The 105,314-nt window shown below is 32.6% G+C and carries 102 protein-coding genes; 66 read left to right on the top strand and 36 right to left on the bottom strand.

Going from position 1 to position 105,314, the window contains the following annotated elements; genetic code table 11:
• Positions 1–868 precede the first annotated feature (868 nt).
• The 9 genes from ilvA to ilvD form a co-directional block, all read right to left on the bottom strand.
• Positions 869–2,137: a threonine ammonia-lyase IlvA gene (gene ilvA / locus KA900_RS08430; RefSeq protein ID WP_115342040.1), complete on the bottom strand. Its 1,269-nt coding sequence runs from the start codon at positions 2,135–2,137 to the stop codon at positions 869–871.
• A 27-nt stretch (positions 2,138–2,164) separates the two neighbouring features.
• A complete protein-coding gene (gene leuD, locus KA900_RS08425) occupies positions 2,165–2,740 on the bottom strand; it encodes a 3-isopropylmalate dehydratase small subunit (protein WP_096808831.1) in 576 nt (191 codons plus the stop codon).
• 1 nt (position 2,741) lies between these two features.
• Complete coding sequence (gene leuC, locus KA900_RS08420) at positions 2,742–4,112, bottom strand: 3-isopropylmalate dehydratase large subunit (protein WP_103373572.1); 1,371 nt, start codon at positions 4,110–4,112, stop codon at positions 2,742–2,744.
• Positions 4,113–4,129: 17 nt separating this feature from the next.
• Positions 4,130–5,170 carry a 3-isopropylmalate dehydrogenase gene (gene leuB, locus KA900_RS08415; protein WP_115342041.1) on the bottom strand — a complete coding sequence of 347 codons (1,041 nt, stop codon included), beginning with the start codon at positions 5,168–5,170 and terminating at the stop codon, positions 4,130–4,132.
• Complete coding sequence (locus tag KA900_RS08410; protein ID WP_096808834.1) at positions 5,167–6,702, bottom strand: 2-isopropylmalate synthase; 1,536 nt, start codon at positions 6,700–6,702, stop codon at positions 5,167–5,169. The genes leuB and KA900_RS08410 overlap by 4 nt, the downstream gene beginning before the upstream one ends.
• A 125-nt stretch (positions 6,703–6,827) precedes the next feature.
• Positions 6,828–7,832 (bottom strand): ketol-acid reductoisomerase, encoded by a 1,005-nt coding sequence (gene ilvC / locus KA900_RS08405; protein ID WP_096808835.1) that lies wholly within the window; start codon positions 7,830–7,832, stop codon positions 6,828–6,830.
• A 44-nt stretch (positions 7,833–7,876) separates the two neighbouring features.
• On the bottom strand, positions 7,877–8,350 hold the full coding sequence (gene ilvN / locus KA900_RS08400) for an acetolactate synthase small subunit (RefSeq protein ID WP_210139431.1): 474 nt from the start codon (positions 8,348–8,350) through the stop codon (positions 7,877–7,879).
• On the bottom strand, positions 8,347–10,137 hold the full coding sequence (ilvB, locus tag KA900_RS08395; RefSeq protein WP_107644318.1) for a biosynthetic-type acetolactate synthase large subunit: 1,791 nt from the start codon (positions 10,135–10,137) through the stop codon (positions 8,347–8,349). The genes ilvN and ilvB overlap by 4 nt, the downstream gene beginning before the upstream one ends.
• Positions 10,138–10,149: 12 nt before the next feature.
• On the bottom strand, positions 10,150–11,838 hold the full coding sequence (ilvD, locus tag KA900_RS08390) for a dihydroxy-acid dehydratase (protein ID WP_096808838.1): 1,689 nt from the start codon (positions 11,836–11,838) through the stop codon (positions 10,150–10,152).
• Positions 11,839–12,493: 655 nt separating this feature from the next.
• Here ilvD and tsaE point away from each other — a divergent pair.
• From tsaE to KA900_RS08365, 5 genes are all read left to right on the top strand, one after another.
• Entirely contained in the window at positions 12,494–12,955 is a 462-nt protein-coding gene (gene tsaE / locus KA900_RS08385; RefSeq protein WP_096808839.1) for a tRNA (adenosine(37)-N6)-threonylcarbamoyltransferase complex ATPase subunit type 1 TsaE, read from the top strand.
• Positions 12,936–13,598, top strand: a complete 663-nt coding sequence (gene tsaB / locus KA900_RS08380) for a tRNA (adenosine(37)-N6)-threonylcarbamoyltransferase complex dimerization subunit type 1 TsaB (protein WP_115342042.1) — start codon at positions 12,936–12,938, stop codon at positions 13,596–13,598. Before tsaE ends, tsaB begins: the two co-directional genes overlap by 20 nt.
• Positions 13,571–14,035: a ribosomal protein S18-alanine N-acetyltransferase gene (gene rimI, locus KA900_RS08375; protein WP_096808841.1), complete on the top strand. Its 465-nt coding sequence runs from the start codon at positions 13,571–13,573 to the stop codon at positions 14,033–14,035. The genes tsaB and rimI overlap by 28 nt, the downstream gene beginning before the upstream one ends.
• Positions 14,028–15,056, top strand: a complete 1,029-nt coding sequence (tsaD, locus tag KA900_RS08370; RefSeq protein ID WP_115342044.1) for a tRNA (adenosine(37)-N6)-threonylcarbamoyltransferase complex transferase subunit TsaD — start codon at positions 14,028–14,030, stop codon at positions 15,054–15,056. The genes rimI and tsaD overlap by 8 nt, the downstream gene beginning before the upstream one ends.
• Positions 15,057–15,348: 292 nt before the next feature.
• Complete coding sequence (locus tag KA900_RS08365) at positions 15,349–15,771, top strand: VOC family protein (RefSeq protein WP_115342045.1); 423 nt, start codon at positions 15,349–15,351, stop codon at positions 15,769–15,771.
• 272 nt (positions 15,772–16,043) lie between these two features.
• On the opposite strand, the gene KA900_RS08360 is transcribed toward KA900_RS08365, so the two are convergent.
• A complete protein-coding gene (locus tag KA900_RS08360; protein ID WP_115342046.1) occupies positions 16,044–17,636 on the bottom strand; it encodes a MutS-related protein in 1,593 nt (530 codons plus the stop codon).
• 343 nt (positions 17,637–17,979) lie between these two features.
• Positions 17,980–19,908, bottom strand: coding sequence for an ABC-F family ATP-binding cassette domain-containing protein (locus tag KA900_RS08355; protein WP_096808845.1), 1,929 nt, complete (start codon positions 19,906–19,908; stop codon positions 17,980–17,982).
• Positions 19,909–20,059: 151 nt separating this feature from the next.
• On the opposite strand from KA900_RS08355, the gene KA900_RS08350 reads away from it, so the two are divergent.
• The 6 genes from KA900_RS08350 (at position 20,060) to KA900_RS08325 (ending at position 26,113) form a co-directional block, all read left to right on the top strand.
• Positions 20,060–20,701, top strand: a complete 642-nt coding sequence (locus tag KA900_RS08350) for a redox-sensing transcriptional repressor Rex (RefSeq protein WP_096808846.1) — start codon at positions 20,060–20,062, stop codon at positions 20,699–20,701.
• Between the two features lie 205 nt (positions 20,702–20,906).
• Positions 20,907–22,001, top strand: a complete 1,095-nt coding sequence (locus KA900_RS08345; RefSeq protein WP_096808847.1) for a YeeE/YedE family protein — start codon at positions 20,907–20,909, stop codon at positions 21,999–22,001.
• Between the two features lie 27 nt (positions 22,002–22,028).
• A complete protein-coding gene (locus KA900_RS08340; RefSeq protein WP_096808848.1) occupies positions 22,029–22,253 on the top strand; it encodes a sulfurtransferase TusA family protein in 225 nt (74 codons plus the stop codon).
• A 371-nt stretch (positions 22,254–22,624) separates the two neighbouring features.
• Positions 22,625–23,587 (top strand): LacI family DNA-binding transcriptional regulator, encoded by a 963-nt coding sequence (locus KA900_RS08335; protein ID WP_096808849.1) that lies wholly within the window; start codon positions 22,625–22,627, stop codon positions 23,585–23,587.
• A gap of 78 nt (positions 23,588–23,665) precedes the next feature.
• The gene (locus tag KA900_RS08330; RefSeq protein ID WP_115342048.1) at positions 23,666–25,147 is read left to right on the top strand and encodes a sucrose-6-phosphate hydrolase; all 1,482 of its coding nucleotides are present in this window, start codon (positions 23,666–23,668) and stop codon (positions 25,145–25,147) included.
• On the top strand, positions 25,148–26,113 hold the full coding sequence (locus KA900_RS08325) for a carbohydrate kinase family protein (RefSeq protein WP_115342049.1): 966 nt from the start codon (positions 25,148–25,150) through the stop codon (positions 26,111–26,113). It abuts the gene before it with no gap.
• A gap of 204 nt (positions 26,114–26,317) precedes the next feature.
• On the opposite strand, the gene agrA is transcribed toward KA900_RS08325, so the two are convergent.
• The 6 genes from agrA to KA900_RS08295 all read right to left on the bottom strand — a co-directional run bounded on the left by agrA (position 26,318) and on the right by KA900_RS08295 (position 31,397).
• The gene (gene agrA, locus KA900_RS08320; RefSeq protein ID WP_096808852.1) at positions 26,318–27,034 is read right to left on the bottom strand and encodes a quorum-sensing response regulator AgrA; all 717 of its coding nucleotides are present in this window, start codon (positions 27,032–27,034) and stop codon (positions 26,318–26,320) included.
• A gap of 12 nt (positions 27,035–27,046) precedes the next feature.
• Positions 27,047–28,342 carry a quorum-sensing sensor histidine kinase AgrC gene (gene agrC / locus KA900_RS08315; RefSeq protein ID WP_103373156.1) on the bottom strand — a complete coding sequence of 432 codons (1,296 nt, stop codon included), beginning with the start codon at positions 28,340–28,342 and terminating at the stop codon, positions 27,047–27,049.
• Between the two features lie 25 nt (positions 28,343–28,367).
• Positions 28,368–28,505 (bottom strand): cyclic lactone autoinducer peptide AgrD, encoded by a 138-nt coding sequence (agrD, locus tag KA900_RS08310; RefSeq protein ID WP_103373157.1) that lies wholly within the window; start codon positions 28,503–28,505, stop codon positions 28,368–28,370.
• Positions 28,506–28,507: 2 nt separating this feature from the next.
• On the bottom strand, positions 28,508–29,077 hold the full coding sequence (locus KA900_RS08305) for an accessory gene regulator AgrB (protein WP_103373158.1): 570 nt from the start codon (positions 29,075–29,077) through the stop codon (positions 28,508–28,510).
• A gap of 745 nt (positions 29,078–29,822) precedes the next feature.
• The gene (locus KA900_RS08300; RefSeq protein WP_103373159.1) at positions 29,823–30,608 is read right to left on the bottom strand and encodes a carbon-nitrogen family hydrolase; all 786 of its coding nucleotides are present in this window, start codon (positions 30,606–30,608) and stop codon (positions 29,823–29,825) included.
• Between the two features lie 159 nt (positions 30,609–30,767).
• Positions 30,768–31,397, bottom strand: coding sequence for a nitroreductase family protein (locus tag KA900_RS08295; RefSeq protein WP_096808857.1), 630 nt, complete (start codon positions 31,395–31,397; stop codon positions 30,768–30,770).
• 191 nt (positions 31,398–31,588) lie between these two features.
• On the opposite strand from KA900_RS08295, the gene KA900_RS08290 reads away from it, so the two are divergent.
• On the top strand, positions 31,589–33,601 hold the full coding sequence (locus tag KA900_RS08290) for an SdrH family protein (RefSeq protein WP_210139430.1): 2,013 nt from the start codon (positions 31,589–31,591) through the stop codon (positions 33,599–33,601).
• Between the two features lie 206 nt (positions 33,602–33,807).
• On the opposite strand, the gene mroQ is transcribed toward KA900_RS08290, so the two are convergent.
• Positions 33,808–34,551 (bottom strand): intramembrane glutamic endopeptidase MroQ, encoded by a 744-nt coding sequence (gene mroQ / locus KA900_RS08285; protein ID WP_096808859.1) that lies wholly within the window; start codon positions 34,549–34,551, stop codon positions 33,808–33,810.
• Between the two features lie 175 nt (positions 34,552–34,726).
• Here mroQ and groES point away from each other — a divergent pair, with 175 nt between their 5' ends.
• The 3 genes from groES (at position 34,727) to KA900_RS08270 (ending at position 37,560) form a co-directional block, all read left to right on the top strand.
• Entirely contained in the window at positions 34,727–35,011 is a 285-nt protein-coding gene (gene groES / locus KA900_RS08280) for a co-chaperone GroES (protein ID WP_096808860.1), read from the top strand.
• A gap of 52 nt (positions 35,012–35,063) precedes the next feature.
• Positions 35,064–36,686 carry a chaperonin GroEL gene (groL, locus tag KA900_RS08275; protein ID WP_096808861.1) on the top strand — a complete coding sequence of 541 codons (1,623 nt, stop codon included), beginning with the start codon at positions 35,064–35,066 and terminating at the stop codon, positions 36,684–36,686.
• A 406-nt stretch (positions 36,687–37,092) separates the two neighbouring features.
• A complete protein-coding gene (locus KA900_RS08270; RefSeq protein ID WP_210139429.1) occupies positions 37,093–37,560 on the top strand; it encodes a DinB family protein in 468 nt (155 codons plus the stop codon).
• Positions 37,561–37,606: 46 nt separating this feature from the next.
• On the opposite strand, the gene KA900_RS08265 is transcribed toward KA900_RS08270, so the two are convergent.
• Positions 37,607–38,899 carry an aminotransferase class I/II-fold pyridoxal phosphate-dependent enzyme gene (locus KA900_RS08265; RefSeq protein WP_115342068.1) on the bottom strand — a complete coding sequence of 431 codons (1,293 nt, stop codon included), beginning with the start codon at positions 38,897–38,899 and terminating at the stop codon, positions 37,607–37,609.
• 199 nt (positions 38,900–39,098) lie between these two features.
• Here KA900_RS08265 and KA900_RS14770 point away from each other — a divergent pair, with 199 nt between their 5' ends.
• The 7 genes from KA900_RS14770 to pmtD all read left to right on the top strand — a co-directional run bounded on the left by KA900_RS14770 (position 39,099) and on the right by pmtD (position 43,334).
• Entirely contained in the window at positions 39,099–39,197 is a 99-nt protein-coding gene (locus KA900_RS14770; RefSeq protein WP_096808864.1) for a Trp-rich small protein, read from the top strand.
• Positions 39,198–39,430: 233 nt separating this feature from the next.
• Positions 39,431–39,625 (top strand): SE1626 family protein, encoded by a 195-nt coding sequence (locus KA900_RS08260; protein ID WP_096808865.1) that lies wholly within the window; start codon positions 39,431–39,433, stop codon positions 39,623–39,625.
• Positions 39,626–39,772: 147 nt separating this feature from the next.
• Positions 39,773–40,153 (top strand): PSM export ABC transporter transcriptional regulator PmtR, encoded by a 381-nt coding sequence (pmtR, locus tag KA900_RS08255; RefSeq protein ID WP_096808866.1) that lies wholly within the window; start codon positions 39,773–39,775, stop codon positions 40,151–40,153.
• On the top strand, positions 40,150–41,037 hold the full coding sequence (gene pmtA / locus KA900_RS08250; RefSeq protein ID WP_115342069.1) for a phenol-soluble modulin export ABC transporter ATP-binding protein PmtA: 888 nt from the start codon (positions 40,150–40,152) through the stop codon (positions 41,035–41,037). The genes pmtR and pmtA overlap by 4 nt, the downstream gene beginning before the upstream one ends.
• Positions 41,038–41,052: 15 nt before the next feature.
• Positions 41,053–41,715, top strand: coding sequence for a phenol-soluble modulin export ABC transporter permease subunit PmtB (pmtB, locus tag KA900_RS08245; protein WP_096808868.1), 663 nt, complete (start codon positions 41,053–41,055; stop codon positions 41,713–41,715).
• An 18-nt stretch (positions 41,716–41,733) separates the two neighbouring features.
• Positions 41,734–42,606 (top strand): phenol-soluble modulin export ABC transporter ATP-binding protein PmtC, encoded by an 873-nt coding sequence (pmtC, locus tag KA900_RS08240; RefSeq protein ID WP_103373597.1) that lies wholly within the window; start codon positions 41,734–41,736, stop codon positions 42,604–42,606.
• On the top strand, positions 42,606–43,334 hold the full coding sequence (gene pmtD, locus KA900_RS08235) for a phenol-soluble modulin export ABC transporter permease subunit PmtD (protein ID WP_096808870.1): 729 nt from the start codon (positions 42,606–42,608) through the stop codon (positions 43,332–43,334). The genes pmtC and pmtD overlap by 1 nt, the downstream gene beginning before the upstream one ends.
• Positions 43,335–43,411: 77 nt before the next feature.
• Here pmtD and KA900_RS08230 read toward each other — a convergent pair whose 3' ends face one another.
• The gene (locus KA900_RS08230) at positions 43,412–43,972 is read right to left on the bottom strand and encodes a thioredoxin family protein (RefSeq protein ID WP_103373598.1); all 561 of its coding nucleotides are present in this window, start codon (positions 43,970–43,972) and stop codon (positions 43,412–43,414) included.
• A gap of 163 nt (positions 43,973–44,135) precedes the next feature.
• Here KA900_RS08230 and KA900_RS08225 point away from each other — a divergent pair, with 163 nt between their 5' ends.
• From KA900_RS08225 to KA900_RS08215, 3 genes are read left to right on the top strand one after another with little or no spacing between them, the layout of a single operon-like run.
• Positions 44,136–44,657, top strand: coding sequence for a hypothetical protein (locus KA900_RS08225; RefSeq protein WP_115342070.1), 522 nt, complete (start codon positions 44,136–44,138; stop codon positions 44,655–44,657).
• Positions 44,658–44,707: 50 nt separating this feature from the next.
• On the top strand, positions 44,708–45,268 hold the full coding sequence (locus tag KA900_RS08220) for an HAAS signaling domain-containing protein (protein ID WP_096808873.1): 561 nt from the start codon (positions 44,708–44,710) through the stop codon (positions 45,266–45,268).
• A complete protein-coding gene (locus KA900_RS08215; RefSeq protein ID WP_103373734.1) occupies positions 45,265–46,116 on the top strand; it encodes a DUF4097 family beta strand repeat-containing protein in 852 nt (283 codons plus the stop codon). The genes KA900_RS08220 and KA900_RS08215 overlap by 4 nt, the downstream gene beginning before the upstream one ends.
• Before the next feature lie 93 nt (positions 46,117–46,209).
• On the opposite strand, the gene KA900_RS08210 is transcribed toward KA900_RS08215, so the two are convergent.
• The gene (locus KA900_RS08210; protein WP_103373735.1) at positions 46,210–47,250 is read right to left on the bottom strand and encodes a C45 family autoproteolytic acyltransferase/hydrolase; all 1,041 of its coding nucleotides are present in this window, start codon (positions 47,248–47,250) and stop codon (positions 46,210–46,212) included.
• A 439-nt stretch (positions 47,251–47,689) separates the two neighbouring features.
• Between KA900_RS08210 and KA900_RS08205 the strand changes: the two genes are divergently transcribed.
• On the top strand, positions 47,690–47,860 hold the full coding sequence (locus KA900_RS08205) for a hypothetical protein (protein WP_017723456.1): 171 nt from the start codon (positions 47,690–47,692) through the stop codon (positions 47,858–47,860).
• Between the two features lie 337 nt (positions 47,861–48,197).
• Here KA900_RS08205 and KA900_RS08200 read toward each other — a convergent pair whose 3' ends face one another.
• Entirely contained in the window at positions 48,198–48,641 is a 444-nt protein-coding gene (locus KA900_RS08200) for a YolD-like family protein (RefSeq protein ID WP_210139428.1), read from the bottom strand.
• A 349-nt stretch (positions 48,642–48,990) separates the two neighbouring features.
• Between KA900_RS08200 and pglS the strand changes: the two genes are divergently transcribed.
• Positions 48,991–50,028 carry a 6-phosphogluconolactonase gene (gene pglS, locus KA900_RS08195; protein WP_107644471.1) on the top strand — a complete coding sequence of 346 codons (1,038 nt, stop codon included), beginning with the start codon at positions 48,991–48,993 and terminating at the stop codon, positions 50,026–50,028.
• 57 nt (positions 50,029–50,085) lie between these two features.
• Here pglS and KA900_RS08190 read toward each other — a convergent pair whose 3' ends face one another.
• The 3 genes from KA900_RS08190 to KA900_RS08180 all read right to left on the bottom strand — a co-directional run bounded on the left by KA900_RS08190 (position 50,086) and on the right by KA900_RS08180 (position 53,146).
• Positions 50,086–51,465, bottom strand: a complete 1,380-nt coding sequence (locus KA900_RS08190) for an aldehyde dehydrogenase (RefSeq protein ID WP_115342071.1) — start codon at positions 51,463–51,465, stop codon at positions 50,086–50,088.
• Between the two features lie 148 nt (positions 51,466–51,613).
• Positions 51,614–52,540: a manganese-dependent inorganic pyrophosphatase gene (locus tag KA900_RS08185; protein WP_096808879.1), complete on the bottom strand. Its 927-nt coding sequence runs from the start codon at positions 52,538–52,540 to the stop codon at positions 51,614–51,616.
• A gap of 54 nt (positions 52,541–52,594) precedes the next feature.
• Complete coding sequence (locus KA900_RS08180) at positions 52,595–53,146, bottom strand: cysteine hydrolase family protein (protein ID WP_096808880.1); 552 nt, start codon at positions 53,144–53,146, stop codon at positions 52,595–52,597.
• Between the two features lie 138 nt (positions 53,147–53,284).
• Between KA900_RS08180 and KA900_RS08175 the strand changes: the two genes are divergently transcribed.
• A complete protein-coding gene (locus tag KA900_RS08175) occupies positions 53,285–54,373 on the top strand; it encodes a glycosyl hydrolase family 28-related protein (protein ID WP_210139427.1) in 1,089 nt (362 codons plus the stop codon).
• Between the two features lie 130 nt (positions 54,374–54,503).
• Positions 54,504–56,063, top strand: coding sequence for an SLC13 family permease (locus KA900_RS08170; protein ID WP_096808882.1), 1,560 nt, complete (start codon positions 54,504–54,506; stop codon positions 56,061–56,063).
• Between the two features lie 206 nt (positions 56,064–56,269).
• Here the strand turns inward: KA900_RS08170 and KA900_RS08165 are convergent, their stop codons facing one another.
• The gene (locus KA900_RS08165; protein WP_115342072.1) at positions 56,270–57,079 is read right to left on the bottom strand and encodes a prephenate dehydratase; all 810 of its coding nucleotides are present in this window, start codon (positions 57,077–57,079) and stop codon (positions 56,270–56,272) included.
• A gap of 41 nt (positions 57,080–57,120) precedes the next feature.
• Positions 57,121–58,188 carry a nitric oxide synthase oxygenase gene (locus KA900_RS08160; RefSeq protein ID WP_103372602.1) on the bottom strand — a complete coding sequence of 356 codons (1,068 nt, stop codon included), beginning with the start codon at positions 58,186–58,188 and terminating at the stop codon, positions 57,121–57,123.
• 245 nt (positions 58,189–58,433) lie between these two features.
• Here KA900_RS08160 and KA900_RS08155 point away from each other — a divergent pair, with 245 nt between their 5' ends.
• The 10 genes from KA900_RS08155 to KA900_RS08110 all read left to right on the top strand — a co-directional run bounded on the left by KA900_RS08155 (position 58,434) and on the right by KA900_RS08110 (position 70,018).
• Positions 58,434–59,903: a nicotinate phosphoribosyltransferase gene (locus KA900_RS08155; RefSeq protein ID WP_115342073.1), complete on the top strand. Its 1,470-nt coding sequence runs from the start codon at positions 58,434–58,436 to the stop codon at positions 59,901–59,903.
• Positions 59,896–60,732: an ammonia-dependent NAD(+) synthetase gene (gene nadE / locus KA900_RS08150; RefSeq protein WP_096808886.1), complete on the top strand. Its 837-nt coding sequence runs from the start codon at positions 59,896–59,898 to the stop codon at positions 60,730–60,732. Before KA900_RS08155 ends, nadE begins: the two co-directional genes overlap by 8 nt.
• Positions 60,733–60,801: 69 nt before the next feature.
• A complete protein-coding gene (locus tag KA900_RS08145; RefSeq protein ID WP_096808887.1) occupies positions 60,802–61,380 on the top strand; it encodes a DUF2179 domain-containing protein in 579 nt (192 codons plus the stop codon).
• Complete coding sequence (locus tag KA900_RS08140) at positions 61,377–61,562, top strand: NETI motif-containing protein (RefSeq protein ID WP_210139426.1); 186 nt, start codon at positions 61,377–61,379, stop codon at positions 61,560–61,562. Before KA900_RS08145 ends, KA900_RS08140 begins: the two co-directional genes overlap by 4 nt.
• A 346-nt stretch (positions 61,563–61,908) precedes the next feature.
• Positions 61,909–63,204, top strand: a complete 1,296-nt coding sequence (purB, locus tag KA900_RS08135; protein ID WP_096808889.1) for an adenylosuccinate lyase — start codon at positions 61,909–61,911, stop codon at positions 63,202–63,204.
• Positions 63,205–63,289: 85 nt separating this feature from the next.
• Positions 63,290–63,592, top strand: a complete 303-nt coding sequence (locus tag KA900_RS08130) for a YerC/YecD family TrpR-related protein (protein ID WP_019469593.1) — start codon at positions 63,290–63,292, stop codon at positions 63,590–63,592.
• Between the two features lie 301 nt (positions 63,593–63,893).
• Entirely contained in the window at positions 63,894–64,586 is a 693-nt protein-coding gene (pcrB, locus tag KA900_RS08125; protein ID WP_103372600.1) for a heptaprenylglyceryl phosphate synthase, read from the top strand.
• Positions 64,583–66,787 carry a DNA helicase PcrA gene (gene pcrA, locus KA900_RS08120; protein WP_115342075.1) on the top strand — a complete coding sequence of 735 codons (2,205 nt, stop codon included), beginning with the start codon at positions 64,583–64,585 and terminating at the stop codon, positions 66,785–66,787. Before pcrB ends, pcrA begins: the two co-directional genes overlap by 4 nt.
• 3 nt (positions 66,788–66,790) lie before the next feature.
• The gene (ligA, locus tag KA900_RS08115; RefSeq protein WP_115342076.1) at positions 66,791–68,794 is read left to right on the top strand and encodes an NAD-dependent DNA ligase LigA; all 2,004 of its coding nucleotides are present in this window, start codon (positions 66,791–66,793) and stop codon (positions 68,792–68,794) included.
• A gap of 12 nt (positions 68,795–68,806) precedes the next feature.
• Positions 68,807–70,018 carry a CamS family sex pheromone protein gene (locus tag KA900_RS08110; RefSeq protein ID WP_096808896.1) on the top strand — a complete coding sequence of 404 codons (1,212 nt, stop codon included), beginning with the start codon at positions 68,807–68,809 and terminating at the stop codon, positions 70,016–70,018.
• Between the two features lie 91 nt (positions 70,019–70,109).
• On the opposite strand, the gene putP is transcribed toward KA900_RS08110, so the two are convergent.
• Positions 70,110–71,645, bottom strand: coding sequence for a sodium/proline symporter PutP (putP, locus tag KA900_RS08105; protein WP_210139425.1), 1,536 nt, complete (start codon positions 71,643–71,645; stop codon positions 70,110–70,112).
• A gap of 384 nt (positions 71,646–72,029) precedes the next feature.
• Between putP and gatC the strand changes: the two genes are divergently transcribed.
• The 7 genes from gatC to dinB all read left to right on the top strand — a co-directional run bounded on the left by gatC (position 72,030) and on the right by dinB (position 79,875).
• Complete coding sequence (gatC, locus tag KA900_RS08100) at positions 72,030–72,332, top strand: Asp-tRNA(Asn)/Glu-tRNA(Gln) amidotransferase subunit GatC (protein WP_096808899.1); 303 nt, start codon at positions 72,030–72,032, stop codon at positions 72,330–72,332.
• A 1-nt stretch (position 72,333) separates the two neighbouring features.
• Positions 72,334–73,791 (top strand): Asp-tRNA(Asn)/Glu-tRNA(Gln) amidotransferase subunit GatA, encoded by a 1,458-nt coding sequence (gene gatA / locus KA900_RS08095; protein WP_210139424.1) that lies wholly within the window; start codon positions 72,334–72,336, stop codon positions 73,789–73,791.
• 12 nt (positions 73,792–73,803) lie between these two features.
• The gene (gene gatB, locus KA900_RS08090) at positions 73,804–75,231 is read left to right on the top strand and encodes an Asp-tRNA(Asn)/Glu-tRNA(Gln) amidotransferase subunit GatB (RefSeq protein WP_096808904.1); all 1,428 of its coding nucleotides are present in this window, start codon (positions 73,804–73,806) and stop codon (positions 75,229–75,231) included.
• Between the two features lie 199 nt (positions 75,232–75,430).
• A complete protein-coding gene (locus KA900_RS08085) occupies positions 75,431–76,348 on the top strand; it encodes a diacylglycerol kinase (protein WP_115342077.1) in 918 nt (305 codons plus the stop codon).
• A 138-nt stretch (positions 76,349–76,486) separates the two neighbouring features.
• A complete protein-coding gene (gene rlmD, locus KA900_RS08080) occupies positions 76,487–77,848 on the top strand; it encodes a 23S rRNA (uracil(1939)-C(5))-methyltransferase RlmD (RefSeq protein WP_107644091.1) in 1,362 nt (453 codons plus the stop codon).
• Between the two features lie 202 nt (positions 77,849–78,050).
• Positions 78,051–78,605 carry a DUF3267 domain-containing protein gene (locus KA900_RS08075; protein WP_096808910.1) on the top strand — a complete coding sequence of 185 codons (555 nt, stop codon included), beginning with the start codon at positions 78,051–78,053 and terminating at the stop codon, positions 78,603–78,605.
• 199 nt (positions 78,606–78,804) lie between these two features.
• Complete coding sequence (gene dinB, locus KA900_RS08070; RefSeq protein ID WP_115342078.1) at positions 78,805–79,875, top strand: DNA polymerase IV; 1,071 nt, start codon at positions 78,805–78,807, stop codon at positions 79,873–79,875.
• Positions 79,876–79,907: 32 nt separating this feature from the next.
• On the opposite strand, the gene KA900_RS08065 is transcribed toward dinB, so the two are convergent.
• Positions 79,908–80,462, bottom strand: coding sequence for a 3'-5' exonuclease (locus tag KA900_RS08065; RefSeq protein WP_096808913.1), 555 nt, complete (start codon positions 80,460–80,462; stop codon positions 79,908–79,910).
• 487 nt (positions 80,463–80,949) lie between these two features.
• The gene (gene ftnA / locus KA900_RS08060; RefSeq protein WP_207573034.1) at positions 80,950–81,456 is read right to left on the bottom strand and encodes a ferritin; all 507 of its coding nucleotides are present in this window, start codon (positions 81,454–81,456) and stop codon (positions 80,950–80,952) included.
• A gap of 170 nt (positions 81,457–81,626) precedes the next feature.
• Here ftnA and murT point away from each other — a divergent pair, with 170 nt between their 5' ends.
• Together murT and gatD are read left to right on the top strand one after the other, a co-directional pair.
• Positions 81,627–82,946 (top strand): lipid II isoglutaminyl synthase subunit MurT, encoded by a 1,320-nt coding sequence (murT, locus tag KA900_RS08055; protein WP_103372594.1) that lies wholly within the window; start codon positions 81,627–81,629, stop codon positions 82,944–82,946.
• A complete protein-coding gene (gatD, locus tag KA900_RS08050; RefSeq protein ID WP_096808920.1) occupies positions 82,943–83,668 on the top strand; it encodes a lipid II isoglutaminyl synthase subunit GatD in 726 nt (241 codons plus the stop codon). Before murT ends, gatD begins: the two co-directional genes overlap by 4 nt.
• Positions 83,669–83,768: 100 nt before the next feature.
• Here gatD and KA900_RS08045 read toward each other — a convergent pair whose 3' ends face one another.
• Positions 83,769–84,755 (bottom strand): FUSC family protein, encoded by a 987-nt coding sequence (locus tag KA900_RS08045; protein ID WP_096808922.1) that lies wholly within the window; start codon positions 84,753–84,755, stop codon positions 83,769–83,771.
• Between the two features lie 177 nt (positions 84,756–84,932).
• Between KA900_RS08045 and map the strand changes: the two genes are divergently transcribed.
• The 5 genes from map to vraR all read left to right on the top strand — a co-directional run bounded on the left by map (position 84,933) and on the right by vraR (position 88,553).
• Entirely contained in the window at positions 84,933–85,685 is a 753-nt protein-coding gene (map, locus tag KA900_RS08040) for a type I methionyl aminopeptidase (RefSeq protein ID WP_103372572.1), read from the top strand.
• Positions 85,686–85,789: 104 nt separating this feature from the next.
• Positions 85,790–86,176, top strand: coding sequence for a hypothetical protein (locus tag KA900_RS08035; protein WP_103372573.1), 387 nt, complete (start codon positions 85,790–85,792; stop codon positions 86,174–86,176).
• A 16-nt stretch (positions 86,177–86,192) separates the two neighbouring features.
• Positions 86,193–86,894, top strand: coding sequence for a cell wall-active antibiotics response protein VraT (gene vraT / locus KA900_RS08030; RefSeq protein ID WP_096808927.1), 702 nt, complete (start codon positions 86,193–86,195; stop codon positions 86,892–86,894).
• Positions 86,891–87,934: a sensor histidine kinase VraS gene (vraS, locus tag KA900_RS08025; RefSeq protein ID WP_096808929.1), complete on the top strand. Its 1,044-nt coding sequence runs from the start codon at positions 86,891–86,893 to the stop codon at positions 87,932–87,934. Before vraT ends, vraS begins: the two co-directional genes overlap by 4 nt.
• Positions 87,924–88,553 carry a response regulator transcription factor VraR gene (gene vraR, locus KA900_RS08020; protein WP_096808931.1) on the top strand — a complete coding sequence of 210 codons (630 nt, stop codon included), beginning with the start codon at positions 87,924–87,926 and terminating at the stop codon, positions 88,551–88,553. Before vraS ends, vraR begins: the two co-directional genes overlap by 11 nt.
• Before the next feature lie 72 nt (positions 88,554–88,625).
• On the opposite strand, the gene KA900_RS08015 is transcribed toward vraR, so the two are convergent.
• The 3 genes from KA900_RS08015 to KA900_RS08005 all read right to left on the bottom strand — a co-directional run bounded on the left by KA900_RS08015 (position 88,626) and on the right by KA900_RS08005 (position 90,778).
• Positions 88,626–89,717 (bottom strand): YihY/virulence factor BrkB family protein, encoded by a 1,092-nt coding sequence (locus tag KA900_RS08015; protein WP_103372574.1) that lies wholly within the window; start codon positions 89,715–89,717, stop codon positions 88,626–88,628.
• A 305-nt stretch (positions 89,718–90,022) separates the two neighbouring features.
• Positions 90,023–90,307 carry a YtxH domain-containing protein gene (locus tag KA900_RS08010; RefSeq protein WP_096808936.1) on the bottom strand — a complete coding sequence of 95 codons (285 nt, stop codon included), beginning with the start codon at positions 90,305–90,307 and terminating at the stop codon, positions 90,023–90,025.
• A gap of 6 nt (positions 90,308–90,313) precedes the next feature.
• A complete protein-coding gene (locus tag KA900_RS08005) occupies positions 90,314–90,778 on the bottom strand; it encodes a low molecular weight protein-tyrosine-phosphatase (RefSeq protein ID WP_096808938.1) in 465 nt (154 codons plus the stop codon).
• 132 nt (positions 90,779–90,910) lie between these two features.
• On the opposite strand from KA900_RS08005, the gene KA900_RS08000 reads away from it, so the two are divergent.
• The 3 genes from KA900_RS08000 to KA900_RS07990 all read left to right on the top strand — a co-directional run bounded on the left by KA900_RS08000 (position 90,911) and on the right by KA900_RS07990 (position 93,067).
• Positions 90,911–91,114 carry a DUF1128 family protein gene (locus KA900_RS08000; RefSeq protein WP_096808941.1) on the top strand — a complete coding sequence of 68 codons (204 nt, stop codon included), beginning with the start codon at positions 90,911–90,913 and terminating at the stop codon, positions 91,112–91,114.
• A gap of 14 nt (positions 91,115–91,128) precedes the next feature.
• Positions 91,129–92,370, top strand: coding sequence for an aminopeptidase (locus tag KA900_RS07995; protein WP_096808943.1), 1,242 nt, complete (start codon positions 91,129–91,131; stop codon positions 92,368–92,370).
• Between the two features lie 175 nt (positions 92,371–92,545).
• Complete coding sequence (locus KA900_RS07990; protein WP_096808945.1) at positions 92,546–93,067, top strand: acyl-CoA thioesterase; 522 nt, start codon at positions 92,546–92,548, stop codon at positions 93,065–93,067.
• Positions 93,068–93,217: 150 nt separating this feature from the next.
• On the opposite strand, the gene yfkAB is transcribed toward KA900_RS07990, so the two are convergent.
• Positions 93,218–94,378, bottom strand: a complete 1,161-nt coding sequence (gene yfkAB / locus KA900_RS07985) for a radical SAM/CxCxxxxC motif protein YfkAB (protein WP_232165069.1) — start codon at positions 94,376–94,378, stop codon at positions 93,218–93,220.
• 177 nt (positions 94,379–94,555) lie between these two features.
• Here yfkAB and KA900_RS07980 point away from each other — a divergent pair, with 177 nt between their 5' ends.
• The 7 genes from KA900_RS07980 to KA900_RS07950 all read left to right on the top strand — a co-directional run bounded on the left by KA900_RS07980 (position 94,556) and on the right by KA900_RS07950 (position 100,410).
• Complete coding sequence (locus tag KA900_RS07980) at positions 94,556–94,726, top strand: SE1561 family protein (protein WP_096808949.1); 171 nt, start codon at positions 94,556–94,558, stop codon at positions 94,724–94,726.
• Between the two features lie 88 nt (positions 94,727–94,814).
• On the top strand, positions 94,815–95,333 hold the full coding sequence (locus tag KA900_RS07975) for a type 1 glutamine amidotransferase domain-containing protein (RefSeq protein WP_096808952.1): 519 nt from the start codon (positions 94,815–94,817) through the stop codon (positions 95,331–95,333).
• A gap of 297 nt (positions 95,334–95,630) precedes the next feature.
• Entirely contained in the window at positions 95,631–96,443 is an 813-nt protein-coding gene (gene sgtB / locus KA900_RS07970; RefSeq protein WP_096808954.1) for a monofunctional peptidoglycan glycosyltransferase SgtB, read from the top strand.
• A 444-nt stretch (positions 96,444–96,887) separates the two neighbouring features.
• Positions 96,888–97,706: a recombination regulator RecX gene (gene recX / locus KA900_RS07965; protein WP_096808956.1), complete on the top strand. Its 819-nt coding sequence runs from the start codon at positions 96,888–96,890 to the stop codon at positions 97,704–97,706.
• Positions 97,684–97,998 (top strand): YfhH family protein, encoded by a 315-nt coding sequence (locus KA900_RS07960; protein ID WP_096808958.1) that lies wholly within the window; start codon positions 97,684–97,686, stop codon positions 97,996–97,998. Before recX ends, KA900_RS07960 begins: the two co-directional genes overlap by 23 nt.
• Positions 97,999–98,013: 15 nt before the next feature.
• A complete protein-coding gene (locus KA900_RS07955; protein WP_103373323.1) occupies positions 98,014–99,546 on the top strand; it encodes an ATP-binding cassette domain-containing protein in 1,533 nt (510 codons plus the stop codon).
• A 9-nt stretch (positions 99,547–99,555) separates the two neighbouring features.
• On the top strand, positions 99,556–100,410 hold the full coding sequence (locus tag KA900_RS07950) for a sugar ABC transporter permease (protein WP_182478045.1): 855 nt from the start codon (positions 99,556–99,558) through the stop codon (positions 100,408–100,410).
• A 106-nt stretch (positions 100,411–100,516) separates the two neighbouring features.
• On the opposite strand, the gene KA900_RS07945 is transcribed toward KA900_RS07950, so the two are convergent.
• Complete coding sequence (locus tag KA900_RS07945; protein ID WP_103373322.1) at positions 100,517–101,494, bottom strand: metal-dependent hydrolase; 978 nt, start codon at positions 101,492–101,494, stop codon at positions 100,517–100,519.
• Between the two features lie 123 nt (positions 101,495–101,617).
• On the opposite strand from KA900_RS07945, the gene mutY reads away from it, so the two are divergent.
• The 3 genes from mutY to KA900_RS07930 all read left to right on the top strand — a co-directional run bounded on the left by mutY (position 101,618) and on the right by KA900_RS07930 (position 105,208).
• A complete protein-coding gene (gene mutY, locus KA900_RS07940; RefSeq protein WP_096808963.1) occupies positions 101,618–102,664 on the top strand; it encodes an A/G-specific adenine glycosylase in 1,047 nt (348 codons plus the stop codon).
• Positions 102,665–102,730: 66 nt separating this feature from the next.
• Positions 102,731–103,273: a nucleoside tri-diphosphate phosphatase gene (ntdP, locus tag KA900_RS07935; RefSeq protein ID WP_096808965.1), complete on the top strand. Its 543-nt coding sequence runs from the start codon at positions 102,731–102,733 to the stop codon at positions 103,271–103,273.
• Between the two features lie 198 nt (positions 103,274–103,471).
• Positions 103,472–105,208, top strand: coding sequence for an ABC transporter ATP-binding protein (locus KA900_RS07930; protein ID WP_096808967.1), 1,737 nt, complete (start codon positions 103,472–103,474; stop codon positions 105,206–105,208).
• The last annotated feature ends 106 nt before the right edge of the window (positions 105,209–105,314 follow it).

The raw sequence follows: 105,314 nt of genomic DNA, 5'->3' as shown, positions 1-105,314 counted from the left end.
CGACACAGAGAAGAGGGACTTTAAAGATGCGAGCGCGTGCCTCATGGCAAGAAAGCTTCTTATCGACGATGGTAGCCTCATTACGTTCCGCAATAGAAGGACGTTGCCAGGCAAGCATATAGGATGCGATGAGCCGAGACCGAAAGGTCTCTTTTTTTTGCCAAAAAAACTTAACTACCAGTGTGAAGCACTGAAAAACAATTGTCATGAGAAAGCGTTTGAAGCTGACGAACTAAGCGAAAGACGAAACGAGCTTACAAGTGGTAAGTGAGTAAGGAAAGCGTGCAGCAAGTGAGGAAAGATGCGAGCGCTTGCCTCATGGCAAGAAAGCTTCTTAGCGCTGATGGTAGCCGACTTACGTTCCGCAAGAGTAGGACGTTGCCAGGCAAGCATATAGGATGCGATGAGCCGAGACCGAAAGGTCTCTTTTTTTTGCCAAAAGGACTTAACTATCAGTGTGAAGCACTGAAAAACGATTGCCGTGAGAAAGCGTTTGAAGCTGACGAACTAAAGGAATACATGAGCTCTCAGCTCATGTATAAGTCCCACTAACTCCGTAAACAGAGAAGAGGGACTTTAAAGATGCGAGCGCTTGCCTCATGGCAAGAAAGCTTCTTAGCGCTGATGGTAGCCGACTTACGTTCCGCAAGAGTAGGACGTTGCCAGGCAAGCATATAGGATGCGATGAGCCGAGACTGAAAGGTCTATTTTTTTGCCCAAAAGGAGCTTAACTACCAGTGTGAAGCACTGAAAAACGATTGTTATGAGAAAGCGTTTGAAGCTGACGAACTAAAGGAATACATGAGCCCTCAGCTCATGTATAAGTCCCACTAACTCCGTAAACGGAGAAGAGGGACGTTGTCGAATATTAAATAAGTAGTGAATAAAGCATTTTATTTTCATTGATATAGATATTTGAAGGATCAAATTGATCTACATTTGATTTGAGGTTATCTAAATCTCGATGATTATTTAATTGGATACCGATGATAACTGTTCCTGTATTTTGTGAGCTCTTTTTAAGGTATTCAAATTTGGTAATATCATCTTTCGGTCCAAGGACTTCATTGACAAATTCTCTTAAAGCGCCAGGGCGTTGTGGAAAGTTAAGAATGAAATAGTGTTTCATTTCTTCAAATAACAACGAGCGTTCTTCAATTTCTTTCATACGATTAATATCATTATTGCCACCGCTCACAACGCAAACAACTGTCTTACCTTTAATTTCTGAACGGTATTGTTCTAGTGCTGTCACACTCAATGCGCCTGCAGGTTCAGCAATAATCGCTTGTTTAGAATACATGTCCAATATAGTTGAACATACAGCACCTTCATGCACTTGAACGTAATCATCTACTACATTTTTAGCGATATCATAAGTGATTTCGCCTACTTTTGCTACTGACGCACCGTCTACAAATTTATCAATATCAGGTAAAGTTACAATTTGATTTTGTAGTACTACTGAAGCATACATACTGCTAGCCCCAGCAGGCTCTACACCGATGATAGAAGTTTGTGGTGAATGTGCTTTAAAATAAGTACCTACACCTGAAATTAAACCACCACCGCCAATTGCTGAGAATAAATAATCAAATTGTATATCATCTTCAGCAGATTGTTCAATGATTTCTTTTGCTAATGTGCCTTGCCCAGCAATTGTATAAATGTTGTTAAAGGGGTCAATGAAATTCATTTTATGGTTCTCAGTATACGTAAGTGCTTCTTTCAAGCAATCATCAAAAGTATCTCCTGTTAGGACAACTTCTGCATTACGGCCTCCAAAAAATTTCACTTGGTTAATTTTTTGAAGTGGGGTCGTTACAGGCATAAAAATAACTGCTTTTAAATTTAATTTGTTAGCTGTATATGCAACACCTTGTGCGTGATTACCTGCACTGGCACATGTAATACCATTTTGTCTATCATTTTCATTTAACGCTATAATTGCGTTATAAGCACCTCTCAGTTTAAAGGACCTAACCCATTGTAAGTCTTCTCTTTTTAAATAGACGTTACAATCATATTTAAGTGATAAGTAATGATCCTTTTGTAAGGGTGTTTCTTTAACAACATCTTTTAATTGTAAGAAAGCTTCATCGATATCTTTGGAAGAAACAGTTGTTTTTACAGTCATAAATTTCACACCTTTATTTAAGTTTCGTTAAAATGTTTTTGCTGTTTCGTATGCTTGAATTTGATCTTCATATTGAAGTGTTACTGCAATATCATCAAGTCCGTTAATAAGCTTGTTTTTCCAGGTTTCATCAATGTCAAAATGAAATTGTTTGTTTCCTGCAGTCACTGTTTGATTAGGCAAATCAACAGTGACTTCTCCTGTTTCTACTATATATTCTCTTTCGTTTTCATCTAAAACGATAGGCAGCATAGCGTTTTTAGTACAGTTCATATAAAAAATATCGCTATAACTACCGGCAATAATAATATCAAAACCGTAATCTTTAATGGCCCAAGCTGCATGTTCACGACTTGATCCACATCCAAAATTATCACCTGTCACCAAAATAGAAGCGTCTTTGTATTCAGGTTTATTTGGGTTGAACTCTGGATTGTCTGATCCGTCTGCTAAATAACGCCATTCATCAAAAGCAAAGGGCCCAAATCCTGATTTTGAAATACGTTTCAAGTGTACTTTGGGGATAATTTGGTCAGTGTCAATATTATCGTGAAATAATGGCACAACTTTTCCTGTATAAGTTGTAATAGGTTGGATATCCATATTATACAACCACCTTTCTAACGTCTACAAATCTACCGTTAATTGCTGCCGCAGCAGCCATGGCAGGGGAGACTAAGTGTGTTCGTGCACCTTTACCTTGGCGTCCCTCAAAATTACGGTTACTTGTTGAAGCGCAGTGAACCCCATCTGGTACTTGGTCTGGATTCATTCCTAGGCACATGGAGCAACCTGGTTCTCTCCATTCAAAACCAGCATTTTTAAATACTTTATCAAGACCTAATTTTTCAGCTTCTATTTTTACGGTTCTAGATCCTGGCACAACAATTGCAGTGATATTAGGATGCACTTGATTTCCTTCTACAATATGGCTTGCTTCAATAAGGTCAGATAGTCGAGCATTCGTACATGAACCTAAGAATACATAACCTAATTCAATATCTTCTGCTTTTTGGCCTGGTTCTAATCCCATATAGTTATAAGCACGTTCATCATTCACATCTTCAATTTCTGGGAAGGGTGTATTAAAACTCACACCCATTTCAGGGCTTGTCCCCCAAGTTACTTGCGGCTCTAAATCTGACACATCAAGTTGAATAACTTTATCAAATTCTGCGTCTTTATCTGTATACAGCTCACGCCATTCATCAACTGCGTATTTATAATTTGTTGCGTAAGGGCGCCCTTGAACATATTCAAATGTTGTTTCATCAGGGGCCATCATGCCGTATTTGGCTCCAGCTTCAATTGCCATATTACAAATGGTCATTCTAGCTTCCATTGACAAACTACTGATTGTTTCGCCAGAGAATTCAAGGGCATACCCCGTACCGAAATCTACACCATATTGATTAATCAGATATAAGATAATGTCTTTAGCATATACACCTGTAGGTAATTGACCTGTAACATCGATTTTAAGATTTTTTGGTTTGGTTTGCCATAACGTTTGTGTGGCAAAGACGTGTTCAACTTCACTTGTACCAATACCAAAAGCGATTGCACCGAAAGCACCGTGTGTAGCTGTATGAGAATCACCACATACAATCGTTTTGCCAGGTTGTGTAAGTCCAGTTTCAGGACCAACCATATGCACGATGCCTTGTTCGTCAGATCCCATATCAAATATATGAACGTCAAATTCTGTAGCGTTTTTTTGAAGTGTTGTGATTTGTTTATTCGCTATTTCATCTTTAATGTTAAAAATATCTACTGTCGGTACGTTATGATCTAATGTCGCATATGTTAAATCTGGTCTACGAAGTTTTCTATTTTGTAGTCTTAGTCCTTCAAATGCTTGAGGAGATGTGACTTCATGTATAAGATGCAAATCTATATATAATAATTGTGGGTCACCTTCTTTACCAGTTAAGACATGCTTGTTCCAAACTTTATCAAATAGTGTTTTACCCATATGACATCTCCTCCTTTTTAAAGATTTTGTTTAACGAATTTAAAAATATCTGATGTATTATAATTACCATTGAGGTCGCGCGTTGTTTTTTCTTCTTCAATAAGTTGGTAAACGACCGATTCTAATTTATTAGCGGCTTCTGTTTCTTTAAGACTTTCTCTTAGACACATGACGAGTGATAAAAGCATGCCGAATGGATTGGCTTTATCTTGGTTAGCGATATCAGGCGCAGAACCGTGAATAGGTTCATATAGCCTTGGCCCATTTTCACTAAAACTGGCTGACGGAGAAAGACCTAAAGAACCTGGGATAACCGATGCTTCATCACTTAAAATATCTCCGAATAAATTTTCAGTGACGATGACGTCAAATTGAGACGGGTTAGTAATTAAATGCATTGCACAAGCATCGACAAGTAAATGATTTACTTCTACATCTGGGTATTCATTAGCAACGTCATTGATAACCTTACGCCATAATTTACTAGATGAAAGCACATTTTCTTTATCCACAGAAGTCAATTTCTTGTGACGTTTTTGAGCTAAATCAAAGGCAACTCTTGCGATTCGTTCAATTTCTTCACGTGTATAAGTTAAAGAATCTAAAGCTTGTTTTTCATTCCAATGTTTTGGTTCACCGAAGTATATACCGCTCGTTAATTCTCTGACTAAGATAAAATCGGTACCTGCAACGCGTTCTTTTTTAATAGGTGACAAGTGACTTGTACCACTAGTGACTGTAGTAGGGCGGATGTTAGCAAATAAACCTAATGATTTACGAATACCTAATAGGCCTTGTTCGGGTCTATTATTAGGATCTGTCCATTTAGGTCCTCCTACAGCACCTAGCAGAATGGCATCTGCTTGCTTACAAGCATTTAGTGTCGTATCGGGTAGCGGCGTACCGTGATTGTCTATTGCGATGCCGCCAAAATCATGGGTTTCTATTTCATAATTAAAATTAAAGTCAGAACTTAATTGAGAAAGAATTTCTAATGAACCATTTAAAATTTCAGGTCCAATACCATCGCCGGGTAGAGCAACAATTTTATAACTCATGAGTGAATACCTTCTTCCACTTTCGAATTTGAGACATATTTAGCATGAGCTTCTACATATGATTTGCATGAAGCTAATAAAATGTCATGATCGATACCTACGCCAGTAACTTCTTGATCTCCAATTTTAATTTGTACGTGTACTTCTGCTTGTGCATCCGTTCCTTCAGTTACAGACTCTATGCGATAATCAATAAGTTCCGTTTCGCGATTGAAAATACGATCTACTGCATTATATACAGAAACAATAGAGCCGGTACCGATACTTGAATCTTGATACGTATGACCATCTTTATCTTTAATGACGACCACAGCACTTTGTAATCCATTTGAAACGAATTGTAGTTGCAATGTTTCAACTTTGTAAATCGCATTTTGTTCATGCTCAGTACCTTGAATTAATGCGTGAATATCTCTATCAGTAACTGCTTTTTTCTTATCGGCAATTGTTTTAAATTGCTTAAATAGTGCTTTTTGTTCTTCTGGTTCAACTTCATAGCCTAATGCAATTAGTTTTTCTGAAAATGCGTGTTTACCCGATAGTTTTCCTAATGGTAATTCAGTTGTTTTAACGCCTACGAGTTGAGGTGTCATAATTTCATATGTTTCAGGGTTCTTAAGGACGCCATCTTGATGAATTCCTGATTCATGGCTGAATGCATTTTGACCAACAATTGCTTTGTTTCTAGGGACTCGAATACCTGCGTATCGAGCAATCAAATCAGAAGTGTCTTTCGTTTCTTCAAGATTTATTCTAGTTTGGTTACCGTAATGATCTTGTCGAACGTAAAGGCCAAGTGCTACTTCCTCAAGGGCCGTATTACCTGCACGTTCCCCAATACCATTTAAAGTTCCCTCAATACGTTTTGCGCCGTTCTCTATTGCAGCCATACTATTTGCAACTGCTAAACCTAAATCGTCATGACAGTGTGCACTGTAGATGACTTCATGATCAGTTTTAATTTTTTCTTGGAGTGTTTTAAAAATTTTGCCATATTCTGAAGGGTAACTAAAGCCAACAGTATCAGGTATATTGATTACACTTGCTCCAGCATCAACAGCAGTTTGGACACATTCGATTAAGAAAGGTAATTCAGTTCTTGTAGCATCTTCTGGTGAAAATTGAACGAGCTCAAAGTAATTTGTAGCATAGGCTACATGCTCTTTGATTGATGCTAAAACGTCTTCTTTAGACATCATTAGTTTTGAATCACGGTGGATAGGGCTAGTTGCTAAGAATACGTGTATTCTAGGCTTTACAGCTTCCTTAGTTGATTCATAAACGGCGTCAATATCTTTCTTCACACAACGTGCTAATCCACAAACAGCAGTTGTTGTTAAGGTTTTAGAAATCTCTTCCACAGATTTAAAACTACCTGTACTTGAAGCGGGGAAACCAGCTTCTATAATATCTACACCCCATTTTTCAAGTTGCTTAGCGATTTTTAGACGCTCATCGAATGAAAAATTGACGCCCGGTGTTTGTTCGCCGTCTCTTAGTGTGGTATCAAATATTTGAATATGGCTATTCATTTTAAACATCTCCTAATAAATAAATTTTAGCAACATATGATGTAATGGCTGAAGAATCGCACATTACAGTAAATATCAAAGATATTTTACACAGTTTGATTCTCCAGATATCATCATATAACTAATTATTTTTCAATACTTTTTGATTTAATAAACGGCATCATTTCACGTAGATCTTTGCCGACTGCTTCAATTTGATGTCCGTGTTGTTCGTCACGCAATTTATGGAATTCTTCAAAGTTATTTTCATTATCTTTGATGAAACGATCACTGAAGTTTCCTTGTTGAATGTCGTTAAGCACTGCTTTCATATTATCTTTAACATCTGGAGTAATTACGCGTGGACCTGATACATAATCACCAAATTCAGCTGTATTTGAAATTGAATAACGCATATTTTCCATACCGCCCTCGTACATTAAGTCAACAATAAGTTTCATTTCATGTAACACTTCAAAATAAGCGATTTCTGGTTGATAACCAGCTTCGACAAGTGTTTCGAAACCAGATTGAATTAATTTTGTTGTACCACCACAGAGCACTGCTTGTTCACCAAATAAATCTGTTTCAGTTTCTTCTTTAAATGATGTTTCTAAAACGCCTGCACGTGTTGCACCAATTCCTTTAGCATAACTTAACGCTAAATCAGTAGCTTCACCACTTGCATCTTGTTCGACTGCAAATAGGGCAGGTACTGCGCTTCCTTCAGTAAATGTACGTCTAACTAAATGTCCGGGACCTTTTGGTGCTACTAAAAATACATCTACTGTTTCTGGTGGTTGGATCACATTAAAGTGAATATTAAAGCCGTGTGCAAAAACAAGTGCGTTATTTGGTTCTAAATTAGGTTCAATTTCTTCTTTATATACTTGTCCTTGAATTTCATCGGGTAAAAGCACCATGATGACATCAGCTTGTTTTGCTGCTTCATTTACAGGGTAAACTTCGAAGCCGTCATCTTTTGCTTTATCAAAAGAGCGTCCAGGTCTAATACCGATGATGACATCGTAGCCGTTGTCTTTTAAATTTTGAGCATGGGCATGGCCTTGTGAACCATATCCAATGATTGCAATTTTTTTACCTTGTAATGCATCTTTCGTAACTGATTGGTCATAATAAACTGTTGTCATAATAAAATCCTCCATGTTTTAAAATATCGTTTTAGTACTTAGCTTTAAACTAAACTTGCTGAACCAGTTCTAGAAACTTGTTCAATGTTATATGATGATAGATCGTCTAATAAGTTGTCCATTGTATACTGTGGGCCAGAAGCTTGAAGATACGTATAAGGCGCCTCACTTTTTAGAACTGAAACTAGCGCATCATATGGTTTAATAATATTTTGTAAATCTTGATGACTACTTGGTGTTTCTAATTTCACAAGTACTAATTCTCTGTTGTATGTGTTTGTATCCGTGATGTCTTCTACTTCTATGATGTTTATTTGTTTTTCGAGTTGTCTTAATAGATTTCGTAACACATCTGAATCTGGGATTTCTGCTACAAAAGTAATATTAGAAATTCCTTCTTCTCGAGTGGGCGTTACTGATAGTGTGACAATATTAAATTGCCTACGTACAAAAATACCTGTTAACCTGTTTAAAGTACCAGCCTTGTCCATAACTTTGGTTCTAAATGTGCGTCTCATAATAATCCCTCCATCTCGTAGTTAGCTTTACCACTAGGAACCATTGGATTAACGGGTTCAATTGGTGAAATACGAACGTCAATTAACGCGGGACCATCATGTTGGAAAGCTTCATCTAGTTTTTGTTCTAAATGCGCCGGATCATCTATAAGAAATCCTTTAACGTTATAAGCTTCTCCTAATTTTAAGAAATCAGGTTGTCCGTTAAATACAGAATGAGAGAAACGTTTATTAAAGAATTTATCTTGCCATTGCTTAACCATCCCTAAAGTACCATTGTTTATGATTACTATTTTAATATCCAAGTTGTATTCTTCTAAGATTGCCATTTCTTGGTTTGTCATTTGGAAACCGCCATCACCTACAAAAGCTACGACCGTTTTATCAGGTTCTGCTAACTTTGCACCGATTGCAGCGGGGATACCAAAGCCCATTGTTCCTAAGCCACCGCTTGTTACTAATTGACCATGGTTTTTAAATGGGTAGTATTGTGCAACCCACATTTGATGTTGGCCTACGTCAGTAGTAACCACGGCGTCACCTTGAGTAATTTCTCCTATATATTCAATTGTGCGTTGTGGTTTTGAGAAAGTACCATCAGCGTCTTCTTTAAAAGCGAAAGGCTGTGCTGATTTATTGTTAAAACATGTTTCTAGCCATTCTTCGTGTCTGATTGAATAGCTTTCAAAATCTAATAAAGCTTCTAAAGTTGCTTTACAGTCCGCTACAATACCTAAATCCACTTTGATAATTTTATTTATTTCTGAAGGGTCGATATCTATATGAACAATTTTGGCATTAGGAGCAAATTCATCTGGTTTACTAGCAAGCCTATCATCGAAGCGGCTTCCAAAATTAATGAGTAAATCACACTCTGTTAATGCCATGTTACTTGCATAGGAACCATGCATACCTCCCATTCCTAAAAACAGGGGATTGTCATATGGAATTGCTCCTAGTCCTAATAAAGTGCTTACTACAGGTAATTGATGTCGTGTAACAAACTCGGTCAATACTTCATTTGCTTTAGCATGGTTAATACCAGCTCCTGAAAGTACAATAGGCTTTTTAGAAGTTTTCAAATAATCACGTAATTTTTGAATTTCAGTTTTATCCGGTTTGTTAGGTACCGAGTAACCAGGTAAATCTAGTTCATTTGAAACATCTACATTAGTTGATAAAATACCCATGTCTTTAGGGAAGTCAATGACAACTGGTCCTTTTCTTCCAGAATTAGCAATGTGAAATGCTTCATGAAGTACTTTTGGTATTTCATTTACATTTTTGATTTGATAGTTATGCTTAGTAATTGGCGTCGTCATTGAAAGTAAATCCGCTTCTTGAAAGGCGTCTTTGCCAATACCTGCTGTCGCTACTTGGCCAGTAATAACTACCAATGGTAAAGAGTCACTATATGCATCTGCAATACCAGTGATCGCATTTGTGGCTCCTGGTCCGCTTGTCACTACAACAACACCTGTTTTACCAGAAACACGGGCATACCCTTCAGCAGCGTGAGTTGCGCCTTGTTCATGTCTAGCTAAAATGTGCTCGATTTTCCCTTCATAAAATGTGTCATATAATGGGAGTACTGCACCGCCAGGGTAACCAAATATGAAATCTACACCTTCATTTGCGAGCGAATCTACTAATAATTCTGAACCAGATTTCATTTCATCAATTGTTTCTTTTTCTAATTCCATTTCAGGTTCAATTGTTTCTGTTGTTTCAAAATAATCTAAATTTTCTGACTTTTCGTATTCAAGTATTTCAGTTTGTTTAGACATAATGCTCACTCCTTAAATGAGATCTTCAGGTACTTGCATAATACCACCTGTGTTAGCGCTTGTTACTAATGCAGTATAACGTGCAAGATAACCAGTTTTTACTTTTGCTTTAAATTGTTTTAAGTTTTGTTTTCTGGATTCCAATACTTCATCTAAAACTTCTACGTTTAATGTCCTGTTCGTTAAATCAATCGTAATTTCGTCGTTATTTTCAATTAAAGCGATAGGGCCACCTGATGCAGCTTCTGGTGAAATATGTCCGACTGCTATGCCTCTCGTCGCTCCTGAAAATCTACCATCTGTAATTAATGCAACATCTTTACCTAAACCTCTACCTACAATAGAAGATGTAGGAGCTAACATCTCTGGCATACCAGGGCCACCTTTAGGTCCTTCATATCTGATAACAACTACGTGTCCTTCACGCACAACGTGATTATCAATCGCTTCCACAGCTTCATCATGTGAATCGAAACAGATTGCTTTTCCTTTAAATACTTTAATTGAAGGGTCGACTCCACCAACCTTAATAACTGCACCATTTGGAGCTAAGTTACCGTATAAGATGGAAAGGCCACCTTGTTTGTCATATGGATTATCGAGATGTCTAATAACGTCACTATTTAGTATTGCTTTGTTCTCATTGTTCTCACGAAGCGTTTTTCCTGTAGCTGTAATTCTATCTGGATGCAATGTACCTTCTTTCTTAAATAATTCATTGATAATAGCTGGAACGCCACCTGCCTCGTGTACATCATGCATTGAATATGAAGAACTTGGTGCGATTTTTGAGAGGTAAGGTGTTTTCTTTGCAATCTCGTTAATTCTTGAGAGGTCGTAGTCGATACCAGCTTCATTTGCAATAGCTAAAGTGTGTAAAACAGTGTTTGTTGAACCACCCATTGCCATGTCTAAAGCGAATGCATCATCAATTGCTTCTTTTGTTACAATGTCTCTTGGTTTAATATCATTTTTGATATTATCAACAAGTTTAAACGCTGCTTCACGAATCATTTCTCTACGTTGTTCGCTTACTGCTAATGCTGTGCCATTATATGGGAGAGCCAATCCTAAAACTTCCATTAAGCAATTCATTGAATTCGCTGTAAACATACCAGAACATGAACCACAAGTAGGGCAAGCATTTTGTTCCATATCTAGAAATTCGTCTTTTGAAATTGAACCATCTTTAAATGCACCAACGGCCTCAAACATGGAAGACAAAGTTAATGCTTTACCTTGTGATGATAAGCCTGCTTTCATAGGCCCACCTGAGCAGAAAATAGCTGGAACGTTAGTTCTTACAGATGCTAATAACATGCCAGGTGTAATCTTGTCACAGTTCGGTATGTAAAAAACACCATCAAACCAATGTGCATTGATAACAGTTTCTGCAGCGTCTGCAATGATTTCTCTGGACGGAAGTGAATATCTCATTCCAATATGTCCCATTGCAATACCGTCATCAACACCGATAGTGTCAAATTCAAAGGGAATAGCGCCTGCTTCACGAATTGCTTCTTTAGCAATATCCGCAAGTTCTCTTAAATGAACATGTCCTGGGACAATGTCAATGTATGAATTACAAATAGCTACGAAAGGCTTGTTCATATCTGTTGGTTTTTCTAAAGCGCCTGTTGCGTGCAAAAGGCTTCTTGCTGGAGCTTGATGATCTCCTTTTTTGATCATATCGCTTCTCATATTAATTCCCCCATAAATTTGAAAATAAAAAAGCGTCCCAATAAATAATTGGGACGCTTTTGAGTCCCATTCAACTAGAAATAGGACTTAAACATTTAGTAGATTCTTTACTAAAGTTCCAGTCCTAATAGCATAATAAAATGACTAAAATATTTGAAGTTGTTGGTTGGTATTGCGTTGTATGTTTGGTCATTTTATTATGCTCCTTTCCGATAGAATGGTTTGTTTTTATTTGTTAAATTGAATTGTCTAAAAATTCGATAAATTAAATTTACTATACTGAAGCTATACTGTCAATGATTTTTTTAAATTTTCTCTCAATTCACACAATTTTAAATACTTAGAACTTATTTTAGTTTGAAGTAAAATACTAAAAAATTTGTTAAACTGTAATAGTTAATTTAATAAAATCAAATGTTTGAGCGTACCATCATTTTTATAGAATATATTCATTTATATAAAGTATAAGTCGATTTAAACTTAAATAATATTTAAATGGAGCGGGTTGGACAACAAACATATTTAAAAAAATAAATTTGTCGTTCCATTGTAGTAAGTATGACTAAAAAATTGCTTAGTTAAGCAGGTTACATGAAGCAAGCTCGACACTAATCCAAATTAATTTGGAAGTGTCGCTAAAAAAAAGGAGAGGAATATGATTAAAATTAAAGGATTGGAAAATATGGAGCAATTTGGTGAAATATTAACGAAACATCTATCTGCCGGAGATATCATATTATTGAACGGTGATCTAGGTGCGGGAAAAACAACATTAAGTCAATTTATTGGTAAAGCACTGGGGGTCAAACGTAATATTAATTCTCCAACTTTTAATATCATTAAATCTTATCAAGGTGAAACTTTAAAATTACATCATATGGATTGTTATAGATTAGAAGATAGCGAAGAAGATTTAGGTTTCGATGAATATTTTGAAGATAAAGCAATCACATTGATAGAGTGGAGTCAATTTATAACAGAATTTTTACCACCTGAGCATCTTATTATTAATATTAAAACAGTAAGCCCAACTGAAAGAGACATAGAAATAAAAGCCGTTGGTCAACATTATCTAAAAATAAAGGAGGCTGTTGAACATGAAATGCTTGTTGATTGATACATCGAATCAACCTTTATCTGTTGCAGTGATGCAAGATGATAACGTACTTAGCGAAATAAATTCAAATATAAAGCAGAATCATTCTACTCAATTGATGCCAGCTATCCAACAGGTGATTGGTGAAAGCCAAATAGCGAAAGAAGATATTGACGCGATTATTGTAGCTCAAGGACCAGGTTCTTACACAGGATTAAGAATTGGTGTAACAGTTGCTAAAACTTTAGCATACGCATTGAATGCTGAATTATACGGTGTTTCATCACTCAAAGCGTTAGCTGCCACTGTGCAAGATGATAAACGTTTAATTGTACCTATTTTTGATGCCCGGAGAGAAGCAGTATATACAGGTATTTATGAATATAAAGCAAATAATTTAGTGAAAGTTAAAGAAGACCAATATTTACCAATACAAACGCTCCTTGATTTATTACATCGTATGGACAAACCATATGTATTTGTGGGTATAGACACTGAAAAATTAAAAGACTTATTAGATAGTGAGGGTATACCTAACTTACCTAAAGCAAAATATATGAAAAAACTTATTGAAACTACTGCCGATATTCATCAATTTAAACCCAATTATATTAAATTATCTGAGGCCGAGAGAAATTGGTTAAACCAACAGAACAAGAATTAAATATACGTTTGATGACTATAAAAGATGTACCACAAGTATTTGATATAGAAAGAAATAGCTTTAATGACAGTAGTTGGACAATAGACGCTTTTTATCATGAGATAGAAAAAAATGAATTTGCGCACTATTTTATAATAGAATTTAATGAGGAAATTGTTGGTTATATTGGTATATGGATTGTGATTGATCAAGCTCAGATTACAACTGTGGCAATAGATGAGGCTTATAGAGGTTACGGGTTAGGACAATTATTATTAAAATATGCAATGAACTACGTACAAACGAAATGTGAAATTATGAGTTTAGAAGTACGTGTAGATAACGAAGTAGCACAACATGTTTATACTAATTTAGGTTTTCAATATGGTGGTAAGCGAAAAAATTATTACGGTGAAGGTGAGGATGCGATAGTGATGTGGGTGAATTTAAATGAATAATCAAACATTAATTTTAGCAGTTGAATCTAGTTGTGATGAAACTAGTGTAAGTATTATAAAAAACGGAACGCAAATTTTAAGCAATATTGTGTTAAGTCAAATTGAAAGTCATAAACGTTTTGGTGGCGTCGTACCAGAAGTTGCGAGTAGGCATCATGTTGAAGGTATCACTACAACAATTGATCAAGCTTTAAGAGAAGCAAAATTACAAATGAAGGATATCAATGCAATTGCAGTAACGCAAGGACCTGGACTAATAGGTGCTTTATTAGTAGGTATCAATGCTGCAAAGGCGCTTGCTTTTGCTTACGACAAACCTTTGATACCCGTGCATCATATTGCAGGTCATATTTATGCTAATCATTTAGAGCACCCTTTACAATTTCCATTAATGGCTTTAATTGTTTCGGGAGGTCACACAGAACTTGTATATATGAAAGACCATTTAAATTTTGAAGTCATAGGAGAAACACGAGATGACGCAGTTGGAGAGGCTTATGATAAAGTTGCGAGAACGATTGGATTAGGTTATCCAGGTGGGCCACAAATTGATCAGTTAGCAGCAAAAGGTCAAGATAGTTATGGCTTTCCGCGCGTATGGTTAGACGCTAATAGTTATGATTTTAGTTTTAGTGGGTTAAAAAGTGCAGTGATTAACAAATTGCATAATTTACGTCAAAAAAATTGTGAAATCAAACCTGAAGATGTAGCAACTAGTTTTCAAAATAGTGTTGTAGAAGTATTGGTTGGAAAATCAATATCAGCTTGTGAAGCTTATGATGTGAAACAGTTAATTGTAGCAGGAGGCGTTGCAAGTAACAAAGGTTTAAGGGCGCAATTAACTGAAGTATGTGACACGCATGGTATTAACTTGCGTATTCCAAGCCCAAGCCTGTGTACAGATAATGCAGCAATGATTGGCGCAGCAGCGCATTATTTATATCAAGCAGGTTATACAGGAGATATGTCATTAAATGGTTTTAATAATATGGATATAGAACAATTTTCAATAGTTAAATAATTATTTAAAAATATAATAGCTCATGTATTTCTACGTTTGTTTCGGTCAAATAAGAGAAAAGTAACTAGATAAGCAGAAATATGACATCAACTTGATGGTTGGTTTCATTTTCTGCTTTTTTAATATTTAAATTTGATATAAAAATTTGTATTGAAGTAAATTAGATCTTGTTTTTAAGTAAAAAGTAATTTTGTATAGCATACTAAGTTAAAATGTTTAAATGTGAGAAATGGGGTATAAGTATTTTAGTGTTTTTGTATGGATTCACGCATTAAAAAAAGGGGGTTTTGAAATGAAATCAGTTCAGTATTTTAACTTTCAAAATAGTTTAGCTGCATTAGATTTTTACGAAAAAAAATTAGGTGCAACAGATATTCAGCGTGTAGGCGGAGATCATGAAATGTTTGCGGATATGCCTGAAGAATATCAAGTCGATAAAAACTTTACAATGAATGCGTCCTTCAAAATTTTAGGAGAAACATTCTATTGTAGTGATACATGGAAAAATAAAAAAATTGATAATAGTGGTGCGATTGTAACATTTACGTTTGACTATCATAATGAAGCGGAGAAACAACTTGCGATTGACTTTTTTAATAAAGCGATTATAGCAGGATGTGAAGAAACAATGCCTTTAGGTAAGACAGAATGGTCTAATCTTTATGGTATGTTCAATGATCCATTTGGCATAACTTGGATGATTAATGCAGAATAATAAATTTAAATACGTCAAATGGTTATGAAGACGTGCAGTGCTTAGTAAAGAGGTTTCGCTTATTTACTACACTTTACTAAGCTTCTTTTACATAAAAAAGAGACCACATCGGTCTCTCATTATTTATAAAAAATTCAATAATTGTATGGTTTTCAGTTAGGTTTGCTAGGATAAGATACATTGGTTTAGAAGGATATGATTTCTGCATCTCGCCTTTGGTTTTAAGATTAAACAATATTGCGTAAAAACTTAATTTACACCATGAAATCATTTTAAGAGGATAACGCCTGAGCACGTGAATAAACTTGTTCAGGAAAATCCATAATTCTTAATAGTTCAATAGCATTCCTCGTATCTGCTTTGCCAGATTTCACTTTGTAATCGAAAGTAATTCCATTGTCAGAAATGATTTCATTAAAATGATAATTTATATAATTGTGTTTTAATAATGAAGTTAATTCAATATCATGAGTTGCAGCAATCACTCTGTAATGTTTACAGGGGCCTAAGTAATTTAAAACAGATTCAGAAGCTGCAATTCTTTCTGTAGTATTTGTTCCCTTGAAAATTTCATCTATGAAACAATAAACCATGTTATTTGTTTGTATATCAAATAAACGCTTTATTGATTTAATCTCGGTCATAAAATAACTATCGCCAGATAATATATCGTCTTGATTAACCATAGAAGTATAAACTAAACCTGGTTTAAATTTGAAATGCTTTGCGGTCACGGTATATACTGTTTGAGCTAATATAAGATTTAACGCGATAGATTTCATAAAAGTAGACTTACCGGAAGCGTTTGAACCAGTTAGTAAAATATGACTATTGATCTCTAAATCATTAGGCACTGCGTAATCAAGTAGGGGATGTGTAATTTCCTCAAATTCCAGTGTGCTTGCTTCGTTTTCTTCTGGAAATGTATATTGTGTTAATGTTTCCCTCCATAATGCCACAGCATAATGATTATCAATATTTGTTATATAGTCGTAACATGACATCACTTCGGACTCGTATTTTTTAAAACTATTTTGTATTAAGTGAAAAATGTGGTAATCCAGCATAAACATAGTTTTAAATAAAAAAGCAAATACCATAGCATCTTCAGACGTATTAACTTTTCCTAACAATCCACTCAGTTTACGAGCAGTTTTAAAATGACTGAAATCAACATCTATCGTAGGGACGCCATCAATTTTTTGTAGCGCATACGCTTTTTTAATAACCATTGATGTATAAAATATTGAATTTAAATCTTGATTGAATGTCTTTTTTAGCACCCCGCTTAAAACCATATTAAAAATGGCACTAAGTATCGTTAGTAATATGCCTAAACCAGGATTGAAAAAAGAAAAAATAATAAAAATCAAAGGGAAATACGTGCATAACATAAAACAATTATTTCGTTTAACCGTATATAGTTGGTCCGGGAATGTTGGATAAATTGCTTTACCGATTTCTGCTAAATGTATAGAAAGTTGTATCCGAAATGATTCATCATGTTTAAATTTATGTATTAAGCTTTGGTTACTGATTGTAAACATTTTTCTTAAGGTTGCATATAATCTCATTTCCCCTATAGCAGTAAAATTAAAGTTCATTTTCTCAAACATAGCGTTAATGTTTAAATCTGAATAAGTTTTATCATCTACTAATGCGTTTTTATCATATTGAAATTGATATGTATCAAACTGATAACTATATATATGGTTCGGCCGAACAAAATTCTCTAGAGGCTTTTGCTTTGACCATAAGAGCTGGATATCATGCTTTAATTTTTTATTTGTCACAATATTTGTCATCATAGACACGAGGAAAGCAGCGATGATAAAAGCAATAAAAAACCAAAATAACGGTAACATAGGTCCGATCTCTCTTTTTAATGATTACAATAATTATGTCATTAAATGGATTAATAAACAATTAGTTAAATTAAATAAACTTTGCTAGATGTCAATAGGGAACGTGCGTACTTATCAACAGTTAGTGTACAACCTGTGGATAAGTAGTGTGTATGTGTGTGGATATGACTTGTTATCTGAAAATTCAATACAAAATGGTATTGCTTTTTGCTTGTGGATAACTAGGATAACTCTGTGGACAGCTCTCGTTATAAGGTTTATCGCTGTTAATAATTCGAGTGTAAAAAAACATAAAAAATACGGAAAATGATAAAATCATTCCGTATTTTTGAGTAGTTCATAATTATATTAACTTTTCTTGTAATTCTGTCCATTTAGACATCACTTGTTCTAATTTTTGTTCGCTTTCTTCTTTTTCTTTGGCTAAACGACTTGCTTCTTCAGGATTGCTATATATATCTGGTAAGGTTAATTGTTCGTTAATTTCACCAATTTTACTTTCGTAGTTTTCTATATCAGCTTCAACTTGTTCGATTTGCCGTTCGATTTGCCGCTGTTCTCGTTTTTGAAGTTTTTGATCAAAATAATTATTATTTTGCGTGGTGGTTACTTCAGATTGCGTCGGAGTTTCTTGTTCTTTTTTGGCTTGGATAGCTGCATTTTCTTCTTTTTTTTCAATGAAATATTGATAATTACCTAGATACATTGTGCCGCCCTCATGATCTAAATCATAAACTTTATTTGCCAGTTGATTAATAAAATAACGATCATGGGAAACAAATAATATGGTTCCTTCAAAATGATCTAATGCTTGTTCGAGCATTTCTTTCGAATCTATATCAAGGTGGTTAGTTGGCTCATCTAATATAAGGACATTGTTGCGTTCGAGCATGAGTAACGCTAATTGTAACCGGGCTTTTTCACCACCCGAAAGATCGTTGATAATTTTTTTGACATCTTCTTGGACAAATAAGAAACGACCCAACACTGCCCGAATATCTTTTTCATTCATTGAGGGATATTGATCCCATAGATAATCGAGAATCGTCTTGTTTGATTTGAATTCAGCTTGTTTTTGATCATAATAACCTATTTTTAAATTGGCACCTGTAGTAATTTGCCCAGCTAATTGAGGCTGAATGCCTGCAATTGTCTTGATTAATGTAGATTTACCAATACCATTGGGCCCAATAATGGCTATATGATCTCCTTTAGAAACTTCAATATTAATCCCCTTAGTGATAGCTTGTTCATAGCCAATTTCTAAATTTTTTATATGGAAAACATCGTTACCTGTGTTTCTATCAAAGTTAAATTGGATATTCGCACTTTTGGCATCAATCATTGGTTTATTGATTCTTTCAATTTTTTCGAGCATTTTTCGACGACTTTTTGCCATGCCAGTAGTTGAAGCACGTGCAATATTTTTTTCTACAAAAGTTTCTAAGCGTTTTATTTCAGCTTGTTGACGTTCGTATTCTTGCATGCGTTTTTCATAATATTTATCCCTTTGTTCAATGAATTGTTTGTAATTACCTACATAATGCTGTACATCTCCGAGTGCAACATCATAGATTTGGTTTACAATTTTATCTAAAAAGTATCTGTCATGGCTGATGATTACAATAGCGCCTTTAAAGTAATTCAAATACCCTTCTAACCATTGCGTGGTCTCCATGTCTAAATGGTTCGTAGGCTCGTCTAATAATAATAAATCAGGTTCGCTAAGGAGCATTTGGGCTAGTGAAAGTCTTGTTTTTTGACCTCCGCTAAAATCATTAATAGGGCGGTTGTAATCTGATTCAGTAAAATTCAGACCATGAAGCACTGTTTTGATTTTACTTTCGTATTGATATCCATCTTGTTGTTCAAATTCATTTGATAAATATTCATAGCGGTCAATATGTGTTTTATATTCTTCTGTATCATATTCATTTGCATGTTGCGCTAACCAATCTGTTTCTTTTTTCATTTCATTTTCAAGTTGTTTCATACTCTCAAATGGTTTAGACATTTCTTCAATAACAGTTTGATTTGTATTTAATGTCATTTGCTGTGTTAAATAGCCGAGTTTTAAATTTTTACTCTTTGAAACATGGCCACTATCATAATCTTCGACGCCAGCAATAATTTTCATTAAAGTAGATTTACCAGCACCATTGCGACCGACTATACCAATACGTTCGCCTGTTTTAACTTCAAAATCTACGTCATTAAAAATATCTTCTCCGTCGAATGATTTTGTTATATCATTTAGTTGTAATAATATCATCCGATTTTGCACCTCTCTATCCATTATCATTCTACCGTATTCTAAGCATTGTTAAAACTATCAGTGTTTATTCTTAGCATGTATTAATGTATAATGTTGTAGTAATTATAAGATTAATTAGTAATAGATCATAGTATAGGAGGACAAGATCTTGGCTAACCAAAGCGAAAAGATTCCTCGTGCCACATTGAAGCGTTTACCGTTATATTATAGATTTGTCAATACATTAAAATCTAAAGGTATAGACAGAGTTAATTCTAAAACAATTAGTGAAGGATTAAATATTGATTCTGCAACAATACGTCGTGATTTTTCTTATTTTGGTGAATTAGGCAAAAAAGGGTATGGCTATAATATTGACAGTTTATTACATTTTTTCAAAAATGAAATTAGTGAAAATGATGAAATTAAAATCGCCATCGTGGGTGTAGGAAACCTAGGTAAAGCATTATTAACATATAACTTTTCTATTCATGATGAAATGACCATAACGGAAGCTTTTGATATACGAGATGAAGTGATCGGTACTGAAATTGGGCAAGTTACTGTGAGTCCATTTTCGAAGGCTACTGATATATTAAAACAAGAACAAATAGATGTTGTGATTTTAACAACGCCTGAAGATGCTGCACAACAAGTTGTAGATACTTTGGTTGATGCTGGCATTAAAGGCGTGCTCAACTTTACACCAACACGTGTGTATACACCAGTAGATGTTCAAGTCCACCATATTGATTTGGGAATTGAGCTACAATCTTTATTATTCTTTATGAAAAACTACAGTAATAAATAAGATTTTAAAGCACTGAGCTTTTTATAGATGTAAGTCACCAATCATGACGATACATTTATAAAAAGCTTTTTTATTTTCCAAATAGTTTCATATTTAATTAGTGAATTTATACTTTTTTTAAATTATTAATCATTAAAGGTTGAAATTTCCATATAAATCTAATATGATAATTCATATTGATTTTATCGGGAAAAGAGGTAATGTTATGACGTGGTTAATAATCAGTGGATTGGTCGTGGGTGCGCTTCTAGGATTTGTCATGCAACGTACACGATTTTGTCTTGCTGGCGGTTTTAGAGATATGTATATTCAAAAAAGTAACAAAATGTTCTACGCATTATTAATAGCGATATCTGTACAAAGTATTGGCTTATTAATATTGACTTCCACTGGATTAGTACAAATTCCAGAATCAACATATCCAATAATTGGAACGGTAATAGGTTCATTTATTTTTGGGATTGGTATCATATTAGCTGGTGGTTGCGCCACTGGGACATGGTATAGAGCTGGAGAAGGATTGATTGGAAGTTGGTTAGCACTTATCGCATATGCATTTACTTCTGCTGCTACTAAATTTGGTTTATTGTTACCTTTAATGGACGGGGTTAATAAACCAACTAATGTAAATACTAGTATGTCACAAACAACTGGTATTCCAACTTGGGTTTGGGTTTTGTTATTAACGATTATAACTATCACATTTGTTGTGAAAACATTGCGTAAACCAAAACCAAAAGTTGCAGTTCCGAAATTAAAGCAAAAATTTACAGGCGTTCGTCATTATTTATTTGAGAAAAAATATCATCCATTTGTAGCAGCTATAGCAGTTGGTCTCATTGCACTTTTAGCATGGCCTGTCAGTGAATCTACAGGAAGAATGTATGGTTTAGGAATCACAACGCCATCTGCAAACTTAGTTCAATTTTTCGTAACTGGAGACCTTAAGCTTTTAGATTGGGGTGTTTTCCTTGTCTTAGGAATTTTTGCTGGTTCTTATATTGCAGCCAAAGGATCCAAAGAATTTAAGTGGAGATTACCAGATAAGAAAACAATTCGTAACAGCATTATTGGCGGTGTTTGCATGGGCTTTGGTGCATCAGTAGCTGGCGGTTGTTCAATAGGAAACGGATTAGTAGAAACAGCTACAATGTCGTGGAAAGGTTGGATAGCACTTGCTTCCATGATATTAGGTGCATGGTTCATGAGCTACTTTATATTTATCAAACCAATGAAAAAAGCACAAAAAGTAGAAAAATCTGCGAAGCATACAGTTTCAACGCAAACTCAAACGACTTAAGATTTTAACTTAAAGGAGGAATTAATTATGGTACATGAATTAGGAACAGTAGGAATGGTATGTCCCTTCCCTTTAATTGAAGCACAAAAGAAAATGAGTACATTGGAAAATGGTGAGGAGTTAAAAATTGACTTTGATTGCACGCAAGCAACAGAAGCGATTCCAAACTGGGCAGCTGAAGAAGGTTATCCAGTGACTAATTACGAACAGCTAGATGATGCTTCATGGACAATTACAGTTCAAAAGGCATAATGCTTTTCAATAAATAGTCGGACTGAAATATAGATGTTCATGATTGAAATAAAAATCTGGGTTTATTCCAAGTGAATAAAGCCAATTTTTAAATAATATATTAACACCTTCGTTGGATTCATAATAAAATGAATTTATACGAAGGTGTTTTTCTACGTTAAGTGTTCAATTTTTGAAGACAATTTATGATAATTAAATATAGATAGCACAATGGTTTATTATATTGGCAGGCGTTTATTGAAACAAATATCTTAAGCACAAGCGTTTCTTAGCCAACATAGTTCATTTTATTTTTAAATAGTATTTAAAGCGGTTGCAATATGATAAAATAGATGATGTTTACAATAGCAAATTAATGAGAGTGAAAATTTATGAAAAACATTGAAGACATTGCAAAAATTGCTGGTGTATCTAAAAGTACAGTTTCTAGGTATCTAAATAATGGTTCAGTCAGTAATAAAACAAAACAAAAATTAGATAAAATTATCAGTGAAAATAACTACCAACCCAATCAATTTGCACAAAGTTTAAGAGCAAGAAGGACGAATATGGTAGGTGCGATTATCCCACGTATGAACTCTTTTGCTGTTGATGAAACTATTCAGGGTGTTAAAACAATTTGTGATAATTTAAATTATAGATTATTACTTAATTACACAAATTTAGATATTGAAAAAGAAATAGACGCGTTAGAAACCTTTAATAGAAGCAAAGTAGATGGCATCATTTTTATGGCTACAGAAATCACTGACCGACATTTAGAAGTGATTAATAAAATAGATGTACCAGTCATCATCGTTGGGCAAGCACATACTGATTTGAATTGTGTTATTCATGACGATTATCGAGCTGGTTATTTAGTAGGAAAATATATTGGAGAAAAGGGTTTTACGTGTGTTCAGTTTTTTGGCGTTACAGAAAGCGATGAGGCAGTTGGCATACAGAGGAAAGAAGGGCTTATAGATGGTTTGAAAGTAAATGGTGTAATGCCTCAAATGACATTAACCTCATTCAATTTTAAAGAAGCAATGCCAGATGTAAAGAAAACACTTAATGCATCGCCAGACTTAGAAGTAGTTATAGGCGCGACAGATTCTATTGCATTAGCAGTGCATAAAGTGATTTCAGAACAATCAAATCAAATGTTTAATCCAATGGTTGTTGGATTTGGTGGCGATCCAGTTACTGAAATTGTCTCCCCATCAATCCAAACTGTGCTATATCACTTTGAAGAAGCTGGTGAAGTAGCTATGAACCAGTTAGAGAAACTGATTCAACACGTTCCAGCAGAGTCTAAAATATTAATTGATGTCAGTCTGTCATTTAAAATATAAACAATCGATGGTATGATAAATTATATTAAGTGGAACCGGTACCAAAATCCGGAAGAATTTGCAATAGGAGGAAAAACAGTGCGTGAATGGACAAGAGATGAACGTTATCAACGTTATGAAGATATGGATCAAGATACAATAAATGAATTAACAGAACGTGTTAATCAATCCAAATATAGACAATTATTTCATATACAACCGAAAACAGGACTATTAAACGATCCTAATGGACTTATTTATTTTAACGGAGACTATTATATTTCTCATCAATGGTTCCCTTTAGGACCTGTTCATGGTTTGAAATATTGGTATACATATATAAGTAAAGATTTAATCAATTTTGCCGATAAAGGTATTTCATTAAAACCAGATACAAAAGATGATAGTCACGGAGTGTATAGTGGCAGTGCGTTTGTTTATCAAGATAACTTATATTATATGTATACTGGCAATCACAGAGATGAAGACTGGAATCGAAAATCAACACAACATATAGCTAAAGTGCATAAAAACGGTGAAGTACATAAATTTCCTAAAGCTGTGATATCGGGGCCCCCGTCAGGTTATACACAGCATTTTAGAGACCCAAAAGTGTATGTTAAAGATGGGATTTATTATGCCTTTATTGCTGCTCAAAATGAGGAAGGGTTCGGCCGAATACTCCAATATCAATCCAAAGATATTGTTAATTGGACGTTTCAAGGTGAAATTCAAACCAAACTAGATGCCTTTGGATATATGTGGGAATGTCCAGACTATTTTAATTTAGATGGCTTTGATTTATTATTATTCTGTCCACAAGGTGTTGAACCAGAAGGAGAGAAATTTAGAAATATATATCAATCTGGTTATATCATGGGCCAATACGATATCGAAAATTTAGACATGAATCATGGAGATTTTCATGAATTAGATCATGGTTTTGACTTTTATGCACCACAAACTTTTACAGATGCTTCTGGAAACAGAATACTAATAGGGTGGATGGGTTTGCCAGAAATAAATTATCCTTCTGACTCTGATGATTGGGCACATTGTTTAACAATCCCACGTATTTTGTCCATTGAGCAAGGCGATTTAAAACAACGTCCAATTAAGGCGCTTCAACAATTGAGATCTAATAAGGAAACAGCGCTAGGTTATGCAAATAAATTTACACGTTTTTTGTATCCATATGAAGGTAAACAATTTGAGTTAATCATTGATATTTTAGAAAATGAAGCTACTGAGATCTATTTTGAAATCAGAGCATCTAAATTACAATCGACACTCATCACTTATAATACGAAAACAAGAAAAATCACATTGGATCGCAGTGAAAGTGGTACATTGCCAGAACCAGTTGATGGAAAAACACGAAGTACCTATTTAGATAAGCCTTTATCTCAATTGCAATTATTTGTTGATACTTCAAGTATTGAACTATTCTGTAATGATGGTGAGCGTGTGATGACTTCAAGAATTTTTACGGATGATGAAGCCATAGGTATAAAAGCTTCTACGGAATCTGGACAAGTATTTCTTAATTTTACAAAATATGATTTAAAGGATGATAAATAAATGAAACGTTTACTTGCAATAGGAGAAGCACTAATAGATTTTATCCCTGACCAGAAGGACTCAAAATTAAAAGACGTTGAAGGGTTTACAAGGCAGGTAGGGGGCGCTCCTTGCAATGTTGCTTGTACGACGACAAAATTGGGCGGACAAGCTGAAATGATAACGCAATTAGGTACCGATGCATTCGGAGATTTAATTGTTGAGACAATAGAAGAGATTGGTGTCAAAACTGATTATATTCAGCGTACAAATGAAGCAAACACTGCATTAGCATTTGTAAGTTTAACTAAGGACGGTGAACGAGATTTTTCATTTTATCGCAAACCATCTGCAGATATGTTGTATGATGCTAACAATATAGCACATATCACAGTATCGGAAAATGATATGCTACATTTTTGTTCAGTAGATTTGGTAGACAGCCCAATGAAACAAGCGCATAAAGCATTAATAGATAAGGTTAAATCAGTAAATGGTACTATTATTTTTGATCCTAATGTACGTTTACCATTATGGGACAGTGAAGCGGCTTGTAGAGCAGCCATTCATGAGTTTCTACCATTAACACATATTGTGAAAATTTCTGACGAAGAATTAACATTTGTAACAGGATTTGAAGATGAACAAAAAGCGGTCGCATGGCTGTTCCAAGGCACTGTTGAAGCGGTCATTTATACTAAAGGTAGAGATGGTGCTGAAATTCATTTAAAAGATGGCACAGTCATTAGTCATTTAGGATATAAAGTACAAGCAGTAGATACAACAGGTGCTGGTGATGCATTTATAGGTGCATTAATTAATAGATTATCAGTATCTCAAATCAATAACCCTATAGAAGCTTTGAAAATTGAAGGCGAAACAATGCTGCAATTTAGTAATATAGTAGCTGCAAAAGTTACGACCAAATACGGTGCAATCGGTAGTATCCCCACTTTGGATGAGGTAGAACAAGCATTAAAAGGTTAAAAACAAAGGCTTAGAACGAAATGAGTATATATTTAATTCAATAAGCTATTACCAATATAGTAAACATTAAGGTTAAAACAATTCATTTTGATATGCTCTCTTTAAAGAAAGCATACCATTTTGTGTCTCAATCTCTACAACTATAAAAAAATAGCTATGAAAAATCAATCGTCATTGATTTTTCATAGCTAAGTTTAGTATGTATTAAATTTTTTTTACATTACGTACGGAAGCGTAACAGTGTTCGTTATTTTTAAAGTAAACAATACGTGATTTAGAATCAATAGATTCAATATTGTGCCTGTTAATAACGAAACTATTATGGCATCTGAAAAAGCGTTCATCTAAATTGTCGATTGCTTTCAAGTTACCATAGAATTCAATTTGTCTATTATCTAAATGGGCAATTAAACGATGAGAATTAGAGGAAGACTCAAAGAACATTACATCATCGTATTGTACATAAACAGAATTGCTTCCACGTTTTAATTCAATTGTTTCTACAGTACTTTCTTTAGAAAGTAATTTCAATCGTGTTTCAGAAGTTTCAAGACAATCAATAACTCTTGATTTCAATTCATCAGGATCATCCTTGAAAATAAAATCCATAGCCGCAACTTTATAAACAAATGTCAGATAGGTCAGTTCACTATGACTAGTGACGAAAATGATATTACTGACTGGATCATATTTTCGGATTTCGCTCGCTAATTTAATACCATTAATATCAGCTTCTAATTGTATGTCTAGAAAGTAACAACCGATATCTTTAAGTTCCTTTGCATGTTCCAATACCTCATAAGGATCAGAGGTTGCTACTTCAATTTCCATCGGTTTTTCTTCTATCATGATGTAATTATTGATAATAGAAACCAAATTTTCACGTTGTCTCTCATCATCTTCACAAATGAATATTTTCATATATACACATCCTTATGAATCTGAATTTAATATTTCTACTTTTTGAATAAAATAGTTATTATCAATGGTCGTGTCTAATAAAACATTGGAAGTTGCATCGGTTATTTCTTTTAGGTTAGATAAACCTAATCCTCGGTTTTTACCTTTTGTAGAATAATTTTCTTGGAATAATGTATGTACCCTAGGCATATCTGGCTTACATTTATTCATAACAATAAATGTCACAGATGCGTCTTCATTTTTAATAAAAGCAATACGAATTAAAGGATCTTCTTCAATTTTTTCTGATGCCTCAATCGCGTTATCTAGTAATATACCAATCACTCTACTTAAATTGATAATTGGCATATCAATTTTTTCAATTGGTTCAGGCACCTCAATGCTTAGTCTAATGTTTTTTTCTTGTGCTTGTAAAATTTTAGTAGTTAATAAACCTTTAATTTCACGAACTTTTAAATTTTCAATACCATTAATTTTGAGTGACTTCATTTGCATATTATCTTGCATCGGCATAATTTCTTCATTGAAATATTTACGTAGGCCTTCCATATCATCTTCTCTTATAAAATCAGATAAAGTTGAAAGTATATTAACATAATCATGTCGAAATTTACGCATTTCATTATTAATTTCTTCGATTTGCAACGTATATTTATAATAATTTTCAATTTCTTGCATATTACGCTTATACTGGATTTGGCGAATAATACTAAAAGAAATGGTAACAATTAAAATCGCAGTAGTAACAATTACGACTGCATACATAATTGAAATAAATTTAGCATCACCAAAAGTTACATCTTGTTGTGGTAAATAAAAATACATTAACCCTAAAATCGTTAATAAAAATAAACTAACTAACGTTAAATATATTTTGTTTAACGATAAATCTGAAAAAGATAAGCGTTTAATAAAAAATTTAGCAATGTACGTATAAATGATTGAAGCAATTGTAAATATGATTACAAAAAATATAGTGAAAGCATTATCAATTGACACCAAATCTACAAGCAAAGTACTTAACCATAAACTTGTAAAATTAGCCATATATAAAATGAAAAAGCAAATTAAGACAGAAACTATACCCATAAATTTCTTTTTAAAATACATAAATACTAAACTACAAACAAAAAGAAATACTACTGCTTGTGTATTCACAAATACGAATAAAACAGTAGAAGGGATTATTATCCCAATAATTGAAATATAATCCCTTTTAGTATAATTTATGCCATTAAAAAGTTTCAAATTGTAAAATAAAATAATTACTTGCAATAATGATAAAAATACTGAAATTAACGCTGACATATTATACACACTTTCTAACCAACTATTATTCGTATAGGTTTGTTAATTCTTTAGGTACTTCAGGTTCATCTACGTAGCCACCACAAGGGTTGACAGTTGAAATAGCACCTATAAAAGCAAAAAACTTCGCGAAAATTGTTAAAATTGATCCAAAAATATTCATAATTAATCATCCTCCTTAGGAAAAAATATTGGGAGTTGCAAGATAGATATAATAATAATTCCAAGTAACATTAGTTGTTGATAAGGCTCATTTAAAAAGATTGAAATTACCAACAACAGTAACGTTACACTTGTTGCCTTCATCTTCTTACCTTTTCTTAGCCGTTCTGGAATAGGTTGCTTTTTAGTAATAGATGGTGCGTATATTATAATTATAACTAAACCTATAACAGCTAAGGGGTACATTACCAAAGATGATATTTGTATATACCCGATTAACCAAGGTAGTAAAATAAAATAAATCAGACTTTCTAAATAACAAGTTAAAGAATTTCTAGCATGCGCGCCGTGCGCAAAATGCCTAATTATAAAAAATGATAAGTGGACAGTTAGTGTGTATAAAAATAGATGACAAAGGATAGAAACGCCATAAATTACAACCGTTTTAAAAAAATTGTTTACAAAAACTTGCATGCCTAAACGCATTTTTAAATATTCTATATGATCTAAGTTGTTGCGTTTTTGTAAGCTTCGTGCTAAGTTTTCGATTTTGTTGTCAATTACCTTTAACATGGCTTTTCTCTCCTCACTCGTATTATACAATTTTAATTATATTTTAGGCGTCTCATTGCTTAAGTGTATATTTTGAATTCCTAACTGTTTGAAATTCTTATCTTCTTTATTTTAACATACAATTCTTAACGAATAAGTATGAAATATTACGAGTTAGGGAATATCTCACGCAATTAAACAGATATATGGTTAAATATAATTGTATCACAAAGAAGTGATAACATTGCTTGAGTCATTTTAACTGAATCGTTTAAATGACTATATTGATTAGACTTATGAGCAGGAGTCTAATTAATACAACTAAAAATTGTAACTGTGCTTTCTTCGTATAGTTATTGAAGTTACAAGTTTAGTTATCGTTTTCAGTTCTTTGAATACGGACAAGAGGAGGCTGATGTAGTGACAAGAACCTTTTCAGCAATAGCTAGTGATTTCGTAAAATAGTACTAAATAAGTACACAACTCGCTTAATTCTTTAAGCAAATCCCTTATTTGTATTTGTAGACCTTTCCCAGTCTCAAATCCAATTCAATTTTAACATTGTCTATAACAGAGACAAATTAAAATTAAACATGTAAGCTATCGTAAACATCATTCAATTTATCATTTTAATCGATAAATTCACTAATTTTTTTCATAATTAATAACATCCCCAAAAATAGATAGAGAAATAACTGTATAAAACATTCCCTTAATAATAAGTTACAAAACCGTGAGTCCCTCCCAAGCTCACGGTTTTTTATATTCATTTATAAAGATGAGGTCTCAAATTTTTAAAAACTGGTATTGATTCACGTTGTTTAGATACTTCATTTAAATCTAAAGAACAACTTAGTTGTCCTTCTTTATCGTTGAGTTGGTCTATCACTTCGCCATTAGGATTAATAATAATAGAATTGCCCGCATACTCGGTTTTACCATCATCACCACAACTATTGCAACCGATAACGAACATATCATTTTCAATTGCTCGTGCTTTCAACAGCGCAACCCAATGATCTAATCTAACACTTGGCCACTGTGCTACATAAATTGCTATTTCTGCGCCTTTACGTGCTGGATAACGTAGTAATTCAGGAAAACGTAAATCATAGCAAATGATTTGTGCAATTTTTACTCCATTCGAAAGTGAAAAGGGTTCAGGAACAGCATTACCTGCACTCATATAGAGTGGTTCATCTAACATAGGAACAAGGTGTACTTTATCGTAACTATTAATGAGATAACCGTGTTTAGATACTGCAAAGGCAGTATTATAAATATCTTCTTTCATACTGTTTGATACAGAACCCGCAACGATATCAACATGATATTGTATCGCTAATTTTGATATAAATTCAAAGCTTCGTGATAATTGTTGATCAGCAAGCTTATTTAATTGAGGTAGGGCATAACCGTTATTCCACATTTCTGGTAATACGACAACATCTGTTTCTGATGTCACATATTTAGAAAACCAATTTTTAATTGTTTCTTCATTTAATGAAACATTAGATGGTTCAATTTTAAATTGAAAGACTTCTATATTCATCTCTATCGCCCCTTAATTTAGTATTAAAGTTAATATACTAAATATTTTTAGAAAATTCAAAATTTGTTTAATAAAAAAACTGACAGGGAAGTTTAACAACTTACCGTCAGTTATAAAAATTATAAAAATTTAATTCTATTAACTAGCATATGAGTTTAATTATTTTCTAATAAGGAAACGTTTGCTTACATCATTAAATTCTTTTTCGCCAGCTTCTTCACGGACATTACCGAAAGGCATTTGTCCCACAAGTTTCCAAGTTTTTGGAATATCAAATGCTTCAGCAACGGCTACATCTACAAGAGGGTTGTAATGTTGGAGAGAAGCACCAATGCCCTCAGTACTTAATGCTGTCCAAATTGCGAATTGGTGCATAGCATTTGTTTGATTAGACCAAACCGCAAAATTTTCTGCGTAGTTTGGCATTTGATTTTGTAAACCTTCGATTACTTCTTCATCTTCAAAGAATAAAATAGTGCCATGTGAATGTTTGAAATTGTCAATTTTGTCTGCAGTAGGTTGGAAATCACGGTCAGGGCCCATTACATTTTTAAGTTCTTCTTTTGCGATTTCCCAAAATTTATCATGATTATTATTCAATAATAATACAACGCGTGTTGATTGTGAGTTAAATGAAGATGGTACATGTTTAATAGCGTGTTCAATTATATTTTCAACTTCTTTATCAGAAATTGAAATTTCTTTATCTAAACTATATACTGTGCGTCTAGTTTCTATAGCATTTTGCAATGCATCTAAATCTTTTGATTTTTTAGTGAAAATTCCCATTATGATAGCTCCTTTAATAATTCAAATTATATACCTAGTATAAATATTATATCAGAGTTTGTAAATAGGGTTTTTACAAAAAATTTCAGATTTATTACTTTTTCCTTTCAAAAAGCATCTAACTAATGAAAAAAAGTATGCTTTCTAATATAATAAAACTGAATGTAAAATGAATAATCGGAGGTGAGAGAATGAAAAGGTATAAAACAAATAAACTGTTAGTTTCTGGCTTCGCTTTTGCTGTAGGAGCTACTTTAATGTCTAAACCTATTCTAGCCGAAGAAGAAAATAAAGATACTAACAAAAATAACAATTTATCAATGAATTTAGCCAAAGATATTAGCGATAAAAATAAGGCGGTAAATTCAAAGTTTATGCCTTCAGTTTCTGACCTTTATGCAACAAACTATAATACAGAAAATACAAATTCGAATGTTGATGAAGCAACTGCTAATACAAATAATGCTTCAACGGATATACCAAATCAAGATGTAAATGATGGTACAAATGAAGGCACAAATGATTCAACAAATTCGAATCAACCAAACGATAATGGCGAAAGCACATCCAATAATCCAGATGAATCAAATGATGAACATATACCGATCAATTCAGATAATACAAACGATGATAGTACTTCAAACTCAGATATAAGTGACGATACAAATTCGGATCAACCAAGTAATGACGGCGGAGGTATGCCGAGCGATTCAAATAATTCAAATGACAATAATAGCTCAAATTCGGATGAATCTGATGACACAAATCAAGGCACAGATGATTCAAACAATTCGGAACAACCAAATAATGGTGGTGGAGGTACGCCAACAAATCCAGATAAACCGAATGATGGAAACACCTCAAATCCGGATGAACCTGGCGACACCAATGAAGGCGCAGATGATTCAAATAATTCGGAACAACCAAATAATGGTGGCGGAGATACACCAACAAATCCAGATAAACCGAATGATGGAAACACCTCAAATCCGAATGAACCTGGCGACATCAATGAAGGCGCAGATGATTCAAACAATTCGGAACAACCAAATAATGGTGGCGGAGATACACCAACAAATCCAGATAAACCGAATGATGGAAACACCTCAAATCCGAATGAACCTGGCGACACCAATGAAGGCACAGATGATTCAAACAATTCGGAACAACCAAATAATGGTGGTGGAGGTACGCCAACAAATCCAGATAAACCTAATGATGGAAACACCTCAAATCCGAATGAATCTGGCGACACCAATGAAGGTGCAGATGATTCAAACAATTCGGAACAACCAAATAATGGTGGTGGAGGCACGCCAACCAACCCAGACAACTCGAATGGCGAGGGCACAACAAATCCAAATGGCGTAGGTAATACAAACGAAGGGGCAGGTAATTCAACTTCCTCAGGTCAGTCGTCTAACTCCAATAATCTTAATAACCCTTCGAAGCCTAATAATGAAGATGATAAGGGCGATATCGGTGATAATTATCAACGAATACAACCAAATAGGCCTTCAAACCCATCACGACCTAATGTGCAAAGATCAGTTGAAAATGAAAAGTCTAATGGTCAGCAAAACAACATTACACAAAGGTCTCATTCGAATAACCAACATAGCGAATTAAACTATGGTAATTTACCAGCTAATGAAAGTACAAAACAAGCATCCTCAAATATAAATAATGAACATCAAATTTTAAACAGATTTAGCCAAATGTCTACTGGATCTTTCAAATATAATCCTTTTGTTGTGAATCAAGCAAAACAATTAAACGATAATCAAGATGATGTTTCGAACAAAGAAATTTTATCAATGCTTAGACCACACAAATTTGATGATAATAGTTTTTTAAACGAGTTACAAAAAGGCACAAATTATTTTAAGTTCCAGTATTTTAACCCGTTAAAATCACAAGATTATTATCAAAATTTAGATAATCAAGTATTAGCATTGATTACTGGAGAAATTGGTTCAATGCCAGATTTGAAAAATCCAAAAACCAAAAATGCTTCAGGCAAATATGAGTATCACTCAAGTAGTGATGAAGAAATAACCGAGACTACAAAAAGAGATGCCCAAAATACCATTGATATCAAATTTGAACGCACTTTATTTGCTTTAATCACAGCGATTATTGTAATTTTTGTAGGTGTACTGGTTGGATATTTTGTTCATCGTAAAAACAGCAAAATAAAATAAATACAGTCATTAATTGAATTGACATAAAAAAAGAGATGAAAGAAAAACCTAATCTAGAAAAAGTTTCGTTATCCTTCCTAAGCGTGGATATCAAAATTGAAACAATGATGTTTTTGGTTTAACCACATGCTTTTGATATCAATAAAGAGCCTGAGACAATCGTTGTCTCAGGCTCTTTTCTTAATATATTTTGTCACTCCAATAATCTAAATAATTAAATTAAAGATAAATGAAGCTGTTTCTTGTAATTCTTTTATTTTTTCTGGCCCTACTAAAACTTGAATGATAACTACAAAACCGTTTTGCATCATATGTACAACAATTGGCACCCATATACGTTTTGTAAAAGCATATAAACCTGAAAAAATCATTCCCATGCCAAAGTAAATTATAAAGAAAGCAGGGTCGCCATGCGCAGCACTAAAAATAATAGAACTTACGATTGAAGCTACAATGAATCGTAACGCTTTACTACCCTTCATAAGGTTATACAATTCACCGAATATAACTTTTCTAAATACATATTCTTCAAGAATAGGCCCTACTACTGAGATTAAAATAATAAAGACAGGTATTTCTTGGGCTACTTTCATTAATTGTTCAGTGTTAGGGCTTGATTTAGGGCCACCTAGAACATACATATTGATAATGCCGGCAATAATTTGATAAAACATAACACATACATATCCAATTAATGACCATAAAATTGCATAACGTTTCTTTTCCTTATGCTGTTGTTCAAGCTGTGTAGGATTAGAAATAAAGTTGTTGATAATAATGATGATAAATGCTGCAATAATAAATAAAGTTACTTGTGTATAAATATTAGCAAATGCTAATGATTTACCACTTAGATTGTTAAAAAAGCCTGCCATATGAAAAAATAAAACACCATATTGTGCAAGGCCATAAATAATTAATGTCAATATGGATACCCACAAACGAGACATAATGAACCTCCAAAAATAGTTTATACTCTATTTTAGCGCAAATTAGTTTTTCATACAAAATAAACAGTGATGGTTTTAACTTGAAATATTGACCAACTTTGATTATTATAGAAAGTAGATTAGCACTCTGATTAACTAAGTGCTAAAGATTTTTAATTCTAAGGAGGAACAATCAATGTTAAAACCATTAGGTAACCGAGTAATTATTCAAAAAATAGAACAAGAGCAAACAACAAAAAGTGGTATCGTATTAACAGATAGCGCTAAAGAGAAGTCAAACGAAGGTACGATAATTGCAGTAGGTGCAGGGCGTATTTTAAAAGATGGTTCTCGAGTTGCTCCTGAAGTAAACGAAGGCGATAACGTTGTATTTCAACAATTTGCCGGTACTGAAGTTAAACGTGGAGACGAAACTTATTTAATCCTTAATGAAGACGATATTTTAGCAATTATTGAATAGAAAATAAAAAATTAACTTTATAAAATACTAACAACATGGAGGTACGAGAAATATGGCTAAAGATTTAAAATTCTCTGAAGATGCACGTCAATCTATGCTTAGAGGTGTAGACAAATTAGCAAATGCTGTCAAAGTTACAATTGGACCAAAAGGACGTAACGTTGTATTAGATAAAGAATATACATCACCATTAATTACAAATGATGGGGTAACAATCGCTAAAGAGATTGAATTAGAAGATCCATATGAAAATATGGGTGCGAAATTAGTACAAGAAGTAGCTAATAAGACAAATGAGATTGCTGGCGATGGTACTACTACTGCAACTGTATTAGCACAAGCAATGATTCAAGAAGGTTTGAAAAACGTAACAAGTGGTGCTAACCCAGTTGGTTTACGCCAAGGCATTGATAAAGCTGTTGACGTTGCAATTGAAGCATTACATGAAATTTCACAAAATGTGGATAATAAAAATGAAATTGCACAAGTTGGTTCTATTTCGGCAGCAGATGAAGAAATCGGTAAATATATTTCTGAAGCAATGGAAAAAGTTGGCAATGATGGCGTTATTACTATTGAAGAATCAAGTGGTTTTAACACAGAACTAGAAGTGGTTGAAGGTATGCAATTCGATAGAGGTTATCAATCACCATATATGGTAACTGATTCCGATAAAATGGTTGCTGAGCTAGAAAGACCATACATTTTAATTACAGATAAAAAGATTTCATCATTCCAAGATATCTTACCGCTATTAGAACAAGTAGTTCAATCTAATCGTCCAATTTTAATTGTAGCTGATGATGTAGAGGGCGACGCATTAACAAACATTGTTTTAAACCGTATGCGCGGCACGTTTACTGCAGTAGCTGTAAAAGCACCCGGATTTGGTGATCGTCGTAAAGCAATGTTAGAAGATTTAGCAATCTTAACAGGTGCGCAAGTTATTACAGATGATTTAGGTTTAGAGTTAAAAGATGCATCACTTGATATGTTAGGTACATCAAATAAAGCTGAAGTTACTAAAGACAATACTACAATCGTCGATGGTGATGGCGATCAAAATAATATAGATGCAAGAGTAAGCCAAATCAAAGCTCAAATTGAAGAAACTGATTCAGATTTTGATAGAGAAAAATTACAAGAACGTTTAGCTAAATTAGCAGGTGGCGTTGCAGTAATTAAAGTGGGCGCAGCAAGTGAAACTGAATTAAAAGAACGCAAATTACGTATTGAAGATGCTTTAAACTCTACTAGAGCTGCTGTGGAAGAAGGTATCGTAGCAGGCGGTGGCACAGCATTTATGAATATTTATGATAAAGTATCTAAAATTGAAGCTGATGGCGATGTAGCTACAGGAGTGAATATTGTCCTGAAAGCTTTAGAAGCACCAGTTCGTCAAATAGCAATAAACGCTGGTCTAGAAGGTTCAATTATAGTTGAAAGACTTAAAAATTCAGAAGTAGGTGTCGGTTTTAATGCGGCAACTAACGAATGGGTTAATATGCTAGAAGCTGGAATTGTGGACCCAACAAAAGTGACACGTTCATCGCTTCAACATGCAGCAAGTGTTGCAGCAATGTTCTTAACTACTGAAGCAGTTGTAGCTAATATCCCAGAAGAAAGCGGTAATGACCCACAACCAGGCATGGGTGGTATGCCAGGTATGATGTAAAATAACCATTCAAGGCTGTTATATCAATATTTAGGTTGTTGACATGACATCATTTTACGTAAAAATTTTAAAATAATGCTTTATTGACGTTTCTCATTAGATTATCAAACTTTTGAGAAACGTTTTTTAATTTTAATCCTGAAACATGCTTTAATAAATAAGAACATGAAATAAATCATACACTGGCTATCCATATGATAATTTTATCAGTAGTAATGGTGAGAAATGTGTAGAAACAGGACGATTTAGGAAATTAAAATTATTTGAAATTTAATTATAAATTTAGATGAAATGAATAATTAATAAATAAAAGGGTAGAGAGTGAGTGTACATTTTAGATAACTCTTGAAACGTTAAAGGAGTGTCTTGTACGTATGATATATCTAATTGTGGAGGGAGTTTAATTATGACAAAAAAATCAGTATACGATGTGATTGATATGGGCATTAATTATCTTATTTCAAATTATGAAAATTGGAATAATGATCAAGTGTTAGATGATAAAATTGATTTATTTCCAAACACGATACATTGGCAATATGGTCATGTATTAACTATATTCGAAACAGCTTTATCTTTATATGATAAAAATACAGTGGATATAGAGAAATATACAAAACTGTTTGGTTATGGTTCTTCACCGGAAAACTGGGAAGACGAAACAATACCAGATATTAATGAGATATTAGATACGTTACAAACATTGCCTGAACGTTCTAGAAAACTTACAGATGAAGAATTAGAAGCTGAGTTGACTGAAACGATTGCAGGTTGTAGTACATTAGATGAATTATTAGTACTAAACGCGATTCATATCCCGTTACATGCCGGTAAAATTGAAGAAATGTCACGTGTCTTGAAACAACAACAATAAAAAAGAGATGAAATTGCTTTTTAGCAATTTCATCTCTTTTTTATTGTTAAGCATTTTGTAGATCTTCAATGCCTTTTGCAATGGAATCAAAAACATGAGGTATATCATTTTTTTCAACACAACTGAAAGCAATTCTAATGTCAGAATCATTTAATGCGATGATGCCGATTGAATATTTTTCAATTAAATGTTTACGTAATTGTTCTGGGTTAACGGCTTTAACTTGGAGCGCCATAAAATAACCAGAGTTAAAATCATATGGTTGCCAGTATGCTGCATATTTTTCATCATAAACAACAGATTTTGTAACACGGTATCTATCGTTTAGCGTATTAATATTATTTTGAATCTCTTTATCAAATTCATCATGATTTTCAAGAACATATTTAACAGCGCTTTGTGATGGCATTGGGCCGCTCGAAATATTGCTTCTTATCAATCCTTTTACTTTGGCTTCTAAAACTTGTTTGGTAGTATCGTCTTCAACGCCAAAGCTGATAAATCCTACTCTTAAGCCCCATGCAAAAAATTCTTTAGTAGCGCCATCCAAACGGATTGGTAATAAGTTTGATAAATGTAAATTCGTTAATGCAGTAAATAGAGATTGTGTGTAAACATCTTCATAAAATAAACCATAGTATGCGTCATCTACTAACGCAATTACGTTTGTCCCACGTTCAGCAAGTGATTTAATTGCATCAACTATGATGGTTGCCTCATCTTTTGTAGGTGTGTAACCAGTTGGGTTATTTGGATAATTTAAAATTAAAACAACTTTTTCTTTATTGTATTGTTCTAATGTATGAACAAGTTGTTCAGTAGTAAAATGGCCATTCTCATCAAAGATGTCATACGTTTCAATTTCAGCGCTGTGTCTTGTACTATATACAAGTTTATAATTACCCCAATTATGTGATGGTAATAAAATCGTATCGCCGCTATCAACGAACATATCTCCAACTAGGGATAAACCATGTGTCAATGCATTGGTAACGATAGGTCTAGACATGTCATTAGAATTTAAATCAGGGTTTTCTTTCAACATTTTTTGTTGCCACAAGTCGCGCAGCGTCTCTAAACCTTGAGGTGGAGCATAGGGGAAAATTTCATCTGGTTCTAAATGATTGAACATATCGTTTAATGTTTCAGCATACATTTTACTATCTTTATATGTTGCCATACCGATTGTAGCATTATACTTAGTAGCTTTTGCTTCAGCTGATTGTGATAAAATACCTTTTGGATAATACATTAACTTTCCAAGATCAGAAAGCATGTCAGCAATTTCTGGGCTGGATTTAGATAATTGCTCGTTTAAATCTAAAGCTAAAGGATTCATAGTTGGTCAACCTCTCTTTACTTTTTTAAATGATATATCTATATTATCTTGAAATAGGTTAAAATTAAAGTGTTGCACGTGTTTTATAAGAAAATTGTAAAATTATAGTTATTTATACGAACACACGTTCTATTTTATGTTAGAATATAAATAGGCCATCAAATTCCTACATGGTACTTTTTTCTGTGGGGGGTGTAGTATGGTTACGTGGTGGCAAGAAATCATAGTTACGTTATTAACAGGTGGCTTGCTTGTTGTATTTCGAGTTTGGTTAGAAGACAAATGGAAAAACAAATAGGTGGCCTTACACAAAAACCCCAAGTCTGCGGTACCAGACTTGGGGTTGTGTAGTATAATCCGTGGATGCAATATATATTTTATCATCGTAAAGTAGAAACTGCAAACAATATATTTTATTGCGCGTAATAGAAATTAGTAACTAGAAAATGGTAAATACGCATTATACTAATGTAATGCTTTTAGAAATTAAAAGAAAACTTTGGTACAATGTAGTTATTTGGGGTGAGTATAGTGAAACATTTAACAAAAATATTTGTGATTATTGCTATCATATTATTTATTGTTGGCTACTATTTACAAGCTACAGGTCATGAAAATTCTGGAATTAAATTACTAATTGCCGCGATTATGTTTATGGTTTGTGCATTTATAAATAGAAGTAATGATAGACGAAAAAGGAATAATCAACATAATAAAAAGAAATAATTTTAAAAAGCTATAAATGAGTGTATCGCATAGTAAATACATTTATTTATAGCTTTTATTTCGTTTTTAATTTTATTACAAATTTTTCTTTACAACTGTGTGTATATTGTATATATTGTATATATACAGTTATGGGGGAGGACGTTAATGAAAATACTTTTGAAAAATAGTAGTGAAAGACCGATTTATGAGCAAATTAAACAACAAATAAAAGAAAATATTTTAAAAGGCTACGTTGTTCCTGGAGAACATTTACCATCCATGAGAGAGTTAGCATTAGATTTAAGTGTGAGTGTGATTACCACAAAACGTGCTTATGAAGATTTGGAAAAGGATGGTTTTGTTTTTACTATTAGAGGTAAAGGTACATTTGTAAAAGAACAAGATAGTTCAATATTAAAAGAAAAACAGTTTATAGTCATAGAGTCTTTAGCTAAATCGATGAGTAAAGAAGCTAAGACAATAGGGATGTCATTGTCTGAATTACAAGAGATCCTTACTTTAATCTATGAGGAGGACGAAGAATGAATGTTATAGAATTGAAAAATGTTCATTATCAACATAAAGCATTTCAATTGAACGATATTACTTTTCGTGTACCTCAAGGTTTTGTAACGGGATTTATTGGTGCTAATGGCGCAGGAAAAACAACTATCATTAGGTTGATTATGGATTTAATTGAACCTCATGATGGTGATATATTCATTTTTAATCAAAAAATGAAAAATAATGCTGTAGCTATTAAAGATAAAATTGGTTTTGTTTATTCAGAATTATATCTTAATGATAAATGGACAATTAAAAAAATTGAAAATTATATTGCTCCTTTTTATAGCCGTTGGGACCATGAGATCTTTAAGTATTACATTGAAAAGTTTGGTTTATCTTTTAATAAAAAAATTAAAACTTTTTCAACTGGTATGAAGATGAAATTATCTATAGCGATTGCGTTTAGCCATCAAGCTGAATTATTTATATTTGATGAGCCAACTTCTGGGTTAGACCCAATTATTAGAAATGAAGTTTTAGATATAATACAAAAAGAATTAATTGACGAAAGAAAAACCGTTTTTATATCCACACATATCATTTCAGATTTAGAGAAAATCGCGGATTACTTAGTTTACATTAAAGATGGCCACATCGCTTTAGGTGATTTTTTAGATAATATTTTAAAGCAATTTCAAATTGTTAAAGGTGATCCTCAACAAATTGATGAAGAGTTAGTTCAACTCACATATTATTTTGAAAGAAATAAAACAGGATATACTGCTTTAACCACACAAGCCAATGTATTTTATGAAATATTCGGGAATTCTGTTACAATTACTACTCCTACAATTGAAGATTTAATGGTTTATCTCGAAAAAGGGACCCGAAATAATGAGTACGATCGTTATGAAAACGAATAATACGGGAGGTCTAAGATGAAAAATTTACTTATTCGAAATCTTAAGTTGCGTAAATGGACAATTGCTATTTATACCGTTTTACTCGTTGCGTCTCCATTGCAGCTTGTGTTGGACTATCATACCAATTTAGCTAAAGTATTATACTCTACACTTGGAATGATTTTAGTAGCCATTTCAGTGTTAGATTCTGGTCATGTCTTTCGATTTAATAGTAAATTAGGACATAAACATGCATATCATTTTTTTGCCAGTTTGCCAGTTTCTAAACTGTCTTTACTTAATGCCAACTATCTCACAGTAATTATTTTCACTTTAATTGGTGCCGGTATTTTATCTTTATATGGTGCAACAAATAATGATTTTTCAAAGGATGCAATTAATATTAATTTCACATTGCCTTTCTCATATATTGCAATTAATTTATTTGCAATCCCAATAGGGTTTAAGAAATACACTGAACAAAAGTCAGAATATATTTCTTTCATTCCTTATATATTAGGTATGCTGATTTTTATTCCGTTTTTAATTGCGATAATGATTATTGGATATTCCTTATTATTCAATTATAATTTTGAACATTTTAAGTATTTTAAAGATAGCTTTAACTATGGCTTTTTAGCTCTAAGCATTATATTTTTTGTGATAAATTATATAATTCAATATAGAAAATTAACTTAATTTTAAAGGAGGCGTACTATGCAATTAAAAGAAATTACGAAAACGTATGGTAGCAATAATGTATTAGACCATATTGATTTTGACTTCGGTCATAGTCAAATTGTAGGTTTAATAGGAAAAAATGGTGTAGGTAAAACAACACTGATGAAGGTCATGAATGGCAATATTGTTAATTACAAAGGAGAGGTACAATTAAGTAATAAAGAAAATATAGGCTACTTAATTGAACATCCGAAATTATACGATAATAAGTCTGGCTTATATAATTTGAAACTGTTCGCTAATGTGTTAGGCAAAGGCTTCGATAAAAAGTACGCTGACCAAATCATTGATGCTTTTGGAATGCGCAATTATATAAAAAAGAAAATAAAAAAATATTCAATGGGTATGAAACAAAAGTTAGCAATTGCAGTTTCTTTGATGAATAAGCCTAAATATTTGATCTTAGATGAACCAACAAATGGTATGGATCCGGATGGTTCTATAGATGTTTTAACAACTATTCAATCACTCGTACAAGAACTAGATATGAAAATATTAATCTCTAGTCATAAACTTGAAGACATCGAATTAATTTGTGATAGAGCTGTATTCTTACGGGATGGTACCTTTGTACAAGATGTAGATATGAAAGAAGGCGCACCCACTGATTCTACAGTGTTACATCTTGAATTAGAAGATTTTGATGAAGGGTTAGCTTACTTAAATGAACATTTTGATGTTTTACAGTCACAAAAAGAGAGTGGAGAAATTATATTGAAAGCACAAAAAAATTATAGAAATATCCTCAAAGGACTGGCTAGTAAATCAATATTCCCTAAATATATTGAGACACGTAAAAGTTCTTTACGTGATACTTACTTTAATATAAATCAGAAAGGCGGCCAATAATGAATAGCATTCAACTTGTAAAATATGACTTGATTAGTATTTTTAAAAGTCCATTGACTTATTTAGCGTTACTATTGACTATTTTGCCAATGATTGGATTTACAATTCTATTTGTTCAACAATCTGACGAAATGAATGGAAATACATTACTTGCGATAGGTAGTTGGTTCTTTTCAATTATGGGCTTGCTTTTTGTAATTAAAACCATTACACGCGATATATCTCAAGGAACAATACAATTGTATATGAATAAGACATCGAGCCGTGTAGGTTATGTTATTGCAAAAGTAATTTCTATTATATTAATAGCAATATTAATAACAGCGATACTTGTGATTTTCATTTTAATTGTTCAAGGTATTGTAGACGGTGAAAATGTTAAAACTGAAAAAATCTTTGAATTACTTTGGTTTTTCTTAATGTTTCATCTATTCTTTGGTTTATTATTATATTTATTTGCGCTAATCGTACCTAAAACAGCGCTTATCTTTACTTTGGGTATTTTCTTAGTATTAATTGTGCCGTTTGCGGAACCATTTTTACCAATGATTCCAAAAATTGGAGACAATATTCAAGATGCATTAAAATATATCCCATTTAGTTATTTAACATCGAAAACAACTACTGGGGATTATACGTTTTCTAATTGGCAATGGTTTATAACATCAGCTTCTATTGTTATTTTATTTATCATCAACTTGTTCTATGCATCTAAGAAAGATATTTAATATAAATAACCGAAATTAAAATTTTTTTAAAAGACGTATGAATTGCGGTTATATTAGCGCAATCCATACGTCTTTAGTTATTTAGTAATCAATTTATCTAAAATTGAGTCGTAGACATATTTCCACATTTGTGAATCTGTTTTGTAACGATTGGAGATAATTGCATGTGTTTCTGCAGCTTTATCGTCAAACGTTGGGTCATCTTTTGCAGGTAGCTTTGAGCGTGTTTCATCAACAAAGTTCTGTGCGTGTCTAGAACGAGGTCCCCAAACAGTTTGTTGTTCAAATTCATCGTTAAGAAAAACAAAAATTGGAATGGATCTAGCTGTACCGTTCGTTAAGTATTGATCTATTAAATCTGTGTTTTCATCACGGTGAAATACTCTCACTTCAAAATGAAGTGCTTCACTTATATGTTTCAAAATAGGAAGATTCATCATGGCATCTCCACACCAATCTTCCGTGATAACAAGCACCTTGCTATAAGGTAGTGATTTAATTTTTTCAAGACGTTCATCATCTTGAGGAATTGAGAATGAATTATAAATAGATAGTACATTTTCTTGGTTTTCAGTCATATCCTCAATGTATTGATCAAGCGGTTGACTGTTTTTGAAATAAGTTTCTAAACTTGTCATTGTTTTTCCCCCTTTAATTTATTAGGTATTATTATAGCAACAATTGTTAGTGAAAGAAAATTTTTAATACTCAGAAAAATGATAAGTTTCATCATATGTTTTAAATGAAAATACTATCTGAGTATGCTATATTGTTTACGTATAATGGAGTGTGTAAGCTACTTTGAAACGACGTAAAACTTTGGTATTTATTATTTTTTTATTAATGGCCGCAATGGTTTGGATGCTAATTAATTATTTAAAAAATGAACAAACTACAAATTTATCATGTTTAACGATTAATCAAAATAAGGTTAATTCTCAGATTGATATTCGTAATTATATTAAAAATGATGATGTGATGTTAAAAAAATATCAAATTTATTATACAAAATCACAGCCAGACTTGATTTATAAAGTTGATAAAAGTAATGATACGGTTAAATCAATGACTTTAATAAGTGATCAGAGCATCAATACGAATTTCAACACCTCAATTAACAATCGTATACAAAATGTAAAAAACTATCTGGGTAAAAATTTTATTGAGAAAAAATTGCGTAATGGATTTAAGGCTACTATTTATGTGGATAAAGATAATCAAATAAAATTATCTCTCATTCATAAAGATAATAAAATAAAAAAATTGAAATCAATAAGAAGTAACTTTAAAAATGACATTCCATTTAGGTATGTTATTTTTTGAATTGCAATAGAATTTGGTTCAATTTTACGAATTGAATGGTGGTAGATAACTTGGATAAAATCACTTTTTTAAATGCTCTAGAACAAGAATTACATAATCTACCTCGTAATGAGCGAGACAAGATCATGTATGAGTATGAACAATATTTTTTTGAACAAGAAAGTGACGGTAAAAATGAGTATCAAATTATTGGCGCGTTAGAATCCCCAAAGCAAATCGGTAAAGAGATTATGGTAAAAAATGCAATCGTTTCTGCAGAATATAGACCAAATGCTAAAAATATTGTCAAAGCTATTATGGCATCCCTTGGTATGGGGATTCTTTCGTTAGTTATTATTTTGTTACCAATGGTGGTATTGGCTGTATTTATGTTTGGTTTATTGCTTGTTGCTTTTTTCTTAACAATCAGCCCCATATTATTAATTATTCACGGATTACTAAATCATATGATGAGCCTTGCAATTAGTAATTATTTTTTTGCTTTTTCTTTTACAGGATTAGGTATCGTGTTGTTTGTGATTATTGCTAAGTTGAGCCAGCTTGTTTATCGCTTGATTTTAAAATACCTAAGATGGAATATCCGAACAATTAAAGGAAGTGCAGATCTATGAAGCGATTATTTATAGGCGGACTAGGGCTGTTTATCATTTGTTTCCTAATAGGAAGTATTGCCTGGTTCGGTTTTGAAAAGCAAAATGAAAAATTGAACACTGTTAATAAGGTGTTGAATACGAATGATATTAAAAATTTAGATGTATTGACTGAAAATTGTAAAGTCTTAATTAAATCAGGTGGCCAAACTTCGATAAAATATAAAGGTAAAAGAAATATTGACATAAAAGAAGTGGATAATACTTTAAAGGTAAAAGAAACTAAGGAGTTAGAAAACCACTACGGTTTAAATTTCAACCCCTTTAGACAGTTTGACGATCATTTAATAATCACCTTACCTAAAGAAAAATTAAATAAACTTAAGTTGTCAAGTAGTTATAATTCTATTAACATTAAGAATTTAAATATAAAATCAGCTGAAATATCTAAAAATAATAAAAATGGTGGTAAAGTAAATATAGACAAAACTAAATTTGAAAAATTATTATATAAAGGTGTAAACTCACAAATAAAGCTCGATGACAGTGAAGTTATAAATGCTGATATTAAAACTGAAAATGCAAGAATATTAAGTGAAAACTCGTTAATTCAGAAATCTGTACTGTTAGCCAATCACAGTAATATATATTTATCAGATATAGATGTTAATTCAAATTTTAAAGCATCTACGAAAAAGGGTGATATTAATATTAGTTATAAACAAGCACCTAATAATATATTATTAAAATTATACCCTGTTCATGGTACAACAAATATCAATAATAGTCGTTTTGTGAACGATAGAGTAGGAAACGGAGACAATATTCTAGAGTTATATACAAATGACGGAGATATTAATATCGATTAATAATTTAAAGAGGCTTAGGGATTGAAATGCTCCCTCTAAAGTAGACACTAAAAAAGTGAAAACTTTAGAGGGAGATATTTTTATATGGAATACTTAGTAAGTTGCAAATGTTAAATCGGTGTCTAGGTGACCTGCAATAGTGTAGGTAGACAACGTATCGCCTTTAAGCCATTTTGCAAAATCTATTTTCGTAGGAAAGCTATTTTGACCTATTCCAATCTGTGCAGTTAAAGATTGTGGTTCATACATACTTGTATGTATAGTGCCAGACCAGCTTCTGAACAATTTACTGTATATTTGGTACTGTGGATCATTAAATAGTTGAAAAGCGTCTGCTTTATTTAAGTTTGTTGGTTTATGATTGACCAGTCGTTTTAAACGTTCTTCGGATTCTTTTGTGTAATTTCTATTTTCATGCGTTAAAAGTTTGAAATGGTTCGTGCAAGTAGAATCATAGCGCACATCAATTGAACGCGGTGTAACTTCTACAATAGCAGACGCGAGTTGCTTATCCATGACAATATAACTAAAAGAACTTCTATGTGGTATTTCCTTTAAAAGTTGAATTGCCTCTGACACATTTTTACAATACTGTAAAATGAGTCTGCCTATCATATAACAAACAAAGCCATCGCCAGGATGTTTACGATGCATAAAGTTGTAACCCATAGCTAGACCGGCCTCGTTCATACCATCCATTCTCCCAGTTATACGAGATGTTGGGCCAATCTGCGCTAGCCCGCCATCATTTGGTTGAAATAGTAAATAACGACCGTCATATGTAGCAGGGTGATAATCGTAATTGCGTACCATATAATCTTCACCTAAGAATACAGTACAGCCGCTATTTTTTAACGGGGTAAAACGATAATGTCCAAAATTAAGTATCATTTGGTTAGTAGGAAGATTTAAAACTTCTTGCATCCCTTTTATCTCTTCCCAAATTTGAGGTGCATAAGTTTGAAAAACATCGTAAGTCTCTTTGATATGGATATCAAAACGAGGCATACGTTTTTTCCATTCGCTTTCTCTATTTTTAAGCATGGGCGTTTGTTGCATCCATTCGGCGGTTTTTACGCCTAAATCAAAGTGGGACCCACGATGTGTTAAAATATCTGATTGTATATTTTGCATTTCTAAACTCCTATATTAAAGTGTAATCTTACAAAAATGTCACTTCATTGTAATCTCACGTTAATTGTATTATGTTACTTCGACAGTTATGATAAGGATAACTTTTAAAACTAAATTTGTATGTTAGTTGAATGAGGTGATGAGTATGTTAAATTATTATGGAAAATTAAGAGATGCTATATCAACTTGGTGGGGTAATTAACATCTACAATTATTTTATAGTAGTATAATGTCAACTTCAAATAGTAGTGAGTATATTCGTGTCGATTGTTTTAACAGATTTAGATTTAATAATAATTTATTTTATGTCTTGAATATGGAATATTACATTAAAAATATTTAGAATAGTATATTTGGAAATGGGTATATATTTATTGATGTAGTTAAATGTGCTATCATAAATATTAGACATGTTAATAAATTATTGAGGTGAAACAGAATGTGGAATTTTATTAAAGGTTTATTTAAATTTGTATTTGGTACAATCCTTACTGTATCATTAGCAGCAGGCATCGGTGCTGTAGTATTTGCTTATATTTTCAAAAAAGATTTTGAAGATATCGAAAGTAAAACAAAAGAAATTGTTTCAGATATTGAATCAAATAATTAATTTACTAATAGAACACCCTAGAGTGTTCTATTTTTTTGTCTGAAATACTGATAAACAATCAAGGCTATGTATGATACAAATGTTAGATGACTGGTATTAAATGTCACTGCATAAATCTTTTAATCTTTAAAGAGGTTACTGCTTATGAAGGCCGACAGTTATTATGCAAACGCTCTAGTTCTTGTATGATTTTTCCTAAACTTCTTTACTTAAGGAAGAAAAAATTAAAAAGACAACATAGTTTCCTTTCTGACTTCCATATACAGTATGAATGTCTACATATTCAAAACGTTCAACGAAGTTGTTAATGCTTATCTGATTGAAGGAATTAAGCAATTTATAGGTTCAATCTATGTGAAGTAAAGTAATGCCTAGTGTCGTGCGAGATTTGCATGATATCAAATAAAGACAATTTAACGATTTCGTTATTATGACATGCATGACCTTTTAACGTCATATGAACCATATCTATATTTTTAATTTTCAGGATGGTATGTTCTAACCAACCATCTTGGTAATATTCTATGTGGATAAGTGTATTTTTATGTAAAGCATAGTGTAATTGACTATTGAGTTCATTTAATTGATCGTCTGATAAAATAGGGCGGTCAATTTTATTTTGATCTACGATATGCTGTTGTATAGCTTCAAATTGCTCAGGTAATGTAGCGAACGGGGCCCATTTAACCATACCACGCCCTTGTGGAATATTAGGGTTTAGTTTTTCTCTTGGAATTTTTCTGTAATCTGTTTCTTTATTATTGTATTTATCTGAATGCATCAAATCACCTCAATATCATAATAGAACATTTGTTCGTGTTTGTGCAAGTTATTTTTCAAAAATTTATAAATCTATTGTCAAAAGTAGGTAATAGTTAAATTTTCATTGAAAGTGGTATCATAAGTATGACAATGTTTTTCAACTAATGGAGACGGTTAAAGAAATGTTTAAAATGTATCATGGAAAATGATAGGATGACATAAGCATTTGGTTTAATAAGCAAGGTGAGTTTTTATGAAGAAACATTATTTAAACGATGTATATGTATGTTTATCAATAAAAAACATTATATTGTCTTTTATTCGTAATATTTATTAAAATGAAAGTATCATAATATGGAGGGGTTTACATGACAACAATAGGATATATTGGTTCATATACAAAAAAAGAAGGTAAGGGCGTCTACCGCTTTGAATTAGATGAACAAACGGGGACGATTACTGAAGTGGAAACGGGTTATGAATTAGAAGCGTCGACATATGTAAATCAACATGACGCTTTTTTATATGCTGTAACACGAGAAGGGGAAGATTGTGGCATTGCAAGTCTTAAAATAGGAGAAGATGGCAAACTCAGTCTTATCAATAAATGTTTAGCTTCCACAAAAGGTAGCGGATGTTATGTTTCAGTATCGCCAGATGGTAAATATGTTTTTGAAGCGGTTTATGGTGCAGGGCTTGCTCGTATCTATGAAGCAAATCCAATTACGGGTGAAGTGGTTCGTTTAATCCAAGAATTAGCACATGATTATCCTACAGGTCCTCTAGAAAGACAAGAGCAACCTCATGTTCATTATTTAGATACCACACCAGATGAACAGTATGTTGTAGCAATGGATTTAGGTACTGATAAGCTTATAACATATGAATTTGGTGAAGAAGGTTATAGCGAATATGCCGTATTTGACTTTGAACCAGGTGATGGACCAAGACATATTACATTTCATGAAAATGGTGAAATTGCTTATGTAGTTCATGAATTATCTAATGTTGTAAGTGTTATGCAGTACAAGAATGGTGAATTTTCGGAAATTGAACGCCATGCAACGATTCCTGAAAATTTTGAAGGTGCTACAAAGTTAGCTGCGGTAAGATTATCTCATGATCAAAACTTCCTATATATTAGTAATAGAGGACATGACAGTATCGCAATTTTTAAAATAGGAGATAACGGAGCCACAATTTCCTTAGTAGACATAGTGGGTAGTGGAGGAGCATTTCCCCGCGATTTTAATATTACTGAGACAGATGATTTCTTAGTTTGTGCACACCAAGAAGATGGTTATGAGCTAACTGTATTTAAACGAGATAAAGTGACTGGAAAATTAGAAAAATCTGATGGTCAATACACTGCACCAGAAGGTGTTTGTGTTCAGTTTTTACAATAATAAAAATATAAAAGTCCGAAAGCTAAATTTTAGTTTTCGGACTTTTATATTTTAATATTATTTATTGAAAAAGGCTTTAATATACTTGAATTTCCCTTTATAAGGTGGGAAAAGTAAGCTTGATTCAAGCCGTGTAGATTTAAAAATATATGATTTATCATGGCTAAATGTATCGAAAGTATACTTACCGTGATATTTTCCTATACCAGAAGCACCAACACCACCAAATGGTAAGTTTGGGTTTGCTAAATGCATTAAAGTATCGTTTATTGCGCCTCCACCAAAGGATAGTTCGTTTAAGACACGTTCTGAACTGTTTTCATCTTCGCTAAATAAATAAAGACTGAGCGGTTTAGGTTTAGTGCGTATTAAATCAATAGCTTCGTTAAAATCGTCATAAGTTATAATTGGCAATAATGGACCGAAAATTTCATCATCCATAATTTTTGAATTGATGGTAATGCCGTCTAAAATAGTAGGTGCAATATAATTTTCATCAGCATCTGTTTGACCGCCAAAACTTATTTCAGGTTTATGGATATTTAACAATTCACTTAAACGGTTAAAATGCTTCTCGTTTACAATACGGCCATAATCTGGGCTTTCCTGTATATTTTCTCCATAAAATTCAGTGATTGTTTTTGTTAACGCGCTAATGAGCTCATTTTTGACCTTACGATTTACAAGTAAGTAATCCGGTGCAACACAAGTTTGGCCTGCATTCGTAAATTTACCAAAGCTAATACGTTCACTTGCCACTTTGATATTAGCACTTTCGTCAATGATGGCCGGGGATTTTCCGCCGAGTTCTAAAGTAACAGGTGTTAAATGTTCACTTGCTGCCTTATAAACAATGTGGCCAACTTGTTCACTACCAGTAAAGAAAATATAGTCAAAAGGTAATTGAAGTAAAGATTGTGTAGTTTCAGCGTTTCCCTGAATAATACTAATATACTCAGGGGCAAATGCATCTGTAATTATTTTCTCTATTATTTCTGATACGTTTGGTGTGTATTCAGAAGGTTTGAGTATAACAGTATTACCAGCTGCAATAGCACCAATTAATGGTTCTATGAGCAATTGGAAAGGGTAGTTGAAAGGACCGATAATTAAGACTGTGCCATAAGGTTCCTTCATAATATAGCTTTTAGTAGGAAACATATATAATGGCGTATTTACTTGTTTGGTTTTTGACCAATTTTTAAGTTCTTTACGAGCTAATTTAATACTTTTTAATGTATAACCAATTTCTGTTGCATATGTTTCTACTTTGTTTTTACCTAAATCTTTTTGAAAAGCTTCAAGTAATTCATTTTCATAGTTTTTAATACTTTTGCTTAACTGTTTAAGTTGTTTTTTTCTAAATTTAAGAGATTTAGTCTCATGAGTATTAAAATATTGTTTACTATTGTGGAAAGTTTGTTCTATTAAATTCAAATATTATTCCTCCTAGTATATTGGCGATTTAGATAGCTCAAAATAGTTGATAAAAAACTGGAACATAACAATTATGTCCCAGTTTTGCTGTTTAGTAAAATATTTAAGTTTTCAATTTAACATAGTTATTTAAAATTATTGTGTTGAACTAACTCAAAGCTTCCGTGATTTGTGGTACAACTTGTTTTTTACGTGATACAACACCTGGAAGGAAAGCGGTATTGTTTTCAAGTTGAACATTAAACGCAGAACCTACTTTATCTTTCTCTGCACCAACAACTAGAATTTTAGAGTCACTATTGATTATATCAGTTACAAGTAATACAAAAAGATCATACTTTTCATTTGTACTAACTTCTAACATTTCTTTTTCTAATTCTTCTTGGCGTTCAAATACTTCGTTAATGTCTACAGTGTTAACTTGTCCAATACGTGTAATATAGTCACCCATGTTAAATGATTTTGCGTCCATATTTAATAGTTCAGTTGCAGTTTTATCAGTTGTAGAGGCTCCAGCTTTTAACATCTCTAAACCATACGCTTCTAAATCAACATTAGCAATTGATTTTAATGCTTCCGCAGCTTCAATATCTTCTTGTGTGCAAGTAGGAGACTTAAATAATAAGCTGTCTGAAATAATAGCAGAAATCATTAAACCAGCGATTTCTGGTTTGATTTCAAATCCACGTTCTTTATACATTTTGTATAAAATTGTTGCAGTACAACCTACTGGCTCAGCACGGTAGTATAAAGGTGCTGCAGTTTCAAAGTTAGAAATTCTGTGGTGGTCGACTACATGTTTGATTGATGCTTTATCGATTGTATCAGCACTTTGTTGGAATTCATTATGGTCCACTAAAATGACGTTTTGATCATTTAAGTCATCGCTTAATAATGCTGGCGTTGAAACTTTAAACTGATCTAATGCGTATTGTGTTTCAGGACCTATTTCACCTAATCGAAAAGGTGTTGCCTCTGCATTTCCTGTTTGTTGTTCAAAGTCTGCCATAATAATCGCTGATGAAATTGCATCTGTATCTGGATTTTTATGCCCGAAAATATAAGTTTTTGCCATGTTTAAATTCTCCTTATTTTATATTTAGTTATATTTTATCATGATTTTGTATTGTTATTCTACTTCAGCACCTAGAGAATTTTTAAAGTGGTCTAAAGCCCATTGATGGCCCGTTGGATTAAACGACGCCACGCCTTTATGAGAGATTGAAATAGAATATCCTAAATTATATGCAGTAATAGCAGTATGGAGTACGCAAATGTCGGTACACACACCGACAATTTCTAAATGTGTAATGTTTCTTTCGCGTAACATAATATCTAATGGCGTACCACAAAAAGAATCATAACGTGTTTTATCTAAATAATGTACATGATCGTTAAACAGGATATTTTGATAAATATCATTTACTTTGCCATAAAGTTCTCTTCCTGTAGTATCTATTATATTATGAGGAGGGAAAAGTTTGTTTTCTGGATGATACGTATTTTCTTCATAATGTAAATCCATAAGGAAAAAAATATTAGCTTGTTTATTGTTATAAGCTTCAATTCTTTCGATAATATAATTTTCAATTTGTTGACCAGGAAGGCCACAAGTTAATTTACCATTATCAGCCACAAAATCATTTGAATAGTCGACAATGATAAGTGCGCTATTTTTCATATTATGTAACACTCCCAAAATTTTAGATTACAGCCATTATATCTTAAGTAGGTAAATCAATAAAGATGCAAATAAAGCGTTTAAGAAACTTTGTATTAGTTTATTATAGAGTATGAAATTGAGAAGGAAGGTGGATTAATGCGGATTAATGCTAAACAATTTGGTTTGAAAGGAAAGGACAAACGAGCAGATACACGTGCAATGCAAAAAGCATTAAAATATGCTAAAAAACACAAACATACTACAATCTATGTCCCTAAAGGGGAGTATCATATACATAGACCACTGGTAATATATGATTCCACGACCTTAATACTGGATGATGAAGCGGTATTAAAAAGAGTAGGTAAAGATACATTATTGAAAAATGGAAACTGGTTAAAATCTTATTATGGATATGATGGTAATGGGCATATACATATTGCTGGAGGTACATTTGATATGAATGGGTATCAATATCCGTATAACAATACTGCAATGTGTATGGGGCACGCAGAAGATATTCAAATCATAAACGTCACATTTAAAGATGTGGTTGGGGGTCACGCACTTGATGCATGTGGAATCAACGGTTTATATATCAATAGATGTCAATTCCTAGGATTTAATGATAATAATGGTACACGCCCATTTTCTGAAGCGGTACAACTAGATATCCAAGTAAAAGGCGCTTTTCCTAAGTTTGGCGCTACTGATGGGACAATAACTAAAAATGTAGTGATTGAAAATTGCTATTTTGGAGGTTCTAAAACGCCTCATATGAATGCATGGAACAGGGCGATTGGCTCTCATGCAAGCAGGTATAATCAATTTTACGAAAATATTCATATTCGATTTAATAGTTTTGAAGGCATGAACCAATACGCGCTCACACCTTTAAAATCTAAAGATATATTTGTGCATCATAATGTATTTAAAAATTGCGTGGGCGGTTTACGTTTTTTAGCAGTCAAAGATGGCAAAAATGCACAAGATCTCAAAGGGAATGTAAGGCCGACGCAAGCAGGAAAGAATTTATATATTTATCGTAACCAATTTTTGGGTTATATGGCTAAAGATGCAATTCGTATCCAAAGTTACAATAATATAAAGCACAATCGTGTTTTAATCGCTCAAAATGATTTTGGTTATAGCTCTCAAACCTTATATTTGAAAGATATACAGAACTTGCATCTTTTAAGTCAAGGAAATATAAAAATTAAAAAAGTGAATGTGAAATCAATTTAAACGTCGCTTAGTTTCACATTTCTGAGTTAAAACATTAATATATAATATTGAAATCTAATTAGAATTATATTATGTTATAGAGTGATAATTTAAGAAAATTCAGAAAACATCTGAAATAAGGGGGAACATTATGAGTGATAAAAGCAAAGGGGAAATGAGGCGTTCTCAGTATTTAACTTTCTTTTCTAAAGACAAAGAAAAGAAACCGTATAATGCAGGGCAATTTGTAGGTTTAATTTTAGGACCGCTACTATTTATTTTAACATTATTGATTTTTCAGCCTGAAAATTTATCAAATAAAGGTGTTTTCGTGCTTGCTATTACAATTTGGATTGCTATTTGGTGGATTACTGAAGCAATACCGATAGCAGCAACTAGTTTATTGCCACTCGTTTTATTACCTGTTGGTCATGTGCTCAGTCCAGAAGAAGTATCTGCTCAATATGGCAACGATATTATATTCTTATTCTTAGGTGGATTTATTTTAGCAATCGCTATGGAAAGATGGAATTTACATACACGTGTAGCTTTAACAATTATTAGTATTTTAGGCACAAGCACAGGGAAAATATTGTTAGGATTTATGATTGCAACGGGCTTTTTATCTATGTTTGTTTCAAATACAGCAGCGGTTATGATTATGATTCCAATTGGCTTGGCAATTATTAAAGAGGCTAATGAGTTAAAAGGTGAACAAATGAATGCCACGAGCATTAGTAAATTCGAACAATCTATGGTGTTAGCTATTGGTTATGCGGGTACGATAGGTGGTTTAGGTACACTTATTGGGACACCGCCACTCATTATTTTAAAAGGGCAATATCAATCAGCTTTTGGTGAAGAAATCAGTTTTGCTAAATGGATGATAATTGGTGTGCCAACCGTTATTATATTACTTGTTTTAGTGTGGCTATATTTGCGCTATGTCGCTTTCAAACATGATATGAAAGAATTACCAGGCGGTCAAAATTTAATTAGAAAAAAACTAGATGAATTAGGTAAAATGAAATATGAAGAAAAAGTAGTTCAAGCTGTTTTTATTTTAGCCAGCTTATTATGGATCAGCAGAGAGTTTTTATTGAAAAATTGGTCGCTTACTTCAGAAGTAGCGGACGGTACGATTGCAATGTTTATTGCTGTTTTGTTATTTTTGATACCTGCTAAAAATAAAGAACAACATACCCGAATTATTGATTGGAATGTTGCTAAGGATTTGCCGTGGGGCGTGTTAATTCTCTTTGGCGGTGGTTTAGCACTTGCTAAGGGTATTTCTGAAAGTGGCTTAGCGAAATGGTTAGGCGAGCAATTAAAGCTAATCGAAGGTGTGAGCCCGTTAATTATAGTGCTTGTGATTACAATATTTGTGCTGTTTTTAACAGAAATTACTTCCAATACTGCGACTGCAACTATGATTTTACCAATACTTGCTACATTGTCTGTCGCTGTAAATGTGCATCCACTATTACTGATGGTCCCAGCAGCGATGGCAGCTAACTGTGCGTACATGCTGCCAGTTGGAACACCGCCAAACGCAATTGTCTTCGGTACTGGAAAAATCAGTATTAAAAAAATGGCATCAGTTGGTTTTTGGGTCAACATATTAAGTATTGTTATTATCGTGTTAGTTGTTTATTTCTTAGTGCCTCCAGTATTAGGTATAGATGTAACCAAACCATTACCATTAAAATAAATCGCATTTTTATAAAATAACGGTGTTACGCTAACCTAACAAAAAGAGACCCAGTGGGGTCTCTTTTTTTATGCAAAAGTATTTTAGTTTAAGAGAATTACATAAGCTAAAAATGATGTATAAGTGCTACTAATTTAAAAAGTAGGTGTACATGCCTAAGGCACCGTTTTTGTGTCTCGGTCTTCCTTTATAGGAGCTATTTTGTATTAAGTGTGCCCTAATTTATTAAATGATCCAATCACAGTGACTTGAAAGTCTAATGTATTTAAGATTTTGATCACTTTTGATAAATCTTCAGTTAATCCAGTATCTGCTTGTACAAAAAAGTGGTACATACCTAATTGTGTTTTTAAAGGTCTGGATTCAATCCAAGATAAGTTGATATTGAAAAGGACAAACGTGTTTAAAATACTCGCCAACAAACCTGGTTTATCATATTGTGGTGTGATTAATAGCATGGTATCACTGGCGTTATCTAAATGTTGTGGTTGATTGCTGACTACTAAGAAACGCGTGACATTATGAGGAAAATCTTGAATATTTTGTTCAATAGGTTGAAAACCGTAAGTCTCTCCGCTACCTAAAGGCGCTATAGCGCCAACATGATTAGTGATTTTTTCTAAACTCTGTATTGTGCTATCTACATAATCATATGTGAAATCGTGTTGTTGAATATATTTGCTAGTTTGACTAATTGCAGGTCCTATGGAATACACTTTAGAAATATCGTTTACTGTAGCATTTTCTAATCCATATAAAGCAAATTGAATATCTAAATGAATTTCTCCTTGAGCATAAATATTTTGTTGTGTTAAGGCGTCAGCAACAATGTTTATAGTGCCTTCAATTGAGTTTTCTATTGGTACTACAGCGATACTATTATCATCTTCTGATACAGAAGCAACCACTTCATATAAATTTGATTTTGAAACATATTCAATTTCTGAATCAGATTTATATTTTTGTGCAGCTAAATATGAAAAAGTACCTTTTGGTCCTAAATAATATAATTTCATTTGACGTTACCCCTTATTAAGATATGTGTAATTTTAAAGTGTTAATGGAAGGGACAGCCTGTAGTAGATGATTGTTTTTTGTAAAAGAAGTTAGGATCTCTTATCTCATTTTTATATCCATGATGATAATTAGATACAAGTGTAGGAGATAATGGGGGCGCCAACCAAGACCATTTACCAGTAACTATTCTTCCATGTTTTTGTTCATTTTTTTCAAATCTTTCAAATTGTTTTGACGCAGTTAAATGATCAACCATTGAAACACCTTCGTTTTTAAATGAATGATATACTGCATAATTCAATTCGACTAATGTTCTGTCTTTATTGAAAGAATTATTCTTTAGTGTATCAAATTCAAATGCTTCTGCAATAGTTTCTAATAAATTATATCGATATGAATCCGTAAAGTTACGCACGGCAATTTCATTTACCATATACCAACCATTAAATGGGGCAGTCGGATATGTCACACCCCCAATTTTCAAGTCCATACTAGATATGATAGGGACTGCATACCATTTTAAACCAAGTTCTTTTAATTTTGGAAACTGCTCATGAGTGATAGGTACTTCTTTAATTAACTCAGGATTATAATTATGAAACTTTAATTTGTCTCCAGGCATTTGATAAATTAATGGTAAAATATCAAAATGAGTATGTTTGCTCTCCCATCCTAGATATTCCGCTAATTGTGTAACTTTCCTTTCAGCTGGATCGCCAACATCTTCATATCCAGCATATCTTATAAGTTGATTATTAAAAATTTGGGGTGGATGATGAGATGAAAAAATTGTAATATATGGCTTTATTTTACCTTTATTTGTAGCAATTTGAATATGGCTTTCAATTGTGTCAATAAATTCATTTTCAGTTTGGATGTGCCTTGCATCATTTACTGTTAAAGCGTCCCAAAAAGCACGGCCAATACAACGATTGGAATTTCTCCAAGCCATTTTAGCACCATAAATAAGTTCTTCATTTGTATGTTCATACGTGCCTGTGGCATTAATTTGTTTCTCAATTTGATAAATGCGTTTTGATATACTATCTTCATTATAATTTAGTTCTCTATACATCGTTTTAACAAAAGATTTAGCTTCGTTTAACATATAAACACCTCATAACATATTATACGGTATTTTGTATATTTTTAATCCTTACTAAAATAATTGTCACTATTTTGTCGCTACTATTTGAAAAAATGTAAAAACTATCATTATGAATAACTAATGATTTATAAATGTAAATACCCCTACAAAAACGTTGTATTTATATACACATATATATTTGTTTCAGATATAAACGATTATTATTTTGTGTTAAACTAATGAAAAAGCCGATTGGAGAGATAGCGGTGTACCAATTTGAAGATGATACATTTGTATTACACAATGATTTATATCAAATAAATATGGCAGAAAGTTATTGGAATGATGGCATTCACGAACGTTATGCTATATTTGATTTATATTTTAGAAGTATGCCATTTAATAGTGGTTACGCGGTTTTTAATGGGTTAAAACGTGTTATTGATTATATCGAAAAATTTCATTTTTCAAATTCAGATATTGAATATTTGAAATCCATTGGTTATCAAGAAGATTTTTTGGGATATTTAAAAGATTTAAAATTTACTGGTAATATTCGTTCTATGCAAGAAGGCGAGTTGTGTTTCGGTAATGAACCTTTATTAAGAGTTGAAGCGCCTTTAATCCAAGCGCAATTAATCGAAACAATGTTATTAAATATTGTAAATTTTCACACGCTCATCACTACAAAAGCTAGTAGAATTAAACAAGTAGCGCCCAATGACAATTTGATGGAATTTGGGACAAGACGTGCACAAGAAGCAGATGCAGCTTTATGGGGCGCAAGAGCTGCATATATTGGAGGATTCAATTCAACAAGTAATGTACGTGCCGGAAAACTATTTGGTATTCCAGTCTCAGGGACACACGCACACGCCATGGTTCAAACTTATGGAGATGAATATATAGCGTTTAAAAAATATGCAGAACGTCACAAAGATTGTGTATTTTTAGTTGATACTTACCATACGTTAAAATCAGGTGTGCCAACAGCAATTAAAGTTGCTAAAGAATTAGGTGATAAAATTAATTTTGTCGGCATTCGTTTGGACTCCGGAGACATAGCATATTTATCGAAAGAAGCACGTCGTATGCTAGACGAAGCTGGTTTCCCTGATGCTAAAATTATCGCTTCGAATGATCTAGATGAGCAGACAATTACGAGTTTAAAATCTCAAGGTGCAAAGGTTGATTCATGGGGAGTAGGGACAAAACTAATCACAGGTTATGATCAACCTGCTTTAGGCGCTGTTTATAAGTTGGTAGCAGTTGAGGATAGTTCTGGATCATATGTAGACCGTATAAAATTATCTAATAACGCAGAAAAAGTAACTACACCTGGTAAGAAAAATGTATATCGTATTATTAATAAAAAGACAAATAAAGCTGAAGGCGATTATATTACACTGGCTCATGAAGATCCTTATAACGAGTCGTCACTTAAATTATTCCATCCTGTTCACACTTATAAGATGAAATTTATAAAATCTTTTATAGCAAAAGCATTACACCATGATATTTTCAAAGATGGTAAATTAGTATACGATTTACCAAGTGAAAAAGAAGCACAAGCTTATTTAACGGAAAGCCTATCTTACTTATGGGATGAAAATAAACGTCACCTTAACCCACAAGAGTATCCAGTTGATTTAAGTACTGAATGTTGGGAAAATAAACATAAACGTATATTTGAAGTGGCAGAACAGGTTAAGGAGATGGAGGAAGAAAATGAGTGAAATTCAAGATATTATTGTTAGAGAAATGAAAGTGAAGCCTACAATTGATAGCAAGATAGAAACACGTCAAATCATTCAGTTTGTAAAAAACTACGTTCAATCTCACTCTTTTATCACATCCTTGGTGTTAGGTATATCAGGCGGACAAGATTCAACTTTAGCTGGTAAATTGTGCCAAATTGCAGTTAATGAATTAAAAGAGAAAGATATCGATTGTCGATTTATTGCGGTCAAATTGCCCTATGGCGAACAAAGTGACGCGGACGAAGTGGAAGATGCTTTGGAATTTATACAGCCTGATGAAATATTCACTGTGAATATTAAACCTGCAGTGGATCAAAGTGTTCAATCGTTAAAAAATGCAGACATTATATTAACAGATTTTCAAAAGGGAAACGAAAAAGCGCGTGAACGTATGAAAGTACAATTTTCAATTGCTTCCAATACACAAGGTATTGTAGTAGGTACTGACCATTCAGCTGAAAATTTAACAGGCTTCTTTACTAAATACGGTGATGGGGCAGCAGATATAGCGCCTCTGTTTGGTTTGAATAAGCGTCAAGGCCGTCAAATACTCGCATATTTGGGCGCTCCCTCACATCTATATGAAAAAGTACCAACTGCTGATTTAGAAGAAAATAAACCACAAGTGCCAGATGAAGATGCATTAGGTGTTAGTTATAATCATATTGATGACTATTTGGAAGGAAAGCCTGTTCCAAGCGAAGCTAAATCAATCATCGAAAGTCATTATATTAAAAATGCACATAAAAGAGAATTAGCATATACAAGATATACATGGCCAAAAAACCAAACAAATTTCGAATAATTTTAGTGACAAAATAGTAACTTACTGATAAAATAATTTGAATTTAATGTGACAGAAAGGAAAATGGACATGTCAGTGATAACATCTAATCCATGGTTAATGGTTTTAGCAATTTTTATTATTAATGTTGCATATGTGACATGCTTAACAATGAGAACGATATTAACACTTAAAGGTTATCGCTATGTTGCAGCAGTAGTAAGTTTCCTAGAAGTCTTAGTATATGTTATTGGTTTAGGTATGGTTATGTCTAGTTTAGACCAAATTCAGAATGTCTTTGCATATGCTTTTGGGTTCTCAATTGGTATCATAGTAGGAATGAAAATTGAAGAAAAATTAGCACTGGGCTATACAGTAGTTAATGTAACATCTTCTGAACATGAGTTAGATTTACCAAAACAATTGAGAGATTTAGGTTATGGTGTCACGCACAATACTGCATATGGCCGAGATGGCGCAAGGTTAATTTTGCAAATTTTAACCCCGAGACGTTTTGAATTAAAACTGATTGAAACAATCAAGCAAATAGACGAAAAAGCCTTTATTATCGCATACGAGCCAAGAACAATCCACGGTGGTTTCTGGGTTAAAGGCGTTCGAAGTAAAAAACTCAAACAATATGATCCAGATAAAGTGGAAAGTATATGAAGAAACAACAAAAATTCAAGGTTGGCGAAAACGAAACTATTCAAGATTGTTTAAAACGTATGCGAGACGCTGGTTATATGCCTGTTAAGCGCTTAGAAAAACCAATTTACAAAGAAAATAAAAATGGTACTTATGAAGTATATAGACAGGAAATTCAATTTGTTGGAAAATTGCAAGAATAAATGCTTGAAGGAGGCTGGGACATCAATATATGTTCCAGCCTTAAATATGCTATGAATAGTGCATAGCTTATTTGAAAGCCCTTTAAATTAAGTTTATTAATCCCAGACAATATAAGGAAGACAAGATAATGCATTTTAATGAAAATGGATTTTAATCCTATCCATTATTTTTATGAAACATGTTAAAATTTCTTAAAGAAGGAAGAAAAGGCTTATACATTTAAAGCTAATTCTGTTAAACTAATAGTGAAAAGAACAAACACGAACTTAAATCGTAAAATATTGTTAAATGTACATGTTTTGGAGTTTGTGCACTAAAACTTACGTAAGATAGGAGCTTATTTCAATGATAGAACGTTATTCTAGAGAAGAAATGTCTAATATATGGACGGATCAAAATCGTTATGAAGCATGGTTAGAGGTAGAAATACTAGCGTGTGAAGCTTGGAGTAAATTAGGTGATATACCTGCTGAAGATGTAAAAAAAATTCGCCAAAATGCGAAGGTTGACGTTAACCGTGCAAAAGAAATTGAAGAAGAAACACGTCATGATGTCGTTGCATTTACAAGACAAGTATCTGAAACATTAGGGGAAGAACGTAAGTGGGTTCACTATGGTTTAACGTCAACAGACGTAGTTGACACTGCGTTAAGTTATGTAATTAAACAAGCGAACGATATTATTGAAAAAGATTTAGAAAGATTTATTGAAGTATTAGCGCAAAAAGCCAAAGACTATAAATATACATTAATGATGGGACGCACACATGGCGTACACGCTGAACCGACGACATTTGGTGTAAAAATGGCTTTATGGTATACAGAAATGAAACGTAATTTAGAGCGCTTCAAACGCGTCAGAGAAGAAATCGAAGTAGGTAAAATGAGTGGTGCAGTAGGAACGTTTGCAAATATCCCACCAGAAATCGAAGCATATGTCTGTGAACATTTAGGTTTAGATGCGGCGCCAGTTTCAACACAAACATTACAACGAGACCGCCATGCATACTATATTGCTACATTAGCCTTAATCAGCACTTCTATGGAAAAATTCGCGGTAGAAATACGTAATTTACAAAAAACTGAAACACGAGAAGTAGAAGAAGCATTTGCCAAAGGACAAAAAGGTTCATCAGCGATGCCTCATAAACGTAACCCAATTGGTTCAGAAAATATTACAGGCATCGCACGTGTTATCAGAGGATATGTAACCACTGCATACGAAAATGTAGCATTATGGCATGAAAGAGATATTTCTCATTCATCAGCAGAACGCATCATGTTGCCAGATGTTACGATAGCGTTAGATTATGGATTAAACAGATTTACAAATATTGTAGAAAGACTTACTGTGTTTGAAGACAATATGTTAACAAATATTGATAAAACATACGGCCTTATCTATTCGCAGCGTGTATTATTAGCCTTAATCAATAAAGGGTTAGCACGCGAAGTAGCTTATGATAAAGTACAGCCAAAAGCGATGACATCTTGGGAAACTAAAACACCATTTAGAACATTGATTGAAAATGACTCATCCATTACTGAGTTATTAAGCTCTGAGGAATTAGATGAATGTTTTAATCCTAAACATCATTTAAATCAAGTAGACACTATTTTTAGCCGTGCAGGTTTAGAATGATTGAAATTTTCAAATGAAATGGTTACACTTTAATGTATTAGTACGTTGAACTGAGATTAAATTGAAAGTACAGGGGTTGTTTTTGATGCAAATAGAAAAATTACGAGGAAAAGCATTAGATGAATTATTTGATGCTATTCTTACATTAGAAAATAGAGAAGAATGTTATCAATTCTTTGACGATTTATGTACAGTGAATGAAATTCAGTCATTATCACAACGATTACAAGTCGCAAAAATGATTAAACAAGGTTATACTTATGCGACAATTGAGCAAGAGTCTGGGGCTTCAACCGCAACAATTTCCCGTGTTAAAAGATCTTTACAATGGGGAAATGATGCGTACACAATGATTCTAGATCGCATGAATATTGAAACGACCGATTAATTCATAACTCAATAATCGTAGCATAGCGTGTAATTTACATCATTTCATTTGAAAAGCTGTTGGCAAAGTAACTCACTTTGTTGGCAGCTTTTTTCTGTTGTTAATTTAAAGTGTATTGATAAAATAGATACAAAGACGTTTATTTTATATATAGTTTATTAAAATGTATATAAGGCGTAGTGATGAAAATAATACGTTAATACAACTTGTTAAAATACACTATATTTTCTTACATCATTTTAGAACTCGCTGATTAAAAATGATATAATCTTATGTATGCTAAAAAAAGGAGTAACATATCATGTATGACATTAAAAAATGGAAACATATTTTCAAATTAGATCCTGCCAAATCCATATCTGATAATGATTTAGACGCTATTTGTATGTCTAAAACCGATGCAATTATTATAGGTGGGACAGACGGTGTTACTGAAGATAATGTTATTCAATTAATGAGTAGAGTAAGAAGGTATCCACTACCTTTAGCTCTAGAAATTTCAAATGTAGAAAGTGTGATGCCAGGATTTGATTTTTATTTTGTACCAACTGTGCTAAACAGCGCAAACGTAAAATATCATAATGGCATACTTTTAGACGCATTAAAATCATTTGGTCACATGATTGATTTTGATGAAGTTGTTTTTGAAGGCTACGTTGTAATGAACCCAGACAGTAAAGTTGCTCAGCTTACACAGGCTAACACTAATTTAACAGAGGACGATATTGAAGCATACGCTCAAATGATTAATGCAATGTATAAATTACCAGTTATGTATCTTGAGTATAGTGGTACATATGGAGAAAGCGAAAAAGTTAAAACAGCAGCAAGCATGTTGACTGATACCCAGTTGTTTTATGGTGGGGGTATTAGTAACCAAGAAGAAGCGGAAGAAATGGCTTCAATTGCTGATACGATTATCGTTGGTGATATTGTTTACAAAGATATTAAAAAAGCACTAAAAACAGTTAAGGTAAAGGAGTCACATAAATGAATGCATTAGTAAATCAGATGAATGATGAACAAAGCCTAGCGGTACGAACTACAGAAGGGCCACTTCTTATTATGGCAGGTGCTGGTTCAGGCAAAACACGTGTCTTGACCCATCGTATAGCTTACTTGCTTGATGAAAAAGACGTGTCTCCCTATAATGTTCTAGCGATTACTTTTACAAACAAAGCAGCAAAAGAAATGAAAGCGCGTGTTGAATCTTTAGTGGGTGAGCCTGCGCAAGTTATTTGGATGTCAACTTTCCACTCAATGTGTGTAAGAATTCTTAGAAGAGACGCAGATAGAATTGGTATTGAACGTAATTTTACAATTATTGACCCTACTGATCAAAAATCAGTTATTAAAGACGTTTTAAAGCAAGAAAATATAGATAGCAAAAAATTTGAGCCGAGAATGTTTATTGGCGCTATAAGTAATTTGAAAAATGAATTAAAAACACCGGAAGACGCACAAAAAGAAGCTGAGACATATCATGAACAAATGGTCGCTACCGTTTATAAAGGTTACCAACGACAATTATCAAGAAACGAAGCTTTGGATTTTGATGATTTAATAATGGTTACAATTCGTTTGTTTGAACGTGTACCTGATGTATTAGAATATTATCAAAATAAATTTCAATACATACACGTAGATGAGTATCAAGATACAAATAAAGCACAGTATACGCTAGTAAATCTTTTGGCAGCTAAATTTAAAAATTTATGTGTAGTAGGAGATTCTGATCAATCTATCTATGGATGGCGTGGCGCAGATATTCAAAATATACTGTCCTTTGAAGAAGATTATCCTGAAGCAAAAACGATATTTTTAGAACAAAATTACCGATCAACTAAAAATATATTAAATGCAGCAAATGAAGTAATCAAAAATAACTCAGAGCGTAAACCTAAAGGGTTGTGGACTGGCAACACATCTGGAGATAAAATCCATTACTACGAAGCTACGACTGAGAGAGATGAAGCAGAATATGTAGTAAAAGAAATTATGAAACATCAACGCAACGGCAAAAAGTTTAAGGATATGGCAATTTTGTATCGTACAAATGCCCAATCACGTGTGCTTGAAGAAACATTTATGAAGTCTAATATGCCTTATACGATGGTCGGTGGTCAAAAATTCTACGATCGTAAAGAAATTAAAGATTTATTAAGCTATTTGAGAATAATAGCTAATAGTAATGATGATATTAGCTTGCGTCGTGTAATTAATGTACCTAAACGTGGTATTGGTCCATCTTCAGTAGATAAAATTCAAGCTTATGCGAATCAAAATGATATTAGTATGTTTGACGCTTTAGCAGAAGTAGATTTTATCGGTTTATCTAAAAAGGTAACACAAGAATGTATAACTTTTTATGACACGATTCAAAATTTGATTAAACAACAAGAGTTTTTAGAGATTACTGAAATTGTTGAAGAAGTATTAGTTAAATCAGGTTATCGAGATATGTTAGAACGTGAGAAAACACTAGAATCAAGAAGTAGACTAGAAAATATAGATGAATTTATGTCGGTTCCCAAAGACTATGAAGAAAATACACCACTAGAAGAACAGTCATTGATTAATTTCTTAACCGATTTATCTTTAGTTGCTGATATAGACGAAGCGCAAATAGAAGATGGCATAACATTGATGACAATGCACTCAGCCAAAGGATTAGAATTCCCAATCGTGTTTATTATGGGGATGGAAGAGTCGTTATTCCCTCATATCAGAGCGATAAAAAGCGATGATGATCATGAAATGCAGGAAGAAAGAAGAATCTGCTATGTAGCGATTACCCGTGCAGAACAAACATTATATTTAACGCATGCTACTTCAAGAATGCTTTTTGGCAGACCACAATCTAATATGGCTTCAAGATTCTTACAAGAAATACCTGAAGATTTATTGGAAAATGAAAATAAAGCGGCAGTTAAAACACAAAACAATCACTTTAAATCAGCAACCAAACAACCTGAAAAAAGAAGTCATAGTAAACGTGTTGCATCTTCTAAGCAATCACAACAAAATACGAATTGGCATGTCGGTGATAAAGTTATCCATAAATCTTGGGGTGAAGGTATGGTAAGTAATGTAAATGAAAAAAATGGCTCTGTAGAGTTAGATATTATATTTAAATCAGAAGGACCAAAGCGTCTGCTTGCTCAGTTTGCACCTATCGAAAAGAAAGGGGAATAAAATGTGGCTGACATACAATCACGTGTTAATGAATTGCATCAATTATTAAATCAATATAGCTATGAATACTACGTACAAGATAATCCCTCTGTACCAGATAGTGAATACGATAAATTATTGCACGAGTTGATTGAAATTGAAACAAACCATCCAGAATATCAAACAGTGGATTCACCTACTGTGAGAGTGGGTGGTGCAGCACAATCAACTTTTGAAAAAGTGAATCATGATACACCAATGCTTAGTTTAGGCAACGCGTTTAATGAAGAAGATTTGAGAAAATTTGATCAACGTGTACGTGAACAAATTGGTAAAATCGAGTATATGTGTGAATTAAAAATTGATGGTTTAGCGGTTTCTCTTAAATATGAAAATGGACGATTTGTTCAAGGTTTAACACGCGGGGATGGTATAACAGGTGAAGATATTACTGAAAATTTAAGAACGATACATGCGATTCCTTTGAAAATAAATGAACCTAGAACGTTCGAAGTTCGCGGTGAAGCGTATATGCCTAGAAAATCTTTCTTTGATTTAAATGAAGCTAAAGCTCAAAATGATGAACAACCCTTTGCCAACCCTAGGAATGCTGCCGCTGGATCGCTTAGACAATTAGATTCTAAACTTGCAGCAAAACGGAAATTAAGTGTTTTCTTATATAGTGTGAATGATTTTACACAGTTTAATGCCAATACACAAAGTGATGCTTTAGATGAATTAGACGAATTGGGTTTCAAGACAAATCAAGAGCGTGAGCGGCTTCAAACAATTGAAGAAGTTTTAGAGTATATTGAGAAGTGGACAGAAGCGCGTGAAGGACTGCAATACGATATTGATGGCATCGTTATTAAAGTCAATGATTTAGAGCAACAAGATGAATTAGGATACACACAAAAATCTCCTCGTTGGGCAATCGCATATAAGTTTCCAGCAGAAGAAGTTATCACAGACTTATTAGATATTGAATTGAGTATTGGTAGAACAGGTGTTGTTACACCAACAGCAATACTTGAGCCTGTAAAGGTTGCAGGCACAACTGTGTCTAGAGCTTCTTTACATAACGAAGATTTGATACACGAAAAAGATATTCGAATTGGTGACAGTGTAATTATTAAAAAAGCAGGAGATATTATACCGGAAGTCATTAAAAGCGTATTAGATCGCAGACCTCAAAACGCTGAAGTTTATCATATGCCAACGCATTGTCCTAGCTGTGACCATGAACTTGTTAGAATTGAAGGCGAAGTAGCACTGAGATGTATTAATCCAAAATGCCAAGCACAGCTTGTAGAAGGCATGATTCATTTTGTTTCTCGTCAAGCAATGAATATCGATGGTTTAGGTACTAAAATTATTCAGCAACTTTATGAAAATCATAAGATTAAAGATGTTGCAGATATATTTTACTTAACTAAAGATGATTTGCTACCATTAGAGAGAATGGGTGAAAAAAAGGTAGACAACTTATTAAATGCTATCGAAAAAGCTAAGTCGAATTCATTAGAACATTTACTATTTGGTTTAGGTATAAGACATTTAGGCGTGAAAGCAAGTCAAGTTATTGCTGAAAAATATGGCACGATGGATACTTTATTTGATGTTACAGAAGACTCGTTAATTGAAATATATGATGTGGGTCACAAATTAGCTCAATCGTTAGTGACATATTTAGAAAATGAAGACATTCGTGCGCTTATCAATAAACTCAAAGAAAAAAATGTTAATATGACTTATAAAGGTATTAAAACAAGTGATTTAGCTGGACATCCAGAATTTAGTAATAAGACAATTGTTTTAACCGGTAAGTTATATCAAATGACTCGAAATGAAGCTTCCAAGTGGTTAGAACTTCACGGTGCTAAAGTTACAAATAGTGTTACAAAAAAAACAGATTTAGTGATTGCTGGTGAAGATGCTGGTTCTAAACTTATGAAAGCTGAGCAATTTGGAACAGAAGTGTGGACAGAAGATGACTTTGTCAAAAAACAAAATGAAATAGAGGGATAGAGGAGATAATGCATGAAAAGAACGATTATATTATTTATTTCAGCAATTTTTGTATTATCAGCATGTGGTAACGATAATGATGAGAACAATAAAGAACAGTCAAATGATAATAAACAACAAGAAGAGTCTGGCTCTGTAAAGGAAATTGCTACTGATAAAAATGTACAAGGCAATAATTATAGAACGATTTTACCGTTTAAAGAGAGCCAAGCACGTGGTTTGTTACAAGATAATATGGCAAATAGTTATAATGGTGAAGATTTTGAACACGGTCTTTTAGAATTAAGTAAAGAAGTCTTTCCTACTGATGATTACTTGTACCAAGACGGTCAATATTTAGATAAAGACACAATTAATGCTTATTTGAGCCCTAAATATACTAAATCTGAAGTAGATGCTATGGACGAAGATGAACGTAAAGAAAAGAAAGCAAACGAAAATTTAGGTCTTAACCCATCGCATAAAGGGGAAACCGATCCAGAAAAAATTGCTGAAAACACACCAGCATATCTTTCTAATATTTTAGAGCAAGATTTTTATGCGAGTGGAGATACGAAAGGTAAAAATATCAAGGGTATGACTATCGGATTAGCTATGAATAGTACATATTATTACCAAAAAGAAAAAGATGGCGAAACGTATAGTAAAGATTTAGATGACAAAGAAATTAAAAAGCAAGGCAAGCAAATGGCAGGAGAAATTCTTTCTAGACTCAGAGAACATAAAGAATTAAAAGAGATACCTATCCATTTTGCAATCTATAAGCAATCTGGGGAAAATTCAATTGTCCCTGGGGAATTTATAGCGGGTACTACGGTTGAAGATGGCAAAACGCGTATTAATGAATGGAAGGATATTAACCAACAAACGGCGTTACTACCTTCTGAAGAAGCGGGTAAAGTTGATGAAAATCTAAACAATAATTTCAAACAATTTAATGATGATTTACAGACATATTTTAATAACTTTACGCAAGCAGTGGGTACAGTTAAATTTGATAATAAAAAAGCAAAACAATTAACGGTCGATGTACCTATTGATTATTATGGCGAAGCAGAAACAATTGGTATCACACAATATATAACTGAACAAGCTGAAAAATACTTTGATGATATAGGCGAATATGAAATCCACATTAAAGATGGTAATAAAGCCAAAGCTTTAATAAGTAAATCTAAAGATGATAAAGAGCCACAGGTTCACATTTATAAAAATAATAATTAATATGTGACAAACAATTAAAGCCACACTTTGTAATACTTTTCATGATTACATTGTGTGGCTTCTTAATTATGAAACGATATTATTTGAAAACTTATTCTTTAACAATTTGTTTTACTTTATTTAAATCACGTTCGACAAAAAGGCCGGGCTTTTTCGTGAATTTACTTACTACATAAGTGACAATGACACTGGCTAAAAAACCAGGAATGATTTCATACATGCCAAATATTTCATTAAATGAAGCTAACGGTTTAATCCATGCAATCCAAATAATAACAACTAAAGCACCTGTAACCATACCGCTTAATGCACCGATGTGGGATAAGCCTTTCCAGTAAAGTGAAAGTATAACTAAAGGACTAAATGCAGCTCCGAACCCAGCCCAAGCATTGCCAACAAGGTTTAATATCGTATCATTTGGTGACCAAGCAATCCAGATTGCAATAATAGCTACTAACAAAACGGATAATCTGCCAACCAGGACGAATTCTTTTTCGTGTGTTTTAGCTTTATCTTCGCCTCGGATAAGTTTATAAAAATCTTCCGTTAAAGAACTAGAAGTAACTAATAATTGTGATGAAATTGTGCTCATAATTGCTGCCAAGATAGCTGCTAATAAAAACCCTCCAACAAGTGGGTGGAATAATATTTGGCTCATAATAATAAATAACGTTTCAGGATCTTGCATTTTTATATTATATTGAGGAACAAATGCAATACCAGTTAAACCAACTGCTACTGCTCCTAATAAGCCAACCACCATCCAACTTATCCCTAAGCGTCTAGCTTTTGGTAAAAGTTTATGTGTCTTAATAGACATAAATCGAACAATAATATGAGGTTGTCCGAAATAGCCTAATCCCCAAGCAAATAATGAAACGATACCTAAAAATGTTGTTCCTTTAAACAAGTCCATATTAGTAGGTCTCATAGTGGCAACTTCGCTAAAGGTATCTAAACCATTAAGTTTGATAAGCGCTACGATAGGGACCATAACCATTGCGATTAGCATGATAACACCTTGGAAGAAATCAGTAATTGAAACAGCTAAATAACCGCCAAAAAATGTGTAAAAAATAACTATAGCGGCAACAATAACAAGTCCCCAATGATAATTTAAACCAAAGGCACTTTCAAATAACTTTCCTCCAGAAACGAAGCCAGAATGTGTGTATAAAGTGAAAAAGACAACGATAATGAGACCTGAAATAATTTTTAGATAATTTTTACGGTCATTGAGCCGATTTTTAAAGAAATCTGGTAGTGTAATGGCGTCTCCAGCAATTTCAGTATAAACACGAAGTCGCGGCGCAACTACAAAATAGTTAACATAAGCACCTAGTGACAAGCCTATGGTAATCCACATAGCGGATAATCCTGTACTATAAACAGAACCTGGAAGTCCCATAATCATCCATCCACTCATATCTGATGCACCCGCCGAAAGCGCAGTAACATAGGGACCTATACTTCTGCCTCCGAGCATAAATTCACTTAAATTACCTGTCGCCTGTTTATAACCGTAATAACCAATAAATAGTAAAATGATAAAGTAGACAATAATCATAATATACGTTTGCCAAGTTGCATGAACTTGATTGGCTAACGATGTGCCTAGAATCAACATAATTGCTCAACTCCCTTATTCCGTCATATTAAATTGTGTTACATGAATGATTATACAATGGAATTTATAAATAGAGTAGAAAAATTTTCAGAAAATTACAAAAATAACATATGAAATCTAAAATAAAGCCTTACATTTATTGAAAACATGATTTCAAGTTTTATAAAAGTGTATGATTTATTATGCAATGACGACGTTTAATCTAATCATATAAAAGTGACGCGTATGATATTCATTATTTAAGTTACTTAATGTGAAGCAACCTCCTCAAAGATTTTAAAATAAAACGAGGTTATTTGTTGATATTGTTGAAAAGTTTAGATTTTTGAACGAAATTTTGATACAATTTTATAATGAATGAGTAAACAAGGAGGCTTTTATTTAATGGCTAAGGTTACACGTGAAGAAGTAGAGCATATTGCTAATTTAGCTAAACTTCAAATTACTGAAGAAGAAACAACAGAAATGCAAGATACATTAGAAAGTATTTTAAATTTTGCTAATCAAATAGATACAGCAGATACTAGTGCTATTGAGCCAACTTATCACGTATTAGATTTACAAAACGTGTTAAGAGAAGACGAAGCAATCGAGGGCATTCCTCAAGAGCTTGCATTAAAAAATGCTAAAGAGACGGAAGATGGACAATTTAAAGTACCATCTATCATGAATGAGGAGGACGCTTAAGATGACCATCCGTTATGAATCTGTGGAAAATTTAATTAAACTAATAAAAAATAAAGAAATTAAACCTTCACAAGTAGTGAACGATATCTATGATGCTATCGAAGAAACTGATCCATCAATCAAATCATTTCTTGCATTAGATAAAGAAAATGCTATTAAAAAAGCACAAGAATTAGATGAATTACAAGCTAAAGACCAAATGGAAGGAAAACTATTTGGTATTCCTATGGGAATTAAAGATAATATTATTACTGACGGCGTAGAAACAACTTGCGCTAGTAAGATGCTTGAAGGCTTTGTACCAATTTATGAATCTACAGTTATGAATAAATTACACAATGAACAAGCGATTTTAATTGGAAAACTAAACATGGATGAGTTTGCAATGGGTGGTTCTACAGAAACTTCTTATTTCAAAAAAACTGTAAACCCATTTGATCATAGCGCTGTGCCTGGTGGGTCATCTGGTGGTTCTGCAGCAGCAGTAGCAGCAGGATTAGTACCATTTAGTTTAGGCACAGACACTGGTGGATCAATACGCCAACCAGCAGCATACTGTGGCGTTGTTGGTTTAAAACCAACTTATGGCCGTGTATCTCGTTTTGGATTGGTAGCATTCGCATCTTCATTAGATCAAATCGGACCATTGACACGTAACGTTAAAGACAATGCTTTAGTGTTAGAAGCAATCACAGGTGTGGATGAAAATGATTCTACAAGCGCACCAATCGAAGATGCTGATTTCACTTCAGAAATCGGTAAAGACATTCAAGGTCTTAAAGTAGCCTTACCAAAAGAATATATAGGAGAGGGCGTTTCTGAAGAAGTAAAAGCATCAGTGAAAAAAGCAGTTGAAACATTAAGTGAATTAGGAGCTACAGTAGAGGAAGTATCACTGCCTAATACGAAATATGGTATCCCTTCTTATTACGTAATTGCATCATCTGAAGCATCATCAAACTTATCTCGTTTCGATGGTATTAGATATGGTTATCATTCACCAGAAGCAAAATCACTTGAAGAATTATATAAAATGTCGAGAAGTGAAGGGTTTGGCGAAGAAGTTAAACGCCGTATTTTCTTAGGTACATTTGCTTTAAGTTCTGGATATTATGATGCTTTCTATAAAAAATCACAAAAAGTTAGAACTTTAATTAAAAATGATTTTAATCGTATTTTTGAAAATTATGATGTTGTAGTAGGACCGACGACACCAACAGCTGCATTTAATTTAGGTGAAGAAATTGATGATCCACTTACAATGTATGCGAATGATTTACTAACAACACCAGTCAACTTAGCTGGTTTGCCAGGTATCTCTGTTCCTTGTGGAAAAGCGAATGGGCGTCCAATTGGTTTACAATTTATCGGTAAACCATTTGATGAGAAAACGTTATATCGTATCGCTTACCAATATGAAACGAAATTTAATTTGCATAATGAATATGAAAAATTATAAGGAGTGGAAATCATGCATTTTGAAACAGTTATTGGACTAGAGGTCCATGTTGAGTTAAAAACAGAATCAAAAATGTTTTCTCCATCACCAGCTCATTTTGGGGCAAAACCTAACTCAAATACAAACGTAATTGATTTGGCTTATCCTGGTGTGTTACCAGTAGTCAATAGACGCGCTGTTGATTGGGCTATGAGAGCATCAATGGCATTAAATATGGATATTGCAACAGAATCAAAATTTGATCGTAAAAACTATTTTTATCCAGATAATCCTAAAGCCTACCAAATTTCACAATTTGACCAACCTATAGGCGAAAATGGTTATATCGATATTGAAGTAGATGGTGAAACAAAACGTATCGGTATTACGCGTTTACACATGGAAGAAGATGCTGGTAAGTCAACACATAAAGATGGTTACTCTTTAGTTGATTTAAATAGACAAGGCACACCATTAATTGAGATTGTTTCTGAGCCAGACATCCGTTCACCACAAGAAGCATATGCATATTTAGAAAAACTACGTTCAATTATTCAATATACTGGCGTTTCTGACTGTAAAATGGAAGAAGGATCATTACGTTGTGATGCTAACATTTCCTTACGTCCATATGGCCAAGAAGCATTCGGTACCAAAGCAGAACTTAAAAACTTAAACTCATTTACGTACGTGCGTAAAGGTTTAGAATACGAAGAAAAACGTCAAGAAGAAGAACTGTTAAATGGTGGAGAAATCCTCCAAGAAACGAGACGTTTTGATGAATCAACAGGTAAAACAATTTTAATGCGTGTTAAAGAAGGATCAGATGACTATCGTTATTTCCCTGAGCCGGATATTGTACCATTGTACGTAGATGAAGCATGGAAAGAGCGTGTACGTCAAACAATCCCTGAATTACCTGATGAAAGAAAAGAAAAATATGTGAATCAATTTGGATTACCAGCATATGATGCACACGTGTTAACATTAACAAAAGAAATGTCCGACTTCTTCGAAGGTGCAGTAGCCGAAGGTGCAGATGTGAAATTAACATCAAATTGGCTAATGGGCGGCGTTAATGAATATTTAAATAAACATCAAATTGAATTATTAGATACAAAATTAACACCACAAAACTTGGCTGGTATGATTCAATTAATCGAAGACGGTACAATGAGTAGTAAAATTGCTAAAAAAGTATTCCCAGAATTAGCTGAAAATGGCGGCGACGCAAAACAAATTATGGAAGATAAAGGCCTCGTCCAAATTTCTGATGAAGCAACACTACTTAAATTTGTTAACGAAGCATTAGATAACAATCCACAATCAGTAGAAGATTACCAAAACGGTAAAGGTAAAGCAATGGGCTTCTTAGTTGGTCAAATTATGAAGGCATCCAAAGGCCAAGCTAATCCACAACTAGTTAACCAATTGTTAAAACAAGAATTAGACAAAAGATAATCAAATGATTAATCTATAATTTCGAGATTTAAAATTTGAAAATCTAATTTTGAAAGAACCTGTAGAGCAATGCTATCTACAGGTTCTTTATTATTGAGTAGGATGCTATATTTTCTTTTAAAAAATAGCCTAATTACTTTTATCATTTAACTAAATCATTTAATATAGAAACTGAGTATAAAAAGTTGAGGGATAAAATATGAGAAAACGAGCTAGAATCATTTATAACCCAACATCTGGTAAAGAATTATTTAAGCGTACATTGCCAGATGTATTAATCAAATTAGAAAAGGCCGGTTTTGAAACAAGTGCCTACGCAACTGAAAAAATTGGTGATGCGACAACAGAAGCTAGACGCTGTTTAACACAAAATTATGATGTTCTAATAGCCGCAGGTGGTGATGGTACATTAAATGAAGTCATCAATGGTATAGCTGAATATCCGAATAGGCCTAATATAGGGATAATTCCAATGGGCACTGTAAATGATTTTGGTCGTGCTTTACATTTACCAAATGATATCATGAGTGCAATTGATGTGATTATAGAAGGTCATTCAACACGTGTGGATATTGGGAAAATGAATAGTAGATATTTTATTAATTTAGCCGCTGGAGGGCAATTAACACAGGTCTCCTATGAAACACCAAGTAGGTTAAAATCCATCGTTGGTCCATTTGCTTACTATATAAAAGGGTTTGAAATGTTACCACAAATGAAAGCTGTTGATATTCGTATTGAATATGATGGTGAAGTTTTTCAAGGAGAAGCCTTGTTGTTTCTTTTAGGTTTGACCAATTCTATGGCAGGATTTGAAAAATTAGTGCCTGATGCTAAATTAGATGATGGGTATTTTACTTTAATTATAGTTGAAAAAGCTAATTTAGCTGAATTAGGTCATATTATGACACTTGCTTCACGAGGTGAGCACATCAAGCATCCTAAAGTACACTATAAAAAAGCGAAATCAATCAATATATCATCATTTATAGATATGCAATTGAATGTAGACGGTGAATATGGGGGTAAATTACCAGGTAATTTCTTGAATTTAAAACAACATATTAAAGTATATACACCTAGTGATATGAAAAACGAAGAATTAGTAGAACAATAAGATTTACGAAACACATAAAAGCAAACTTGAATTATTTCTTGCTTTTAAGTTAAAATAAATAGTCAAAAAATTAATAATAAACTACGAGGTTAGGTAATGACACAAAGTATCCTAACCTCTTTTATGTGGAGTGACAAGATGAAAACATTACAAAAAAATGAAAGATTAGAGGGAAAAGTGGTTGATTTAACACATGAAGGACACGGTGTTGTTAAATTAGATCGTTATCCTATTTTTGTACCTAACGCGTTAATAAATGAAATAATTACATTTAAGGTAATCAAAGTTAAAAAGAATTTTGCCATTGGAAAATTAATAGAAATAAAAGAGCCAAGCAGCGATCGTGTTGAACCACCATGTGTATACTATTACAAATGCGGGGGTTGTCAATTACAACACATGACATACCAAGCGCAATTAAATATGAAAAAAGAACAAGTGATTAATTTGTTCCATAGGAAAGCCGGCTTTAAAGATACAATCATCCACGACACTGTGGGAATGGAGCACCCCTGGTATTACCGTAATAAAACTCAAGTGCCCGTAGGTAAAAACCAAGAAGGAAAAATAATTTCCGGTTTTTATAGACAGAGAAGTCATGACATTATAGATATGGATGAATGCTTAATTCAAGATCAACTGCATCAACAAGTGATGAATCAAATAAAAGCTTGGTTTAATGAATTAAATATAAGTGTTTATAACGAACATAAAAAGCAAGGGCTTATGAGACATGTTGTAGTAAGAACTGGGCACTATTCAAGAGAATTAATGGTGATTTTTGTGACAAACGGAAAAAAATTTAAACAGAGCGATTTACTTGTCCAAAAAATGGTTGATGCGTTTCCTTATATCACAAGTATTAAACACAATATTAATAATACACATTCCAACGTAATAATGGGATCAGAATCTTATACTTTATATGGTAAAGATGCAATTCATGATACTTTATCAGACGTTACTTTCAAAATAAGTGATCAATCTTTCTACCAAATTAACTCGATACAAACTGAAAAATTATATCAACGCGCAATAGAATACGCAGAGTTGAATGGTGAAGATATCGTACTTGATACGTATTGTGGCATTGGTACGATTGGGTTATATATGGCGCCACAAGCCAAGCATGTTTATGGCGTAGAAGTCGTTTCAGAAGCCATTGAAGATGCAAAACAAAATGCGACCATAAACCAATATGAAAATACTACTTTTGTCTGTGGAAAGGCAGAAGAAGTTATTTTAAAATGGAAAGCACAAGGAATTAAACCAGATGTAGTGATGGTTGACCCACCTAGAAAAGGCTGTGACGATACCTTTTTGGAAACACTTTTAGAATTAAATCCAAGAAAAATCGTCTATATCTCTTGCAACCCGTCAACACAACAACGGGATGCACAACATTTAGCAAAACAATATAAGTTAACACAAATTACACCAGTTGATATGTTTCCACATACAACACATGTTGAAACTGTTGCTCAATTTGAACATATTTAACAAATGATTATGTGTTGCATTTCTTGCAATACATTGTGTAAAGTTAATTAATTTATTGTTTGCTCAATATTGCAGAGTATTGCAAAGTAAGAAGGTTTGTTAAAATTCAATTACAAGTAACTTACTTTCTAGCATTCCTCTTTCATAGTGGGTTAAATCGTTGTATACTCTAGGTAATAGCGAAGCGCTTGGAGGGTGACTAATGTTTAAAATTGATTTGTTTTCTAATAAAAAGTTATTAGAAGGCTTCTTATTATTTCAATTTACAGTAGTAATGATCAGCATATTGTTATCGTATAAATTTGCTTATTTATTTGCTTCAGTAATAGAGCAAAATATCTTATTTAATTTAATTTATGGTATATTAGGATTTACTGTTATTTATTTATTACATGAATTGGTTCATAATCTGATGTTTCGTTTGTTGTCAAAAGGACAAAAGCCTACTTATCGCATTAAATATGGTTTAATAAAGTCACATATGCCTCAAGTGTATTTTAAAAAATGGCAATATAGCATGATTATGTTAGCACCTTTATTAATTATTACGTTAATTTTATTTACCCTATTTTCTGTTGCTACTTATTCATCTATTATTTTTATTGCAAGTTTCCATATTGGATACTGTGTTAGGGATATATATTTATTATCCGGAGTTTTAAATGCTAATGTTCAATATATTGAAGATACAGAAGATGGCATCATATATTTTACCCAAAATCCCTCTAATCAGTTACAAACTGATACCAAATCGTAGAATGTAAATTAATTTGAGTTAGTATTACTGGTAAATACGTAATCAATGTTTAAACAGATATCGTATTTACATCGTGATAGCTAACTCTTTTTTTAATTGTGTTCATTTTAATGAGCATATTTTATGTAAGGAAATTATTAAGAATGTAAGATAAATACCAATGATATTAATTTAAGATGTTACAAGGGAGGTGTGTGCATTGTCAGAAAGAAGAATCATTCATATTGATATGGATTATTTTTTTGCTCAAGTGGAAATCAGAGATAATCCTAAATTAAAAGGTAAACCAGTCATCGTTGGTGGAAAAGCAAGTGGGAGAGGCGTTGTATCAACAGCATCATATGAAGCTCGAAAATATGGTGTTCACTCTGCAATGCCCACAGCGCAAGCACATAAATTATGTCCTGATGGTTTTTACGTATCACCTCGGTTTGAAGCATACAAAACAGCGTCAAATACGATAATGAACATTTTTAAGAGCTATACAGAAGAGGTTGAACCTTTATCACTCGATGAAGCTTATTTAGATATAACACATCTTGTACGGCCAGATTTACCTGCTTCTACAATTGCTCAATATATTCGAAGAGATATTTACGAAGCAACACAATTAACTTCTTCAGCGGGTGTATCATATAATAAATTTTTAGCTAAATTAGCAAGTGGTATGAACAAACCCAATGGTCTCACTGTTATCGATTATAAAAATGTTCATGAAATATTAATGGGATTAGATATTGGCGATTTTCCAGGGGTTGGTAAAGCTTCGAAAGAAAAAATGCATGAACATCAAATTTATAATGGACAAGATTTGTATAATCAAAGTGAGCGAGAGTTAATCCGTTTATTTGGCAAGCGTGGTCATGGATTATACAATAAAGCAAGAGGTATAGATTATAACGAAGTTAAACCCACAAGAATTAGAAAATCAGTTGGAACAGAACGAACATTTGCTACTGACATGAACGATGACGAACAAATTCTCCAAAAAATATGGGAGTTATGTGGTAAAACAGCTGAGCGGTTAGCTAGAATTCAAAAATCTGGAAAAACCGTAACAGTTAAAATAAAGACCTTTAAGTTTGAAACACTGTCTAAGCAAAGAAGTTTAAGAGACCCAGTTAAAAATGAGACAGACATATATAATATTGCCTATAGTTTGTATACAGAATTAAAAGAATCGGAAACACCTATTCGATTGGTGGGAGTCACAGTAGGCAATCTAGAAAAAGCAACATATGAGAATATGACGATTTATGATTACATTTAACTAAAGCGCCACTAACAGACACCATTTCTATTTCAATCTTTATCTTGCAATTGTTTGCCATATATATTGAGCATGCTATTCAAATCATCATAGTGTTTTAATAAGCGAAAGGTTATCATCGCACATGCTTTAGCATCGTTTAAAGCATCATGATGACCATGAAAATCTAGGTTGTAATAAGACATCATATAGTTTAATCCATAACGATGATTATTGATTGTTCTTCTAGATAGTTGTAAAGAACAAAAATATGTCATTGGAGGTGTGTCTTGTCCTATCGCTTTAATGCTCTCATATAATACATTCATATCGAATGCCGCATTGTGAGCAACGACTGGGAGATTCTCGATGAATTGCATCATATAGGGATACACTAAGTCAAATGTAGGTGCATCTATGACATCATTCGGTTGGATACCGTGTACAGCTATATTTTGTTTGGAAAAATAGTCATTAGGATTTATAAGTGTGTAAAAAGATTCTGTGATTTGATGATTGATAACTTTAACCATACCTATTGAGCAAATACTAGTTCGTTTTCCATTCGCAGTTTCAAAGTCTAAAGCAATATAAGCATTGGCGGTCATGAAGCAAGATTCCTTTCTCATTTATGAATATGATATGACTTTATATAATTCTGTTTTTGAAGTCAAGCGAGTCATACTGTTTTCAACTATGTCAGTACTTGTTGATGCTTTGATATTCGTAGTATTAAAAATAACGAAAAGAGGCTGAAACATAAATAATGTGTCAGCCTTAGATATCATATTGGCAATAGATGACTGGAAAGAAAATATAAAAACGCACTTCTTTAAAAACTAGATCTAAGTGCAAATTTTAAAGCGCTAGTTCTAAAGAGCAACTTCTTCATCTATGAAGCTTAGTATTAAGGTTAAGTTCATGCAATGTACTGAATTTAGTAGCACTTATGCGTGAGTCTTTGTTTTTGCATGCTTTTTTCTAATCATTCTTGCCGAGTGTGCAAGGAAATCATTTTATAAAATATGATTTCTGTTTACTCTCTTCTGTATTCAATTCAAACTGAATTTACGAGTAAATAATGGCATGGTTGAACTATACTTCCTCTTCATTAAAGGAACGTGCTGCCAATTCTTTTTCATATAAATATAATGTATTGCTGTCATCGCCGATGCGTTTTAAATAATCAATATGTGTATCGAACATTGATTCTTCTTCCACCTGTTCATCTAAGAACCAATTTAAAAATGAAATAGTAGCATAGTCTTTATCTTTATTGGCTAGGTCAGACAAGTTATAAAATCTACGTGTTACGTCTTGTTCTTGTGCTAAACCATCTTCAAATGTTTCTAAAATACTTGAGAATTCAGATTTAGGTGCTGGGATAGAATCAAATTTTGCTTGTTCGCCACGATCATTAATATAGTCATAGATTTTGTGACCGTGAAATCTTTCTTCTTTGGCTTGCTGGATATAGAAATTCGCAAAGCCTTCGTAAGACTTGCTATCACAGTATGCAGCCATAGCCATATATGCATGTGCAGCAAAATATTCGTGATTCATTTGTTCGTTTAATGCATCTAATAATTCTTTATTTAACATAAGAAATAGCCTCCATGTATTAGTTTTTAAATAGTGTAGCAAAGTTATTCTCATTCGTAAATAATAATTATTATAATCTAAAAAAAGATGGAGTCTTTTGCATTGAGAATTGTTTGGAATACAACTTAATCGTGTTATAATATTTTAGTGAATAGTAGAGGAGGAAATAAATGAGACAATGGACTGCAACCCGCTTAGCAAAACTGGCAAGACAAGTGAGTAGAGCTGCTGGAAAAAAGGGCACTGATTTACCAGGTCAAGTTGCTAGAAAAGTGGATAAAAATATATTAAGAGAATTGGCGTCTCATGTAGATGAGATTGTATTTATAAGTGGTACAAATGGGAAAACAACTACATCAAATTTAATTGGCCATACTTTAAAAGAGAATCATATTGAAATCATACATAATAATGAAGGTGCAAATATGGCTGCAGGTATTACATCAGCATTTATTTTACAAATAAAAAAAGAAACTAAAATTGCTGTTATTGAAATAGATGAGGGTTCTATTCCGAGAGTGTTAAATGAAGTTACACCAACAATGATGGTTGTGACGAATTTCTTCCGTGATCAAATGGATAGATTTGGGGAAATCGATATTATGGTAAATAATATTGCAAATGCAATTAATAATAAAGGGATTAAATTATTATTAAATGCTGACGATCCGTTTGTAAGTAGGTTAAAGACAGCTAGCGATATTGTAATTTATTATGGTATGAAAAAGAACGCGCACAATTTTGAGCAAAGTTTAATGAATGAAAGCAGATATTGTCCTAATTGTGGTCGTTTGCTACATTATGATTATATTCACTACAACCAGTTAGGACATTATTATTGTGAATGTGGTTTTAAGCGAGAAGAAACAAAGTATGAGGTGACACAATTTGATTTGGCACCTTTTATCAACCTAAATGTTGGTACTACAACATTTAATATGAAAATTGCAGGTGATTTTAATGCATATAACGCAATTGCTGCCTACACTGTGTTAAGAGAATTAGGGTTGAATGATGAATCTATCCAAAAGGGTTTTGAAAGTTATACTTCCGATAATGGGCGTATGCAATATTTCAAAAAGGGTAAAAAAGAGGCGATGATTAATTTAGCTAAAAACCCTGCTGGAATGAATGCAAGTCTTTCAGTAGGAGAACAAATCGAAGGGAATAAAATTTACGTTATAAGTTTAAATGATTACGCTGCAGATGGCCGTGATACTTCATGGATTTATGATGCAGATTTTGAAAAATTAGTAAATCAACAAATCGAAACCATTATTGTTACTGGTACTCGCGCAGAAGAATTACAGTTAAGATTAAAATTAGCAGGGGTAGAAGCACCTATTATTTTAGAAAAAGATATTTATAAAGCGACGGCCAAAACAATGAACTATGCAAATAGTTTTACTGTGGCAATCCCTAATTATACTTCGCTATCACCTATGTTAAAACAATTAAATCACTCTTTTGAGGAGGATAAAACAAAATGAATGAGTTAACGGTTTATCACTTTATGCCTGATAAATTAAATTTATATAGTGATATTGGAAACATTATTGCTTTGAAACAGCGTGCAAAATTACGAAATATCACTTTAAATGTAATTGATATCAATCAAACAGAAGGTGTGACGTTTGAAGAATGTGATATTTTCTTCATTGGTGGTGGCAGTGATAGAGAACAAGCATTAGCAACTCAAGAACTAAGCAAGATAAAAGAGAGCTTGAAAGCTGCAATTGAAGATGGTATGCCTGGATTAACTGTTTGTGGAGGATATCAATTTTTAGGAAGTAAATATATCACGCCAGATGGTATAGCGTTAGAAGGTTTAAATATTTTAGATTTTTATACAGAATCACAAAAAGATCGCTTAACTGGAGATATTGTTATAGAAAGCGATACTTTTGGTACTATAGTCGGTTTCGAAAATCATGGTGGGCGTACATATCATGATTTTGGAACACTGGGTTCAGTAACTTATGGGTATGGTAATAATGATGAAGATGCAAAAGAAGGCATACATTATAAAAACTTACTTGGCACCTATTTACATGGTCCCATATTACCTAAAAATCATGAAATTACTGACTATTTATTAGAAAAGGCCTGTGATCGTAAGGGGATTGTTTTTGAACCAAAAAATGTGGATAATACTGAGGAAGAAGCAGCAAAAAATGTGATCATAGAACGTGTTTCACAGCAAAGCAAATAGCATTACCATAATATTAAAAGCCAAAAGTTGATTGATTCAAATCAGCTTTTGGCTTTTAATGTTCTAGTTTATGTAATGACAATTTTATAAAAAAACAGGTTTAGGCAAAACGATTATTTAATATTCTATAAATCAATAATATTTCATATACGATATGGCTTTTTAATTGATTTTTATCAAATTCATCTAGACCCTTAACAGTCGATTTAAGTAACGATGCAGATTTGGGTTGACGTTCGAAGTGCCCAGAACTATGAATTTTATGTATACTTTGCGCAATGCTTAAAATGGCAACTTTTTCATCTTTTGTAAAAGTAACATAAGTATCTTTAGGCAAGTAAACTAAATTGGATAGATGCGTTATAAATAATCGGTTTGTATGGGTGCGAGTTGTTAATGACTTTAATCGCATCCATTCAGAATTATGGTGTTTGTGGTAACTGAGTTCATCTTTTTGGTAAGATAATAATGTTTCTACTTTTTGGTTTAAATCTAATAATGAATTTAATTGATGATACGTGCTTCCTTTATTAAACTTGCCCATTACGAGTTCACGCATTCGCTGGTTAAATAATGCATACATTTTTTCCTCAGTTAAATTAATAGAGTCATCTAGTTGGTCATAATACTTGGGGGGCAAGATAATAAAGTTTACTAATCCCGCCGTAACAAGCCCAATGATAGCTGTTAATAATCTGGAAAAAAAATTAAAGTAATAAGCATCATGTATACCAGGGATCATAGCCATAGCAGTTAATGTCGCTACGGTTGTGCCTACTTGTAAATTTAATCTTGTACATAAAATGATTGTGCATGTTGCGCTAAATGCATATGTGAATGGAGATTGATCACCAAAAACAAACGTAAATATTACTGCAAATAATGCACCAATAACCGTAGCAGGAAGCCTCTTATACCCTTTTTTTAAAGATGCTTTCGCAGTTGGTTCGATGGTAACGATTGCAGTTAAAATTGCAAAAATCGGATTTAAGTTTAAAGCCAAACAAAAGAAGGCTGTTAAAAAGGTCGCTAAGCCAGTTTTAATTGTTCTAGCGCCTACAATTTTTTTATACCAGATGTCATTCATAAAAAAACTCCTATTAAATTTATACATTAATCGAAATAACCAGAATAGTAAAAGTGGTTATGTCATTATCAGTTTAAAATGTTAAACTATATATGATAAAAATTTTCTAATTTATTATATCAAAAAAAGTCTGCTATAATAAGAAAGAATATAATTTACAAAAAGGAACGGGATAAAATGATTGTAAAAACTGAAGAAGAATTAACAGCGTTAAAAGATATTGGTTATATCTGTGCATTAGTAAGAGATAAAATGCAAGCAGCTACTAAACCAGGTATCACTACTAAAGAATTAGATGACATTGCTAAAGCATTGTTTGAAGAACATGATGCAATTTCAGCACCAATCCATGATGAAAACTTTCCAGGCCAAACTTGTATAAGCGTGAACGAAGAAGTTGCGCATGGTATACCTGGAAAAAGAAAAATCCGTGAAGGTGATTTAGTCAATATCGATGTTTCTGCATTGAAAAATGGTTATTATGCAGATACTGGTATTTCATTTGTTGTAGGTGAAGCGGATAATCCTTTAAAACAAAAAGTTTGTGATGTTGCTTTAGAAGCGTTTGAACAAGCTATGACAAAAGTTAGACCAGGCGCAAAATTAAGTCAAATCGGTAAAGCAGTGCATGCTACCGCACGGAAAAATGATTTGAAAGTGATTAAAAATTTAACTGGACATGGTGTAGGGCAATCACTTCATGAAGCACCAAGTCATGTCTTAAATTATTACGATCCAAAAGACAAAACATTACTAAAAGAAGGTACAGTTATTGCAGTAGAACCATTTATCTCTACTAATGCAACTTTTGTAACTGAAGGCAAAAATGACTGGGCATTTGAAACGCAAGATAAAAGTTTTGTTGCACAAATAGAACATACGGTGATAGTCACAAAAGAAGGACCAGTTTTAACTACTAAAATAGATTAAAATAAGTTTCGGTCTAAAGTCCTAATATAAGATGGTTCCGGAGCCTATACTAATGGTTCCGGATATTTTTTATAATAGAATTTAATCAATCATGAGGTGATTCTATGAATTATATTACGACTTATTTAGAAAAAGTGACTAAACAAACATTTTATTCAAGTTTAATTGAATACAGACAATATCTTGATAAAAAATTAAGAAGTATAGAAATGTACATAAAATATCTATTCGAAAGAAAAATGTATGTAGGAAAATTAATCGATCATTTGACATTGTCTTTAGAGAATAAATATATTGATATATTAGATGAAACATATATCGAATGCGCTCAAGAGGTAGAGCATCATGATATTGAACATATTAAAAACGAATTAAATGAAATGGAAGCAGACTACGCTCGAATTGTAGCCGATTTGTCACAACAAGCAAAAGAAAAAGTGAATGTTGAAACAGAATGTGATTTAATCGAACGCATTAGTTTAGTCGCTTGAAGAAAGGTGGCGAAACATGACTCATAAATATATATCAACTGAGATGCTAATTGTGTTTACAGCATTAATGATAATAGCTAACTTCTATTATATTTTCTTTGAAAAAATTGGTTTTATTTTTGTATTGTTATTAGGTTGTATTTTAGTTTATGTGGGCTATTTATATTTCCATAAAGTACGAGGACTATTATCATTTTGGATAGGCGTATTACTCATCGCCTTTACCTTATTATCCAATAAGTATACGATTATCATATTATTTGTCTTTTTAATTGTGTTAATTGTTAGGTATATATTTTATAGGTTTAAGCCTTTAAAGGTTATTGCGACTGAAGAAGCTGTTGAATCTCCGGAGTTTATCAAACAAAAATGGTTTGGCGAACAACGGACACCTGTTTATGTGTATAAATGGGAGGATTTACAAATTCAACATGGCATTGGTGACATTCACATAGATATGTCTAAAGCTGCCAATATCAGAGAGCATAACACCGTAGTTATTAGACATATTTTAGGTAAAGTGCAAATAATTGTACCACTCAATTACAATATTAAATTACATTTTTCGACACTTTATGGTAATGCCTATGTTAACGAGACCTCATATAAAGTAGAAAATAATAATATTAAGGTCGTAGAAGAAACAAAAGAAGATAACTATGCTGTTAATATTTATGTATCAACATTTATAGGTGATGTTGAGGTGATTTATAAATGAATCACTACATAAGAGCAATAGGGTCAATGTTGATATTAGTATATAGTACTTTTTTCGCCATGTTTTTTATAGACAAAGTATTTGTTAATATCATATATTTCCAAGGCATGATTTACACACAAATATTTGGCATACCAGTTTTATTATTTATAAACTTGTTAGTTATATTACTTTGTATCATCGTTGGATCTGTATTAGCATATAAAATTAATCAACAGAATCATTGGTTGCAAGATCAAATTGAGCGCTCCATAGAAGGCCAAACAGTAGGTATCAATGACCAAAATATAGAGTTGTACAATGAAACCATTGAATTATATCAAGCACTGGTACCACTTAATCAAGAAGTTCACAAGTTGCGTATGAAAACGCAAAATTTAACAAACGAATCATATAATATGAATGACGTGAAAGTTAAAAAAATAATAGAAGACGAACGACAAAGGTTGGCTCGTGAACTACATGATTCTGTAAGCCAACAATTATTTGCAGCAAGCATGATGCTTTCAGCAATTAAAGAAACTGAATTACAAGCGCCTTTAGATCAACAAATTCCAGTACTCGAAAAAATGGTTCAAGATTCACAATTAGAAATGCGCGCATTACTATTACATTTAAGACCAATTGGTTTGAAGGATAAATCACTAGGCCAAGGTATCAAAGATTTAGTTGTTGACTTGCAGAAAAAAGTACCCATGAAAGTCGTACACGATATTGAAGACTTCAAAGTACCCAAAGGTATTGAAGATCACTTATTTCGGATTACCCAAGAGGCAATTTCAAATACATTAAGACATTCGAAAGGTACTAAAGTTACAATTGAATTATTTAATAGAGAAGAATATTTATTATTACGTATACAAGATGACGGTAAAGGCTTTAACGTAGATGATAAGGTAGAACAAAGTTATGGTTTGAAAAATATGCGAGAACGCGCCCTTGAAATTGGTGCAACTTTCCATATCGTATCTCTGCCAGATTCAGGCACGCGAATTGAAGTCAAGGCCCCATTAAATAAGGAGGATTCAAATGCCGATTAAAGTATTGTTTGTTGATGACCATGAAATGGTTCGAATCGGAATTTCTAGTTATTTATCTACACAATCAGACATAGAAGTAGTTGGAGAAGGGCAATCAGGAAAAGATGCAATAAAAAAAGCACATGAACTACATCCTGATTTAATTTTAATGGATTTATTAATGGATGATATGGATGGCGTAGAAGCAACAGAACAAATAAAAAAAGATTTGCCGCATATTAAAGTGGTTATGTTAACAAGTTATATTGAAGATAATGAAGTGTACCGCGCTTTAGATTCAGGTGTCGATAGTTATATTTTAAAAACGACAAGTGCGAGTGACATTGCTGAAGCTATTCGTAAAACATATCACAATGAGTCTGTATTTGAAGCTGAAGTATTAGTTAAAATGAGAAATCGCATGAAACAACGTGCTGAATTGTATGAAATGTTAACTGAGCGAGAAATGGAAATCTTATTATTAATTGCAAAAGGTTATTCAAACCAAGAAATAGCTAGCGCTTCCCACATTACGATTAAGACGGTTAAAACACATGTGAGTAATGTATTAAGCAAATTAGAGGTACAAGATAGAACACAAGCTGTTATTTATGCATTCCAACATAATTTAATACAATAAAAAAGCTAAAACCTAAGCAGAAATACGACGAGGTCTGCCTAGGTTTTAGCTTTTATGTTTATTATAATCAAATTAATTGTCTTTTTGGTAGTCATCATCATTTTGGTCGTCTTCAATTTGAGCAATTGTTATTTCTTCTGGTGTTTTTCCAGCTACAACTTTTCTTTGATGCATAATTGCATTGATTTCCGCACCGATAATAATGATGAATCCAGTAATATACAACCATAACATGAGTATAATGATACCGGCGATACTACCATATGTTTTAGAGTAATTAGCAAAATTTGAAATGTAAATACCAAATAAATATGAACCACCTAAAAATACGATAGTTGCAAATATAGCGCCTGGTATAACTGAAAGCATTTTAATCTTAACATTTGGCGCTAATGTATAAAGGACAATGAATGCAATGAGTACTACAATGACAGGTAAAGCGAAACGAACTAGATTAAATACCCATTTGATTTGATCGCCTAAACCTATTGGTCCAAAAAGTAATGAACTAATTTGTTCACCAAATGTTGGCAAAATGATTGCTAATGGTAATACAATGATTAACGCAAGCGTGAATAGAACACTTAATAATTTGGAGACAATAAAGTTTCTGCTATCTTCCACATCATAGGCCACATTAAATGAGTTCATCAAAGCTGTCATACCGTTAGATGCGGACCAGAGTGCTAAAATTAATCCGACAGATAAAATGCCGCCACTTGCATTATTCATAATATCACCAACGATTGATGTTACTTGAGGTGCATAATCTTGCGGCACATGATCACTAATCATATTTCTAATCGTTTTTTGGTTAATGCCGAGAGATGGGACGATAGATAATAAGAAAAGTAGCATTGGAAATAATGATAGCATGAAATAATACGATAATTGTGCTGATAAACCAGATGCATCATCTTTTCCAATTCTGTATACTAAATAAGAGAAAAAATTCGAATCTTTAGTATATTTCGCTGGTTTATTGATACGTGATACAAAAAATGCTTGATTGTCTTTTTTTGGTGTTTTAGATTTAAATTCATTAGGTGTAATATATACACGATCACGTTCAATTTGATCGTTCTTGTGTTTTTGCTTCTTATTTTCTTCATCATCTTTGATTTCATTTAGAAAATTAGAAGTAGTTTTATCGTGTTTAGACATATCAAATCTCCTTATGTATTGATATTTAAAGTATACAGTTTAATATACTTTAAATTATATAAAAGGTAAATATATGTTGCTATATTCTTTTAAGATATAGTAAATTTTTAAAAATAAAATGCTGAAAATAATCAATATATAAAGGGCGAGAAAGAAATCGAAATTTGAAAGTTGATTTCTTGTTCTCGCCCATTGTTAGCGTGATGATAGTTTCAATAATCTTTTAGTTAGGATAGGATTTAAAATTAGTCATCAGCTATGCTCTACCTATACTATGTTAATTTAGTAATGAAGTGCTATTTGCGTTAGTCATTTAATCGATTGTTTTTGCGTTCAACAAAAGTGTCTTTGGCATTTTTTAAAGAACGTTCTAATTCTGGATTGTTGCGTCTAATCTCTTCAATTGCATCTTTCCAGTATACGACTTCATCTTTAATGTTTGAAATAGCTGAAGGTTTTTGAGAACGATTGCCTTCTTTAATATCTTTAATTGATTGTTTTAATGATTGGCGTGTAGATTTGTCAGCGAGTGTTGCTGCGCCTCCGATTACAGCACCTAATAATATACCTGGAATTAATTTGTTTTGCATGATGTGTTACTCCTCTCTTAAATTAGCATCTTTAATAATGAAATCAATTAAATTATCACAAGATGATTGTACCATTTTATATACGCCTTCGAAATTATTTGTATAATAAGGATCAGGTACATCAGTCTCATCCATATCACTAAACTCTAACAATTTATACAATTGTCCTTTAATATTTGGATTAATGCTTTGAATAGTATTTACGTTACTTTGATCCATAGCAATAATATAATCAAAGTCGTTATCTGATTCAAATAACTCACTTATCATGCCATCAAATGGGACATTGTGTTCTGTTAGTATTTTTTGTGTCCCTTCATGGGGTGTTTGGCCAAGATTCCATTTACCAGTACCTCTTGAAGTTACTTCTATACCATTGATATCTCTATCTTTTAATCTTTGTCGCATAATAGCTTCTGCCATAGGTGATCGACAAATATTTCCAAGACAAACAAATGCAACTGTAATCATGTGTGTACCTCCAAATTATATAATCCTATTTCCCATTTTAATGCTTTTTCAATCATTTCTAAAGAGGAATTAGGATAAAAGTTTTACAAGGTTAGTAAATTTGATAAAATGAATAAAAAAGAGGTGAGCGTAATGACAAAGAACAATGAAGAAATGATCGGTGAAATTAGGGAACGTTTAAATTTAGTTAATCAAAGTTTAATTGACCCTGAAAAGTATAAATCTGCAGATGAACAAGAAGTGAAAGAAGTATATGATTATGTTACATCTAAAGCGTCATTTACACCAAGCGAAGCATCAGCAATTGCAGACGCACTTGGACAAATTCGTAAATAAGGGAGTGTTGAAACATGGTTCAATTACAAGATAAATTGAAACAATACGCCGAGCTTCTAGCTGGAGTAGGTATGAATATACAAAAAGGACAACCAGTATTTATACGTTCAAGTGTAGATGCTTTGGAATTAACACATTACATAGTTGAAGCTGCATATAAAAGAGGCGCTTCTGATGTGAAAGTTGAGTATAGCGATGATCGGTTATCGCGTTTGAAATTTGAATATGAACCAGTTGAGCATTTCGAACTTAATGAGGTTAAAGATTACGAAGTGGCTAAACGTATGGATTACGTTCAACGTGGTGCAGCTAACTTGGCGCTTATCACGCAAGACCCAGATTTATTAAATGGTATTGATAGGGATAAATTATCTGCATTTCAAAAGCAATATGCTACGGCATATAAAGGGTATATGGAAGCAAGTCAAAAAAACCAATTTCCTTGGTGTGTAGCTGCTTTTCCTTCTAAAGCGTGGGCGGCACGTGTATATCCAGATTTATCTGTAGAAGAAGCATATGTTAAATTTATAGATGAAGTTCTAGATATTGTCAGAGTAGATGGTAATGACCCAGTAACAAACTGGGAAGAACATATTGCTAATTTAAGTAAACATGCTGATAAATTACAACATAAGAATTATAAAACTTTACATTATATTTCGGAAGGGACTGATTTAAAAATTGGCCTTCCTAAAGGACATATATGGGAAGATGCAACAAGTTATACCGAAAACGGACAAGCATTTGTTGCTAATATACCAACAGAAGAAGTATTTACTGCGCCCGATCGTTTAAATGTAAATGGGTACGTGACAAACAAATTGCCGTTAAGTCATAATGGCAATATTATTGATGGGTTTACCTTGACATTTAAAGATGGTGCAGTAGTTGATTTTACTGCTGAACAAGGTGAAGATGTGCTACGTGATTTATTAAATACAGACGAAGGAGCCAAACATTTAGGTGAAGTGGCTTTAGTTCCAGATGATTCTCCAATATCAAACCGTAATACGATATTTTATAATACATTATTTGATGAGAATGCGTCTTGTCATATTGCATTAGGTTCAGCATACGGCTTTAATATTGAAGGCGGCACGACCATGACTACAGAAGAAAAACTAGCACATGGTTTGAATGATTCGTTAATCCATGTAGACTTTATGATTGGCAGCCCAGATTTAACTATTTATGGTATTCTGGAAAATGGTGATCAAGAATTGATTTTTGAAAATGGTAATTGGACTAATGATTAAAATTAATTTACGAAAACGAGTAGTTCTTATGCAAGCGTCTTAACGCTTGTATTCTTTTTCTACTCATGCTTGCTGGAGCGGGACAATGAAATTGTTTAAGAAAAATGCGATTTCTGTCCCACTCCTTTCATTTAATACGTTTTATCTAAGCTTTTAAAAGGGGAAGGGTTATTTTATGGGAACTACTAATAGTAAAGCAATGTCAAAATCTAGAAGCATTAAAACAAGACAAGTATTTCCACAAGACACTAATCATCATCATACTATGTTTGGTGGGATGCTTATGGCAAATATAGATGAAATCGCTGCGATTACCGCAATGAAACATAGTAATGCACAAGTTGTGACTGCATCTACAGACTCCGTAGATTTTTTAAAACCAATCAAAACAGGAGACGTTGTCTCATATGAAGCTATGGTGTCATATGCAGGTACTTCTTCGATGGAGGTTTGTGTGCAAATTACAATTGAAGATGTATTGAAAAATGAAAGACATTTAGCAGCACTTAGCTTTTTAACATTTGTTGCATTGAATGATGTTGGCAAACCAATATCTGTGCCACAAGTCTATCCAGAAACAAAAACAGAAACATGGTTTCATGAAACAGCATTAGCAAGGGTGAAACGCCGCAAAGAAAGAAGACAAGAAAGTAAAGAGACAATTGAATTTTTAGCTAATGTACAACATATAGAATGAAGTGTATTAAATCCGTGAGAGTTACATATAAAAGCGAATTGCTTACAAACAAAGAGAGTATATCAAGTTAAATGTCATGAGTGATGGATTAGGTTATGACATTTCAAATGATATGCTCTCTTTATTTAACTTATTGAATTGCAGCTTTATTTAATCCATAGTATATATACGACGCATGTTTGATTCATTTTCTTTAAAATCTGATTGAGGGTAATACATATTTTTAACAAGTATATTGGGACCTAAACAACTAAATTGAGCGCAATGGCAGTTGATGGATTGAGCTAAGGGCGATTTTAGCCATGTGCTAAATACATCTGTTAGTTTGTCATTTTTAATATTAGATAGCGTGCCGTTTTCATCCCCAAAATCTGTGACAATAATATTACCAGTAAATACGTTGACGTTTAGTCTATTTCTCCCATCTGGATCATTTCTCAATGAAACGTTTTGAGCATTTCTAAGCTTTTGAAGTAGGGCTTGGTCCTCCTCATCCCTAATACAAGGATAAATTGGTAGCGTCCCGAAAAGCATCCATGTACCTGGATGACGATGATCTAAAAGATAATGTATAGTTTCTTTTATTTCTCTCAATGATAGTACTTCTAGTTGACTTGCAAAATCAGCAGGATACATCGGATGTATTTCATGTCTCTGACATTTCATATCATAAACAATTTCATTATGTATTTTATTTAAGTGAGGTTGTGTACTTTTATTTAACATGGTTTCTGCTGATATAAACATACCTTGTTCGGAAAGTGTACGAGTGTTTAATAACATTTGATCATATAACTTTAGCTTTGCTTTTAAAGGTGGTTGTTTTTGCATAGCACCAAAACCCACTTCAGTAAACGTATCAATTCTTCCCCAATTGTGAGAGATATGCATTACATCTATATATTCAGCAATCTCTAGATACCTATCTAATGACAATATTAGGTTAGAATTCATTTGTACATATATGCCACGGTCAAAAGCATATTTCAACAGGGGTTTAACTACATTTTTAATAGATTTTTTTGAAAACATAGGTTCGCCACCGGTTATGGATATCGTTTTTAAATTGGGCACTTCGTCTAATCGACGATAAATTAAATCCATTGGCAATGGCGTAGGGTCTGAAGTTTGTAGCGTATAACCTACTGCACAATGGCTGCAACGCATATTGCATAAATTGGTGGTTGTAAATTCAATATTACTTAATGTTAATTGATTATGTTCTGAAAAGTCATTATAGGCTTCCCAAGGGTCGTGAGATATAGATATAGGCTTTTTAAAATGAGGTAAAGCAGAGTTTGAACTAGTCATTTTTAACATCCTTTTATAATGGTTTCGTTGTGATTAGGAAAGTGATCCGTAACTATGTGTATCATCATTTCTAAAACGTGATGTTTTTATTTCAGTTTAATATTATTCAGACATTACCAAAATTTGTCAAATCCATGTTAATATAAGAATATATGAAAAAAAGGAGTTACAAATATTATGGATGAAAATCAAACAATTGATCAAATTAAGAAAAGATTAGAGAAATTTATTGATGATATTGATCATGTGAACCCTGATGAAGTTAAAGTAGAAGATATAGATGAATGGATTGGTTTGTTGGATCAATTAGAAGAAAAAGTTAAGACAGTATCTCATACGTCAGATTAATAGTTAACGAAATTCAATCAGATATGTTTAAAATTTAAATTTTAGTCTAAACACTTTATAGAACGCAAATAGAGAAAGGTGATAATTCATGGCTAAAAAAGTAGCAATTATTGTAACTAATGAATTTGAAGATGTGGAATTAACAAGTCCAAAAGAAGCAATTGAAGAAGCAGGACATGAAACAGTTATTATTGGTAACGAGGCTAATAGTGAAGTGGTAGGTAAACACGGTGCAAAAGAAACAGTAGATGTAAGTATTGCTGATGCTAAAGCAGAAGACTATGATGCTTTATTAATACCAGGCGGTTTCTCACCTGACCATTTACGTGGTGATTCAGAAGGTAGATACGGTACATTTGCTAAATACTTCACTAAAAATGATGTTCCAACATTCGCAATTTGCCATGGACCACAAATATTAATTGATACTGATGATCTAAATGGCAGAACGTTAACAGCGGTGTTAAACGTTCGTAAAGATCTTGCTAATGCAGGTGCTCAAGTTGTCGATGAATCTGTAGTAGTCGATAATAATATTGTTACAAGTCGTACACCCGACGATTTAGATGATTTTAATAAAGCAATTGTAGATCAACTAAACGCTTAATTTATTAAATTAAGCAACATTCGTTTGAATAGATAGTTTAGAATTAGAAGTTAACTCATTATATGAATGAGTTAACTTTTTTGTTGTCTCTTAGGCGTTTCATTGATAAATGTAATTTATAAGTAATAGCGTGTCATGTTAATATATCTAAAGATGAGTAAACTATTTATTATAAAACCTTAAAACGATATACTCATACACCCTTGGACTGATTTTTACTATTTACTATAGATAAAAATTCCAACAATTGATAAACTCACTTATAATGATATGAGAGCAATATAAAGGAGCTACCGCATGAAAAGAAGCGATCGTTATAAGCAAACACACAAAAAATCCCAAACTCATACTGTAAATGAACCTCAATACAATACTTATTTTCAACCAGTCACAAAATCACAAAAGACAAAAAGAGGAAAAGGGCTGTTTTTTAAACTCCTAATTCTACTATTAGTTATAGTAGGCATTTTTATAGGTGCTATGTATGCGTTATCGTCTCGAGCAGACGTTGATGATTTGCAAAATATTGAAGATAAAGATACTTTTGTTTCTGTATCTAATATGCCAGATTATACTAAAGGCGCTTTTATAGCTATGGAAGATGAACGATATTATAAGCATCATGGATTTGATATTAAGGGCACATCACGTGCTATTTTCTCTACTTTGAGCGATAGAAATGTACAAGGTGGAAGTACAATTACACAGCAGGTAGTAAAAAATTATTTTTATGATAATGAACAATCGATAACACGTAAACTCAAAGAATTATTTGTTGCACATCGTGTTGAAAAAGCGTACAGCAAAGATGAAATACTCAGTTTTTATGTGAATAATATATTCTTTGGAAGTGATAATTATTCAGTTGAAGCAGCCGCAAATTATTATTTTGGAGTCACTACAGATAAAAATAATCAAAATTTGCCTCAAATTTCAGTATTACAAAGTGCTATATTAGCAAGTAAAATTAACGCACCCAGTGTTTATAATATTAATGACATGTCAAACAATTTTATAAACCGAGTAAAGATAGATTTAGAAAAGATGAAACAACAGGGGTATATCTCTAATGATCAATATAAAAATGCTTTATTAGAGTTAGGTGTATAAATAGCATAGGTGTTCTGAATTGAAGCGTAAGTAATGTTTTGATTTCTAGTATTTGCATCAGATCAAATGACAATAAAGGAAAAATTTATATCAATCCGTTTTAACGCTATTTATGCTAAAGCACCGTGTATCCATGTGGTTTGACTCATATGTCCTCATTAATTCTTGGTACTATTTATGATTTGATTTGGATTTTAGCTCATTTAATCCACTGTGCAGATGAGCCTCTCTTAATGTAAGGCTCCAGTACGTTATTCTTTTTTAGCCATCCTTAATGGAGCGGGACAACGAAACCATTTTTTGAGAAAAGTGATTTCTGTTCCGCTTCTTTTTAATGTTATAATTTAATTAAGTACATATTTTTCAGTAGATGTTTAAATATAAAAACCACTATAATTCCATTCATAATCGATATAAGTTATTCTTATAAGTGGAGTGAATACAATGCCGAAAATCACAAAAATTGAAGTACAAAAAAATAATAAAGAACGTTTTAATTTATATTTAGATGATGAATTTGAAATGGGTATCGATATTGATACTTTTGTCTATTTCAACCTCAAAAAAGACCAAATAGTTGAAGCACAAGATATGGAAAAAATTCAAAACTATGAACAATATAGACAAGCTATCAATATAGCTATTCAGTATTTATCTTATAGAAAAAGAACTGAACACGAAGTAGCGCAACATTTATCTAAAAAAGATATATCTGAACCTGTTATTGCAAATGTTTTAGAATACTGTCATAAACAAAAACTAATAGATCATAAAGATTATGCTAATAGTTTGAAAAATACGATGATTTTAACGACAGACAAAGGTCCTGAGATTTTCAAACAAAAATTGCATCAAGCTGGTATCGAACAAAAATTAATTGATGAATATGCGCTTATTTATATTGAGGAACAGCCGTTAGATGACATTTTAAAAGTAGCTAAAAAAATTTTAAAACAGAAGAAGGGCCCTCAAATAAAACGAAAAGAAAAACTAACACAATCTCTAATGCAAAAGGGTTATACGTTTGACACCATTAACCTAGTTATAGAAGCGTTGGATTTCTCGCAATCCGAAGAAACATTAGATATATTGCTACAAGATGAGTTAGAGAAAGCGTATAATAAATTTTCAAAAAAATATTCAGGTAAAAAAATAATTAATAAAACAATTGAAACGCTTATGAGAAAAGGTTACCAATATGATAAAATAAAATCTAAACTAGAAGAGAGTGGTATAGAAGATGGAACGGAAGAAATTGAGTGAAATGAGCGAAATAGAATTACGTCATGAAATTCAAGGGTATAAAGAACAAATGCGTAAAGCAGAAATGAACGGTATATATAATGAGTATGATGTATATGCTAGTAAAGCCATTATAGCTGAGAGTTATTTAATAGATAGAAATAAAGTAGAACTTGGTAAAATATATCAATTAAATGACGGAACTGGAAATTATTTTAAGGTAGAACGGCTTAAAGGCGTTTTTGCATGGGGGTTCAGAATTAATAGTTCAGAACCAGAAGAAGGTTTGCCTCTAGCATTATTAAAACTGTAGAAGGATGAAGATAGCATGGGTAGTTCAATTATTTTAAAGTTACTTAATGTAACGCACTATTATAGAGATAAAAAGTCAAAAAAATGGTATCAGCCTTTTGGTTATGATGCAGAGAATATAGAATTGAATAATATTAACTTACATATCTATCAAGGTGAATCATTAGGCATTATTGGTGAACCTGGTTCTTCAAAATCACTTATAGGACGTATATTAAGCGGTGAAGTTAAGCCTGATAAGGGGAAAGTTATTCGCAAAATGGATGTGTTTTATGCAGATATAGATGATAAATATTTGCAAGATATTTCAGTGGTAGATTATGTATCACATGCAGTCACATTATTTCCTTATAAAACAAATACTCATAAAGTCGAACAGGTTTTAAAATATGCTCATATAGAAGAACAAAGCGATACACCTATATGTGAACTCTCAGATGAAGCTTATGCGCGTTTACTTTTTACGCTTTCTCGCACTTCGAAAGCAAATATTATTATTTTTAATAAAATACTGCAAAATTTAACTGATGAATATTTTGAAAAAGCAATTGAGCTATCAAATGAATACATAAACAATAATTTAACCATTGTTATGATAGATGACAATGTAGAAAGAATTACAAAAGCAAGTAATTATATAGCTTGGATTTCTCATGGACAATTTAGAATGGAAGGCTCCATTAAACAAGTTATCCCTCTATTTAAAGATCATGAAAGAGATAGAAATTCTTTAAAAACAGATGATGAAAAAAAGAATTTTGATCTAGATTGGAAAGAAAATAGAACACGTACACCTGAATTAACCTATAACTTCAAACGTGTAGATAGATATAATCACGTCAAACCCCCTGTTGTTCTAGTAAGAATTTGGATATGGGTTAGTATTTTTATTTTAGGAATGGTTTTAACGGCGTTGTTAATGTTTAACGATATAGGGAAAATTAAAATTGGTCAGAACGAAGACCAAGCTTCTATACAAAATCAATCGAAAAATCCTTATGAAGAAAAACTAGCTTATGGCATTGTTTTAGACGATTCAATCAAACTTGAAAACATGGAAAGTGATAAAGATTTAAAAGCGACTAAATATGCTTTTATTACAATTACTGGGGAAAACAGTAAAAGTTATAAAGTTACTGTTGATAACCAGTCTTATAAAGTTAGTAAAAAAGATATACGTTATTTTGACCCAGCTGGGTTATTTGAGGAACACAGTGGTAAATCACTTGCACCATTTATGAGTAATAATTATAGCAATTACTATGAATTTTATAATAGTCACTTACATAAAAAACACAGTACTGTGACAGATTCACTTGTACCAGAAGCAGGTGGAAATGATCGTTTTATTGTGCCAATTACGCAACAGCCAATAACAATGATATTTAATGACCAAAATAAACTAGCAGGTTTTACTATCCCAATGAAAGATAAGGAAAAATTAAAAAATAAGTTTAATATAGATAATAATTTTTGGATAACTAAATCAGACGAAGGTTATTTTATGGCAGACTTCAAAAATAATAAATGGATATATATTGAATTGTAGGTGTAGTAAATGATAGATAATATAATTAATTTTTATAAAAACACACCATATTTAAGTAAACATTTGTTTCATCGCTTAAAAGGACAATGGAAATGGTTTGTAATACCTTTTGTTGTAAGCATCCTTTTATTATGGTTATTAATGTTTATTTTTAAAATAAATGGTACAGAAGAAATAAAACAAGCTCGAGGCTATTTTAGATTAGCAGCTTTAACAAGTTTCATATTTATTTGGATGGCAATTTATCACAGCGTTCATTTGTTTAAAAAAGAATATTTTACTACTAAACTGTATAATTTAAACCCAATATTTCAAAATATTGTTATAGCTGTTATTTCTAATCTCTTAATGTTTATTGCACTAATGTTCATTATCTTTATGACTCCAGTAAATATTGAAAGTTCTATACCATCTGCATTGTATTTTGTGGTCATGTCTACAATCTTTGTAGTGATAACTTCCACACTGATTGGTTTATTTACAGTCATTAGAAAAAATGTAGATATGATAATGTATGTCCTATCATTTATAATGTTTTTTATTGTACCGATTATTTTCATACCGTCAAGTTATTCAACATTATTCACTCATATTTTAATGCTAAACCCATTATTTTATCTCGTTGATGGTATTTCACAATCTGTCGTTTTAGGCGCATTAAGTTTGAATAATGTCCCCTATCATTTCTATTACCTATTTTTTGTAGCAACAGTTTGTATTATGATATTTGCAATGTATAGAATAACAGCATACAAAAAATTCCGATTTTTTGCTCCAATAATGAATCAATCTAAAGAAAACAGTACAACAAACGAAATAGAGAATGGGCATATTGAAACATCTAAAGACATGAAAAAACATTAGAAAACTGATTTTATTTAGTTCAGTTTACGCTAATAAAAGATTAAAAAATAGGAAGTAATCAATGATATAGTACATGATTACTTCCTATTTTTTTAATTTATAACGTTTACTTTGCAAATAATTTTTTTTGTAATTTATCTTCACTGAATACCCAACCGATATAAGAATGATCAATATTCATACATTCATCTAAATGAGCAATCGCTACGAAAGAATAATGTCCATTTTTTAAATAACGTAAATCAATTAATCTAATTTCCGTTGTATCATCATCCAATTTTCTTGTTTGCCAACGATAGATAGATGAAAAGTTAAGAAATGTTTTGATATTTTTATCGTCTTTTACATACTTCATTAAATCGTTACTCGGAAATGAATGACGTTTTGATTTATCACTAAAAACGATATTGCGGCCGTAACTACGCCCCACATAATCATGTGCTTCTGTTTGAATAGCTACACGCCATTCCATAAAACGCATTGTAGGCGCAACGAAAACTTTGACTGGGTTATGCTCTTGTTTAATTTGTTTTAATGCTTGTTGCTTAATTATTGCTTGCATTCTAAAGCGAATAATATAATAGACAACGAGTATTCCAACAATAGGGAAGAATGAAATGTAAGGATGTAAACCTATTATCCAAAGTATGATACCAATACATAACAAGGAGAAAATGATTGGATCAAACGTATTAATTACACTGAGTTGAATCCATTTATTTGTAATTGGTCTAAGCGCTTGAGTACCATAAGAATTAAATATATCTACAAAAACATGAAGAAATACTGCAAGCTGTGCCCACAACCAAATATGGCCAGTATCAATATTTTTAAAAAACGTAAATATAAATAAAGTTATAAGTAACGGCCATAAAATTGTAAAAGGTATTGAATGTGTTATCCCTCTATGGTTTGATATATAAGTGGCATTATCTTTAAGCTTTAAAACTGTGTCGCTATCAGGTATCAAAGAACCAATAATTAATGTGGTGGCTGTAGCTGCAAATGAACCGGTCATTGCAGGGTCTTGTGTTGCTAAAGCTGTTAAACCGATACCCATGACAATATGCGTACCTGTATCCATAAGTATCCTCTCATTTCATTTCGATATTATATCTATTATAATCTAATATACTAAATAATAAAATTAACATACTAAAATTAAGAAAAAAAGTTTTAGAATGACGCATAGAAAGAGATGTATAACATGTTAAATAAATCGCAATTTAAAAATAATCTCGTTACATGGTTTGAAGAAAATCAACGTCAAATGCCATGGAGAGAAACCACTAATCCGTATTATATTTGGTTAAGTGAAGTTATGTTACAACAAACACAAGTTAAAACTGTAATTGATTACTATCACAAATTTATCAGTAGGTTCCCGACTATTTATGAATTGAGCAAAGCTCACGAAGATGAAGTACTTAAATATTGGGAAGGGCTTGGTTATTATAGTAGAGCACGTAATTTTCATACCGCTATAAAAGATGTCTATGAATCTTATAATGGGGAAGTCCCAGATGATCCGCAACTTTTTGGAAAACTTAAAGGCGTAGGACCTTATACTCAAGCAGCTGTAATGAGTATTGCTTTCAATAAGCCATTAGCAACTGTTGACGGTAATGTTTTTAGGGTTTGGTCTAGGCTAAATAATGATGATCGAGATATTAAATTACAATCTACAAGAAAAGCTTTTGAAAATGAGTTAGCGCCTTATGTTCAAGAAAAGGCTGGTACTTTTAATCAGGCTATGATGGAATTAGGTGCGTTAATCTGTACTCCAAAAAACGCATTGTGTTTATTTTGTCCCGTTCAAGCACATTGCGAAGCTTTTGAACAAGGAACAGTTGAACAATTACCGGTGAAAACTACACAAGTGAAGAAAAAACATATAAAACAAAATGTGTATATTATAAAAAACACAGACGGCGCTTATCTTATTGAAAAACGAACACAAAGGCTGTTAAACAATATGTGGGAATTCCCAATGTTTGAAGCTACAGGTGATGAAAGTGTAAACGCACAATTATCAACGAATATTCAGTTTCAACATAAACCTGTTTATTCATTGAAACACCAATTTACGCATATAACTTGGGATATCAACGTGTACTTAGCAAAAACCCAAGTTAATCCACAAGAAGTTACTTTATCTGAAAATATGGTATGGATGAAATTAGAAGATAGGGAGAATTATAATTTTCCAGTAAGTATGTCCAAAATATATAAATTTTTGATAACCAACAGTTAGGGTCGTTCTGTTAAGCATAATTATGTTATAATTCAATGTGTGAAATAAGAAAAGGTGGTGTGGAGCATGGTGAAAGAATCCATACCTAAAGAAGGTCAGACAATAAAAATTCAAAGTTATAAACATGATGGTAATATACATCGTGTTTGGTCTGAAACGACTATTTTAAAGGGTACGGATCATGTAGTCATTGGTGGCAATGACCATACATTAGTAACAGAAAGTGATAATCGCACATGGATTACAAGAGAACCAGCAATTGTGTATTTCCATTCTGAGTACTGGTTTAATGTTATTTGTATGTTTAGGGAAGATGGCGTTTATTATTATTGTAATTTATCCTCACCATTTGTATGCGACGAGGAAGCTTTGAAATACATTGATTACGATTTAGATATTAAAGTCTATCCTAATGGTAAATATCATCTTTTAGATGAAGATGAATATGAGCAACATATGAAGCAAATGAATTATTCTTCTGATATTGATATTATTTTAAGAAGAAATGTAGATATTCTACAACAATGGATCGAACAGAAAAAGGGTCCCTTTGCTCCAGATTTTATTAAAGTCTGGCGTGAAAGATTTAAAAAGATTAGAGATTATTAAGCAGATTTAATGTATTTAAGTGATTTATCGTATATAGTTAGATAGGTATAAACAATACAAAATAATTATTTAATTTTGAAAATCACAGCAAATGCACGATAATAATCACCTAGTCAAAGATAAATTGTATTAACAGCCTTGTTGAAATTCAACGAAGGCTGTTTCATTTGCTGAAATAAGCAGGGAGGAGTAAGTTATATGATTCGCAGATATTTACAATTCGTAAGACCATATAAATGGCGGATCATTGCCACTATACTTGTTGGTATATTAAAATTTGGTATTCCAATGCTGATTCCATTATTAATTAAATATGTTATTGATAACATTATTAATAATGGGGCAATCACTATTGAAGAAAAATTTACAAGATTAGCAATTGCATTAGGTATAGCAATATTCATTTTTGTGATTGTTAGACCACCGATAGAATTTTTAAGACAATACTTAGCGCAATGGACGAGTAATAAAATTTTATATGACATTCGTAAAAAGTTATATAACCATTTGCAAGCTTTGAGCTCAAGATTTTATGCTAATAATCAAGCGGGCCAAGTTATTTCAAGAGTGATTAATGATGTTGAGCAGACCAAAGATTTTATTTTAACAGGGTTAATGAATATTTGGCTTGACTGTATCACTATCGTTATCGCTTTATCTATTATGTTTGTTTTAGATGTGAAATTAACATTAGCAGCAATCATTATTTTCCCAATATATATTTTAACAGTGTATTTCTTCTTTGGACGCTTAAGAAACTTAACAAGAAAAAGATCTCAAGCATTAGCAGAAGTACAAGGCTTTTTACATGAACGTGTACAAGGTATGTCAGTTATTAAAAGTTTTGCTATCGAAGATAACGAAGCAGCTAATTTTGATAAACATAACAGTAATTTTTTACAGCGTGCCTTTACACATACACGATGGAATGCCTATTCTTTTTCAGCGATTAATACAGTAACAGATTTAGGACCACTTATCATTATAGGCTCAGGCGCTGTTTTAGCTATCAATGGGTCTATTACAGTAGGGACACTAGCTGCATTTGTCGGTTATCTTGAACAACTCTTCGGCCCTTTACGTAGACTAGTTTCTTCATTTACTACATTAACTCAAAGTTTTGCGTCTATGGACCGTGTTTTCCAATTGATGGACGAAGGTTATGATATTAAAAATAAAAAGGGTGCTTTACCTTTAGAGATTAAAGAAGGGCGTATTGAAATAAATGATGTTAGTTTCAAATACAATAATGAAGAATCTACTATATTAAATCATATTAATTTAGATATTGAAGAGGGCGAAACTGTCGCTTTTGTTGGTATGAGTGGTGGAGGTAAATCTACGCTGATTAATCTCATCCCAAGATTTTACGATGTAACAGATGGTGAAATTAAAATAGATGGTACTAATATTAAATCATATTTAACTGGTAGTTTAAGACATCAAATTGGGTTAGTTCAGCAAGATAATATTTTATTCTCAGATACGATTAAAGAAAATATCTTATTAGGTAGACCGAATGCTACAGACCAGGAAGTCATTACTGCTGCAAAAATGGCTAACGCACATGATTTTATTATGGAATTATCAGAAGGGTATGATACAGAAGTTGGAGAAAGAGGCGTTAAACTTTCTGGTGGCCAGAAACAACGTATTTCTATAGCACGTATTTTCCTTAATAATCCACCCATTATTATATTAGATGAAGCGACGAGTGCACTAGATTTAGAAAGCGAATCTATTATTCAAGAAGCATTGAATATCTTAAGTGAAAATCGTACTACATTGATTGTCGCGCATAGATTATCTACAATTACACATGCAGATAAAATAGTAGTTATTGAAAATGGTGAGATAGTAGAAAGTGGTACGCATCAAGAGTTATTAGCTAAAAACGGAACGTATGAACACCTATATAGTATTCAAAATTTATAATAGGTAGAAAAGTGAGCAAAAAATCTATTGTGTTGCTTTTTGAGACAACGCCAGTTAATAATAAAAAAGAGGCTAGGACAATATGAGGCACTGAACCCTTAAAATG

The organism is Staphylococcus sp. GDY8P120P, from assembly GCF_017892065.1.
Taxonomy (GTDB): Bacteria; Bacillota; Bacilli; order Staphylococcales; family Staphylococcaceae; genus Staphylococcus; species Staphylococcus nepalensis.
Note: the sequence above shows the minus strand (reverse complement) of the source record. Positions and strands in the feature narration are given on the sequence as shown.

What these genes read in the sequence shown, in the direction of transcription:
- ilvA (WP_115342040.1), bottom strand. Translation starts at nt 2,137, where the DNA reads ATGACTGTAAAAACAACTGTTTCTTCCAAAGATATCGATGAAGCTTTC.
- leuD (WP_096808831.1), bottom strand. Translation starts at nt 2,740, where the DNA reads ATGGATATCCAACCTATTACAACTTATACAGGAAAAGTTGTGCCATTA.
- leuC (WP_103373572.1), bottom strand. Translation starts at nt 4,112, where the DNA reads ATGGGTAAAACACTATTTGATAAAGTTTGGAACAAGCATGTCTTAACT.
- leuB (WP_115342041.1), bottom strand. Translation starts at nt 5,170, where the DNA reads ATGAGTTATAAAATTGTTGCTCTACCCGGCGATGGTATTGGACCTGAA.
- KA900_RS08410 (WP_096808834.1), bottom strand. Translation starts at nt 6,702, where the DNA reads ATGAATAGCCATATTCAAATATTTGATACCACACTAAGAGACGGCGAA.
- ilvC (WP_096808835.1), bottom strand. Translation starts at nt 7,832, where the DNA reads ATGACAACAGTTTATTATGACCAATCAGTTACGAAAGATGCATTACAA.
- ilvN (WP_210139431.1), bottom strand. Translation starts at nt 8,350, where the DNA reads ATGAGACGCACATTTAGAACCAAAGTTATGGACAAGGCTGGTACTTTA.
- ilvB (WP_107644318.1), bottom strand. Translation starts at nt 10,137, where the DNA reads ATGTCTAAACAAACTGAAATACTTGAATACGAAAAGTCAGAAAATTTA.
- ilvD (WP_096808838.1), bottom strand. Translation starts at nt 11,838, where the DNA reads ATGAGAAGCGATATGATCAAAAAAGGAGATCATCAAGCTCCAGCAAGA.
- tsaE (WP_096808839.1), top strand. Translation starts at nt 12,494, where the DNA reads ATGATTAAAATTAAAGGATTGGAAAATATGGAGCAATTTGGTGAAATA.
- tsaB (WP_115342042.1), top strand. Translation starts at nt 12,936, where the DNA reads ATGAAATGCTTGTTGATTGATACATCGAATCAACCTTTATCTGTTGCA.
- tsaD (WP_115342044.1), top strand. Translation starts at nt 14,028, where the DNA reads ATGAATAATCAAACATTAATTTTAGCAGTTGAATCTAGTTGTGATGAA.
- KA900_RS08365 (WP_115342045.1), top strand. Translation starts at nt 15,349, where the DNA reads ATGAAATCAGTTCAGTATTTTAACTTTCAAAATAGTTTAGCTGCATTA.
- KA900_RS08360 (WP_115342046.1), bottom strand. Translation starts at nt 17,636, where the DNA reads ATGTTACCGTTATTTTGGTTTTTTATTGCTTTTATCATCGCTGCTTTC.
- KA900_RS08355 (WP_096808845.1), bottom strand. Translation starts at nt 19,908, where the DNA reads ATGATATTATTACAACTAAATGATATAACAAAATCATTCGACGGAGAA.
- KA900_RS08345 (WP_096808847.1), top strand. Translation starts at nt 20,907, where the DNA reads ATGACGTGGTTAATAATCAGTGGATTGGTCGTGGGTGCGCTTCTAGGA.
- KA900_RS08340 (WP_096808848.1), top strand. Translation starts at nt 22,029, where the DNA reads ATGGTACATGAATTAGGAACAGTAGGAATGGTATGTCCCTTCCCTTTA.
- KA900_RS08335 (WP_096808849.1), top strand. Translation starts at nt 22,625, where the DNA reads ATGAAAAACATTGAAGACATTGCAAAAATTGCTGGTGTATCTAAAAGT.
- KA900_RS08325 (WP_115342049.1), top strand. Translation starts at nt 25,148, where the DNA reads ATGAAACGTTTACTTGCAATAGGAGAAGCACTAATAGATTTTATCCCT.
- agrA (WP_096808852.1), bottom strand. Translation starts at nt 27,034, where the DNA reads ATGAAAATATTCATTTGTGAAGATGATGAGAGACAACGTGAAAATTTG.
- agrC (WP_103373156.1), bottom strand. Translation starts at nt 28,342, where the DNA reads ATGTCAGCGTTAATTTCAGTATTTTTATCATTATTGCAAGTAATTATT.
- agrD (WP_103373157.1), bottom strand. Translation starts at nt 28,505, where the DNA reads ATGAATATTTTTGGATCAATTTTAACAATTTTCGCGAAGTTTTTTGCT.
- KA900_RS08305 (WP_103373158.1), bottom strand. Translation starts at nt 29,077, where the DNA reads ATGTTAAAGGTAATTGACAACAAAATCGAAAACTTAGCACGAAGCTTA.
- KA900_RS08300 (WP_103373159.1), bottom strand. Translation starts at nt 30,608, where the DNA reads ATGAATATAGAAGTCTTTCAATTTAAAATTGAACCATCTAATGTTTCA.
- KA900_RS08295 (WP_096808857.1), bottom strand. Translation starts at nt 31,397, where the DNA reads ATGGGAATTTTCACTAAAAAATCAAAAGATTTAGATGCATTGCAAAAT.
- KA900_RS08290 (WP_210139430.1), top strand. Translation starts at nt 31,589, where the DNA reads ATGAAAAGGTATAAAACAAATAAACTGTTAGTTTCTGGCTTCGCTTTT.
- mroQ (WP_096808859.1), bottom strand. Translation starts at nt 34,551, where the DNA reads ATGTCTCGTTTGTGGGTATCCATATTGACATTAATTATTTATGGCCTT.
- groES (WP_096808860.1), top strand. Translation starts at nt 34,727, where the DNA reads ATGTTAAAACCATTAGGTAACCGAGTAATTATTCAAAAAATAGAACAA.
- groL (WP_096808861.1), top strand. Translation starts at nt 35,064, where the DNA reads ATGGCTAAAGATTTAAAATTCTCTGAAGATGCACGTCAATCTATGCTT.
- KA900_RS08270 (WP_210139429.1), top strand. Translation starts at nt 37,093, where the DNA reads ATGACAAAAAAATCAGTATACGATGTGATTGATATGGGCATTAATTAT.
- KA900_RS08265 (WP_115342068.1), bottom strand. Translation starts at nt 38,899, where the DNA reads ATGAATCCTTTAGCTTTAGATTTAAACGAGCAATTATCTAAATCCAGC.
- KA900_RS14770 (WP_096808864.1), top strand. Translation starts at nt 39,099, where the DNA reads ATGGTTACGTGGTGGCAAGAAATCATAGTTACGTTATTAACAGGTGGC.
- pmtR (WP_096808866.1), top strand. Translation starts at nt 39,773, where the DNA reads ATGAAAATACTTTTGAAAAATAGTAGTGAAAGACCGATTTATGAGCAA.
- pmtA (WP_115342069.1), top strand. Translation starts at nt 40,150, where the DNA reads ATGAATGTTATAGAATTGAAAAATGTTCATTATCAACATAAAGCATTT.
- pmtB (WP_096808868.1), top strand. Translation starts at nt 41,053, where the DNA reads ATGAAAAATTTACTTATTCGAAATCTTAAGTTGCGTAAATGGACAATT.
- pmtC (WP_103373597.1), top strand. Translation starts at nt 41,734, where the DNA reads ATGCAATTAAAAGAAATTACGAAAACGTATGGTAGCAATAATGTATTA.
- pmtD (WP_096808870.1), top strand. Translation starts at nt 42,606, where the DNA reads ATGAATAGCATTCAACTTGTAAAATATGACTTGATTAGTATTTTTAAA.
- KA900_RS08230 (WP_103373598.1), bottom strand. Translation starts at nt 43,972, where the DNA reads ATGACAAGTTTAGAAACTTATTTCAAAAACAGTCAACCGCTTGATCAA.
- KA900_RS08215 (WP_103373734.1), top strand. Translation starts at nt 45,265, where the DNA reads ATGAAGCGATTATTTATAGGCGGACTAGGGCTGTTTATCATTTGTTTC.
- KA900_RS08210 (WP_103373735.1), bottom strand. Translation starts at nt 47,250, where the DNA reads ATGCAAAATATACAATCAGATATTTTAACACATCGTGGGTCCCACTTT.
- KA900_RS08205 (WP_017723456.1), top strand. Translation starts at nt 47,690, where the DNA reads ATGTGGAATTTTATTAAAGGTTTATTTAAATTTGTATTTGGTACAATC.
- KA900_RS08200 (WP_210139428.1), bottom strand. Translation starts at nt 48,641, where the DNA reads ATGCATTCAGATAAATACAATAATAAAGAAACAGATTACAGAAAAATT.
- pglS (WP_107644471.1), top strand. Translation starts at nt 48,991, where the DNA reads ATGACAACAATAGGATATATTGGTTCATATACAAAAAAAGAAGGTAAG.
- KA900_RS08185 (WP_096808879.1), bottom strand. Translation starts at nt 52,540, where the DNA reads ATGGCAAAAACTTATATTTTCGGGCATAAAAATCCAGATACAGATGCA.
- KA900_RS08180 (WP_096808880.1), bottom strand. Translation starts at nt 53,146, where the DNA reads ATGAAAAATAGCGCACTTATCATTGTCGACTATTCAAATGATTTTGTG.
- KA900_RS08175 (WP_210139427.1), top strand. Translation starts at nt 53,285, where the DNA reads ATGCGGATTAATGCTAAACAATTTGGTTTGAAAGGAAAGGACAAACGA.
- KA900_RS08170 (WP_096808882.1), top strand. Translation starts at nt 54,504, where the DNA reads ATGAGTGATAAAAGCAAAGGGGAAATGAGGCGTTCTCAGTATTTAACT.
- KA900_RS08165 (WP_115342072.1), bottom strand. Translation starts at nt 57,079, where the DNA reads ATGAAATTATATTATTTAGGACCAAAAGGTACTTTTTCATATTTAGCT.
- KA900_RS08160 (WP_103372602.1), bottom strand. Translation starts at nt 58,188, where the DNA reads ATGTTAAACGAAGCTAAATCTTTTGTTAAAACGATGTATAGAGAACTA.
- nadE (WP_096808886.1), top strand. Translation starts at nt 59,896, where the DNA reads ATGAGTGAAATTCAAGATATTATTGTTAGAGAAATGAAAGTGAAGCCT.
- KA900_RS08145 (WP_096808887.1), top strand. Translation starts at nt 60,802, where the DNA reads ATGTCAGTGATAACATCTAATCCATGGTTAATGGTTTTAGCAATTTTT.
- KA900_RS08140 (WP_210139426.1), top strand. Translation starts at nt 61,377, where the DNA reads ATGAAGAAACAACAAAAATTCAAGGTTGGCGAAAACGAAACTATTCAA.
- purB (WP_096808889.1), top strand. Translation starts at nt 61,909, where the DNA reads ATGATAGAACGTTATTCTAGAGAAGAAATGTCTAATATATGGACGGAT.
- KA900_RS08130 (WP_019469593.1), top strand. Translation starts at nt 63,290, where the DNA reads ATGCAAATAGAAAAATTACGAGGAAAAGCATTAGATGAATTATTTGAT.
- pcrB (WP_103372600.1), top strand. Translation starts at nt 63,894, where the DNA reads ATGTATGACATTAAAAAATGGAAACATATTTTCAAATTAGATCCTGCC.
- pcrA (WP_115342075.1), top strand. Translation starts at nt 64,583, where the DNA reads ATGAATGCATTAGTAAATCAGATGAATGATGAACAAAGCCTAGCGGTA.
- KA900_RS08110 (WP_096808896.1), top strand. Translation starts at nt 68,807, where the DNA reads ATGAAAAGAACGATTATATTATTTATTTCAGCAATTTTTGTATTATCA.
- putP (WP_210139425.1), bottom strand. Translation starts at nt 71,645, where the DNA reads ATGTTGATTCTAGGCACATCGTTAGCCAATCAAGTTCATGCAACTTGG.
- gatC (WP_096808899.1), top strand. Translation starts at nt 72,030, where the DNA reads ATGGCTAAGGTTACACGTGAAGAAGTAGAGCATATTGCTAATTTAGCT.
- gatA (WP_210139424.1), top strand. Translation starts at nt 72,334, where the DNA reads ATGACCATCCGTTATGAATCTGTGGAAAATTTAATTAAACTAATAAAA.
- gatB (WP_096808904.1), top strand. Translation starts at nt 73,804, where the DNA reads ATGCATTTTGAAACAGTTATTGGACTAGAGGTCCATGTTGAGTTAAAA.
- KA900_RS08085 (WP_115342077.1), top strand. Translation starts at nt 75,431, where the DNA reads ATGAGAAAACGAGCTAGAATCATTTATAACCCAACATCTGGTAAAGAA.
- rlmD (WP_107644091.1), top strand. Translation starts at nt 76,487, where the DNA reads ATGAAAACATTACAAAAAAATGAAAGATTAGAGGGAAAAGTGGTTGAT.
- KA900_RS08075 (WP_096808910.1), top strand. Translation starts at nt 78,051, where the DNA reads ATGTTTAAAATTGATTTGTTTTCTAATAAAAAGTTATTAGAAGGCTTC.
- KA900_RS08065 (WP_096808913.1), bottom strand. Translation starts at nt 80,462, where the DNA reads ATGACCGCCAATGCTTATATTGCTTTAGACTTTGAAACTGCGAATGGA.
- ftnA (WP_207573034.1), bottom strand. Translation starts at nt 81,456, where the DNA reads ATGTTAAATAAAGAATTATTAGATGCATTAAACGAACAAATGAATCAC.
- murT (WP_103372594.1), top strand. Translation starts at nt 81,627, where the DNA reads ATGAGACAATGGACTGCAACCCGCTTAGCAAAACTGGCAAGACAAGTG.
- gatD (WP_096808920.1), top strand. Translation starts at nt 82,943, where the DNA reads ATGAATGAGTTAACGGTTTATCACTTTATGCCTGATAAATTAAATTTA.
- KA900_RS08045 (WP_096808922.1), bottom strand. Translation starts at nt 84,755, where the DNA reads ATGAATGACATCTGGTATAAAAAAATTGTAGGCGCTAGAACAATTAAA.
- map (WP_103372572.1), top strand. Translation starts at nt 84,933, where the DNA reads ATGATTGTAAAAACTGAAGAAGAATTAACAGCGTTAAAAGATATTGGT.
- KA900_RS08035 (WP_103372573.1), top strand. Translation starts at nt 85,790, where the DNA reads ATGAATTATATTACGACTTATTTAGAAAAAGTGACTAAACAAACATTT.
- vraT (WP_096808927.1), top strand. Translation starts at nt 86,193, where the DNA reads ATGACTCATAAATATATATCAACTGAGATGCTAATTGTGTTTACAGCA.
- vraS (WP_096808929.1), top strand. Translation starts at nt 86,891, where the DNA reads ATGAATCACTACATAAGAGCAATAGGGTCAATGTTGATATTAGTATAT.
- vraR (WP_096808931.1), top strand. Translation starts at nt 87,924, where the DNA reads ATGCCGATTAAAGTATTGTTTGTTGATGACCATGAAATGGTTCGAATC.
- KA900_RS08015 (WP_103372574.1), bottom strand. Translation starts at nt 89,717, where the DNA reads ATGTCTAAACACGATAAAACTACTTCTAATTTTCTAAATGAAATCAAA.
- KA900_RS08010 (WP_096808936.1), bottom strand. Translation starts at nt 90,307, where the DNA reads ATGCAAAACAAATTAATTCCAGGTATATTATTAGGTGCTGTAATCGGA.
- KA900_RS08005 (WP_096808938.1), bottom strand. Translation starts at nt 90,778, where the DNA reads ATGATTACAGTTGCATTTGTTTGTCTTGGAAATATTTGTCGATCACCT.
- KA900_RS08000 (WP_096808941.1), top strand. Translation starts at nt 90,911, where the DNA reads ATGACAAAGAACAATGAAGAAATGATCGGTGAAATTAGGGAACGTTTA.
- KA900_RS07995 (WP_096808943.1), top strand. Translation starts at nt 91,129, where the DNA reads ATGGTTCAATTACAAGATAAATTGAAACAATACGCCGAGCTTCTAGCT.
- KA900_RS07990 (WP_096808945.1), top strand. Translation starts at nt 92,546, where the DNA reads ATGGGAACTACTAATAGTAAAGCAATGTCAAAATCTAGAAGCATTAAA.
- yfkAB (WP_232165069.1), bottom strand. Translation starts at nt 94,378, where the DNA reads ATGACTAGTTCAAACTCTGCTTTACCTCATTTTAAAAAGCCTATATCT.
- KA900_RS07980 (WP_096808949.1), top strand. Translation starts at nt 94,556, where the DNA reads ATGGATGAAAATCAAACAATTGATCAAATTAAGAAAAGATTAGAGAAA.
- KA900_RS07975 (WP_096808952.1), top strand. Translation starts at nt 94,815, where the DNA reads ATGGCTAAAAAAGTAGCAATTATTGTAACTAATGAATTTGAAGATGTG.
- sgtB (WP_096808954.1), top strand. Translation starts at nt 95,631, where the DNA reads ATGAAAAGAAGCGATCGTTATAAGCAAACACACAAAAAATCCCAAACT.
- recX (WP_096808956.1), top strand. Translation starts at nt 96,888, where the DNA reads ATGCCGAAAATCACAAAAATTGAAGTACAAAAAAATAATAAAGAACGT.
- KA900_RS07960 (WP_096808958.1), top strand. Translation starts at nt 97,684, where the DNA reads ATGGAACGGAAGAAATTGAGTGAAATGAGCGAAATAGAATTACGTCAT.
- KA900_RS07955 (WP_103373323.1), top strand. Translation starts at nt 98,014, where the DNA reads ATGGGTAGTTCAATTATTTTAAAGTTACTTAATGTAACGCACTATTAT.
- KA900_RS07950 (WP_182478045.1), top strand. Translation starts at nt 99,556, where the DNA reads ATGATAGATAATATAATTAATTTTTATAAAAACACACCATATTTAAGT.
- KA900_RS07945 (WP_103373322.1), bottom strand. Translation starts at nt 101,494, where the DNA reads ATGGATACAGGTACGCATATTGTCATGGGTATCGGTTTAACAGCTTTA.
- mutY (WP_096808963.1), top strand. Translation starts at nt 101,618, where the DNA reads ATGTTAAATAAATCGCAATTTAAAAATAATCTCGTTACATGGTTTGAA.
- ntdP (WP_096808965.1), top strand. Translation starts at nt 102,731, where the DNA reads ATGGTGAAAGAATCCATACCTAAAGAAGGTCAGACAATAAAAATTCAA.
- KA900_RS07930 (WP_096808967.1), top strand. Translation starts at nt 103,472, where the DNA reads ATGATTCGCAGATATTTACAATTCGTAAGACCATATAAATGGCGGATC.